The sequence below is a fragment of the Yersinia rochesterensis genome, from assembly GCF_003600645.1.
Taxonomy (GTDB): domain Bacteria; phylum Pseudomonadota; class Gammaproteobacteria; order Enterobacterales; family Enterobacteriaceae; genus Yersinia; species Yersinia rochesterensis.
Window position 1 is genome coordinate 1,439,173 of record NZ_CP032482.1, and the last position, 115,343, is coordinate 1,554,515.

Here is a 115,343-nt window from a genome sequence, read left to right on the forward strand (position 1 = left end):
ATGAAGCTTGAGTTTTCAATTTATCGCTATAACCCGGACGTCGATAACGCGCCGCATATGCAGGATTATACCCTCGAAGCGGAAGAAGGCCGGGATATGATGTTGCTGGATGCCCTTATCCAGTTAAAAGAAAAAGATCCGACGCTGTCGTTTCGTCGCTCATGCCGTGAAGGTGTTTGTGGCTCAGACGGGTTGAATATGAATGGCAAAAATGGGCTGGCATGCATTACACCGGTTTCGGCTTTGCAAAAAGGCAATAAAAAGATTGTGATTCGCCCATTACCGGGGTTGCCGGTGGTGCGGGATTTAGTGGTCGATATGGGGCAGTTTTATACTCAATATGAGAAAATTAAACCTTACCTGTTGAATGATGGCAAAAATCCGCCAGCACGTGAGCATTTACAATCGCCGGAACAGCGCGAAAAACTGGATGGTTTGTATGAATGTATCCTGTGTGCCTGTTGCTCCACATCTTGCCCGTCATTTTGGTGGAATCCGGATAAATTTGTTGGCCCAGCAGGGTTACTGGCTGCCTATCGCTTCCTGATAGATAGCCGTGATACTGAAACAACAGCACGTTTGGATGATCTGGACGACGCTTTTAGTGTTTTCCGCTGCCATAGCATCATGAATTGTGTCAGTGTTTGTCCTAAAGGCCTTAACCCGACCAAAGCAATTGGTCACATTAAGTCTATGTTGTTACAGCGTAGCGCATGATAGTTACAGCGTAGTGCATGATAAGCGCTACAGTGCACATGATAGTTGCAACGTAGTACATGATGTGAGTTTATTAACCTGGGGATGTTTCCCCAGGTTGCTTAAAGGTAGGGAATCTCTAAAAGCCGACAAATTGTCCGTTTTTAGAGGTTCCTTGAACGGGACCGTTAAGGTCCATAACAGAACGTGTATTAAGCACGTCGAGTGAACCGTTTTTACGGCAAACCGTTGATATTACGGTGTATATGTTAACCACGGCGAAAACTGAAGCTTCAAAGCTTAAGGGATCATGATGCAGAACGGCGCAATGAAGGCCTGGCTGGATTCCTCCTATCTGGCGGGCGCGAACCAGTCCTACATAGAGCAGCTCTATGAAGACTTTTTAACCGATCCTGGTTCCGTTGATGATAGTTGGCGTTCAATTTTTCTACAACTACCTACGACGGGTGTAAAACCTGATCAGTTCCACTCTCAAACACGTGAGTATTTCCGTCGCCTGGCGAAGGATCCCTCTCGTTATAACTCATCCATCAGTGATCCTGAAAATGATGCCAAGCAAGTTAAGGTGTTGCAGTTAATCAATGCCTTCCGCTTCCGCGGCCATCAACATGCCAACCTAGACCCACTCGGTTTGTGGAAGCAGGAGTCTGTTCCAGACCTTGACCCTGCTTATCACCATCTGACCGAATCCGACTTCCAGAACACTTTCAATGTGGGTTCTTTTGCTATCGGCAAAGAAACCATGAAGCTGTCTGACTTGTATGCGGCCCTGAAACAGACCTATTGTGGTTCGATTGGCGCTGAATACATGCACATCACCAATACTGAAGAGAAACGTTGGCTTCAGCAGCGGATTGAATCGGTGGTCGGGAAACCCACATTCAGCGATGAAGAAAAGCGCCGCTTCCTGAGCGAACTGACTGCAGCTGAAGGTTTGGAGCGTTATTTAGGGGCTAAATTCCCTGGTGCTAAGCGTTTCTCACTGGAGGGCGGCGATTCGCTGGTCACCATGTTGAAAGAAATGATTCGCCATGCCGGTAAAAACGGAACACGTGAAGTGGTTCTGGGAATGGCGCACCGTGGCCGCCTGAACGTATTGATTAACGTGTTGGGTAAAAAACCGGAAGATTTGTTTGATGAATTCGCCGGCAAACATAAAGAGCATCTGGGGACTGGTGACGTTAAATATCACCAAGGTTTCTCATCCGATGTGGAAACCGAAGGCGGCCTGGTTCACTTGGCGCTGGCCTTTAACCCTTCACATTTGGAAATTGTTAGCCCAGTAGTCATCGGTTCTGTGCGAGCTCGTCGTGATCGTCTGGATGAAGCGCGCAGCAATATGGTATTGCCAATCACTATTCATGGTGATGCGGCGATTGCCGGGCAGGGCGTGGTGCAAGAAACATTGAACATGTCTCAAGCCCGTGGCTATGAAGTGGGCGGGACAGTGCGCATTGTTATCAACAACCAGATTGGTTTCACCACCTCGAACCCACTGGATGCGCGCTCTACCCAATACTGTACTGATATCGCCAAAATGGTGCAGGCCCCAATTTTCCACGTGAATGCTGATGATCCTGAAGCTGTGGCGTTTGTGACTCGTCTGGCGTTGGATTTCCGTAACACCTTTAAACGTGACGTGATGATCGACCTGGTTTGCTACCGCCGCCATGGGCATAACGAAGCCGATGAGCCAAGTGCAACACAGCCAGTGATGTATCAGAAGATCAAAAAACACCCGACGCCGCGCAAAATCTATGCTGACAAGCTGACTGAGCAAAATATCGCCAGCTTGGAAGATGCCACGGAAATGGTCAACCTGTACCGTGATGCACTGGATCATGGTGACTGTGTGGTGGAAGAATGGCGTCCAATGAATCTTCAATCCTTCACTTGGTCACCCTATCTGAACCACGAATGGGATGAAGAGTATCCAAGTAAAGTTGAGATGAAACGCCTGCAAGAGCTGGCGCGCCGTATCAGCCATGCGCCAGAAGCCATTGAAATGCAATCCCGTGTAGCCAAAATCTATGGCGACCGTGCTTTGATGGCAAGCGGCGAGAAACCATTTGACTGGGGCGGTGCTGAAACACTGGCTTACGCCACTCTGGTCGATGAAGGGATCCCCATTCGCTTATCTGGTGAAGATGCTGGGCGCGGGACTTTCTTCCATCGCCATGCGGTGATTCATAACCAGAAAAATGGCTCAGTTTATGTGCCATTGGCTAATGTTCACAGCGGGCAGGGCGATTTCCAGGTATGGGACTCCGTGTTATCGGAAGAAGCTGTTTTGGCGTTTGAATATGGTTATGCCACTGCAGAACCACGCACTCTGACTATCTGGGAAGCGCAGTTCGGTGACTTTGCCAACGGTGCTCAAGTCGTTATCGACCAGTTCATCAGCTCCGGCGAGCAGAAATGGGGCCGTATGTGTGGTCTGGTTATGCTGTTGCCGCACGGTTATGAAGGGCAAGGGCCAGAGCACTCCTCGGCACGATTGGAACGCTATCTGCAACTTTGCGCCGAACAAAACATGCAGGTGTGTATCCCTTCAACACCTGCACAGGTTTACCACATGATTCGCCGTCAGGCATTACGTGGTATGCGCCGTCCGCTGGTGGTGATGTCACCTAAATCATTGTTGCGTCATCCATTAGCAGTTTCTTCGCTGGATGAATTGGCTAATGGTAGCTTCTTACCCGCCATTGGTGAAATCGATGAGCTGGACCCGAAAGGCGTTAAGCGTGTCGTGATGTGCTCTGGCAAAGTTTATTATGATTTGCTGGAACAGCGACGCAAAAACGGGCAAACCGACGTTGCTATCGTGCGTATCGAGCAGCTTTATCCGTTCCCACATCACGCGGTACAAGCGGTGCTGGAACAATTTGCTCATGTGCATGATTTTGTTTGGTGTCAGGAAGAGCCGCTTAACCAGGGCGCCTGGTATTGCAGCCAGCATAACTTCCGTGAAGTGATCCCATTTGGCGCATCCTTGCGTTATGCAGGCCGTCCAGCATCAGCTTCACCGGCAGTTGGATACATTTCCGTACACCAAAAACAACAACAAGCGCTGGTTAATGACGCGCTGACTGTTGAATAGCGACCGGTTAACACATAAAGGATAGAGAATGAGTAGCGTAGATATTAATGTTCCTGACCTCCCTGAGTCTGTCGCCGATGGCTCTGTAGCAACCTGGCACAAGAAACCGGGCGATAGTGTCAAACGTGATGAAGTGCTGGTCGAAATTGAAACGGACAAAGTGATTCTGGAAGTTCCGGCGAGTCAGGACGGCATCTTGGATGTCATCTTGGAAGATGAGGGCGCGACCGTGCTCTCACGCCAGGTATTGGGCCGCATTCGCCCCAGTGACAGTTCCGGCTTACCGACGGAAGAAAAAAGCCAAAGCACGGAGTCAACTCCGGCTCAGCGCCAGACTGCTAGCTTGGAAGTTGAAAGCAACGATACTCTCAGCCCAGCGATTCGTCGCCTGATTGCTGAACATAGCCTTGATGCTTCGGCCATTAAAGGCAGTGGTGTGGGCGGGCGTATCACGCGTGAAGATGTCGATAGTCATCTGGCAAACCGGAAATCGGCTCCAGCCGCAGTGGAAACCAAAGTTGAAGCCGCCGCACCTGTAGCCGCTCTTGCTGGCCGCAGTGAAAAACGCGTGCCGATGACGCGTCTGCGTAAACGTGTTGCCGAGCGTCTGTTGGAAGCTAAAAACAGCACCGCGATGTTGACCACGTTTAACGAAATCAACATGAAGCCAATTATGGATCTGCGTAAGCAGTATGGCGAAGCTTTTGAGAAGCGCCACGGTGTCCGTTTGGGCTTTATGTCTTTCTATATCAAAGCGGTCGTTGAAGCACTGAAACGCTATCCAGAAGTGAATGCTTCCCTCGATGGCGAAGACGTGGTTTACCACAATTACTTTGATATTAGTATTGCCGTTTCTACTCCGCGTGGTCTGGTTACTCCGGTATTGCGTGATGTGGACACCATGGGCATGGCTGATATTGAGAAGAAAATCAAAGAACTGGCTATAAAAGGCCGTGACGGCAAATTGAAAGTTGAAGAACTGACCGGTGGTAATTTCACTATTACCAATGGCGGTGTATTCGGCTCATTGATGTCGACTCCGATCATTAACCCGCCACAAAGCGCAATCCTTGGCATGCATGCCATTAAAGACAGGCCTATGGCGGTAGAGGGTCAGGTAGTGATTCTGCCAATGATGTATCTGGCACTGTCCTACGATCACCGTTTGATTGACGGCCGTGAATCCGTTGGTTATTTGGTGACGGTAAAAGAGATGCTGGAAGATCCAGCTCGCTTACTGCTCGACGTATAAAAAAGATAAATGACAAGGTCAGTCTGATTGCAAGGTGTTGATTACCTGCCTCCGTGCAATCAGGCTACCTGGTAGGCTTCGGCTCAACTCAGACCTTATATGGATAGAACATCATGAATTTACACGAATATCAGGCAAAACAACTGTTTGCTCGGTATGGCATGCCAGCGCCAACTGGCTACGCCTGTACCACACCGCGTGAAGCAGAAGAAGCCGCATCTAAAATCGGTGCTGGCCCGTGGGTGGTTAAATGTCAGGTGCATGCTGGTGGTCGCGGTAAAGCGGGCGGCGTGAAACTGGTTAATAGCAAAGAAGATATTCGTGCTTTCGCTGAACAGTGGTTGGGCAAAAAACTGGTGACTTACCAGACTGATGCACATGGCCAACCCGTTCACCAAATTTTAGTTGAAGCGGCGACTGATATCGACAAAGAGCTATATCTGGGCGCGGTTATTGACCGTAGCTCCCGTCGGGTGGTGTTTATGGCATCTACTGAGGGCGGTGTTGAGATTGAGAAAGTTGCCGAAGAAACACCAGAATTGATCCACAAAATTGCCTTGGACCCATTGACTGGTCCGCAGCCTTATCAAGGTCGTGAATTGGCTTTCAAACTGGGCCTGACCGGTAAGCAAGTTGCTCAATTTACCAAGATCTTTATGGGGCTGGCGACCTTGTTCTTGGAACGCGATTTGGCGATGGTTGAGATCAATCCGCTGGTTATCACCAAGCAGGGCGATCTGATTTGTTTGGATGGCAAATTGGGTGCTGATGGCAACGCCTTGTTCCGTCAACCCGAACTGCGTGAAATGCGAGATCCTAGCCAGGAAGATGCCCGTGAAGCTCATGCTGCGCAGTGGGAACTGAATTACGTGGCGCTGGATGGCAACATTGGCTGCATGGTAAATGGTGCTGGTCTGGCCATGGGTACTATGGACATCGTGAAACTGCACGGCGGTGAGCCGGCTAACTTCCTTGATGTCGGCGGTGGTGCTACTAAAGAGCGTGTGACTGAAGCCTTCAAAATTATTTTGTCTGATGACAAAGTAAAAGCGGTTTTCGTGAACATCTTCGGCGGGATTGTGCGTTGTGACCTGATTGCTGACGGCATTATCGGTGCAGTTGAAGAAGTGGGTGTCAATGTGCCAGTGGTCGTTCGTCTGGAAGGGAATAACGCCGAACTGGGTGCCAAAAAACTGGCAGACAGCGGTTTGAATATCATTGCTGCGACCAGCCTGACAGATGCGGCTCAGCAAGTTGTAGCGGCAGTGGGGGCTAAATAATGTCTATTTTAATTGATAAAAACACCAAAGTTATTTGCCAGGGTTTTACCGGTAGCCAAGGGACTTTCCATTCCGAACAAGCTATTGCTTATGGCACAAAAATGGTGGGTGGCGTAACGCCAGGCAAAGGCGGCACCCAGCATTTGGGCTTACCAGTATTCAATACTGTACGTGAAGCGGTAGATGCGACCGGTGCTACGGCCTCTGTTATCTATGTACCAGCTCCGTTCTGCAAAGACTCGATTCTGGAAGCTATCGACGCCGGTATTAAATTAATTATCTGTATTACTGAAGGCATTCCAACACTGGATATGCTGGTGGTAAAAGTCAGATTAGAACAGTCTGATGCACGGATGATCGGCCCGAACTGCCCAGGTGTTATCACCCCAGGTGAATGTAAGATTGGTATCATGCCGGGTCACATTCATTTGCCGGGCAAAGTGGGTATTGTCTCCCGCTCAGGTACTTTGACCTATGAAGCAGTAAAACAAACTACTGATATCGGTTTCGGTCAGTCCACTTGTGTTGGTATCGGTGGCGACCCGATCCCAGGTTCTAACTTCATCGATATCCTGAAGTTGTTCCAGGAAGATCCGCAAACTGAAGTGATTGTGATGATCGGTGAAATCGGCGGCAACGCAGAAGAAGAAGCCGCAGCTTACATTAAAGATCACGTGACCAAACCTGTCGTGGGTTACATTGCTGGTGTGACTGCACCAAAAGGCAAGCGTATGGGCCATGCGGGCGCCATCATTGCAGGCGGTAAAGGAACTGCGGATGATAAATTTGCTGCGCTGGAAGCTGCGGGGGTGAAAACCGTCCGTAGCCTGGCTGAAATCGGCAATGCTGTTAAAGCAGTTTATCAGAGCAATAAATAATCTTGTGATATAGAGGCCACCTTAGGGTGGCCTTTTTAATACCTAATCAGAATTTATTCAGCGCCGTAATAAGAGCGATATCTGTTTGAGCCTGCTGTTTAACTTGCTCATTTTTGCTGCCCGACACTTGTTGCTGCAATGTCGTCAGCGCTGCGTCGTAACTGGTTTTATCTTTGAACAGCTTATCTTTTATGTTGATCGATGCAATGTTGGTATAGCGGCCATCATCCGTGGCTGGCACTGCTATGGTGCCGTTATTAATCAATTGTTTAACAATCTGCCGCTCTTTCTCATAGCCTTCCAGCCCCACCAAATGCCAGCGCTGTTGAGGTTTTCCCTCATATTTCCCCATTTTAACATCCGTCAGATAGTGAATTGTTAGGTTACGGATAGTGCCTTCTTCTTCACCATATTGGGCTTTGCTGTCCGATAATATCGGGAATGATTGTCCTTCCAGCACGCCGCCTTTTTGCGTTAAATGCCCCATCCGATAACTGTTCATGCCCAAATGTATGGGAGTGATATCTGTGACGGGGGTGCCGTCATTGAGACGCAGGTCGGTGATACGCATCCCTGCGGGTTGGCGTAAATCGATGGTGTATGTCACCCCATCAAAGAAGTCATTAGTAGAATATTTAGAGGCACGGCGCTGCGGGTTAAAGCTGTAGGTTACGTCGCCCAGCTTAACTTGGTTAAAGTAGTCAGCCGACCACTCCATATATTGCTTCAGTTCTTTACCAGTCAGGGCATAAACCGTAATTTCACCGCCAGCATATTGATAGTTGAATGCAATGTCTTTAGCCGTGATATCACCCACATCCATTTTGGGACGGTCATTATCAATCTGCAAGGCGATGACTTGGGCCTGCGGGGCATAATAATGGGCGGCTTCTTGATAGAGTGCACTGATACCGGTGTCTTGCACATGGACTTGCGGAATACCTTTAATCTCATCCGGCGGGACTAAATTTGTACCGCTCAGTTTCGCAATCACTCGATTAGCATTGGCGCGCAAAATATCGTGGTAAGGTTGATAGAGTGATTCCAGCGTTTTATCAGACTCAATCCCCTTGATAGGGTAGGTGTAGCTGTCTTTCTCTATAAGGTGATATTTCCCGTCGCGTTGCTCAAATTTCAGGTCAATACGGGAAAGGGCACGGCCATATTTATCCGGCTCAGTAATAATGACGCCGTTGACCACCGCTTTATCAATTTTTACATGCATATGGCCCGCGACAATGGCAGCAAGTTCTGGATTGGCTTTGGCGATATCGCCAACACCGGTTCCGGGCCGCTGATTCTCATTGTCGATTCCCATATGCGCTACCAGAACAATGGCATCTACCTGTGGCTGGAGCTGCTGAATGACCTTTTTCACTTCCTGCACTGGATCAGTGAAATGGATGCCATTAATACGGTCAGTACCCTGAGCAAACTCGGCGGTCATCGGAGTATCCATCCCGATAATGCCGATTTTAACCCCTTGGCGCTCAATTATTTTGTAAGAGGGCAGGTAGGGTTTACCTGAATCCCAGAAAATATTGCCCGCCAGTGCTGCGCCGTCAAATTGCTTTAATGAGGTAGAAAGAGCTTTCAAGCCAAAATCGAATTCGTGATTACCCATCACCCAGGCGTCATATTTCAAGGCATTAAAGCCAAGGATCATTGGGCTGATAGGTTCGTTTTTAAAGGTTTCGACAAAGTTGCCCTGAATAGTATCGCCGGCATCCACCAGAATAATATTCGGTTGTTCAGCCCGTATTTTATGCACTTTGGTGGCTATTTGACTTAGACTACCGGCCAGATTTTCACTGTCACTGGCATAGTCCCATGGTACGAAAGTGCCATGTAAATCAGAGGTTCCCAAGATAGTAATATCAATTTGTGGTGCAGCGAAAGCGGGGGAGCTGATACAGAGTAATGTGGTGAGTGCTATTTTTTTCATTGTAGGAGATTCATTTATCAGGTAATAGCACTTTATCATGCAACAAAATAGCAACACTTGCGAACGCTTCCCTCAGGATGGACTAATATATTCATGTAAAACTCGGAAATGTGATTTAACTCACTCTGAAAATAATAAATTTAAAAGTTAACCTGGATCGCATAATAACCACGTAATAAAGCACGAACTAAACTATAAAATTACATTCTGTTAACAGTTGTGGATTATATAAAAACAATTGAACTTTTAATTAACATTAGAAAGAAATAATTGTTCTAAATCAACTTTTGAATATAGCAATAATGTTCATATGGGCTTAAATTGTTCTGGATCAAATTACGATATGATAGGCAAATGGCCTATTTATTGACCTGTATCCAGAACTCGAAGCTGGGTCACGTAAAATCCTATTTATTGTGTGGGATTAGAAGCGTACTATTACCGCGGTGTAATACTGGGTAGTTGATATTGTTATTTTTGTTGTGTTTTTTGGGCATTCACTGCGGGTAATGACTAAACTTCCAATATAACGGAGGTCCAGTTGCCGCAAGTCGGAGTCTTCGTGCGAGGAGCAAGGAGTCAAGATGTTTGATATTGTCGAACTGTCACGGTTACAGTTTGCCTTAACGGCAATGTACCATTTCTTATTTGTCCCATTAACGCTGGGTATGGCGTTTTTGTTGGCAATTATGGAATCGGTTTATGTGCTGTCTGGCAAACAAATCTATAAAGATATGACCAAGTTCTGGGGTAAGTTATTTGCGATTAACTTTGCTCTGGGTGTTGCTACTGGTCTGACTATGGAGTTCCAATTCGGGACCAACTGGTCATATTTCTCACATTACGTCGGTGATATTTTCGGTGCCCCTCTGGCAATCGAAGGTTTAATGGCGTTCTTCTTAGAATCTACTTTCGTCGGTCTATTCTTCTTCGGTTGGGATCGTCTGAGTAAACACCAGCATTTGGCAGTAACCTGGCTGGTTGCATTAGGCTCTAACTTCTCTGCACTGTGGATCTTGGTTGCGAATGGCTGGATGCAAAACCCGATTGCATCTGACTTCAACTTTGAAACCATGCGTATGGAAATGCTGAGCTTCTCAGAGTTGGTGCTAAATCCAGTTGCTCAGGTGAAATTCGTTCACACTGTGGCCGCAGGTTATGTCACTGGCGCGATGTTTGTTCTGGGTATCAGTTCTTACTATCTATTGAAAGGCCGTGATATTCCGTTCGCCAAACGTTCCTTTGCTATTGCTGCGAGTTTTGGTATGGCTGCCGTGCTGTCTGTTATCGTGCTGGGTGATGAATCCGGTTATGAGATGGGTGACGTGCAGAAAACCAAATTGGCTGCGATTGAAGCAGAATGGGAAACTCAGCCACCTCCGGCGGCTTTCACGCTATTTGCCATCCCCAATCAGGAAACCATGGAGAACCGGTTTGCGGTTCAGATTCCATTCGCTCTGGGGATAATTGCGACCCGTTCATTGGATACGCCAGTTATCGGCTTACGTGATTTGATGTCTCAGCACGAAGTCCGTATCCGTAATGGTATCCATGCTTACAGTCTGTTAGAAAAATTACGTTCCGGTAATACTGACCCAGCCGTGCGTGAAGCATTCAGTAAGGCGAAGCAAGACTTGGGCTACGGTCTATTACTGAAGCGTTATACACAAAACGTTACCGATGCGACTGAAGAGCAAATTCAGTTAGCAGCACAGGACTCCATTCCACGCGTTCTGCCGCTGTACTTTGCCTTCCGTATCATGGTGGCCTGTGGTTTCCTGATGTTAATTATCATCGGCCTGTCCTTCTATAATGTGATTCGTGGTCGGATTGGTGAGAAGAAATGGTTACTGCGTGCCGCATTGTTCGGTATTCCGTTACCGTGGATTGCAGTCGAAGCAGGTTGGTTTGTGGCGGAATATGGTCGCCAACCATGGGCCATCGGTGAGGTGCTACCGACAGCAATTGCAAACTCATCCGTCTCCGCCGGGGATATTTTATTCTCCATGGGGCTGATTTGCGGTTTGTACACGCTGTTCCTGGTGGCAGAAATGTACCTGATGTTCAAATTCGCGCGCCTTGGGCCTAGCAGCCTGAAAACTGGCCGTTATCATTTTGAGCAGCCGACTGCCCCAGTGCAGGAAGCACGGTAAACAGGAGTCCACTTATGTTTGATTATGAAGTATTACGATTTATCTGGTGGCTGCTGATCGGTGTACTGCTGATTGGTTTCGCAGTCACTGATGGTTTCGATATGGGTGTCGGTATCCTGCTGCGCATCATCGGGAAGAATGATACAGAACGTCGCATTATGATTAACTCGATTGCCCCTCACTGGGATGGTAATCAGGTTTGGTTGATAACTGCGGGTGGGGCGCTGTTTGCTGCCTGGCCAATGGTGTATGCCGCGGCATTCTCCGGCTTCTATATTGCGATGATTTTGGTGTTGGCTGCGTTATTCTTCCGCCCGGTCGGTTTCGATTACCGGTCTAAGCTGGAAAACAGCCGCTGGCGTAATATGTGGGACTGGGGCATTTTTGTCGGTAGCTTCGTGCCTGCGGTGGTGTTCGGTGTGGCGTTCGGTAACTTGCTGCAAGGTGTGCCGTTCCATATGGACAGCTACATGCGCCTGTTCTACACCGGTAACTTCTTCCAGTTGTTAAACCCGTTTGGTTTACTGGCAGGGGTGGTCAGCTTGACCATGCTGGTCACACAGGGTGCGACTTACCTGCAAATGCGTACCCGTGGGGAGTTGCACTTGCGTTCCCGTGCTGCGGCGCAAATCTCTGCGTTGGTGATGGGCGTTGCCTTCCTGCTGGCCGGTATCTGGTTAGTTAATGGTATTGATGGCTTTGTTGTGACCTCAGCATTGGATACAGCAGCTCAATCTAACCCGATGCGTAAAGAAGTTGCACATCAAGCAGGTGCATGGTTGATTAATTTCAACAAGTATCCAAGCTTGTGGGCGCTGCCAGCACTGGGCGTGATTTTGCCTCTGTTCACCATCTTGTTATCGCGCTTTGAAAAAGGGGCTTGGGCGTTCCTGTTCTCATCACTGACCATTGCCTGTGTGATACTGACTGCTGGGGTCACTATGTTCCCATTCGTTATGCCGTCAAGCACAGTGCCAAATGTCAGTCTGACAATGTGGGATGCAACATCGAGCCTGTTAACGCTGAAAGTGATGACCATTGTTGCGATAATCTTTGTTCCTATCATCCTGATTTACACCAGCTGGTGTTACTACAAGATGTTCGGGCGCATTGATAAAGAGTTCATCGAAAACAACAAGCATTCACTGTACTAAGGAGCATAAAGCATGTGGTATTTTGCCTGGATTCTAGGGACACTTCTGGCCTGCTCCTTTGGTATCATTACTGCCCTGGCGCTGGAGCAGAGTGAAGCCAACGCAGCAGCGAAAGCCGCTAATAATGGCGAAGATGATGTTGTCCGATAAGCTATACAATCTAATGGACAAGGGCTCGCTACGAGCCCTTTCACTGGTGCTCGCATTTGCTGTGGCTTTTTGTGTGTTCTGGGACCCTTCGCGTTTTGCGGCGGCAACTAGCTCACTGGAAGTCTGGCAAGAGGTGTTTATCGTGTGGGCGGTTTGTACCGGTGTGATTCATGGCGTTGGTTTTCGTCCAAAACGGATGTGGTTACGCGCTTTTTTCTCACCACTTCCAGCAATTGTGATCTTGGGCGCGGGATTATTCTACTTTTTTGTCTAATCTGGTCATATTTCGCCTAATCTGAACACAAACTCTCCTTTATGGGTCGCCTGGCCCATAATTATTTTCGTTCTATTCTTGCAAGTGATTCCAAACCTTATCACTCTTCAGTATAGTGTGTCCGTTAACTGCATTACTGGGAAGTAGAGTGAGTAATACGTTGTTTCGATGGCCGGTTCGTGTCTACTTTGAAGACACTGATGCTGGCGGCGTGGTTTACCACGCACGCTACGTTGCCTTTTATGAAAGGGCGCGCACAGAAATGTTGCGCCAACGCAATTTTCACCAGCAGCAATTGCTCAGTGAGCATGTCGCTTTCGCTGTCCGCCGCATGACGGTAGAATACCTGGCACCTGCACGTCTTGATGATATGCTGGAGGTTCAGAGTGAAATTACCGCAATGCGTGGGGCTTCTCTCTCGTTTGCTCAACGAATTCTCGACTCACATGGCAATCTTCTGAGTAGTGCAGAAGTATTGATCGCATGTATCGATCCACACCAAATGAAGCCAAGAGCGCTTCCTAAGTCTATTGTCGCGGAGTTTAAGTAGTGGCTGACATGAACATTCTGGATTTATTCCTGCAGGCAAGCCTATTCGTTAAGCTTATCATGCTGGTATTGATGGGCTTTTCTATTGCTTCATGGGCGATAATCATTCAGCGAACGCGTATTCTGAATGCGGCTACCCGCGATGCTGAAGCCTTCGAAGATAAATTTTGGTCCGGCATAGAGCTGTCTCGCCTGTATCAAGAGAGTCAGGCTCGCCGTGATACGCTGGGTGGTTCCGAGCAAATCTTCCATTCCGGATTTAAAGAGTTTGCGCGTTTACATCGTGCAAATAGCCATGCGCCTGAAGCGGTGATTGACGGTGCTTCCCGTGCGATGCGTATCTCGATGAACCGCGAATTAGAAGCGCTGGAAACTCATATTCCTTTCCTTGGTACTGTTGGTTCCATCAGCCCGTATATCGGTCTGTTTGGTACAGTATGGGGGATTATGCATGCCTTTATTTCTCTGGGTGCAGTCAAGCAGGCGACATTGCAAATGGTCGCACCGGGTATTGCTGAAGCACTGATTGCCACGGCGATCGGCTTGTTTGCCGCTATCCCTGCTGTTATGGCTTATAACCGCCTGAATCAGCGTGTGAATAAACTTGAACAAAACTATGACAACTTCATGGAAGAGTTCATTGCTATTCTGCATCGCCAGGCTTTTGCCAGCGCCGAGAGCAAATAAGTAGGGGGTTGTATGGCGCGAGGACGTGGTCGTAAACGGCGCGAGCTTAAGTCTGAAATTAACATTGTTCCCTTGCTCGACGTTTTGCTGGTGCTATTGCTGATCTTTATGGCGACCGCGCCGATTATCACGCAAAGCGTTGAGGTGGACTTACCTGACGCGACGGATTCAAAAACTGTCTCCAGCGATGATAATCCTCCGGTGATTGTCGAAGTCTCAGGTGTGGGCCAATACTCGCTGGTTATTGACCATCAGCGGATGGAGCAACTACCCTCAGAACAAGTGGTGGCAGAGGCTCAAGCAAGGTTGAAATCGAATCCGAAAACTGTATTTTTGATCGGCGGCGCGAAAGAGGTTCCTTATGATGAAATTATTAAGGCCCTTAATATGCTGCATCAGGCTGGAGTGACATCGGTAGGCTTAATGACTCAACCGATATAAATTTGCGTTGATATTGGCTGGGTTGATAGTAAATCCAGCCAGTAGATACCCTGTTTTTGGCAGTTCCGTTTTTTAGCAATAGAGCGCGGACATCGAGTGTGGAAATCGAGCGTGGGTAAGGCAACCGAGCAAAATGATAAGCTGAATCGCGCTGTTATAGTGTCGGTGGTTCTGCACATCGTATTGATTGCCCTGTTGATTTGGGGCTCTCTGACGCAGACGACTGAAATGGGCGGCGGCGGTGCTGGCGGCGAAGTTATTGATGCCGTTATGGTCGACCCGGGCGCGGTGACAGAGCAGTATAACCGCCAGCAACAGCAGCAGACGGACGCTAAACGGGCGGAACAACAACGCCAGAAGAAAGCCGATCAGCAAGCTGAAGAATTACAGCAAAAACAGGCGACTGAGCAACAACGTCTGAAAGAATTGGAAAAAGAGCGTCTGCAAGCACAAGAAGATGCCAAGCAGGCGGTTGAAGAACAGAAAAAACAGGCTGCTGAACAGCAAAAAGAAGCGGCTGAGCAACAAAAAGTGGCCGCCGCTGCTGCGGCGAAAGCTAAAGAGGAGCAGAAGCAGGCCGAGGCCGCTGCAGCTCAAGCCAAAGCAGAAGCGGATAAGCTGGTGAAAGCGCAGGCTGAAGCACAGAAAAAAGCGGAAGCTGAGGCCAAGAAAGAGGCTGCAGTCGCTGCTGCTGCGAAGAAGCAAGCTGATGCTGATGCGAAGAAAGCCGCAGAAGCTGCTGAAAAAGCTGCAACAGAGGCCGCTGAAAAGAAAGCCGCCGCTGATGCTGAGAAAAAAGCAGCTGCTGACGCTAAGAAAGCCGCTGCTGCTGAGGCCAAAAAGAAAGCTGCCGCAGAAGCTGCCGCGGCAACAGATGTTGATGATTTATTCGGTGGCTTGGCAAATTCCAAGAATGCGCCGAAAAGTGGATCAGGTGCCGGTGCCGCCGCTGCCGGTAAAGGTGGTGGCAAGAAGAGCGGGGCATCAGGCGCGGAGGTCAGTGGCTATCTAGGCCAGATTACTGCTGCGATCCAAAGTAAATTTTATGATGCAGATCTTTACAAAGGCCGTACCTGTGATCTGCGAATTAAATTGGCACCAGATGGTCTATTAATTGATGTTAAAGCGGAAGGCGGCGACCCGGCACTGTGCCAGGCTGCAATCGCCGCAGCAAAACAAGCGAAGATCCCTAAACCACCAAGTTCTGATGTTTATGAGGTGTTTAAGAATGCTCCGCTTGTATTTAAACCTCAATAAGGTTTGATTGACGGGGATATACTCTGTTAAGCAACCATGTATTATGTAGTTTTGTTTGCGTTGGTTTGTTAAAATTCTGCTAATTATCGCGGGCATCCCGCTCGGGTAAGGGAGACAAGATGAAGCAGGCATGTCGAGTTGCGCTAGGCTTTTTAGTTTTATGGGCTTCTGTTTTACACGCGGAAGTTCGCATTGAAATTACCCAAGGGGTAGATTCTGCTCGTCCAATTGGCGTTGTGCCATTCAAATGGATGGGGCCAGGTACACCACCGGAAGAGATTGGCGCGATCGTCGGCGCAGATTTACGCAACAGTGGCAAATTTAACCCAATTGATGCGGCGCGTATGCCACAGCAACCGTCTACTGCAGCTGAAGTGACACCTGCTGCCTGGACTGCATTGGGTATTGATGCCGTGGTTGTAGGGCAGGTTCAGCCAAGTGCTGATGGCAGCTTCGTGGTTTCTTACCAGTTAGTGGATACCTCTGGTGCTGCGGGTAGTGTATTGGCGCAAAATCAGTATAAAGTGACTAAACAGTGGTTACGTTATGCCGCGCATACTGCCAGTGACGAAGTCTTTGAAAAGCTGACCGGGATTAAAGGTGCGTTCCGTACCCGAATTGCTTATGTGGTGCAAACCAACGGCGGCAAATTCCCACATGAATTGCGAGTCTCTGATTACGATGGCTACAACCAGTTTGTGGTTCACCGCTCTCCAGAGCCTTTGATGTCACCAGCCTGGTCTCCAGATGGCAGCAAAATTGCTTATGTAACTTTTGAGAGTGGCAAATCAGCACTGGTTATTCAGACGCTGGCAAATGGTGCAATCAGACAAGTGGCCTCATTCCCACGTCATAATGGTGCGCCAGCTTTCTCACCAGACGGTACCAAATTGGCCTTCGCTTTGTCTAAAAGCGGTAGCTTGAATTTGTATGTTATGGACTTGGGGTCTGGCCAAATCAGCCAGGTGACCGATGGCCGTAGCAATAACACTGAACCAAGCTGGTTCCCGGATAGCCAAAACCTGGCCTATACCTCGGATCAGGGCGGTCGTCCACAAGTGTATAAAGTGAATATTAATGGCGGTGCGCCACAGCGAATCACGTGGGAAGGTTCTCAGAACCAGAACGCAGATGTGAGTCCTGATGGTAAGTTCCTGGTATTGGTTAGTTCCAATGGTGGGGCACAACACATCGCCAAAATGGATCTGGTAACGGGAGCCGTTCAAGTATTAACGGACACGTTCCTGGATGAAACGCCTAGTATCGCGCCTAACGGCACCATGGTTATCTATAGCTCGACACAAGGGCTGGGAGCCGTGTTACAGCTGGTCTCGACTGATGGGCGTTTCAAAGCGCGTCTTCCGGCAACTGATGGACAGGTCAAATTTCCTGCCTGGTCGCCGTATCTGTGATGCATGTGTAAATACGTATGTATGGCAAACTATAAAAAAGGATCAAAGAGATGCAACTGAACAAAGTGCTAAAAGGGCTAATGTTGGCTTTGCCAGTTCTGGCTGTAGCGGCTTGTAGTTCCAACAAAAGCGCAAATAATGACCAATCTGGCATGGGCGCTGGCACTGGTACAGAAAACGGCAGCAACCTGTCTTCCGAAGAGCAAGCGCGTCTTCAGATGCAAGAACTGCAAAAGAACAATATCGTTTACTTCGGTTTCGATAAATACGATATCGGTTCTGACTTCGCTCAAATGCTGGATGCGCATGCTGCATTCCTGCGTAGCAACCCATCTTACAAAGTTGTTGTTGAAGGCCACGCGGATGAACGCGGTACGCCAGAATACAACATCGCGTTGGGCGAGCGTCGTGCAAACGCAGTGAAAATGTATCTGCAAGGTAAAGGCGTTTCTGCTGACCAAATCTCTATCGTTTCTTACGGTAAAGAGAAGCCAGCAGTACTGGGCCATGACGAAGCAGCATTTGCTAAAAACCGTCGTGCAGTTCTGGTTTACTAAGAGAATCGCATGAACAGTAACTTCAGACGTCACTTAGTGGGTCTGTCGTTATTGGTTGGCGTAGCGGTCCCATGGGCCGCTACTGCCCAAGCGCCAATCAGTAATGTCGGCTCCGGCTCGGTAGAAGATCGGGTCACTCAACTTGAGCGTATTTCCAACGCTCACAGCCAACTATTAACTCAACTTCAGCAACAACTATCAGATTCGCAACGCGATGTAGATAGCTTACGCGGTCAGATCCAAGAAAATCAGTATCAGCTCAATCAAATTGTTGAGCGGCAAAAACAGATCTATCAGCAGATGGATAGTCTGAGCGGTGGTCAGGGGGCGTCTACTTCAACGCCTGCGGCTGCTGGCGCTGCGGCAGATAATGCAACGGCTGGAAGTTCTGATGCTGCCACCGCAGGCGCAGCAGCGGCTACAGCGGCACCTTCAGCAAGTACTGGTGATGAAAACAGCGATTACAATACAGCCGTTTCTCTGGCTCTTGAGAAAAAGCAATACGATCAAGCGATCACTGCTTTCCAAGGTTTTGTGAAACAGTACCCAAAGTCGACTTACCAGCCTAATGCCAATTACTGGTTAGGGCAGTTGTATTACAACAAAGGTAAGAAAGACGATGCTGCGTATTATTATGCTGTTGTTGTAAAAAATTATCCAAAGTCCCCAAAAAGTTCAGAAGCGATGTTTAAAGTCGGGGTGATCATGCAGGATAAAGGCCAAAGTGATAAAGCTAAGGCGGTTTATCAACAAGTGATCAAGCAATATCCCAACACTGATGCTGCTAAACAGGCACAGAAACGTTTATCTGCACTTTAGCTTTTTTCGAGCCCAGGAATTGGTCTTATTGACTAATTTCTGGGCTTTAGCGAGCGAAGAACAAGCAGTTAGACGTCTTTACAGAAATTTAAGTTGCACTGTGAAGAGAAATTAGTAATATATGCCGCCGTTGCCAAGACAACTTGTAAAACGTTAAAGCAACAGGAAATTATCGTTCGCAGTAAGCATAATGGGTCGTTAGCTCAGTTGGTAGAGCAGTTGACTTTTAATCAATTGGTCGCAGGTTCGAATCCCGCACGACCCACCATTATGAAGAATTATCAGGGTATCAAATCGTAGGAATGAGAACCGTAAAGGTTCGAGTCGAGCGAAGCGAGACAGCAACGCGTAGCGTTGACCCGAAGGGCGAGTCCGCAGGACGAGTAATCCTGCACGACCGACCATTATGTTATGAAGTACCGCATTACAGCGGGTCGTTAGCTCAGTTGGTAGAGCAGTTGACTTTTAATCAATTGGTCGCAGGTTCGAATCCCGCACGACCCACCATTCTTTCGCAGTTTGGTTTGAATGTAAGAAGTTGAAATCATCGCATAGATATTCCTCTTCCTGTTTTGTCTAAAATACCTCGAGTGGATTTATTCCACACGACTGGCAGTGAATTGTCATCAAGCAGTAAACATAATGGGTCGTTAGCTCAGTTGGTAGAGCAGTTGACTTTTAATCAATTGGTCGCAGGTTCGAATCCCGCACGACCCACCATTATGAAGAATTATCAGGGTATCAAATCGTAGGAATGAGAATCGTAAAGGTTCGAGTCGAGCGAAGCGAGACAGCAGCGCGTAGCGTTGACCCGAAGGGCGAGTCCGCAGGACGAGTAATCCCGCACGACCCACCATTATGTTTTACAGTAAAGTATACGCAGTACCGCATTACAGCGGGTCGTTAGCTCAGTTGGTAGAGCAGTTGACTTTTAATCAATTGGTCGCAGGTTCGAATCCCGCACGACCCACCATTATCTCAAGTATCGAAATATCCCCCCAGACTCAGAAGTTGCATACTACACAGCATCGTGTGGGTGAGATCCTGCGTTCAGGTTCGAGCCGAGCGAAGCGAGACAGCAACGCGCTAGCGTTGACCCGAAGGGCGAGTCCGCAGGACGAGTCATCCCGCACGACCCACCATTATCTCAAGTATCGAAATATCCCCCCAGACTCAGAAGTTGCATACTACACAGCATCGTGTGGGTGAGATCCTGCGTTCAGGTTCGAGCCGAGCGAAGCGAGACAGCAACGCGCTAGCGTTGACCCGAAGGGCGAGTCCGCAGGACGAGTCATCCCGCACGACCCACCATTATCTCAAGTATCGAAATATCCCCCCAGACTCAGAAGTTGCATACTACACAGCATCGTGTGGGTGAGATCCTGCGTTCAGGTTCGAGCCGAGCGAAGCGAGACAGCAACGCGCTAGCGTTGACCCGAAGGGCGAGTCCGCAGGACGAGTCATCCCGCACGACCCACCATTATCTCAAGTATCGAAATATCCCCCCAGACTCAGAAGTTGCATACTACACAGCATCGTGTGGGTGAGATCCTGCGTTCAGGTTCGAGCCGAGCGAAGCGAGACAGCAACGCGCTAGCGTTGACCCGAAGGGCGAGTCCGCAGGACGAGTCATCCCGCACGACCCACCATTATCTCAAGTATCGAAATATCCCCCCAGACTCAGAAGTTGCATACTACACAGCATCGTGTGGGTGAGATCCTGCGTTCAGGTTCGAGCCGAGCGAAGCGAGACAGCAACGCGCTAGCGTTGACCCGAAGGGCGAGTCCGCAGGACGAGTCATCCCGCACGACCCACCATTATCTCAAGTATCGAAATATCCCCCCAGACTCAGAAGTTGCATACTACACAGCATCGTGTGGGTGAGATCCTGCGTTCAGGTTCGAGCCGAGCGAAGCGAGACAGCAACGCGCTAGCGTTGACCCGAAGGGCGAGTCCGCAGGACGAGTCATCCCGCACGACCCACCATTATCTCAAGTATCGAAATATCCCCCCAGACTCAGAAGTTGCATACTACACAGCATCGTGTGGGTGAGATCCTGCGTTCAGGTTCGAGCCGAGCGAAGCGAGACAGCAACGCGCTAGCGTTGACCCGAAGGGCGAGTCCGCAGGACGAGTCATCCCGCACGACCCACCATTATCTCAAGTATCGAAATATCCCCCCAGACTCAGAAGTTGCATACTACACAGCATCGTGTGGGTGAGATCCTGCGTTCAGGTTCGAGCCGAGCGAAGCGAGACAGCAACGCGCTAGCGTTGACCCGAAGGGCGAGTCCGCAGGACGAGTCATCCCGCACGACCCACCATTATCTCAAGTATCGAAATATCCCCCCAGACTCAGAAGTTGCATACTACACAGCATCGTGTGGGTGAGATCCTGCGTTCAGGTTCGAGCCGAGCGAAGCGAGACAGCAACGCGCTAGCGTTGACCCGAAGGGCGAGTCCGCAGGACGAGTCATCCCGCACGACCCACCATTATCTCAAGTATCGAAATATCCCCCCAGACTCAGAAGTTGCATACTACACAGCATCGTGTGGGTGAGATCCTGCGTTCAGGTTCGAGCCGAGCGAAGCGAGACAGCAACGCGCTAGCGTTGACCCGAAGGGCGAGTCCGCAGGACGAGTCATCCCGCACGACCCACCATTATCTCAAGTATCGAAATATCCCCCCAGACTCAGAAGTTGCATACTACACAGCATCGTGTGGGTGAGATCCTGCGTTCAGGTTCGAGCCGAGCGAAGCGAGACAGCAACGCGCTAGCGTTGACCCGAAGGGCGAGTCCGCAGGACGAGTCATCCCGCACGACCCACCATTATCTCAAGTATCGAAATATCCCCCCAGACTCAGAAGTTGCATACTACACAGCATCGTGTGGGTGAGATCCTGCGTTCAGGTTCGAGCCGAGCGAAGCGAGACAGCAACGCGCTAGCGTTGACCCGAAGGGCGAGTCCGCAGGACGAGTCATCCCGCACGACCCACCATTATCTCAAGTATCGAAATATCCCCCCAGACTCAGAAGTTGCATACTACACAGCATCGTGTGGGTGAGATCCTGCGTTCAGGTTCGAGCCGAGCGAAGCGAGACAGCAACGCGCTAGCGTTGACCCGAAGGGCGAGTCCGCAGGACGAGTCATCCCGCACGACCCACCATTATGACGTTATCTTTCACCCTGTTATACCTTTCCCCCGCAATCTCATTTATACTTCTCATTCTAGAACGCCAAACAGACCCCTATAATCCTCTGATATCCTTTCTATCACTCAACTTTTTGCCTCATATTTAACTCTATTAAACATTTTCGCCATTATCAGACAAATTTGAGCGACTTTTCGCTAAATATTGAGTATTTTGTTTAGGATAAAAAACAAACTAATCTTACTGGTGGCCTGAGTGATATACTGGCTCCGGAATAACTGGCAATAGAGATGTGAGCGATGAGCGAAACTTTTGATGTGAATGCGGCTATTTATCCTTTCCCTGCGCGGCCAGTCCCATTGGATGTGGATCAAAAAGCCTTTTACCGTGAGAAAATCAAAACACTGCTGAAGCAACGCGATGCCGTGTTAGTCGCTCACTATTATACCGATCCTGAAATTCAGGCACTGGCTGAAGAAACCGGCGGTTGTGTCGCTGACTCCCTTGAAATGGCGCGCTTTGGCAATAATCATCCGGCATCGACTTTATTGGTCGCCGGTGTGCGCTTTATGGGGGAAACGGCCAAAATACTCAATCCTGAAAAACAAGTATTGATGCCAACTCTCCATGCTGAATGTTCACTGGATTTAGGCTGTCCAGCTGATGAGTTTGCGGCGTTTTGCGATAGCCATCCTGACCGCACCGTGGTGGTGTATGCCAATACCTCGGCGGCAGTAAAAGCCCGTGCGGATTGGGTGGTTACTTCCAGTATTGCGGTTGAGTTAATCGAGCATCTCGATAGCTTGGGCGAGAAGATAATTTGGGCACCAGACAAGCATCTGGGTAGCTACGTGCAGAAAAAGAGTGGCGCGGATGTATTGTGCTGGCAAGGGGCCTGTATCGTCCATGACGAGTTTAAAACCCAGGCGCTGGCCCAAATGAAAGCCTTACACCCGGACGCCGCTGTCTTAGTTCACCCAGAGTCACCGCAAGCGGTGGTCGATATGGCTGATGCTGTCGGCTCAACCAGTCAGTTAATTACGGCGGCAAAAACATTGCCACAAAAGAAACTGATCGTCGCAACAGACCGTGGCATTTTTTACAAGATGCAGCAGGCCTGCCCCGATAAAGAATTGTTTGAAGCACCGACGGCGGGCGAAGGTGCGACATGCAGAAGTTGCGCTCACTGTCCGTGGATGGCGATGAATGGCCTCAGAGCGATTGCTGAGGGGCTGGAGCAGGGTGGAGCAATGCATGAGATACATGTTGATGAAGAATTGCGTCAGCAGGCACTGATACCGCTAAATCGCATGTTGGATTTTGCCAATCAGTTGAAGTTACAGATCAAAGGCAATGCCTAAACATTTCATACTGACGGCAAAGCCAAATGAAGGGGAATTGTGCCGTTCGGGTCGTAGCGACGTGAGTCGCCGGAGTGCCCGTAGGTGCGGTAAACCCTTCACTCCACCAGCTATAAAACAGATGTATTAACTGCAAAAGGGTCACCAGATGGATTTCTTCAGTACCAGCAATATATTAGTTCATATTCCGCTGGGTGCGGGCGGGTATGACCTTTCATGGATAGAGGCGATTGGGACACTGTTCGGGTTGCTGTGTATCTGGTTTGCCAGCAAAGAGAAAATCATCAACTACTTGTTTGGGTTGATAAACGTGACGTTGTTTGCGGTGATTTTCTTCCAGATTCAACTTTATGCCAGCTTGTTGTTACAGCTGTTCTTCTTTGTTGCCAATATTTATGGTTGGTATGCCTGGAGCAAACAAACTCCTGATAACCAAGCTGAATTGAAAATCCGCTGGCTATCTTTGCCGAAAGCATTGGCGTGGGGTGCCGTCTGCGTGGCGGGCATCGCTTTGATGACGTTGAATATTGATACCGTCTTTGCCTGGCTGACCCGCGCGGCAGTGACAGTGATGCAAAGCTTGGGTGTCAATGTCCAAATGCCTGAATTGCAACCAGATGCTTTCCCATTCTGGGACTCTACTATGATGGTCTTATCCATTGTGGCGATGATTTTGATGACTCGGAAATATGTTGAAAACTGGCTGATTTGGGTGGTTATTGATGTCATCAGTGTGGCCATTTTCGCCTATCAGGGCGTCTACGCCATGGCGTTGGAGTATGTAATACTGACCCTGATCGCCCTGAATGGTTCTTGGTTGTGGATTAAGAGTGCGACGCGGAATCATTCACGCCCACTGTCTACTCAGAGTGATTAATACTTAATCCCAATAGCTGTTGATGGAAATGTCAGTCAGGCGAGGTGCTACAGAGCATGCGCCCGACTGATGGCTATTAATGATGGTGATGATGGTGCTCTCCTGCGCTGGCCGCTTGATGAATGCCGCAATCTGGTGCTTTGCAGTGCTGGTATTCCATCTGAATGGTGGCATGACCAATATTATAATGATGCAGCAGATGGTGCTGAATGCGTTGCAGTAACTCATCATTATCTTGCGGAGGGATCACTTGCACATGCAGCGTCATCAGCCGTTGGTCACCAATTTGCCATAAGTGGACGTGATGGACATCCCGCACTTCATATATGCTGGTGCAGAGATTTTTGCGCAGTTTATTGATGTCAATCTCTAGCGGTGCCCCCTCTAATAGCTCGTGAAAACTTTCTTTCAACAGCCGCCAGGCACTGCGTAACACTAATACCGAGACCAATACTGACAAAATCGGGTCTATTGGTGTCCAGCCGGTGGTCAGGATCACCACTGCCGCCACGATAGCCCCGACTGAACCTAATAAATCCCCCATGACATGCAAAGCGGCGGCTCGCACATTAATATTCTTTTTTTCCTCACCGCGATGAAGTATCCAGAAGCAGAAAATATTCGCGCACAACCCCGCGATGGCGATGATTAACATCGGCCCGCCCATCACTTCATGAGGGGTAAAAAAGCGCCTAACCGCCTCCCAAAAAATCAGCACCACAATCAATAATAATGCGGCGGCGTTAACAAAAGCAGCCAGCGTAGTGAGGCGCAAATAACCAAAGGTATGGCGAGAGTCCGGCTTCCTCTGCGAAAAATGAACTGCCATTAAGGCGATAAATAATGCAGCAGAATCCGTCAGCATATGCCCGGCATCGGCTAAGAGCGCCAGTGAGCCTGATAGCCAGCCACCAATGGCCTCAGCCACCATAAACACCGTGGTGACCGCGAAAGCGACTAGCAGACGTTTGCTGTTGCTGTCTTGCGGGAAAAATGATGATGCAGACATATTTATCCTTTAACCATAAAAGGTGAAAACAGGACGAGAAAGTTAACTCTGATAGGATTTCATTCAATGATTGATATGTATTATAGATAATAGCTATATCGTTGTTTATCTGTACTGAGCCCCTAATACAATAAAGTCGATTTACAGCATCCCATTCACCCGTTAGATTGGTTCAACTAGATTAATACAGACAGACGTTGTGCGATGATCGTCACAAGACTTAATGGAAGAGCTATGAACTACCTGAATGATGACCTACGGATTAATGAAATTAAGGAACTCCTCCCACCTGTTGCTCTGTTAGAGAAGTTTCCGGCCAGTAACAATGCAGCAGAGACGGTATCCAAGACCCGTACTGCTATTCACAACATCTTGCGCGCTCAGGATGATCGCTTGCTGGTAGTGATTGGCCCATGCTCAATTCACGATACCCAAGCGGCCAAAGAATATGCGGCCCGTTTGCTGACATTGCGTGAAGAGCTACAAGGTGAGCTTGAAGTGGTGATGCGCGTCTATTTTGAAAAACCGCGTACCACGGTGGGTTGGAAAGGTCTGATTAACGATCCGCATATGGATGGTAGCTACGACATCAATGATGGTCTGCGTATTGCGCGCAAGTTGCTATTAGACATTAACGAGAGTGGCTTACCGGCTGCGGGTGAGTTTTTGGATATGATAACCCCGCAATACTTGGCTGACCTGATGAGCTGGGGGGCTATTGGCGCCCGTACCACTGAATCACAAGTTCATCGCGAACTGGCCTCTGGGCTGTCTTGCCCGGTTGGTTTTAAAAATGGCACCGACGGCACCATTAAAGTCGCTATTGATGCTATCAATGCTGCCAGCGCGCCACACTGTTTCCTGTCAGTGACTAAATGGGGTCATTCGGCGATTGTAAACACTGCCGGTAATGATGATTGCCATATCATTTTGCGTGGCGGTAAAGAGCCGAATTACAGCAGTGCGCATGTGGCGGCGGTGAAGGAAGGCTTAAGCAAAGCTGGCCTCGAACCACAAATTATGATTGATTTCAGCCATGCTAACAGCAGTAAGCAATTCAAAAAGCAAATGGAAGTGGGAACCGACGTTTGTCGCCAGATTGCGCAGGGCGAAAAATCTATTATGGGCGTGATGATTGAAAGCCATCTGATAGAAGGTAACCAGAATCTGGAAAGTGGCGAACCACTGGCTTACGGCAAAAGTGTCACCGATGCGTGTATTGGTTGGGAAGATACTGAAGTGTTGCTACGCCAGTTGGCTGACGCGGTGAAAGAACGCCGTTAGTAGGCTATCGTACTTGCCATTTTGAATTTGGGCAGTGCTCACAATCCTCACGTACTTGTGTACGCTCCGGTTGTTGCGCGCTGTCCGCGTCCAAACTGCCTACGCTGATAACGCCTACTGGTAAAATACGGCTATCGTACTTGTCATTTTGAATTCGGGCGATGTTCCTCCCAATAACTGGCAAATAAAAACCCCCGGCATCCATGATGCGCGGGGGTTTTTTTAATAGCACGAATCAGAAATGATTACTTCGCTTTACCCTGATTGGCTACCGCAGCAGCTTTAGCCGCGATCTCATCAGCATTGCCCAGATAGTAGTGTTTGATTGGTTTGAAGTTTTCATCAAACTCATACACCAAAGGCACGCCAGTTGGGATATTTAGCTCAAGAATTTCGTCTTCGTTCAGGTTATCCAGATATTTAACCAGCGCGCGCAGTGAGTTACCGTGGGCGGCGATGATAACGCGCTCACCACTGGCGATGCGTGGTTTGATCACTTCTTCCCAGTAAGGGATAACGCGGTCAATCGTCAGAGCCAGGCTTTCAGTGGTTGGCAGCTCTGCATCGGTTAATTTTGCATAACGCGGGTCATGGCCTGGGAAGCGCTCATCACTTTTATCCAGTGCTGGAGGGGTGATAGCAAAACCACGACGCCACAGTTTGACTTGGTCATCACCGTATTTTGCCGCAGTTTCTGATTTATCCAGACCTTGCAATGCGCCGTAATGACGTTCATTCAGCTTCCACGTTTTTTCCGTTGGTAGCCAAGCCTGATCCAGTTCGTCCAGAATGCTCCATAAGGTATGGATAGCGCGCTTTAATACTGAGGTGTAGGCGAAATCAAAAGTAAAACCTTCATCTTTCAACAGCTTGCCTGCTGCCTTTGCTTCAGTACGACCTTTCTCAGACAAGTCAACGTCATACCAACCGGTGAAGCGGTTTTCGTTGTTCCATTGACTTTCGCCGTGACGTACCAGAACCAGCTTTGTTACTGCCATAGTTCAAACTCCTCAATCTAACTTATTCAATGATAACTATTATCATTATATTGCGTGATTGCCACAGACAGCAATCGTTTGTGTTTAACCATAGCCAATTTTTTAAGGGAACGTAAGGTAGGGAGTCGAATCGATTCTGCTATAGCTATAACTAATTAATCTATGGGGCGGTAAATACCCCATAGATTGCGGGGTTTGAACTGACCCCATAAAGTTAAGCGGCTTTCTTCAGGCAAGTGCTCATGAAAGTTTTGCGTGCGTCGCCTTTTAGCGCTTTGGTCGCTGCTTCAGCATTACAACTTTTCATTTTCTGCTGTTGTGGTGTGAGGGCTTTTTCATCTGGATGAACCTGTGCTTTCAAGCATTGGCTCATAAATTTCTTGCGGTCATCGCCTTTCAGCGATTGAGTCGCAGCTTGCTGATTACAGTCGGTCATTTTCTTCTGTTGCGCTGCCTGAGCGGGCGAGGGTGTTTTCACTGCTGTCTCCGCCGCCATCACATTCGCACTGAGTAGTAATCCGGCTGAGAGTAACCATAGGGTAGTTAGACGCATAAGAGTTCCCTTTATTTAAGCACTGTTTATTCAGTAACGTTAGGATCTGAAAGGGCGAGCAAGATGCCAGTATGACCGCCTGACAGATGTCTTAAGCGTAGATGCTGTTTATCAATAAGGGTAGGTTTTGGTTATATATTATGCCATTAGCATTGCCACCGGAGTGGTAATGCTAACAGCGTATAGCGAAATAAAGTTAAAGCGCAATAAAGTGATAAACAGTGGTTGAGTGGTAGGCTTTCCCCGGCTTTAGCCAGCAATCGGGTTGTGGCCATTCCGGGTGATTAGGGCTATCAGGTAAGAATTCACTTTCCAGAGCGACGCCAGTGTAACTGGCATAGGTTCCGCCATTACGTGCAGGTGTTCCGCCGAGGAAATTACCGCTATAGAGCTGCAATGCGGGTGCGGTGGTGTAAACGCTCATTTGGACTTGATTATCAGACGACCACAGGTGCGCCGCCGGGCTTTCGGTAGCACCACAGGTGCGATGCAGTAGATAGGCATGGTCGTAGCCCTTAACCCGCTGTTGGCAACGGTCTTGCAGGAAGTCTCGTGCCAGCGTTTTCGCTTGACGAAAATCCATGCCGGTTTTTTCAACACTTTCGAGTCCGCCGGTTGGTATCCCATCACTGTCGACCGGTAAATAGCGGTCAGCAAACAGCTGTAATCGATGTGCCCGCACATCTCGCCCTTCGCCATCGAGATTAAAGTACGCATGATTGGTTAAGTTTACCGGGCAGGTTTTATCAACCTGAGCCTGATAGCGAATCTCCAGGCGATTATCCTCGGTCAGCAGATACTGCACTTCGGCGGTTAGATTACCGGGGAAACCCTGATCGCCATCAGGAGAAAACAGTTGATAAGTCACCTGTTTTTCATCCTGTTTAACCTTTGTCCAGCGCCGGTTATGGAACCCTTCCGGGCCACCATGTAGTTGGTTCTCGCCTTGATTGGGTATCAGATGGAGGATTTCGCCCTCCACGGTGATTTGTGCTTTCGCGATGCGGTTGGCGTAGCGGCCAACTGTCGCGCCGAGATAAGCCGCTTGATGCAGATAATCGGCCGGGGTTTGGCAGCCCAGCAGCAACTCACGTTTTTCGCCCCCTTTTAGTGGCAATATTGCTGATAACCAGGTAGCGCCCCAATCCATCAGCGTCACGCTCATGCCCGCTTTATTATGTAATTCGGTCAATTCAAAGGGGTGACCATCCGGTGCTAACTGGTCAACACTGCTTGGTGATGCAGAGTCGTTTTTCAGCATAAACCTGCTCCTTGTGAAGCTTGGCAAACGTAAAAGGTTTCAGTCCTGCCGCCACTGTATGCCGGATATTGCTGCGCGACAGCCGCACGAACTTGCTCGACCAGCGAGTTTGGCATTAGCGCGACAATGCAGCCGCCAAAACCACCGCCAGTCATTCGGACACCACCTTGCTCCCCAATAACAGATTTCACAATATCCACCAGGCTATCTATCGGCGGAACTGTGATCTCAAAATCATCACGCATTGAAATATGAGACTCGTGCATCAATTGCCCCATCAATTTCAAATCGCCAGCCGCCAATGCATCCGCCGCTGCCAAAGTGCGCTCATTTTCGGTAATCACATGGCGAGCACGTTTAGCTACCACCGGGTCTAACTCATCCTGAATAGAGAAGAACAGTTTCGCGTCAACATCGCGCAGGGCTTTAACCCCAAAGAAGCGCGCTGCGGTTTCACATTGCTCGCGGCGGGTGTTGTATTCGCTATCAACCAAACCGCGCTTCACATTGGAATTGATAATCACCACTGCCACGTTTTCGGGCATCGCTACTGCGCGAGTTTCAAGCGTGCGGCAGTCGATCAGCAGCGCATGGTCTTGCTGGCCGAGTGCTGAAATCAGCTGATCCATGATGCCGCAGTTACAGCCGACAAACTGATTTTCAGCTTCTTGCCCATTGAGCGCCAGTTCCACGCCACTCAGGGGCAACTGATAGAGGGATTGCAGCGCCTGTCCGACAGCCACTTCTAAAGAAGCCGATGAACTCAGGCCAGCACCTTGTGGGACATTGCCGCTGATGACTAAGTCTGCCCCACCAAAATCGGCATGGCGCAGCTGCAAGTGTTTTACCACCCCGCGCACATAATCTGCCCAACGGTATTGCGCATGTGGGACAATTGGCTCATCGAGAGAGAATATGTCTTGTTGATTTTCATAATCAGCCGCAATGACACGAATCTGGCGGTCATCGCGTTTGCTAATGCTTATCACGGTTTCATAATCAATGGCGCAGGGCAATACAAAGCCATCGTTATAATCGGTATGTTCGCCAATCAGATTGACGCGCCCCGGCGCTTTAATGGTGATGTCCGATTCATGACCAAACTGTTGGCGGAAAATGGCCTGGGTATGCTGTTTTAAACTCATTATTTGACTCCGGCTTCTCGATAATGAACATCACTGACTGCCCGCAGGTGTTCAGCCGCCTGTTCTGCTGTCAGGTCGCGCTGGATTTCGGCCAGCATTTCATAACCCACCATAAATTTCCGTACTGACGCAGAACGCAGTAATGGCGGATAAAAATGTGCATGTAACTGCCAATGTTTGTTGTCATCGGTGTTATCAGCGCCATGATCGTTTTTATCAGGACAACAAATGTTATAAGGCGCGCCGTGCCATCCCATTGAGTAAGGGAAAGAGCATGAGAAAAGATTGTCGTAGCGGCTGGTCAGCTTTTTCAGGGCAATAGCCAAATCACGGCGCTGTTCATCGGATAAATCTTCTAAACGCAGGACATGGGTTTTGGGCAGCAGCAAGGTTTCAAACGGCCACGCCGCCCAATAGGGCACCACGGCTAACCAATGCTCGGTTTCAACCACCGTCCGGCTGCCGTCACGGCGCTCACGTTCGGCATAATCGAGCAGCATAGGTGATTGATGTTCTTGGAAATATTGCTGTTGTAGCCGGTCTTCGCGCGCGGCTTCATTGGGCAGGAAGCTATTGGCCCAAATTTGCCCATGCGGATGGGGATTCGAGCAGCCCATGGCCGCGCCTTTATTTTCAAATACTTGTACCCAAGGGTAAATTTTACCCAACTCGGCACCTTGTTGTTGCCAGGTTTGGATGACATCTTCCAGTGCGGGTAATGTCAGTTGCGGCAATGTTTTACTGTGATCCGGTGAGAAGCAAATAACCCTGCTGGTGCCGCGTGCACTCTGGCTGCGCATCAGCGGATCATCACTTTGCGGCGCGTCGGGGGTGTCGGGCATGAGCGCGGCAAAGTCATTAGTGAATACATAGGTTGACGGGTAGTCAGGGTTGACGTCGCCGGTCACCCGAGTATTGCCGGGGCATAAGAAACAATCAGCATCGTGCGCGGGTAAACTCTCAGTCGCGGGTGCTTCCTGCTGACCTTGCCATGGGCGCTTGGCCCGATGCGGTGAAACCAATACCCACTGGTCGCTTAGTGGATTATATCTGCGATGTGGATGATCCACAGGGTTAAAATTAGTCATAACAATACCTTAATCGGGATAGCCCTGAGGATTATGTGATTGCCAACGCCAGGTATCAGCGGCCATTTCATCCAGTGAGCGGCTGACTCTCCAGCCCAACTGTTCTGCGGCTTTGCTGGCGTCTGCCCAATAAACTGGGAGATCGCCGGCGCGACGTGGTGCAAAATGGTAAGCCAGGGGCTTACCGCAAGCTTTGCTGAAAGCTTCGACCACTTGTAAAACACTGTGGCCAACACCTGCACCCAAATTGAAGATGTGTACGCCGGGCTGGTTGTGCAGTGTTTTCATCGCCGCGACATGGCCATCAGCTAAGTCGACTACATGAATATAATCACGCACCCCAGTGCCATCAGGGGTCGGGTAGTCATCGCCGAATATCGCCAGTGATTCACGGCGGCCTACTGCAACCTGCGCAATAAACGGCATCAAGTTGTTCGGAATGCCCTGTGGGTCTTCCCCCATTAGCCCTGACGGATGCGCTCCCACCGGGTTGAAATAGCGCAAGATAGTCATATTCCATTGCGGATCAGCTAATTGAACATCTTGCAGAATTTGCTCAACCATTAATTTGCTGCGGCCATATGGGCTGGAAGGTAAACCGGTCGGGAAGCTTTCAACATAAGGAATTTGCGGTTGATCGCCATACACCGTGGCGGAAGAACTGAAGATAAGGTTTTTGATCCTGGCGGCGCGCATCGCTTCCAGCAACACTAAGGTGCCGAAGACATTATTATTGTAATATTCCAGCGGCTTACTGACAGATTCGCCCACGGCTTTTAAGCCCGCAAAATGAATGACAGCATGAATAGAATGAGCTGCAAATATTTGGTCGAGTAGGGCGCGGTCACGGATATCACCTTGATAAAGTTCAGGTGTGTAGCCGGTCAATTGATGTATCCGAGCTAATACGCTGGATTTACTGTTGCAAAGGTTGTCGAGAATAATGGGCTTGTAACCCGCTTCAATCAACTGTACACAGGTATGGCTACCAATGTAACCGCTACCACCTGTTACCAGAACGTACATAAAGGCTCCTCGAATCATTTTTGTCTCAGAAAGATAGCATGCCATTATGTGAGAAAAGGTGATCTGCGCTCAATAATGGAATCGTTTACATTTAAATTTAGTTTAGCTTAATCTCTATCAAGGTATAAATACAGGGCAATTAGTCAGAATGGACAAAGATGCAGAAACTTTGGGCATGATAAACAGAAGGGAAATGGTAGCGTTCTCACCCATAAATTTAGCGGGAATATCACTGTTAGTGATAGCCACGGCCTGATGCCGTGGGGAAAATGGCATCGGGCCGGGCTGTAGCCAGTAAAGATTCTGTTGTCAGTAAAAAGCTGTAGTCAGCAAAAGATAGTCAGTAAAAATCAGTGAGCGGAATACAGCGGATAGGTAAAGAACAACAAATGCATTAAATTCAGGCCAAAATGAAAGGCCACGGCCACCCATAAACGGCCACTCCACAGCCATGCCAAACCATAAATCACCCCAGCCAATGCGGCAAATACCATCAATAGTGGGCCGCCTGCCATATGCGCAGCACCGAATAGCAGGGCAGTGAGCAGCAGCGCGGGGTAATTCCCCACACATTGGCTTAGGCGTTGCTGCAAATAGCCGCGAAAGAGTGCTTCTTCGGCCAAACACACAAAAAACACGTTGGCGATAACAAAGGAGCCAACCCATGCTGGCGTGTGCATTTCAACTTTCAAACCACCTAAGGCGACCGCCAGTAGTAGCAATGCCGGGATACTAACAATCAAACTTACCCAGCCGAGCCGCCCGACAGATAGATGCTTTTTCGCAACAAACAAGGTGGGCAGGCAAGCAAGTAAAATAAAGGGTACCAGCGCCTTATCAAGGTTGTAATACATGCTAAAGGCGGCACTGAGCGGCCCAACCTTGACTTTATCTAATATTTTTAGGTTATTAAAACCAGGAACCAGATGCAGGAATAAGGCGATAGCAGCGAGCACTAAGAGCAATTCTAGCCCGGCGGCAAGCCATTTTTGTTGGCGGTATTTCTTTAGCAGCAGGGCAACTATCAGTGTCAGCAGCAAGAACCCCGCAGAGGGTAGGGTCAGAACGCCGTGATAAAGGGCTACAGATAATGATAAAGCCAAAAGAAACAGGGAAAGTACCCGGTTAATTGATAAGAAAAGCAGTGATGCAGCAAGTACGCCCCACATAAATCGTCCCTTTAGTTGTTAAATCCTAACTATTTTAAACCAGATAATCGAAACCATCCCCGCCGTCAGCATGAATCATATCTGACGGCGGGAATAGTAGCATAAATGACTGTAAATACCCCCCGGAATGGGGATGAAAAGAGGTTGTTATTTTTCAGTATAATATAATTATATGAATATTTTAACCGCATTCAGAGGGGCAATTTCTCCTGCTGATATTGATAAATATCACCATCGGGAACAAAGGTCAGCCGGTGGGTAATGCACTGCGGAGCATCTTCTGCATGGTGAGAGACAAACAGCAGTTGAGTTTCCCCCTCGCCGATCATCACATCAATAAAACGTCGCACTAACAAGCGGTTGAGTGGGTCCAAACCTTGTAGCGGCTCATCAAGAATCAATAGTGCGGGGTGCTTGACCAGCGCCCTGGCGATCAGTGCTAAGCGCTGTTGCCCCCAAGATAAACTGTGGAAAGGCTGGTCGGCAGTTGCGGCGGTAAACCCCAGCAAAGCCAGCCATTGATCGGCAAGCTGCTGCTGGCGGTCTGATACCGCCTGATAAATACCAATTGAATCGAAAAAGCCGGATAAAATCACGGTACGCAGGTTAGTGCTGACACGGTAGTCCAAATGCAAGCTACTGCTGACATAACCGATATGGCGCTTGATATCCCAGATGGTTTCCCCGCTGCCACGGCGGCGGCCAAACAGTGTCAAATCATTACTGTAACCTTGTGGATGGTCGCCAGTAATCAGACTGAGTAAAGTTGATTTCCCTGCGCCATTCTGGCCGATAATTTGCCAGTGTTCTCCGGGGTTAACCTGCCAGCTCAGGTTATGCAAAATGGGGCGGTCATTATGTTCAACTACCCCATTACGCAATATAATCAGCGGTTTATCTTGTGGGAGGCGGGGGTGTTGCTGTGGATTTTCCGTCTCGGGCAATAACAAACCATCAATGTTTTCACTGTGTGCCAGTTGAGCAATCAGAGCTTCGGCAAGGATCTGTTGGCGCGGGCCAGTATGGGTCAATTGACAATCGGCGAGCACGCCAACGTGTTGCACAAAATCGGGAATATCATCAAAGCGGTTAAGCACTAAAACCAGTGTGACCCCGTGGGCCGACAGTGTGGACAACATGCCCGCCAACTGGGCGCGGGCGGCCACATCCAGACCGTCAAACGGCTCATCCAGAATCAGCAAGTCGGGTTGCGGCATTAATGCCCGGCACAGCAGTGTTTTGCGGGTTTCGCCGGTCGAAAGATACTTAAAACGGCGTGAGAGTAAGTGGCTGATGCCAAATTGCTCGGCTAACTGTTGGCAACGCGGCGGGTCACTACATTCTTCCTGAATGATTTCGGCCGTGGTACGCCCGGTATCATCTTCATCGACGCTGAGTAAATCGGTGTTATTACGCTGCCATTCTTCGCTGACTAATTGTTGGAGTTGCTCGAAGGACAAGCGCACAATATGGTTGAAATTGCTCTGGCGGCTACCGTTAAGCAGGGTCAGCTCCCCTGATAAGGCTTTGGCCAATGACGATTTTCCACTGCCATTGGCACCGACAAATGCCCAGCTATCGCCAGGTTGTTGCTGAACACCGGAGGAAATAGAAAGCTCGGGCAAGATGAGTGTCTTGGTGTCATTCAGACGAAAACAACCTTGCGATATTTGCAACTCAGACATCACTTTTCCCATATTCTGCAACGTAATAATAGTGTAGGGATAGGTGGTATAGGGTTAAATGTCAACAGGTAAATATCTTGCCCACGGTTAATAACTAATCTGAATTATTTAGCAAAGTGTCGCGATAATGACTCGATCAGCATTGAACTGTGCAATAACTGGGCTGCCCACGCGTAAATTAAGCTTATGCAGTTCACTGTTATTCTGTGTCGAACAGAGGCTAGCACCTCCCGCTAAGGTCAGGATAACTTCGCTGTGCTCATTACCCTGCTCGATACTGCTTACCGTCCCTGGCAGAGAGTTATCGGCTGCACCCGCCAACGCCTGGTCAGTCACCAGCTTTATCCAAGGCGCTTTGATAAGTGCTAATACTTCTTTACCGGTTGTCAGTTGTAGTCGGTCAGCACTTTGCTGGGTTATCGCCGCAGATAGCCGGGTTTTCCCGTCAGATAAAAGAATATTGACGTGTTGCTGGACATGCTGGTGGTCGCGTTCAATCAGGGTACCGAAAAATTGATTACGGGCGCTGGTTTGCAGTGAAAAACGAGAAATGGCCGCGAGTAAACTGTCCAGCGGCATTGAGTCGTCTTTCAGAGTATCAAATGCTTTTTGCTGAATTATCGCAAGTAAATCATAGAGTTGAATTAATCTCTCGCCATAACGGGTCAGAAACGTGCCGCCGCCGCCCTTGCCACCAGTCGCGCGTTCGACCAGTGTTTCCTCTGCCAATGTATTCATTTCATTAATGGCATCCCAGGCACTTTTATAGCTAATTCCGGCGAGTTTCGCGCCCTGACTGATAGATCCTGTATTTTGTATTTGTTTAAGTAATGAAATTCGTCGCGGATCGGCAAACAGTCGCTGCTGAAGTTTTAACGTAAGTAGGATTTCGGCCTGCATGATGATTTGCTCCAGCGGGAAACGGGGGTGATGACTCAACAGTCGGTCTATAGTTAATGAACATCAAGTGGATAGCACCGAGGCTCAAACCGCACTTTTGGCAGGTTACATTCTTTTAGTGTGGGTTAAAATAACTGGATTCATTCATTGGTCATATAAATTACAGCGAATGATATCTATTGGTTATTGTGATAACGTGGTTTATCGCGCTATAAAGTGGTCATGAGAGGTTGATATGTTAGATCTATTGAAAAGTCTGCTCTTTGCTGTGGTCATGGTCCCAGTAGTGATGGCAGTGATTTTGGGCCTGATCTATGGGCTGGGTGAGGTATTTAACATCATCTCCAAAAGCAGTAATAAGAAAGAACGCGCTTAATCTAAAGTCATTAAAATTTTTTGACGTGTTGGTATCCATCTTATAAATGCCTGGCGGAAGAACGCCGGGCATTTTCGTTTTTATCTTTTGCTACATTTCTTGCGCTATCTTGCGACAACTCAAGTTACCTCACATCTTGCCGATAAACTGAATGACCTGCCCGGAGTGTTGCGTTATATTTCAATGTATATAACGATATCACTCATGTGGAGAATAAGATGAAGAATCAATACGGTAAAGTGAATAAATGGGTCGCGAGTGCAGCACTGTTAGCGGCATTTTCCAGTTCGGCCATGGCGGCTGACATGACAGTTTTTGCTGCTGCCTCTTTGACCAATGCGCTGCAAGACATTGCGGCACAGTATAAAAAAGAGAAGCAAGTTGATGTCGTGGCTTCTTATGCATCCTCTTCGACTCTGGCACGCCAGATTGAACAGGGCGCACCGGCGGATTTGTTTATTTCTGCTGACCAGCAATGGATGGATTATGTCATTGATAAACAACAAATGGTGGCTAACACCCGCTATACCTTGTTAGGTAATGAGCTGGTTTTGATCGCGCCAAAAGACAGCAAAATTGATAAAGTCGAGATTGATAAAAAAACCGATTGGAAGAAATTGTTAAAGGGCGGCCGCCTGGCTGTCGGCGATCCTGATCATGTTCCTGCCGGGATTTATGCCAAAGAGTCACTGGAGAATTTAGGTGCCTGGTCAACTTTAGCCCCAGAAATGGCGCGGGCCAATAATGTCCGCAGTGCTATGGCACTGGTCGAACGGGCCGAAGCGCCACTGGGTATCGTCTATGGTTCAGATGCTATTGCCAGCGATAAAGTGAAAGTTGTGGGGGTATTCCCGGCAGCGAGTCATAAGCCGGTTGAATACCCAATGGCGATTGTCAAAGGTCATGAAAATCCTACCGTTACAGCTTTTTATGATTACCTGAAAAGCCCTGCAGCGGCAGTTATTTTCGAAAAATATGGATTTACCACACGCTAATGATATTGAGCGAGTATGAGTGGCAGGCCATCATTCTGAGCCTGAAGGTGTCTGGTGTTGCCGTGGTGTTCAGTTTGCCATTAGGTATTTTAATGGCATGGATTTTAGTGCGCTGCCGCTTTCCCGGTAAGTCCTTGTTAGACAGCGTGATTCACTTGCCACTGGTGCTACCGCCAGTGGTGATTGGTTATTTGCTGTTGATAAGCATGGGTCGGCGCGGTTTTATTGGCGAATGGCTCTATAGCTGGTTTGGCATCAATTTCAGTTTCAGTTGGCGCGGTGCGGCGTTGGCCTCGGCGGTGGTCGCTTTCCCGTTGATGGTCAGGGCCATCCGACTGGCGCTGGAAGCGGTCGATACCCGCCTGGAGCTGGCTGCACGTACCCTCGGGGCAAATCCGTGGCGGGTGTTTTTCACCATTACACTGCCGCTATCTTTACCGGGCGTCATTGCTGGCACAGTATTGTCTTTTGCCCGTTCACTGGGGGAGTTTGGCGCGACCATCACCTTTGTTTCCAATATCCCCGGCGAAACCCGCACCATTCCATTGGCAATGTACACCTTAATTGAAACACCCGGTGCTGAAGCTGCGGCTGCGCGGCTGTGTATTATCGCCATTATTCTGTCGCTGGTTTCTCTGTTGCTGTCGGAATGGTTGGCTCGTTGGGGTAAAAAACGCATGGGGGCACCATGCTAGAACTGGATTTCACTCAACAATTGGGTGATTTGAATCTGCAAGTTTCCACTAATTTACCGGCGCAAGGGATTACGGCTATTTTTGGTTTGTCGGGAGCCGGCAAAACCTCATTGATCAATGTGATTGGCGGTCTAACCCGCCCGCAGCAAGGCAAAGTTGTGCTCAATGGCCGGGTATTAGTGGATACAGAACAGCGGATTTATCTGCCGCCGGAAAAACGCCGTGTGGGGTATGTCTTTCAGGATGCCCGCTTATTCCCCCATTATCGCGTGATGGGCAATTTGCAATACGGCATGAGCCCGTCCATGCGCGGGCAGTTTGATACCATTGTCGGTTTGCTGGGGATCGAGGCGTTATTAGGCCGCTTCCCACTCACCCTGTCTGGTGGCGAAAAACAGCGGGTGGCCATTGGCCGTGCATTACTGACCGCCCCTGAGCTACTGCTGATGGATGAACCCTTGGCTTCGCTGGATTTGCCGCGTAAACGTGAGCTATTGCCGTATTTGGAGCGCTTGGCGCAAGACGTCAATACGCCGATATTGTATGTCAGCCATAGTATGGATGAGATTTTGCGTCTGGCGGATCAAGTGGTGGTGATGGATGCCGGTAAAGTTCGGGCGGTAGGTGGATTGGAGGAAGTGTGGGCCAGTAGCGCACTGCGCCCATGGCTGCAACGGGAAGAGCCGAGCAGCATATTGCGGGTGAGTGTCATTGGTCATCATGACCGCTATGCAATGACGGCATTGGCATTAGGCGACCAGCGGTTGTGGGTCGGCAAGCTGGAGGCGCAAGAGGGCGACTCAATGCGTATCCGGATTAATGCGGCCGATGTTTCATTAGTCTTGCAGCCACCGCAAAACAGCAGTATTCGTAATATCTTGCCGGTAAAAATAGCCGAGTGTCTTGAAGTTGATGGGCAGATTGATGTCAAACTGGCCGTTAGCGACCAATGGTTATGGGCCAGAATTACACCATGGGCGCGGGATGAGCTGGGGCTGAAGCCCGGTCAGTGGGTTTACGCACAGATAAAAAGTGTGTCGTTTAATCGCAAAAATTAAGCTCAACATACTGATAATGAAAGAAATAAAAAAGCGCCCATCATCAAGGCGCTTTTTTAGTCTTTAGACTTAATGATTAAGCCAATACATGCTGGCGGATAACGGCAGCAATACCCGGCTGTTCGTTATCGGCAATAACCAAATCAGCCCGTTGTTTGATGGCATCGGCGCTATTGCCCATCGCCACACCCAAACCGGCGGTCTCAAGCATGCTTAAATCATTAAAGTTATCGCCAAAAGCCACCACATCTTTCATGCTCAAACCTTGAGATTCAACCCATTGTTGCAGGCGCATCCCTTTGCTATTACCGGCTTGCGCAATATCCACCTGGTCATGCCACGACCATTCACACGCCAGCCCCATGTCATTTTCTACTTTGTTGGCGAATGCTTTTAATTGCTCAATATCGGCATGGGAAGTGGCAAATTTCCAGATAGCATTGGCGCTATGGGCAGCATCTAATAAGCTCTCGACATGCAGCAGTGTTGGGCGCTGGGCAACCGGCAATGACTCGGCCCAACTCAGGGAACGAACCACATGCCCGCTGGTTTGCTGATAGAGCATAGCGTCATCGACATACATCAACCCGTGGATATCACTTTGTTCCAGCAATTGTAATACCTGAACCGCCTGCTGGGGTTGTAATGGATTGGAATCCAAAACTTTTTTGGCTTTATAATCATAAATATAGGTGCCATTACAGCAAATTGCGGGGGTGTCTAGTGCTAAAGCCTGATAAAACGGGTGAATCGCCACATGATGGCGGCCAGTGACCACCACCACTTTCACACCTTCAGCCCGTGCTTGGGCCAGTGCGGATAAAGATTCTGGCAAAATGCGTTTCTTGCTGTCGAGAAGTGTTCCATCCAGATCCAATGCAATAATACGGTATGTCATGGCAGTCCCGGTTTTATTAAAAAGTATATAAATAATATGTTTGGATAGTATTTTCTGATGGTACACCGGATAGCAGGCTGATTAAACCTGGCTTGGGAGTGGGGGGCATAATCGGTTAAAAATAAGCGGGATAAGTTTTGAGCCGCGCGACGGCGGACTGTTGTATTATCTAGGATATAAATAATATGTTAATAGCATTGCCCAACAGGTTCGACTAAGGAGTAAAGATGAAGCAAGTGGTTTACGTGGCAAGCCCAGACAGTCAGCAGATTCATGTCTGGCAATTAGATTCCTCCGGTGCACTCACTTTACTGCAAACGGTGGAAGTACCGGGCCAGGTGCAGCCGATGACAATCAACCCCAACCAGCGCCATCTGTATGTTGGAGTTCGCCCTGACTTTGGTATTGTTAGCTACAATATTGGCGACGATGGCACCTTGACCGCCGCCGGTATGGCGCCACTGCCGGGCAGCCCAACTCATATTGGTACGGATTTACAAGGCCGTTTCTTGTTCTCTGCTTCTTACAGTTTCAACTGTGTCAGTATCAGCCCCATTGATGAGCATGGTGTGGTACAGGCACCCATTCAGCAGCTTGATGACTTACCTGCGCCGCACTCGGCAAATATTGACCCGACCAATCAAATCCTGCTGGTGCCTTGTCTGAAAGAAGACAAAGTGCGTTTATTTGATTTGAGTGCTGCGGGCAAATTGACACCACACGCACAGGCGAGTGTGACAGTTACCGCTGGTGCTGGCCCGCGTCACATGGCTTTCCACCCTAATCAGCAGGTGGCTTATTGTGTGAATGAGCTGAATAGCTCGGTTGATGTATACCAAATAAGTAATAACGGACAAGAATATAAGATTATTCAAACACTGGATGCCATGCCGGTTGGTTTTAGTGATACCCGTTGGGCATCTGATATTCATATCACGCCAAATGGCCGTCATTTGTATATTAGTGACCGTACCGCCAGTTTGTTGGGGATTTTCAGTGTTTCTGAAGATGGGCGAGAAATTGCCTTGGTCGGGCATCATCCGACTGAAGCACAGCCGCGCGGTTTCAATATTGACCACAGCGGCCAGTTCTTGATCTCTTCTGGTCAGAAATCTGATCATATTGCCGTGTATCGTATTGACCAGAACAGCGGCGAGCTGACCACGCTAAATCGCTATCCGGTCGGGAAAGGCCCGATGTGGGTCAGTATTTTGGCGAAATAGGCTATTTTACTTGCCATTTTGAATTTGGGCAGTGCTCGTAATCCTCACGTACTTTTTGTACGCTCCGGTTACTGTGCGCTGTCCGCATCCAAACTGACTGCGACAATGACGCCAATAAGGCCATTTTTCTAATTGGCACTGTCCACCGCAGAAGCCACTGCATCAGTCAGTTGAGATAATGCCTCCGACGAAATAATATAAGGCGGCATCAGGTAAATCAGCTTGCCAAAGGGCCGGATCCACACGCCGTGTTTGACAAAGCCGCGTTGTAGGTGGGCGACGTTAACCGGTTGTTTCATTTCCACTACCCCGATGGCCCCTAATACCCGCACATCAGCCACTGTTTTATGCTCTGCTAATGGTGAAAGTGCTTGTTTCAATTGTATTTCTATGGCGGAAACTTGCTGTTGCCAGTGATTTTCAGCCAATAAATTCAAACTAGCCGAGGCCACCGCGCAAGCCAGCGGGTTTGCCATAAATGTCGGCCCATGCATAAAGCACCCGGCATCACCATTACTGATGGTTTCTGCCACTTTACGGGTGGTTAGTGTGGCCGATAAAGTCAAATATCCGCCTGTAAGCGCCTTACCCAGACAGAGAATGTCCGGCACGATTTGTGCGTGTTCACAGGCAAAAAGCTTACCGGTGCGGCCAAAACCGGTGGCGATTTCATCAGCAATTAACAAAATTTTATGCTGATCGCACAATGCTCTCACTTCGCGCAGGTAGCTGGGGTGGTAAATCCGCATCCCGCCCGCGCCTTGCACTATTGGCTCTAAAATCACCGCCGCAATCTCACCAGAGTGTTTTGCTATCATCGCAGCAAAATCCGTGATGTCTTCTGGGTTCCACTCCTCATCAAAGCGGCATTGTGGCGCGGTCGCGAACAGATTTTCAGCTAAATAACCTTGATATAAACTGTGCATGGAATTCTGCGGGTCACACACTGACATCGCGCCGAAAGTATCGCCATGATAACCATGGCGTAGGGTCAAAATCCGCTGCCGCCGCTCCCCTTTTGCTTGCCAGTATTGCAATGCCATTTTCAGGGCAACCTCGACCGCCACCGAACCCGAATCGGCCAAAAACACACATTCCAGCGCCGATGGTGTCATGGCGACCAGTTGTTGGCAGAGTTTCACTGCTGGTGGATGGGTGATACCGCCAAACATCACATGCGACATTTTATCCAACTGTTGGTGTGCCGCCTGATTCAGTGCCGGGTGGTTGTATCCATGAATAGCTGCCCACCATGACGACATACCATCAATCAGCCGCCGACCATCAGCCAGTTGTAGCTCAACGCCCTCAGCCGCCACCACTGGATAGCAAGGGAGCGGGTCGGTCATTGAGGTGTAGGGGTGCCAAATATGGCGTTGGTCAAAAGCCAGGTCAGAAGGTGTCATGAGGATTTGTTGTAAACCAAATTGATGTAAGAATGGTTGACAGTATATCGAGTTTATTTACACTGACGACACTTTTTTCTCTTCCTTAGAGAGGCCGTAATGGCAAATTATATTCGCTGGACAGTCGGGCAAGCCCAAGCCCTGTTTGAAAAACCTTTGTTGGATTTATTGTTTGAAGCACAGCTTGTTCATCGTCAGCATTTTGATCCGCGCCAGGTTCAGGTCAGTACCTTGTTGTCGATTAAAACCGGTGCTTGCCCGGAAGATTGCAAATATTGCCCACAAAGTTCGCGCTACAAAACCGGGCTGGAAAGTGAGCGATTAATGCAGGTCGAGCAAGTGCTGGAGTCAGCGAAAAAAGCCAAAGCGGCGGGTTCAACGCGTTTCTGTATGGGGGCGGCCTGGAAAAACCCACATGAACGCGATATGCCTTATCTGGAAAAAATGGTCGAAGGTGTCAAGGCGATGGGCATGGAAACCTGCATGACACTTGGCACCTTGGACAAGCAGCAAGCCCACCGTTTGGCCGATGCCGGGTTGGATTATTACAATCACAATCTGGATACCTCCCCGGAGTTCTATGGCAGTGTCATTACCACCCGCAGTTATCAGGAGCGGCTCGATACCCTAAGCGAAGTGCGTGATGCGGGCATTAAAGTCTGCTCCGGTGGGATTGTCGGGCTGGGGGAGACGGTTCGTGACCGCGCCGGGCTATTAGTGCAACTGGCGAATTTGCCGAAACCACCGGAAAGTGTGCCGATCAACATGCTGGTCAAAGTGAAAGGCACCCCAATGGAAAATAACGAAGATGTGGATGCTTTCGAATTCATTCGCACTATCGCGATTGCCCGCATCATGATGCCCACCTCCTATGTGCGGCTCTCTGCTGGCCGCGAGCAGATGAATGAACAGACCCAGGCCATGTGCTTTATGGCGGGGGCCAATTCCATTTTCTACGGCTGCAAATTACTCACCACACCGAACCCGGAAGAAGATAAAGATTTACAACTGTTCCGCAAATTGGGGCTGAATCCACAACACACGGCAACCGATCACGGCGATCGTGAACAGCAGCAAGTCTTGGCCGAGCAATTGTTATCAGATAAATCATTGCACGGCGACTCATCGCCCGAAGACTCAGTTCAATTTTATAACGCGGCTGTCTGATGAGCTGGCAGGACAAAATAGAGCAGGGTTTGCAGCAACGGCGCGATGCAGCCGCTTATCGCAGTCGCCAAATGAATGACGGCGCTAATGGGCGCTGGTTGCAGACCGGCGCACGGCAATATCTTAACTTTTCCAGTAATGATTATTTGGGATTGAGTCAGGATGCCGCGGTGATTGCGGCCTGGCAGCAAGGGGCGCAGCGCTATGGCGTGGGTAGCGGTGGCTCCGGCCATGTGACGGGCTACAGCTTGCCTCATGCCCAATTGGAACAGCAATTGGCTGACTGGCTGGGTTACCCGCGCGCGTTGTTATTTATCTCCGGTTATGCGGCTAATCAGGCGGTATTGGCGGCGATAACTGCCGCCGATGACCGAATTTTGGCGGATAAACTCAGTCACGCCTCTTTGCTGGAGGCCGCTGCACACTCGCCAGCTCAACTGCGGCGTTTTGCTCATAATCACCCCGATTCCCTGCAAAAACTGCTCAATAAGCCGTGTTCAGGGCAAACTTTGGTGGTGACGGAAGGCGTTTTTAGCATGGATGGCGACAGCGCGCCATTGGCGGCTATACACCAACACACTGCGGCGGCAGGGGGCTGGTTATTAGTGGATGATGCCCACGGTATCGGCGTGCGGGGTGACGCGGGGCGGGGCAGTTGCCAGTTACAAGGGGTGAAACCCGAGCTATTGGTGGTCACTTTTGGCAAGGCGTTTGGGTTAAGCGGCGCGGCAGTATTGTGTCAGGAACCTGTCGCCGAATATTTGCTGCAATATGCGCGTCACCTGATTTACAGCACCGCAATGCCGCCAGCACAGGCCTGTGCGTTACAAGCCGCATTACTGCGTATTCAGCAAGGTGATGATTTGCGGCAACAGCTTCAGCTGCGTATTGCGCAATTTCGCCACGGTGCGGCAAATTTACCGCTGCCATTAGGGGCATCTGAAACTGCCATCCAGCCGCTCTTGGTGGGCGATAATCAGCAGACCCTGGCATTGGCGGAACAGCTACGCGCAGCGGGGTTGTGGGTCACGGCTATTCGCCCGCCGACAGTTCCCCCTGGTGGTGCCCGATTGCGCATTACCCTGAGTGCGGCTCATCAAAGTGAAGATATCGACCAGCTGCTGGAGGTGCTATATGGCGTTTGCCACTGAGAATGCACCGCCCGTATGGGGTAAGAAGCGGGCAGTGAATCAGCCGACAGTGAATAAATCAAAAGTGAATAAACCGGCGATTGCCGCAGCTTTTAGTCGGGCGGCTGGCAGCTACGACACCGCTGCCGATTTACAGCGGGAAACCGGCCATACCTTGCTGGCCCTCGGCGCGCAGCATCCGGGGCAAAGGGTATTGGATGCGGGCTGCGGCACCGGGCATTTTTCTCGCCTGTGGCGCGAGCGCGGTAAGCGGGTTATTGCATTGGATTTGGCGGCTGGGATGCTGGAGCACGCCCGCCAACACCAGGCCGCCGATGACTATCTTCTCGCCGATATTGAAAATATTCCGCTAGCAGATCAATCAGTTGATATCAGTTTTAGCAACTTGGCGGTGCAGTGGTGTGCCGATTTACCGGTGGCGCTGGCTGAACTTTATCGGGTTACACGCCGTGGGGGAATCATTCTGTTTTCAACACTGGCGAGTGGCTCGCTTGATGAGTTGGGGCGGGCATGGCAACAGGTTGATGGCAAGCGGCATGTGAATGATTTCCTGCCATTTCAACATATTAGTGCGGCTTGCCAAGATTACCGACACACTCTGACACCGCAGTTATATCAGCAACAATTTCCGAATGTCATTGCGCTTATGCGTTCGCTACAGGGCATTGGTGCCACACATGTGCATCAGGGGCGTGAGGCTGGGTTGAGTGGCCGCCAACGCCTAATGGCCTTAGAGTGCGCTTATAACAGGCAATCCAGTTATTTCCCGCTGAGTTACCATTTAGTTTATGGGGTTATTTATCGTGACTAAACGTTGGTTTATCACCGGCACAGATACTGATGTCGGTAAGACAGTTGCCAGCTGTGCATTATTACAAGCTGCTGCACTTGAGGGATATCGCACTGCCGGTTATAAACCGGTGGCCTCGGGCAGCCAGATGACGGCTGATGGTTTGCGTAACAGTGATGCGCTGGCATTACAGGCCAACAGCACTCAAGTATTGTCTTATGCACAGGTGAACCCGCTGACATTGCTGGAGGCGACCTCGCCACATATTGCCAGTGTAAGTGAAGGGCAAGAGATTCATTTGTCTGTGTTATCTGAAGGGTTGCGCCAGCTTGAGCAATCCGCTGACTGGATACTGGTCGAGGGGGCGGGTGGCTGGTTTACGCCACTTTCTTCACAAGCCACTTTTGCTGATTGGGTGCAACAAGAACAATTGCCGGTGATTATGGTTGTTGGGATAAAATTGGGGTGCATTAATCATGCATTGTTGACCGCTTTGGCTATTAAGCAGGCGGGGCTGAGTCTGGTGGGCTGGGTCGCTAATGAAGTGATCCCCGCGGGGCGGCGACAAGCTGAATACATGGCAACACTGACACAGATGATCAGCGCCCCCTTATTGGGCGTGATTCCTCATTTGGATGATCTGGCTGATAATCCTGCGACGACGCGCTCTGATCTGGGTGACTATCTGGATTTAAGTTTGCTGGCTGTGGCGCGGTAAATACGCATTTTTAGTTAGTTGGTATTGAAAAGGGCTAATACCGGTTATTAGCCCACTTTTTCTTTTGGCACCAATATGCTGCTGACGGAGCTTGCCTGCGCCATATCAACTGGCTAAATGCTCAATAATCATATTTTCATCCAACTGATCTAATGTCCCTTGTGCCACATTTCTGCCGTCCGCCATCAGACAGAATCTATCCGCAACATGTTGAATAAACGGCAATCTATGCTCGACTAACAATACTGTCATGCCAAAGCTGCTGCTGAGTTGGTGCAATATATTACTGATTTCTTCACGTAATGGCGGCAATACACCACTGCCCGGCTCATCAAGGATAAGCAACTCCGGCTCGGTCACCAGTGCACGAGCAATAGCCAACTGCTGCTGCTGATTGCGGCTCAGTTCGCCACCCCGCAGACTGCGTTTATCATATAGCTGGGGAAACAACTCAAAAACCCAGCCCGGAATATGGCGCGATGGATGGCGGCCAGCCAACACGGCTATCAACATATTCTCCTCGACACTCATTTGGGAAAATATCTGTTGCCCTTGAGGAACATAGCCGATACCCAGCGCGGTGCGCTCCTCGACAGGATGCTGTAGCAAATTCTGTGGTGGTTCATGGTTAGGCTGCCAGGTCATGGTGCCACTTTTAATTGGCAGATGGCCCATGATGCAATTAATTAACGTGGTTTTCCCTACGCCGTTGCGGCCAATTAGGCAGGTACATTGGCCGCGAGGAATCTCCAGATTGATATCCCAAAGGATATGATTCTGCCCATAGTATTGATTTACAGCGGTTAAACTCAGCATCAGTGCTTCTCCTTAGTCAGTCTCAGTTGTTCACAGGTATCCCGGTGTTCTGTAACGGCTAGTGAGGATTAACCAGCAAATCTGCATACTGGGTAGCGGCAGCACAGCATAAAAACCATCTTTTTGACGAGTGGTTGTGAGTATCTCTCTATCAAGATCAAGCAACTCTTGGGCCAAGTTGCGCTGAAGCGAGCTAAAATATGTATGTTAATGGGCTGTAAATAGTTTTGGCGCGCGAAGATATACTCAAATAGCCCAAACCGTGGGAGGGATCGGAGGGGAGTGGCATTTTTTTGCACTTAAGCAGTGCTATCAAGCATAACATGGTGCAAAAAATATAGTCATGCAGGTGATTGTTAAGTTTGTACACGTAGAATGCTGAAATTATAGAATTAGCAAATAGATTTATTAGCACTAATTGAAATATGCGGTGAAATAAATATGTAAAAAAAACACTAAAAAAGCCAGTTTGTCACAATTAAATCGCTAAGCTTTGCTTTTCGCCAACACGCGGCCCTTATGGGCTTGAATGAGTTATCCACCATTCCTGTGGATAACCTTGTGCATTAGCCATAGAAAACTGATGGCAAGCGAGAGCGGACGCGGCTTACGCTCATGTTGTCCGGATTCTCGGCTTTTTGGTAATTTATTTAAATTTCAATTGGTTAATTAAAATCAAGCACTCAAAAATATAACTAATACATATGGATGAACTTTAATCAATTGACTATCAATAATGTATTTATGTGAACGGCTGGGGATAAAATACGTTTAGGGTGCAAATGTTAGCAACATGTCACTGTAACAATGCAAAGGATATCGCATTGAGAGCTATTTCGGCATTTTGCTGCTTGAAGCTGGTTTTATATCCAGTATCATAGCAGTGGAAAAAATCTATGGGGCTTTCATAATTAGCCTCCTGACAGTGTGTATTTCTCCGGCGGGTAGCAAATTCATGAGTAAATTATTCAAACTACATTCTGAGTTTAAGCCAGCGGGTGATCAGCCTGAGGCCATCCGTAAACTGGAGGAGGGGTTGGAAAATGGTCTGGCCCATCAGACGCTGTTGGGGGTGACGGGGTCGGGCAAAACCTTTACGGTTGCCAATGTTATTGCTGATTTGAATCGGCCCACTATGGTATTAGCGCCCAACAAAACCTTGGCGGCACAGCTTTATGGCGAGATGAAAGAGTTTTTCCCCGATAATGCGGTGGAATATTTCGTCTCCTACTATGACTATTATCAGCCCGAAGCCTATGTCCCAAGCTCTGATACCTTTATTGAGAAAGATGCCTCGGTAAACGAGCATATTGAGCAAATGCGGCTGTCAGCGACTAAAGCCCTGCTGGAGCGACGCGATGTGGTGGTGGTGGCCTCGGTCTCCGCCATTTATGGTTTGGGTGATCCCGACTTATACCTGAAAATGATGCTGCATTTAACCAAGGGCATGATAATTGATCAGCGCGCAATTTTACGGCGCTTGTCAGAATTGCAATATAGCCGCAATGACCAAGTGTTTCAGCGCGGAACTTTCCGGGTGCGTGGCGAGGTTATTGACATCTTCCCAGCGGAATCTGATGAGTGGGCGGTGCGGGTTGAATTATTTGATGAAGAAGTTGAGCGACTGTCCATTTTTGATCCGCTCACCGGCCAACTACAGCATGAAGTTCCCCGTTTTACTGTCTATCCTAAAACGCACTACGTTACCCCGAGGGAGCGTATTTTACAGGCGATGGAAGACATCAAAATTGAGCTAGCTGAGCGGCGTCAGGTGTTATTAGCCAACAATAAATTGGTTGAAGAACAGCGGATTACACAGCGAACTCAGTTTGATCTCGAAATGATGAATGAACTGGGCTACTGCTCCGGCATTGAAAACTATTCCCGCTATCTTTCTGGTCGTGGCCCGGGTGAAGCGCCGCCAACCCTCTTTGATTACCTCCCGGCGGATGGTTTGCTGATTGTGGATGAATCCCACGTTACCATCCCGCAAATCGGCGGCATGTACAAAGGTGACCGTTCGCGGAAAGAAACCTTGGTGGAATATGGCTTCCGGCTGCCATCGGCGCTGGATAACCGCCCAATGCGCTTTGAAGAGTTTGAGGCGCTGGCGCCGCAAACCATTTATGTCTCTGCCACTCCCGGCAAATACGAACTGGAGAAATCCGGTGGCGATATTATTGAACAGGTGGTGCGCCCAACCGGCTTGCTCGATCCATTGATTGAAGTGCGCCCGGTGGCAACACAAGTGGATGATTTGCTGTCAGAGATCCGCATCCGCGCGGCGATTAATGAGCGGGTACTGGTGACCACGCTGACTAAGCGGATGGCCGAAGACTTAACGGAGTATCTGGTAGAACATGGTGCGCGGGTGCGTTACTTGCATTCGGATATTGACACCGTTGAGCGCGTAGAGATTATTCGCGATTTGCGTCTGGGCGAGTTTGATGTGCTGGTGGGGATCAACTTACTGCGAGAAGGGCTGGATATGCCGGAGGTTTCTCTTGTCGCTATCCTTGATGCTGATAAAGAGGGGTTCCTGCGCTCCGAGCGCTCCTTAATCCAGACCATTGGCCGTGCAGCACGTAACCTCAATGGTAAAGCAATTCTTTATGGTGACAGAATTACGGCCTCGATGGAAAAAGCCATTGGTGAAACGCAGCGCCGCCGGGCTAAGCAGCAAACTTACAATGAAGAGCGCGGCATTATTCCACAGGGACTTAACAAGAAGGTCGGCGATATTTTGCAATTGGGCCAACCTTCACTGCGCGGTAAAGGGAAAGGGCGGGGCGGTAAAGTGGCTGATACCCACGATTACCAATCTCTGGCACCGAAAGCGCTTGACCAAAAAATCCGGGAGTTGGAAGCGAAAATGTACACACACGCGCAAAATCTGGAGTTCGAACAGGCGGCAGAATTACGCGATCAAGTACACCAGTTGCGCCAGCAATTCATCGCTATATCTTAATATCTTGCGGCATACCTCGATTCCTCGTAAGGTGTGCTGCTAAATTTAGGGTTAATAGATAAATAAACAGGGCAAATGATGAGCGACCATGTATCAAAAGATCCGTTACACGGCATTACCCTTGAACAACTGTTGACCAAACTGGTCGAGCACTATGGCTGGGAAGAGTTAGCACACCGCATTCGGATCAACTGTTTCATCAGCTCACCGAGTATTAAATCTAGTTTGAAGTTTTTGCGGCGAACTCCGTGGGCGCGCACTAAAGTGGAAGAGCTATATATCCACATGAATGATACTGCGGCTTTGGAAGAAAAATTTCGTCACTCACAGGACTAGCCCACTGACACAGAATTAGCCCCACCCAATTGCTGTAAGGTGGTTTCTAGTGCTTGGCGCAGTAGCTCCCGATCATGACGATAAGGGATATCTTTGGCTTCCAAGGGCTGTTGTACAATGATTCTGTCCCTAACGCCATTGATATCAATGCGTGGGCTGACAATTGCGGCATCAATGATTTTTCTGCCAATCTTACTTTCCATTATTGTCAGCTTTTCGTGCAAAGACAACTCAGCGGCGGCAACACTTAGCTCGCGCCCCAGATTGCCAATATAAATCATACTGGCAGAGCTGCGCCGTAGAGCTTGAGTGAGATCATCGAGCAATAACAGTGGCATTAAGCTCGTCAAAAAACTGCCCGGCCCGATTAAGATAACATCCGCCTGGCTGATAGCTTCAATTGCTTCCTTCGTCGCATGGACATGGGGTGATAGCAGCAAATCTTTCGGCATATGTGCAAGTTGGTCAATGTTGACTTCACCGTAAATCGGGTGCCCTTCAGCATCGATGGCCATCAAGTCGACGGGCTGTTCTGACATTGGGATCAACCAGGCATCGATTTTCAGCAAGCTACGCACCAGATTAATGGCTTCAAGAGGGCGGATACTAAGATGGTCCAGCGATTTGAGCATTAAATTGCCCAGATTATGGCCCGCTAGCTCACCATTGCCAGTAAAACGGTATTCGAACATTGCGGAAGCTACACTGGGTTCAGTGATCAATTGATTCAGGCAATTACGAGTATCCCCCCAGGCAATTCCACCCTCGGATCGGCGTATGCGGCCGGTCGAACCCCCATTATCAGTGGTGGTAACAATACCGGTCAGGCGTGAACCTAAAGAAGAAAGAGCTGACATCACCCGCCCCAGCCCATGGCCTCCACCTAATGCAACTACCCGGTCGAGATCCGCTAATGTGCGATTTCGCATATTTTTCCTGCCTAAATATTGTAATAAGCATAGCTAATGGGGAAATTGCTGCATAAGTTAACGGATTTGCTGCCAAAACGCGATAAAAGCCATGGTTTTCGTGATTTTAAACAAAGTATTAGCTTCGGAATAAAATAAGCTCAATAACCTTGGGTTTTGTATTGTAAGTCGTTGTATATAAAAATATATAACGTAAAACAGCGATTGGCTATCTTGCCGTTTTAGCGTTAGAATCTGTAAAGAAAGTAAGGTTTTTAGCCGCTAGCCGCTGTAACGAATTTTGCTTTTTAACCATGGTTCAGTTAGCTGTGAGCAAGCAGCACCTGAGCGCAAACTCCTAGCCTTGGTGTCTACGTTGTTGCTTTTATGGACAATATGATGCTCTGGCCGTGGCTTTATGCCACCAGGGTGCGAGGTAGAAATGCCTGCATCTCCCGTATTTGGAAAGGTGTTATGGTACAACTTACAGACGCATTTGCGCGCAAATTCTATTATTTGCGCCTATCGATTACTGATGTGTGCAATTTTCGCTGCACATATTGCCTGCCCGATGGCTATCGCCCGGACGGATTAAAAAGTTTCCTGAGCCTTGACGAAATAAGTCGCGTCAGCCGTGCATTTGCCATGCTAGGAACTGAAAAGATCCGTTTAACCGGCGGCGAGCCGTCCATGCGCCGCGATTTCACCGATATTATCGCTACCATTCGTCAAAATTCCGCAATCCGCACTTTGGCGGTGACCACCAATGGTTATCGTTTAGCGCGTGATGCCGCTCAGTGGCGTGAGGCGGGGTTGACGGCGATTAATGTCAGTGTTGATAGCCTCGACCCTCGGCAATTTCATGCCATCACCGGGCAAGATAAATTCCATCAAGTGATGCAAGGTATTGATGCGGCTTTTGATGCGGGTTTTGAGAAAGTCAAAATCAATGCGGTGTTGATGCGGGATGTTAATGACAAGAATCTTGGGGCATTCCTTAACTGGATAAAATCTCGCCCCATTCAACTGCGATTTATTGAATTGATGGAGACCGGTGAGGGCGGCAATGTGTTCCGCAAACACCATGTTTCCGGTGATGTCATTCGTCAGCAATTACTCCTGCAAGGCTGGCAACAGCAAGAACGTGCGCGCAGTGATGGCCCAGCTCAAGTCTTCCATCATCCGGACTACTTAGGGGAGATTGGGCTTATCATGCCGTATGAGAAAGACTTCTGTGCCAGTTGCAACCGTCTGCGTGTTTCTGCACTGGGAAACCTGCATTTATGCTTATTTGGCGAGCAGGGTATTTCGCTGCGTGATTTGCTAGGCAGTGATGACCAGCAATATGAATTAATGGCGCGCATTCAAAGTGCATTGCAAACCAAGAAGCAAACTCATTTCTTGCATCAAGGGAATAGCGGCATTACGCAAAATTTATCATTTATTGGTGGCTGATCGGCTGCAACATTAAGAACAGAGGTTATATATGACCCAATTGACTCACATTAATGCCGCCGGCGAAGCCCATATGGTGGATGTCTCTGCCAAAGCGGAAACTGTGCGTGAAGCACGTGCGGAAGCTTTTGTTGAAATGCATGCCGCGACATTGGCGATGATTATTGATGGTAGCCATCATAAAGGTGATGTGTTTGCCACCGCACGGATCGCCGGTATTCAAGCCGCAAAAAAAACGTGGGAATTGATTCCCCTGTGCCACCCACTATTGCTGACCAAAGTCGAAGTTCAGTTGGAAGCACAGCCGGAACACAATCGGGTTCGCATTGAGTCCTGCTGCCGCCTGACGGGTAAAACTGGGGTGGAAATGGAAGCTTTGACAGCGGCATCCGTCGCAGCACTGACCATTTACGACATGTGTAAAGCCGTACAAAAGGACATGATAATTGGCCCGGTTCGCCTGTTGGCGAAAAGTGGCGGGAAATCCGGTGATTTTAAGGTGAAGCCATGATTCAGATTCTATTTTTTGCTCAGGTGCGTGAGCTGGTGGGGGTTGATCGCTTGGAAGTGGCGGCGGAGTTTTCAACCGTCGACGCTTTGCGCCAATCCTTGTGTCAACGAGGTGACCGCTGGCAGTTGGCTCTTGAAGAAGGGAAATTGCTCACGGCAGTGAATCAATCGCTGGTCAATGCTCAACACCCCTTAGCCGCAGGGGATGAAGTGGCTTTCTTCCCACCGGTGACGGGAGGTTAATGATGGACAACACGCGCATTCGTGTCGGGCCAGCAGCATTTAATGTCGGCGAAGAATACACTTGGTTGTCGCAGTGTGATGAAGACGGGGCGGTGGTGACCTTTACCGGCAAAGTCCGTAATCATAATTTGGGTAGCAATGTCAGTGCGTTGACACTAGAACATTACCCTGGCATGACAGAAAAAGCGCTGGTTGAAATTATTGCTCAAGCACGTAGCCGCTGGCCCTTACAGCGCGTGTCAGTGATTCATCGGGTTGGGCCATTGTTCCCCGGAGATGAAATCGTCTTTGTTGGCGTGACCAGCGCTCATCGCAGCATGGCGTTTGAGTCTGCTGAGTTTATTATGGACTATCTGAAAACACGGGCACCATTTTGGAAACGCGAAGCAACCACTGATGGCGAACGTTGGGTTGAATCACGCGACAGTGATCATGCCGCAGCTAAGCGCTGGTAAACTGTAAGTAAACCCGTGTAAAGATTGGCCCTAAATACCTATTTTTACTCCCTTGTTTGCCCTATTTCTGTGGTACCCTAAAAGAGTCGGTGGGCTGTCAGTTGATGGCCTGTATCATTATTTATATGCATAAGGTAACTACCATGGATCGCTATCCACGCTCTAATGGTTCAATTGTCGAACGTGCCAACTCTGGCATTCAGGCATATATGGCGCAGGTATACGGCTGGATGACCTGTGGTCTGTTATTAACAGCGGTAGTCGCATGGTACGCAGCGAACACCCCTTCAATTATTTTTGCTTTGCAGTCAAATCAAATCCTGTTCTTCGGGTTGATTATTGCTCAGCTTGGTTTGGTTTTTGTTATCTCCGGCATGATTAATCGCCTGAGTGGATCAGCCGCAACCTCACTGTTTATGCTGTACTCTGCACTAACGGGGCTGACACTCTCCAGCATCTTGATACTGTACACTGGCGCATCCATCGCCAGCACTTTTGTCATTTGTGCTGGGATGTTTGGTGCTATGAGCCTTTATGGCTACACCACTAAACGTGATTTGAGTGGTATGGGCAGCATCCTGTTTATGGGCCTGATCGGTATCATTCTGGCGTCTTTGGTTAACATTTGGCTAAAAAGCCCGGCGTTGATGTGGGCTGTGACTTACATCGGTGTTTTGGTGTTTGTTGGCCTGACGGCTTACGATACCCAGAAATTGAAAAACATGGGCGCGCAGTTAGATGCCAATGATAAAGATGGTTTCCGTAAGTATGCCATCGTCGGCGCATTGACCCTGTATCTTGATTTCATCAACCTGTTCCTGATGCTGTTGCGGATTTTCGGCAACCGCCGCTAAGTTGGTTGATTAAGGGCTGCGGCGCGGCAAACTTGCCCGGCGTACGCAACTCTAAATTTGAAAGGACACCGTATTGGTGTCCTTTTTGTTTTTCGTGAGTACCGAAAATGGCGGTGTTACGCGATTTTTCGTCTAAACATCCCGTAGGCTGCGCTCCCCGTGGTAGCGGTTATTACCAACAGCGGCCATAAACTGTGCCAAATGATGTCGAAGCTGGCATCCTTGAGGTAAATCTGTTTGGTGATATCAGTAAAGTGGCGGATAGGATTGATCCACGTGATATTTTGTAGCCAAATGGGCATGTTCTCTACCGGAGAGACATAACCAGAAAGCAATATTGCGGGCATCATAAAGACAAATACGCCAATAAAGGCTTGTTGCTGAGTTGAACATAGCGATGAAATTAATAAACCAAAACCGACCAGTGACAAGCCGTAGAGCAGCATAGTGCCATAAAACAGTGCCAGTGACCCTGCAAAGGGGATTTGGTAGAAAAATATGCCGATAAACAATACGATAGTGGCCTGGAAAGTGGCGACTATCAGGGCCGGAACGGCTTTGCCGATAAATATCTGCCAGGTTGTCAGTGGTGAAACCAAAAGCTGTTCCAGTGTCCCTTGTTCCCGCTCCCGTGCGACCGACAGTGACGTGACAATCAATACGCCAATAGTTGTAATCATCGCTATCAATGATGGCACCACAAACCATTTGTAATCCAAGTTCGGGTTATACCAATTTCGAATCACTAGCTCGCTGTTATTGGGTTTGATTTGCCCCTTGGTCAATTCTAATTGGTATTCTTGTACGATTTGCTGAATGTAATTTGCTGCTATTTGGGCGCTGTTGGAATTGCGACCATCCAGAACCAACTGTAACTGAGTGGTTTTGCCATTGGCCAAATCCGCACTGAATTGCGCAGGAAAACGAATTAACAGCAAGGCTTTCTGGTTATCAATCACCGGCTGAATTTCTTGTGGGCTGTGCAGCAGCAACACATGAGAAAATGCTTCGGCTTTAGCAAAGCGCTGAGTGAGTTCTATTGACGCCTTACCGCTGTCTTCGCTGTAAATGGCGATAGTGGCATTGGTCACTTCTAATGTGGCGGCGAATGGGAATAAAATCACCTGCAATATCACCGGCATGATTAATATCGCCCGGGTTTGCGGTTCGCGCAGCAGCGACTGCAACTCTTTAATAATCAATGTGTAAAGGCGATGAAACATCGTTAACTCCCTTCCGTTAATCTGGCCGACGACCTAATCTAATCGACGATTCGTTTTCCATGCCGTCAGGCCGATAAATACGGCGGCAGATGCAATTAAAAACAACAGGTTAATCACCAAAACGGTACCGATATCACCCGCCAGGAACAGAGTTTGCAAGCTGCTGACAAAATAGCGGGCAGGAATAATATAGGTGACGGCGCGGACCACGGCGGGCATGCTGTCGATTTGGAAAATAAATCCTGACAACATAACCGCGGGTAGAAATGCGGCGTTCAGTGCCACCATGGCCGCATTAAACTGGTTGCGCGTGATAGTCGAAATCAGCAGCCCCATGCCCAGTGTGCTGGCTAAGAATAAGCTGGTCATGACAAATAATATCCACAATGAGCCGCGATAAGGCACCCCGAGGATAAACACTGCGACCACCATACATAGCGTCATGGCGACCATCCCGAGCACATAATAGGGGATAAGTTTTGACAGTAATAACTCACTGCGCGTGACCTGAGTAGAAAGTAGCGCCTCCATGGTGCCGCGCTCCCATTCGCGCGCGATGACCAGTGATGTCAAGATCGCGCCAATCACTGTCATGATAATGGTAATTGCGCCCGGAATGATGAAATGTCGGCTGATGGCGGCGGGGTTAAACCAATAGCGCACCTGAATTTCTATCAGCGGATCATTCTTTTGCCCCAGATTTTGCGCTTGCTGTTGTTGCCAGATTTGCCATACACCTTGGGCATAACCTTGCACAAAGTTGGCGGTGTTCGGCTCACTGCCGTCAGTAATCACCTGAATCGGTGCTTTACTCTCTGGCCGTGCGAGTTGCTCGGCAAAATCATTCGGAATAACAATAAGCCCGCGAATTTTACCGGCTTGCATAGCTTGAATCAGCGCCTGACGGTTATCACTGATTTGCGGGGAGATATAGGGCGAACTGACGAACGCGTTAGCCAAATCTTGCGCCGGTTGACTCTGTTGCTCCATTAGAATGCCGACATGCAGTTTGCTGGAGTCCAGGTTGATGCCATAGCCAAAAATAAACAGCAATAACAATGGGATAACAAAGGCGATCAGCCCGCTGCTGGGGTCGCGCAGAATTTGCCGGGTTTCTTTACGACATAGCGCCCGCAGGCGACGCCAAGAAAATCCGGTGTCTTGATAAGTTTCACTCTCATTTACCGGCGATTTATTTACATGGGAATCATATGGCTCGGTCATGATTGCTGCTCCTTATCGTTTTGCTGGTCATAGCGCAGAACCAACCCGATAAATGCTTCTTCCATTGATGGATTAGGTTTTTCATCCGTGGCAACTTGCTGCTTTAGCTCATCTGGCGTGCCCGCAGCAATAATTTTGCCACGATAAACCAGCCCGATGCGGTCGCAATATTCGGCCTCATCCATAAAGTGGGTAGTGACCATGACGGTCACCCCTTTATCTACCATCCCATTGATATGCAGCCAAAATTCACGGCGGGTGAGGGGGTCAACACCGGAGGTCGGCTCGTCCAGAAACAGAATGTCTGGCTCATGCATCAGGGCGCAAGCTAGCGCCAGGCGCTGTTTAAACCCAAGAGGCAGTGAGTCGGGCGTTTGCTTGAGAATGGGTGTGAAATTAAACGCCGATGTCATATCGGCTATTTTTTCGCGTTGAGTTTTCCCTTGCAGGCCATAAACACCGGAGAAAAATTTCAGATTTTGCTCCACCGTCAGATTGCCATACAGTGAGAATTTCTGCGCCATATACCCCAAATGCTGGCGCGCTTTACCGGAGCTGGTTTTCAGATCCATACCCAGCACCAAAGCCTTGCCGCTACTGGGAACCAGCAAACCACACATCATTTTAAATGTGGTCGATTTACCGGCACCGTTCGGCCCGAGCAAACCAAATATTTCCCCGCGTTTGACCTGAAAATTCACATGGTCGGTGGCGGCAAAGTCACCAAATTTCTTGGTTAATTCTTGGGCCTCAATCACAGTTTCATCATGGTTGCCCTCGACTTTGGGCATGATTTTCGCCAGTGCGGATTCACTGGCCGGGCCGCCGCCCAGCAAGTCGATAAAGGCATCCTCAAAGCGTGGTTCAGCCTCAAAAATCTCGCCATTAGATTGATTTAACAGGGATAATATCTGGCCATGGTCTACGCCCGGTTTGAGGATTAGCCGCACATATTTGCCTTGAATAACGCCATCACTGACCTGAGGTAGCGCCAAAGCGTGTTGTAGTAATTTGCGATTAGTGCCGGTTTGGGCTGCGACAAGAATAGTCCGGCCGCTCATGCGCTGCGTCAGCTCTTGTGGCGCGCCGCTATAGAGCAATTTGCCCTCATTGAGTAGCAAAACCTCGCGGCATTGCTCGGCTTCATCCAGATAAGATGTGCTCCAGAGAATGAGCATACCGTCGCTCGCCAACTCATGAACCATGCGCCATAGCTCGCGGCGCGAGATGGGGTCGACACCGACACCCGGCTCATCCAACAACAAGACTTTGGGCTGCCCGACCAAAGTACAGGCCAAGCCCAATTTTTGCTTCATGCCGCCGGATAGCTTGCCCGCCAGCCGCTCCGTAAAGCGGGTCAAATCGGTAAAAGTTAGCAGGCGCTCGAAGGTCTGGCGGCGCTGTTCACCGGTAACGCCCCGTAAGTCGGCATACAGCATCAGGTTTTCCATCACCGTCAAATCTTCATATAAACCAAACTTTTGCGGCATATAGCCGAGGATGGAATGCAACTGGCGGTCATTTTCTACAGGGTCAAGGCCGACGACCGTCAGCTTGCCTTGGCTGGGTTTAAGCAACCCGGCCAACATCCGTAACAGCGTAGTTTTACCTGCACCGTCTGGCCCGACCAAACCGGTGACTGCCCCGCTGCGGATTTCAGTAGTTAGGCTGGCAACCGCCGGACTTTCTAGTCCGGGGAAAGATTTTTCGACACCTTCCAGAGTAATAAGATGCTGAATGCCATTCATAACTTATGCCGCCTTAAGGTTGTGCAAAACTGATGGTGACCGGCATACCTTGGCGTAGTGACTCATCAGCATCGGTAATAATAATTCGCAAGCGATAAACCAGGTCGGTTCGCAAGTCCGGTGTTTCCACACTCTTAGGGGTAAATTCGGCGGTCGGTGAAACAAAGCCAATTTTGCCGTGATAAGGTTTACCTGGGCGGCTATCGGTAAAGATTTTGACCTCAGTCCCCGGTATGGCTTGTCCCAAGTGGCGTTCACTGACATAGGCCCGCACCCAAACCGGATCCGTCAGTGAGAGTGTAAAGACGGTATTACTGGCAGACAAAATAGTGCCCGGCTCCACTGCGCGCGTCAGCACGGTTCCGCCAGAAGGCGAAAGCAAGGTGGCGTCTTGCAAGTTGAGTTGGGCTTGCGCCAATTCAGCTTCACTTTGCGCCAGATTCGCTTCGGCCTGCGCGATTTCTTGCGGGCGGTTACCGCTCAAGTATTGGGCGAGTTTATCTTTTGATGCTTGCAGATTAGCCAGGGCCTGACTGCGCGCGGTACGGGCATTTTCCAGCTCATTGGCTGATACGGCCTTGCTTGCCCACAGCCCTTGTTGGCGTTTTAAGAAGCTGTCGGCATAACTGAATGCGGCCTCGCGCTGAGAGACTTCAGACCGCACTTGGGCAATTTCTTCTTCCCGGTAGCCCGCTTTCAGTAAATCCAACTGGGCTTGCGCACTTTGCACATTGGCCTGGGCCTGTTTGAGAGCATTGAGATACGGGCCGTCATCCAGTTTGCCCAAGACTTCGCCCGGCTGAACTTTATCCCCCTCATCAACCGCCAGAGAAGCCAGCCGACCACCGACCCTAAAGCCAAGATTCACGGTGCGAATATCGACATTGCCATATAATGTCAATGTCGCGTCCTGTTGTTGACGATAATAATTCCATCCGTAACCGATGGTCGCCAGCAAAGCGACGATGACGACGGCCACTATAATCTTCTTGCGATTCATAATGCTCCCTATCTATTACCGATTTTTATACCCTTCGCCCTTGAAGCAGCAGGGTTGTTAGCTGTCTTAGCTACTCGGCCCGTCCATGGGCCTCGCCTCTGCGAGGCTGCTGCAAGCAGTGTTCAAATCTGCTCCGGGCAAATTTGTCACCCGAATCATTTACTGGTTGTTGACCTTAAATGAATAGACTCATCGGGATTTATTCGCTTGCTGCCTACCTGCAACTCCAATTTCTTTGGATATAACTACAACTTTTATAGTTACAATTTTTATAACGACCTACTTAAGATACTCATTGTGCCGATTTAGCCCGCAGCCCATAAAGCAGCAGGTCAATATGTTCGATAAGCACTTGATTAATCATCTCGCTTTCAGATTTACCAATCTCCAGCCAACCCACTTGCTGGCGGATAGTTTCCCGCGCCATGCGGAAAGCCAGAACCTCGCCAATCAATGCATGAGTATGAAGAATGGTTTTCGTCGCACTTGCATCAGCACCAATGAATGCCGCCAGCAACAAATTCAGTTTTTGGTGTAAGGGCGCAATAGCCTGAGCATGGATAAGCAGATATGCATCACTGGGAGAGAGTTGCTCACGCGCCATGATTTTGCTGATATTTAGCGTTTCCGGCTGTGTCATTAAATGGCTGAATTCCAGCAAACCACGGCGAATAAAATGTAACTGCTGCTCTGGACTTTGCTCCTGGCTCGGCAGACGCAGAAACTGGTCAATATCCAATGCCAGTGGTGCAAATGTCTGCCGGATAAAATCCGCAATTTGTTGTGCTACCGCCAGATACAAACCTTCTTTAGAATTGAAGTAGTAGGTAATCGCGGCAATATTCTGTCCTGCCCGTTGTGCAATCTCGCGGGTGGTTGCCCCTTTCAAACCCAGTTCGCCGAACAGTTCGGTCGCAGCCTGTATCAGTTGTTGGCGCGCTTGTTCACCGCGGGTTGTCATCGGTATTGATGGTGTTAAATAGTGAGGTGTGGAATGAGACATAGGCTCCATACTCAATATACCCAGCGTACTTGAAGCCGCAGGGTTGTTAGCTACACTCACTCACCCGAATCACTTACCTGTGTAAGCTCATCGGGATTCATTCGCTTGCTGCCTACCTGCAACTCCAATTACTTTGGGTAAAAATGGATAAGATTTGCGCTAATAATAATGATAGCCAAATAGCAAATCAATCGTATGATTAACTTTAGGTCTCTACTGAGAATATGTAAAGTTATGGCCGCAATTCGCCCTGTTTTTGTGATCCTGAACGGGTTAATCGATGCTAATAAATCAATTCTGTTGATGTTTGAGTTAATAAAATTCTTAAGAAATGCGTAAATCTCCCTTTTCTTGCCAACATCTGCTATAATCAGCCGCAATGGTGCACTGCAGTTTGTGCCAATCCTCGTGGTAATGCCTCAATTCATGCCTCGTCTGATAATCTTCCCTTGAAACTGCACCTGACGTTATCGCCAGGATTGGGAAGATCTGGAGCTTCTCGTAATATGTCATTTGATTCTCTCGGCCTAAACGCCGACATCCTGCGTGCTGTTGAAGAGCAGGGCTACCTTGTGCCGACACCGATTCAACGTCAGGCAATCCCTGTGGTACTGGAAGGTCGTGATTTAATGGCCAGTGCACAAACCGGTACGGGTAAAACCGCTGGTTTTACCTTGCCGTTGTTGCAACTGCTGAGTCAGGATCAACAGCCAATTAAAGGCCGTCGTCCGGTGCGTGCGTTGATTTTGACGCCAACCCGCGAACTGGCTGCGCAGATTGACGAAAACGTACAGAGTTACAGCAAATACCTGAAGCTGCGTTCGCTGGTGGTATTTGGTGGCGTTAGCATTAACCCACAGATGATGAAATTGCGCGGTGGTGTGGATATTTTGGTCGCCACCCCTGGCCGTTTACTGGATCTGGAACATCAGAACGCTGTTGATTTGTCCAAAATTGAAATTTTGGTATTGGACGAAGCTGACCGCATGCTGGATATGGGCTTTATTCACGATATCCGTCGTGTCTTGGCCAAACTGCCAGCCAAACGCCAAAACTTGCTGTTCTCTGCTACTTTCTCTGATGAGATTAAAGGGTTAGCCAGCAAGTTGTTGCATAACCCTGCTTCTGTTGAAGTCGCGCGCCGTAACACAGCGTCTGAACAAATTGCACAAAGCGTTCATTTTGTTGATAAAAACCGCAAGCGTGAGTTGCTGTCTCAGATGATTGGCGAAGGCAACTGGCAACAAGTATTGGTGTTCAACCGCACCAAACACGGCGCTAACCATTTAGCCGAGCAATTGAATAAAGACGGTATTACAGCCGCCGCAATTCACGGCAACAAGAGCCAAGGTGCGCGTACCCGTGCGCTGGCTGATTTTAAAGATGGTAAAATCCGTGTATTGGTAGCGACTGATATCGCCGCGCGTGGTTTGGATATTGATCAGTTACCTCATGTAGTTAACTATGAGTTGCCAAACGTACCGGAAGATTACGTGCACCGCATTGGCCGTACAGGCCGCGCGGAACGCACTGGCGAGGCGATTTCACTGGTTTGTGTTGATGAACATAAACTGTTGCGTGATATTGAGCGCTTACTGAAACGTGAAATCCCGCGTATTGCACTTGATGGCTATGAGCCGGACCCAAGCATTAAAGCGGATCCGATTCAAAATGGTCGTCAGGGCCGTGGTGCGCAGCGCCCTGGAATGGGCCGTGGTAGCAGTGCGGGTCGTCCACAAAATGGTGGTGGCGCAGCAGGTCGCGGTGATAGCCGTACCAGCCGTCCACGCAGCCAGGCTGATGGTCAACGCCGCCCAGCAGGCCCGTCTTCACGTGGTCGTAGCCGCAATCCAGGCGAATAAGCTAGAAAGTATTCGCTGATAAAACCGCTTCTTCGGAGGCGGTTTTTTTTCATCTGAATTCATGTCATTACTGGGTTATCCCTTGTTTTATTCCCTGCTTCCCCCGTATCATTGCCGGTCTTTTTTACTATTATACTATGTTGGTTTTATAGGCACTGGGCAGGGCTTATTCATGGCGTGGATAGAGGGGTGGGGTCATTAGCATGCGGGTAATACTGGCGCCGATGGAGGGTGTATTAGACTCACTGGTGCGCGAGCTTCTTAGTGAAGTCAATGATTACGACCTTTGTATCACCGAGTTTTTACGGGTGGTCGATCAGCTATTGCCAGCAAAATCTTTCTATCGTCTGTGCCCTGAACTGCATCATCAGAGCCGCACTTCCTCTGGCACTCAGGTTCGTATCCAATTGTTAGGCCAATACCCAGAATGGCTGGCGGAAAACGCCGCTCGTGCGGTTGATTTGGGGTCTTACGGGGTCGATTTGAACTGTGGTTGCCCGTCAAAACTGGTTAATGGCAGTGGTGGTGGGGCTACCTTGCTGAAAGATCCCGAGCTGATTTATCGGGGGGCCAAAGCCATGCGTGAGGCTGTTCCGGCTCATTTACCGGTAACAGTAAAAATTCGTCTAGGCTGGGATTCGGGCGATCGTCAGTTTGAAATTGCCGATGCGGTACAACAAGCGGGTGCAACAGAACTGGCGGTACATGGCCGTACCAAAGAAGATGGTTATCAAGCTGAACGCATTAACTGGCAGGCGATCGGTGAGATCCGCCAGCGGCTCACTATTCCGGTGATCGCCAACGGTGAAATTTGGGATTATCAGAGCGCACAAGAGTGTATGAAAGTGACGGGCTGTGATGCCGTAATGTTAGGCCGAGGGGCGCTGAATGTGCCAAACTTGAGCCGAGTCGTGAAGTATAACGAACCGCGAATGCCGTGGCCGGAAGTGGTCAAACTGTTGAAAAAATATGTTCAGCTAGAAAAGCAGGGCGATACGGGCTTATATCATGTTGCCCGTATCAAACAGTGGCTAGGATATTTGCGTAAAGAATATGCTGAAGCCACGGATTTATTTGGCGAAATCCGCGCATTAAAAACCTCAAAAGATATTGCGCTCGCTATTCAACGTATTTAGCTTTAGGCATTTCAAGCACTGACTCAGGAACTAATTGAAAGTGTTTGCCAGGGTGCCGTTTTTGCTGCTATTCGTTGTTGGCTTATTTCTTACCATCCTGCATTTGTTTAAGTATCTTACCGAAACTGACTGTTTTTCTACCCACCTTTTTCATTCCATCCTCCGGTAGATAGCTAAACTTGACATAAAGAAGTCTTCCATCACTTTTATCTTTATTTTTCAATATCTTAATTACATCATACATTTCGTTTAGATCTGAAGGAATACCGGCTGCATCAGTCAGAATAGTACCTACCGGCACGAATTTTAGTGCTTGCTCAACACTTTTGGTTAATAAGTCATGCAATGGAAATAACCCGGTAAAACGTTTATGGGGCACATAATTCGTGATGCCCATATAGATATCTGGTAGTTCTTTGATATGGTTTTCGATACCACGAGTTTCGTTTTTAAGCAAAAACTCTGAAATCTCAAGAGGAGAGCCAATTAACACTAACGGCTTAATACCGTTCCCTTTTTCAGAAAAAAGATAATCATTATTGGTATTCTTGACTGCTTTTTGTAGTTGCCCCCGATCGACGATAAGGCTGTAATATTTTCCTTCTTTCACAATAGGAGCGGGTTCTCGCCATAAGATTATTTCATTAGCGGATACAGACCCCGCTCCTACGACAGAACACATAAATAATATAGATGTATTAACTAAGGTTCGCATCAATAAGTTCCTTCTTATTCTGGTGATGTTATATAGATGATAGCTATACCATAATGGCATTTTTGCTGGGATTTAAAGGAATATAACCTAAGTGGATATACTCGTACAGTCGGAATAATGACCATCTCAGGAGTTATTTCAAATTGATTAAATAGCAATAAAACATTAATAAATATTAATTATTATTTTAAGCGAAAACTAAATACACCTTAAACGAGAATGGTTATTTTTTTGATTTGTTTTAAGTATCACGCTTATAGTGTGCGGGCATTTTAAATGCAGTATCTCGTTAGGCGAGGCTCCTATACAAACACAGGTTACTGATCTGACGACGTCCAGAGACGCCCAAGGTTAGGACAGGCTATATCGGATTAAGGTATAGCCCAAAGTAACTTCTGAGAAATCAGATACGTTGTATAGTGCTAAAACTTAGACACGGAGATAGCCATAGAGCACTCTCTAATCTGGTTACGCCCCTATGTGAGGACTGTTTAATTAATTAATAACAGTAATAGGGTCTTTTATGAGTTCACATCTCGATTTAGCCTTGCAAAAGCAAGGACAGCTCCATTCAGGCGAAGATAAGGAATCGACTTTAGGCGCTTATATGAGTGATGCCTATATTACGGTGTCTGCTGATATGTCAGTCGCTGAGGCTAAAACTTATTTCTTGCAGAATATCTCTGATGATGAAATACCGACACAATTATTGGTCACTAATGATAATCGGCATTTGCTTGGTTTACTCTCAGTTAAAAAATTATTGACGGAAGAACAGCAAGATATAAAAGTTTTTCAAATTATAAATCAAAATTACTTCTCAGTATCGCCAGACCAGAAGCGTCATGAGGCGGTCAGTCTATTGTCAAAAAACGGTTTAGATATCGTTCCAGTATTAAGTCACGGCAAATTAATGGGAGTATTAAGGGCTCAAGATATTGCTGAGTTGATTGAAGATGAAAATACCGATGATGCCCAAAGACAAGGCGCTAGTTTTCCTCTTGATGAGCCATACTTACAAACCAGCCCAGTAACATTATGGCGCAAACGGGTTGTTTGGTTATTACTACTATTTGTCGCAGAGGCTTATACTGGAACGGTATTAAAAGCGTTTGAGGAACAACTCGAAGCCGCTATTGCCTTGGCATTTTTTATCCCATTATTAATTGGTACGGGTGGGAACAGTGGAACACAAATTACCTCCACTTTAGTACGAGCGATGGCATTAGGTGAAGTTAGTTTACGCAATATCGGCGCAGTATTGCGTAAAGAGGTTTCTACTTCTCTAATGGTCGCGGCAACTATTGGTTTAGCTGCTTGGATCCGCGCCTGGTTCCTTGGGGTAGGAATGGAAGTCACTATCGTCGTGAGCTTAACTGTCGTTGCTATCACAGTATGGAGCGCTATTATCTCTTCCATTATTCCGATGGTATTAAAGCGCTTATCGATAGATCCTGCGGTGGTGTCGGCCCCCTTTATTGCGACCTTTATTGATGGCACTGGCCTGATTATTTACTTTGAAATTGCTCAACGGGTGATGACAGATTTGGCGTAAGGTAAACGCAAATAAAAGGCGCTTTAAGCGCCTTTTTTGATAAAGAACTGGAGGTTACTTTTTCTTGCGGCCGATAAATTTAGCAATACCTAATAGGAATACTGCCCCAACAAAAATCAGCAACGCATCAACCCAAAATGTCAAAGATGCCAAGTTTTCATCATGAATGTCAGCAAGGCCCGCTGCGATTAAAAATACTCCGAAGAGAATGCCAAAAATTGTTGTTCCCATATAAGCACCTAAAAATTAGATTTATCTAAAAATTTATGTTGGCAAGTATAGGGTGATATTTAATCTAATACATATTTTTTTTCTCATTATTGATACACCGTTGAGATTATTTTGATTAATTAAAATGTCCGGTGATACATTTACTAAGATTTAATGTTGACAGCAGAAGCTAGCCTACCGTTTCATGTTGATTGTTTTATAAACAAAAACTATCTTTCAAAATAGTCATTATCATAATTTCGGCTTTGTTTTCTTTCTGAAATGTTTACTGTTGAGCAGTGATTAGGCAGTTTTAATCTTTGTAACAATCATTTTAAGAATGTGTGGTGCGTAGGGCATTACTGTAATTTATAATGCGCCGGATCAACCATAATGTCTCCACACAACCTATTTAAGCTGACTAACATGCATGTGAAAATCCGTTTTGCACTATTAAGTTTCTTGCTTTTATCTACTTCTATCAGTGTCGTCCCTGCCGCGATAGCGAGTGGCGGAGGCAATGAAGTTAAAGGAAAGGCCCCTCTTGAATTGGCTTCGGGGAGCGCGATGGTTGTTGATTTACAAACAAATAAAGTCATTTATGCCAACAATGCAGATGAAGTTGTGCCGATTGCTTCAATCACCAAACTGATGACAGCAATGGTGGTATTAGATGCCAAGTTGCCGCTTGATGAGATTATTTCGGTTGATATCCATCAAACCAAAGAAATGAAAGGGGTATTTTCTCGGGTTCGAGTGAACAGTGAAATTAGCCGAAAAGATATGCTGTTGCTGGCACTCATGTCGTCGGAAAACCGCGCAGCAGCCAGTTTGGCTCATCATTACCCCGGTGGATATAACGCCTTTATTAAGGCGATGAATGCAAAAGCTAAATCGCTAGGAATGACGAAAACTCGCTATGTCGAGCCGACCGGTCTGTCGATCAATAATGTGTCGACGGCGCGTGACCTCACTAAATTATTGATAGCGTCCAAACAATACCCACTTATTGGTCAATTAAGTACCACGACCGAGAAAATGGCTACGTTCCGTGACCCCAATTATACGTTGCCTTTCCGCAATACTAACCATCTGGTTTATAACGATAAATGGAGTATTCAGCTGACTAAAACCGGTTTTACCAATCAGGCCGGGCATTGTCTGGCAATGCGTACTGTTATTGGTAATCGCCCTGTTGCATTGGTTATTTTGGATGCTTTTGGCAAATATACTCATTTTGCGGATGCGAACCGTCTGCGCAGTTGGATGGAAACTGGCAAGGCTGCACCCATTCCTGGGGCCGCAAAAAGTTATCGTCAGCAAAAAGATGCTCAAGGGCGTTTAGCTCAAGTGACTGAATAAATACAGTAATAGTCACTGAAAGGCAGAGTTTGCAACCAGCCTGCAACTCTGCCTATAGTATTGGATTAATAGCTATTGCCTTACTGATAACAATTAGAAAATCAGTTTAAATACACCAGTAATGGTCAATAAACCGACAATAAAAATGATCGCAATAATCCACAGTATTATTTTCATTTGTTCTCCCAGACTCCGTATCAAAACCAACATGTGATAGCCACACCAACTTTCGTTGGTGTCAGACTATGACTATAGTTTGTCTGGAAGAATTCATACGGTATGTTGCAGGAATTCGGATAATGCTTAAGTTATTTTAATTTGTCAGATATCCGTCCTCAACACAGTTATTTTGTCTGCCAATATCTAAGTTTCGAGGTTTTGCCGATCCCTGGATTAAAACTATTAGTAGGATCGATCTGCTGGTAAAACGCCTTCAATGCCGGCTTGGCTATGTAGAGGTGCCCGACATTATGTTCAGCTGGGTATTCCGCCCCTTTGTCATTCAGAAGCGCCAACATTTTTTGTTTTAGGGCGTGCGTATCGACCCCTTTCTTCACGATGTAATCCTGATGGAAAACGTGGCAAAAAAAATGACCATAATAGAGTTTGGCGACCAGACATTGATCTATTTCGGGTGGTAGCGTCTCAAACCACTGTTCCTCATTACGCGGCAAAGCAATATCCAGTGCCAGTATATCTTCTACTTTATCGGCATGAACTGCGTGATAACGAATAGCCGCTCCTGCCGCGGCAAAACGATGTAAAAAAGCTTTTTTACCTTCATCAGCAGTACAGGTAATAAAATTACCTTCGGCCGTGGCAAAAAAATCTTTTAAAAATTGCTGTGCTTCAGCTATCCCTTCACCTGACATTTTCAGCATCAAGTGATGCTCATATTTACTACGGTAACTCTTAAGACGCTTGGGTAAATGATTGGGGAGTACCTGGCTGAAACCTTGCATAATACGGTCAGTTAAATGATCTATTAGAAAGGGAACCTTATTAAGGCGGGCATCAATTTTACCTTTTAAGGTGAAAAAACGCGGCATGCTATTGGTGCCCATTTTGTTGATCATCACAAATGTATCTTTGCCATACACTTCTGCAATATCAAAAATATCGCGATGCATATATTCGCCAGCAACGGGTAAATGTTTGAAGTCACGTAAAATAGCACGCCGTAACTCAGTTAAGACCTGAGTTTGATTGGTACCGATATAGAAAACTTGCTGCTGTTTGTCACTGGGGAATGTATCTAACCGAACAGCAAATACAGCTAATTTACCTGCGCATCCAGAGGCCTCAAAGAGACGCCGTGGATCGGCATTAAAACGTGACGGTGTTGACGCATCAATATCTCTCACTCGCGTCGCATATTCATGATCGGATGCTTGTTGGGTACCCTGATCAATATCACTGACAGGGTAATTGCCTCGCTCCAAGCATTGTAAAATCTCTTCTGGTGTATCGCCTAAATAAATTCCTAAGTGGTTAATTAATTGCAATTCACCTTGTGCATCAATCTGTGCGAATAGCGCCATTTCCGTGTATGCAGGGCCTCTTTGAACCAATGAACCACCTGAATTATTGCAAATACCTCCGATGACGGAAGCACCAATACAGGAAGAGCCAATGACGGAATGAGGCTCTCTATTATAAGGTTTTAAGCGTTTTTCCAATTGATTCAATGTGCTACCAGGAAAACCAATGACTTGTTTACCATCATTGAGTAGCTGAATTTGATTAAGGCGCAATGTATTTAATATAACAATGGGGCGGTCGTAATCATCACCACTAGGGGTCGACCCCTCAGTCAGCCCTGTATTAGCCGCTTGCATTATAACGATAGTATCGGCTGCAACACAGGCTTGCAGCAACTGCCATTGCTGTAACAATGTAGAGGGGAACACAACAGCGAGGGCAGAACCTGCCCCTGACCTAAAGCCCGAACGATAGCGTTCAGTTTGTCGTTTGCCAGTCAATAAGTAGCGCGCGCCTACGATATGTTGTAATTGAGTCAGTAAGGTTTGCGTTTTTTCATCATAAGAGTGATTCATTCGTGCGGCTCCCTGTAATGACATTTACTTTTTATAGCGTTGGACCTCACACCCGCGTTCAGTCCGATATGAAACAGCTATTTTGGTGCAATGAAGTAAACATGAGGGGCGGCATGCTTTCCTGATAAAACGTGTACTTTGTGAGTTTACTCACATTTTTTTTGCTTAAAAAGCATTCAGTATTCACATTACTGTGTTTTAAACATTACTAACTCTGATGATTAATTGAGAGGGCAAGACAGAGGATAGTGATGGATTCGCCCTTTAATATCTTGATAAGAGTTTTGATCATTACGCGATGAGGTATAGGATCGGATACAAGAACTACGCTAATTAATAAGGTATTTTATGAGTGAGCATTTTGTGGGTAAATATGAAGTTGAGTTGAAGTTTCAAGTATCGAACCTCACTCAATTACATGAACAGTTAGCAATACATAAAGCAGTGCCATTTACTGTCAATAATCATGAAAAAGATATCTATCTGGAAGCTAATGGTGGCGATTTAGCGGCTAAACAGATCAGTATGCTTTTACGCGAAATGAATCCATCAGGTATTCGTTTATGGATAGTCAAGGGGCCGGGTACGGAACGCTGTGAAGCGAGCAATATTGAAGATATCGATAAAGTGAAGAGCATGTTGTCAACGCTAGGGTATCAACCCGCGTTTACACTAGAAAAACAACGTAGCATCTATTTTATTGGGAAGTTCCACGTTACGGTTGATAGTTTGGCGGAGTTAGGTAATTTTGCTGAAATAGCCATCATGACTGATGATTTTGCTGCTCTTGATAATCTTAAGGCAGAATGCCGAGAGTTAGCTAACGGATTGGGATTATTAGTAGAACAACAAGAAAACCGTTCATACCGGCAATTGCTCGGTTTCTAACTATTGTATGATTTGTCATTATAAAGTCTTGGCCGCTCTGCGTATCACGGCCAAATAGGTTTATTTCTTCATCAAAGACTTCAAATTGGCGAATGGATTATGGGTGGCAACACCCTGATCATTCTGCGCATCATCCCCGGCAATCACCGTCGAGCCATACAGGTCTGCTTCTGTATATTTAGAGTGTTCATGGTCATGACAAAAAAGACATAGCATCTCCCAATTGCTGCCATCTTCTGGGTTATTACTATGGTCATGGTCAATATGGTGAACTGTTAGTTCTCGCAGGTTGGAATAAACAAATTCTCGTGAGCATTTACCGCAAACCCACGGAAAAATCTTTAATGCTTTCTCCCTATACCCACTTTCTAGACGCGCGTAGTTCTTCGGTATATATGCCATATCAGCCTTCAATTCTACGAGAAACAATGTTTGCATTTTAGCGTGAAAACAGACGGTAGACTATCAACTATTGGCTATTAATCTTTAGGCCATACTTCCTCATTAGAGTCTGCTTCTGTAGGAACATATTGAATCAGTTATAAAAATATGTGTTTAGATACTCATGTTGATACTGATAATTTTTGAGACTTTTGCTGATGATTTAAAGGGATAAGTCGTTTTACACTATCACTGAGTTTTTATGATCACCTTTTTATATTATTCAGTATAGAGTTATTGGCATAAGATTATGTGTACTCCCGCTAATAGACTTATTTTACGGCATGCAATACAGCGTGTTTAGCCTGAAATCCTTTGCCGATAGAGTTGAGGCGATATGAAAGAATCTGAGGTACTGGCCGAAGTCAGTAATGAAAACCAGACATTAGTAGCTGTGGTGCAACAAGACCAACGGGTTGTCTACTTCTATATTTATCCGCAAGAAGCATTTGAAGAACGTTTCCCCGTCCGCGCTTGCTGGGTGAGAAATTTGGTCGCAGCTCCAATATCGGCTGATAATACCGCCCTTGAACAAGGACTAGCTCCGCGTTTGGCGGCAGAGTTTTGCCGTAATGTAGCTGGCGAGGCTGAACTTGATGCACAGTTTATTTCGATTATCTGGTCAGAAAGTGATGATGGCGCAGCATTATGGTATCAGGGGCAATTACTGGCGATTATTCCCGGGTGGAGCTTATATATTGATCACTCTGTTTGTTATTCTGCCAGTTGTATTAAAGACAATCCGCTAACATTACCTTTAGGGTCTGCTTCTACTAACCCCCAATATACTCATGCACAAAATACTCGCCAATTTTGGCGGGTTTGGCAGCAGGAGGAAGGGAATCCATGGCCTGCATTGCAGGCTGAGTATATTCAGTGCTATGAACAACACTGTGGTCCATCGGTTAAATATTATGCCATCGATCAAGGTAAGTGGCCGCCTATGGCTATCTCACAGCACGAAAAAGAGGGAATATATTACTTTCTGACGTTGGGGGTTAGTATTCGTCCCCAACCATGGGTCGAAATATTATTTAATGACGATGCTGCTAAATATCGGCGTTTCGAAATGGCTATAGCGATTGATAGCCAATTTGTTAATGAGGACAATGCTATCCATATGGCTAGTGCGTTGGCAGGTTTTGCTCATGTACCTTGGAGTAAAATAACTTGGCTGGGGGAGGGGCATACATTGGAATCAGAAGTCGCCCCTCAAGGGTATGAGGGTTATGTCTTGTCATCAAAGCTTTATGCTAATGCAGACAGCCTAATATTGCCTCTCCAGCAAGATGACCCGGTTAATATATATTGGGCCAGCCCCATTTTTGCCAGCGAAAGAGAATTTTCCCATAGTGTGCCGAATGGCGGGTATGATTTGCTGAAAAAGCTACAGCAACAGGGGGTTAATCATATTTTTTCACCCCGTGAGTCCATTATTTAATTTCAACTGGACATGACAGATCTGATTTGCAGATTTTGTTATTCGGGTCTTAACTTAACTATGACGATAGTGGTTTAAGGCCGTAATGTTAAGTTTGTAATAAGTGAGATAGGCAAGCCAGCTATCAGTGAAAATTAATTTTATGGAGGTGTTTATGGGCATACTATCTTGGATTATTTTTGGTCTTATCGCTGGGATTTTAGCTAAATGGATTATGCCAGGAGAGGATGGCGGTGGTTTTATTATGACTATAATCCTTGGTGTGGTAGGTGCGTTAGTTGGTGGTTATATTAGTACTTTCTTTGGGATGGGTAAGGTTGATGGATTTAACCTTGGTAGCTTTGTGGTGGCGGTTATTGGCTCACTGGTTGTGCTGCTTGTCTATCGAAAGTTGAGAAGTTAGCAACTTTTCAGGTGCTTATTATAGTGATTTTAAATAATTATTTTTTGACTAAATAAGCATTAAACAAGAAAATGCTCGCTCATCAAGAATATAAGAAAGGTGGCTAAATTTTGTCACCTTTCTCTCATAAAAATATCATCAATATGTAATAAAAATATTCGTTAATGGCACATGACTAAAGGCAATATGAGAAATATGACATGGGCCAGGCATTATGCAAACTCACTATGGCTGATTACCCAGCTGCGGTGTCAGAACCGCGTAAAAAGGTACTTGCTGTTAAAGGTTTGGTTAAGGCGTATAAGTCACAACACCGAGTTCTGGATGATATTAATTTTGAGCTTCATGCGGGTGAATTCGTCGCAATAATTGGTCGCTCTGGTGCTGGTAAATCTACGTTACTACATGTTTTAAATGGCACTATTCCCAGTAGTGCTGGTGAAATTATTAATTACCATGATAATAACGAAACACAAAATATAGCCGCCTTGACGACAAAGCAGATGCGTAAATGGCGAGCTAAATGTGGTATGATTTTTCAGGATTTCTGTTTGGTTCCTCGCCTTGATGTTATAACTAACGTTTTATTAGGTCGCCTCAGTTACACCTCCACGCTAAAATCATTTTTTAAGATATTTGCGGACCAGGATCGCGCCAGAGCCATCGAATTATTACAGTGGCTTAATATGCTGCCGCATGCTTTGCAACGCGCAGAAAACCTTTCGGGTGGACAAATGCAGCGTGTTGCTATTTGCCGTGCCATGATGCAAAACCCAAAAATATTATTGGCTGATGAGCCTGTCGCTTCTTTGGACCCTAAGAATACGACTCGTATTATGAATACATTACAGAAAATAAGTGAAAATGATATTGCGGTGGTTGTTAATTTACACTCTGTCGATTTAGTGAAAGATTATTGTACTAGAGTTATTGGTATTGCTCATGGGCGAGTTATTTTTGACGGTCATCCCTCTATGCTAAATGACACCATTATTCAGGATATATATAGTGACGAATCACCTGAGCTTTTGCATTAACTCCCACTTATCCCTTTATCAGAATAGGTTATTTTAATGAAGAAAGTACTTTGTCTTACCTCATTAGTGGCAAGTGTAATGATATTTAATGCCACAGCAGCGGATGCACCAAAAGAAATTAATCTGGGTATCCTTGGCGGGCAGAATGCAACACAGCAAATTGGCGATAATATATGTGTTAAGGAATTCTTAGAGAAGGAATTAAATGTTAAAACAAATTTGCATAACGCATCTGATTACTCCGGCGTTATTCAAGGTTTGTTAGGTGGAAAGATTGACCTGGTATTAAGTATGTCTCCTTCCTCTTTTGCTTCTGTTTATATCAAAGATCCTAAAGCTGTTGATATTGTAGGTATTGCTATTGATGATACTGACCAATCTCGCGGCTATCACTCTGTCGTCGTCGTAAAAGCAGATAGCCCTTATCAGAAGATTGAAGACTTAAAGGGTAAAGCATTTGGCTTTGCTGACCCAGATTCAACCTCTGGTTTCTTGATCCCCAATCAGATATTTAAACAGAAATTAGGCGGGACACCAGATAACAAATATAACAATTTTTTCTCTAGCGTGACATTCTCTGGCGGGCATGAGCAAGATATTCTTGGGGTCATTAATGGCCAATTTGACGGTGCAGTAACTTGGGCATCGATGATCGGTGATTATAATACTGGATATACTAGCGGCGCATTTACCCGCATGATTCGTATGGATCATCCAGATTTAATGAAGCAGCTCCGTATTATCTGGGAATCTCCCCTTATTCCTAATGGTCCGATTTTAGTCCGCGGTGCTTTGCCACCTGAGTTTAAAGCGCAGCTAGTGGCTGCGGTTAAAAAACTGGATAAAGAAGATCATGGTTGTTTCATCAAAGCGATGGGTGGCAAACAGCATATTGGTGAAACATCACTCAGCGAGTATCAAACTATTATTGATATGAAGCGCGAATTAACCAAAGGCGACCGTTAAGTCGGTCCTGCGGATAAAATATGATAGCTCTGGTTTATCTGGGCTATCATTTTTAGGTGGTAGCTAATTTTGAATACAGACTTTAACTATTACTATCAAAAGGTTCGCGCTAAACAAAAACGTGAAACGTTGATTTGGTCATTGATGCTGGCAATTATCTATCTTGGTGCAGGAAATATTGCTGAGTTTAATTTACATACTATTTTTATTTCTATTCCGCATTTTTTTGATTATCTAGTTGAAACTATTCCCGTACTCCATTGGCATAAATTATTTGCAGATGGTCATACGGAAGGCTCCTTGGCTTATTGGGGTTATCGTCTGCCAATTCAGTTACCGCTAATCTGGGAAACTCTACAACTGGCGGTGGCATCGACGATTTTGTCGGTTATGGTTGCTATTATTTTTGCCTTTTTAGCAGCGAATAATACTCATAGTCCATCGTGGTTGAGATTATCTATTCGCACCTTTGTTGCCTTTTTACGCACTATGCCAGAATTGGCATGGGCGGTGATGTTCGTCATGGCTTTTGGTATTGGGGCTATTCCCGGTTTTTTGGCGTTGGCATTACATACTATTGGTAGCTTAACTAAGTTGTTTTACGAGTCATTGGAAACTGCATCAGATAAACCTGTTCGCGGTCTTGCTGCTTGTGGTGCCGGTAAATTACAACGGATGCGTTTTGCGCTTTGGCCACAAGTAAAACCCATATTTCTTTCCTATAGTTTTATGCGGTTGGAAATTAATTTTCGCCAATCGACCATTTTGGGTTTGGTGGGGGCGGGGGGAATCGGTCAGGAGTTGATGACCTCAATAAAACTGGATCGTTATGATCAGGTGAGTATGACATTATTACTGATTATTATTGTAGTTTCGTTACTGGATTATACATCCGGTAAATTACGCAAACGAGTTGTAGAGGGCGTGTCATAATGTTGACAGACCACTTGAGCGCCGAGCAGCTGGCAATAGTGAAACAACAGCATCCGCAGATTTTCTTACAGCAAAAACGGTATATAAAATCGGTCACGATAATTGCTGTAGGCATTTTTTTATATTATCTTTTTTTCTTCAAAACCTTTGGTATTCCCTGGCAGACATTTGTTAATGGTAGCCAGCAAATAAGCCGGTATTTTTTACGGATGTTTGTCTGGCATGATTTTGTTAATTGGCCATTTAGATATTACTTCGGTCAGATTTTTATTACCTTAGCAATTGTTTTTGCCGGAACAATCACTGCAACCTTGATTGCTTTGCCTCTTTCATTTTTGGCTGCGCGAAATGTGATGTCGACGCCGGGTTTACGCCTTATTTCATTTGTCGTGCGCCGTTTCTTGGATATTTTCCGTGGTATTGATATGGCGATCTGGGGGCTGATTTTTGTCCGTGCTGTCGGGATGGGGCCACTTGCTGGGGTGCTGGCGATTATTATGCAAGATATGGGCTTACTCGGTAAACTCTATGCAGAAGGGCATGAAGCGGTAGATAAATCACCTAATCGCGGTTTAACTGCTCTGGGAGCTAATGCATTACAAAAACAGCGTTTTGGCATTTTCACTCAATCTTTTCCCACCTTTTTAGCTCTCAGCCTCTATCAGATTGAATCCAATACCCGTTCGGCCGCAGTATTAGGTTTTGTGGGCGCTGGCGGTATAGGCTTAGTTTATGCTGAGAATATGAGACTATGGAATTGGGATGTTGTTATGTTTATTACTTTAATAATGGTTGTCATTGTAATGATCATGGATAAAGTTTCTTCCACTTTACGGAAGAAATATATTATTGGTGAGGAAATTCTACTTTATCAACCAACTAATAATATTAAAGCTAAGACTTAATATGTATTTTAATGGTTAAGTTTATTGTTTGTTTATCTCTTACCCTTATTAGTTATTTATTAGAAATAACTAATAAATAATTATATGTCATGGTTTTCAATTTTTGCTATATGTGTATTTTTATTATCAGCCAGATTTACATTGAGAAAATCGGTGTTGATCTATACAATACTGCCCGCTAGGCGTTAAAGACGATTTTTTTCTTGCGATATTCGCGCGCGCCTAATCTAAATAATAGGAATAGGGCAGTAATATGATCAACAACGATGTGCTCCGTAGTGTTCGCTATATGCTTAACGTAAACGATACCAAGATAACAGAGATCATTAAGCTGGCTGATTTTGACGTGGACAATGCGGATGTCGTTAATTTTCTTAAAAAAGAAGACGAAGCTGGATATCAGGATTGTCCTGACCTGGTGATGGCACATTTCCTCAATGGCCTGATTTTCTTTAGACGTGGTAAGGATGACAAGTTCCCTGCGCCAGCGGTAGAGCCAGTCATTACGAACAATATAGTGCTAAAAAAACTACGTGTGGCATTTGAATTGAAAGATACCGATATGCACGATGTTTTCAACGCGGTCGAATTCCCAGTATCTAAGCCTGAGTTAAATGCATTGTTCCGTAAAGAAGGCAGCAAAAACTTCCGCCCTTGTGGTGATCAGGTATTGCGTTATTTCCTGAAAGGTTTGACATTGCGTATCCGTGGCCCTAAAAAATAAAAGTAATTATTTTGATATAAAAGGCCAATGTTAATTGCAAGTAAGAAAGGAGTGGTATTATGCTATTCCTTTTTTATTTAAATATATTTTTTATAGTTTAATGCATTTAAAATATCAATTTCTCTGCCTTTTTTAATTAAATGTAATCCTCGTTCCTGTTGATGAATATCTATTTTTCGAGAGTCGTGGGACGGTAAAGTATTTCACACTATATATTGACTTGCATACGGCTAATGAGAGGTTACGAGATTATTTTCATAGTAATAATATTTGGAATAGAAATATCTAGGAATTCAAACTTTGTTCGATTTTTATTTAGAGTAGGAGGACAGGGCACTAATATCGAGCTTGATAGTATCCGTGTCCTGTCTACTATTTAAGTGACTTTATGGTAGTCGAGTGTTATCGATTGGTAGAGAATCTGATGATCCCCATTCGGCCCAAGAGCCATCATATAAAGATACCGATGTTGCATTTACTGCAGCTAATCCCAGGACAATCACCGCAGCCGTAACCCCTGAGCCACAGCTGGTAATAATAGGTTTGGCCAAGTCCACACCTAGGGTGGCAAAAATACTCTTCAGTTCTTGTGGTGATTTCAGATTGCCATTTTCAATCAGGCTTCCCCAAGGCACATTAATACTACCGGGAATACGGCCCAACTGCAGGCCGGGACGCGGCTCTGGATCTTGTGCTTTAAATCGACCAGCCGGGCGAGCATCTATAATTTGTATTTCATTGTTTTCTAGTGCGGCTAAAACTTCATCAACACTTTTGACTGCGGCGCCATTGAATATTGCTTTGAAGGTTTGAGGTGTTGGGTGTGTCGGGCCGCTCTCTAATGTAAAACCTGCTTGCTGCCACCCACTAAAGCCACCAGCCAATATATATACTTTTTTGGCACCAAATATACGGAATGTCCACCAAACTCGCGGTGCTGAAAACAAATTGCCATCATCATAAATGACTAGGGTTTGCTGCTCATTGATCCCTAGTTGACCAGCCATCTCACTGAATACTTGTGGGGATGGCAACATATGAGGTAAACCGGTGCTGTTATCTGCAACTGCATCAATATCAAAGTAAACAGCCCCAGGAATATGCCCTTGTTCAAACTCGGCCTGAATATTTCTTTTAGGGGTCAGTCCCGGAGGTGACATTCTGGCATCCAGAATAGTGATATCGATATCATTAATATGATCTGCCAGCCATCGTGGTGTTACCAGAAAAGGTGAGTTCATCGCAAATTTCCTGTCGAAGTTATACAGAAGCAGCTTAGTTAAATGCTTCATTGCAGTGCTTACTATATAACGAAATGACGGTATTGAAACCTTGAGTTATCAGTGATGCGTAGTGCCTCTAAAATTGAGGTTTTCTTTCATTTTTATAATGAAAGAAAATTAATAATTCATTTTTTGTTTTTTATACTTTAGTTTTGTGAGCTAGATGGTGAGATTTAATACTTATTAATGCAAGTTTTCATTGGATTTTACCGATTAATTGTACTGGCTCGCAAAAAGGATTTTTAATTTCATTTTACACTTGAAGGTGAAATTTTAATTTCGTATAACCTTTAACATGCAAAGTTTTTTGGTGTGGAGTTAATCTTAACCAGACGAGGAAATAAAATGCAAAAGGTTCGAATTGGCCTTATCGGCACCGGATATATTGGTCGTTGCCATGCCATTGCTTATGCACAGGTTGCGACTGTTTTTCCTTTAAAGGGGGTACCGATATTAGAAATGCTGGCAGAAGTCACGCCAGAATTGGCCCGGCAACGTGCTGCTGAGTTTGGTTTCTCCCGATCGACTGCAAATTGGCAAGAATTGGTAGCCGACCCAGCTATTGATGTAGTAGATATTTGTGCACCAAATTTCTTACACAAGGAAATTGCTCTCGCGGCTATAAGCCATGGCAAGCATGTTTATTCCGAAAAACCTCTGGCTCTTAATGCAGCAGATGCCAAAGAAATGACTGAAGCGGCACGTGAAAAAGGTGTGAAAACGCTGGTGGGATTTAACTATATAAAGAATCCCACCAGTCAGTTAGCACGGGAGATTATTGCCAATGGCGAGATTGGCGAGATCGTGCATTTTTACGGCACTCATAATGAAGATTATCTGGCAGACCCGCAGACACCGTTAGATTGGCATTGTACTAAGGCGCAGGCAGGGTTAGGAGCATTGGGCGATTTAGCCGCCCATATAGTCAATATGGCCCATTATCTGGTAGGTGATATCACAAGTGTATGTGGGGATATGCAGACAGTCATTAAACAGCGGCCCGACCCGAAAAATCCCTCTTTGTTACGGACGGTAGAAAATGAAGATCAGGCAGGAGCACTCGTGCGTTTTGCTAATGGAGTAATGGGGACCATAGAGACATCACGTATTGCATGTGGCCGTAAAATGGGTTTGACCTATGTGGTCACGGGAACTAAGGGCACAATTAGTTATTCCCAAGAGCGCATGGCGGAATTACAACTCTATCGTCATGATGAACCTCAGTCCAGGCAAGGATTTAAAACATTGCTTACAGGGCCATTACATCCGGACTACGCAGCATTTTGTGTGAGTTCTGGGCATGGTATTGGATTTAACGACCAAAAAACGGTCGAAATCCGTGATTTGATTAACGGAATTGCTGCTGGAGATCGTATGTGGCCAGATTTCGAAGAAGGTTGGAAAGTCTCCAAAGTGCTAGATGCTATTGCTATTTCAGCAGAAGAGTTGTGCTGGGTTAATGTAGTAGAAGACTGATATGGTTGACAATAGCTCAATGCTTTTCGACCTCTGTTACATCATTATATAGGATGATTATCTCATTCTCAGATTTACATAGTATTTTAAGTTAGTTAACAGCAGAGATTATTAAGTTGATACTGGCTGGAATTATGCCAAGTATGAGCCTTTAATATGTCTACTGCTGATACCAAATTGAATCACCGTGAAGCCGGAGTCGCTTATTACCTTGGCGAGCAGCAACGAGCGCGGATAAAATTGTTATCTCGTTCTTGGATATGGCGATTGGAATTGCCTACCTGGATATTGATTGGGATTATTTATACTGGCTGGTTTGCCTGCGTTATCTATTGGCAGCAATTAGGCTTGGTGCTTGGTAGTACATTGCTAATATTATTAAGCGCGTGGTATATGTCGTTACAACATGAACTGATCCACGGTCATCCAACTCGCTGGCGACGGTTTAATCAACTATTAGGCACTTTGCCATTAGCAGTTTGGTATCCCTATGGTCTTTATCGTGATTCCCATATTCAGCACCACAACGACGAAGACTTGACTCACCCAGAAAAAGATCCAGAGTGCTATTATTACACTGCAGAACAATGGCAGCGTTTGCCGCCATTATTCAAAAGCATTGTGCGTATTAGCAATACTTTTATTGGCCGATTAATTCTAGGGCCAGCACTGGATATCATTGATACTATTCGCAGCGCAATCAGTGCATTTATTACTGGCGATCGCCCTGCCATTACGATGTGGTTGGTTCATTTTGGTTTACTTGGCTTATTGTTTCACTGGATGGCTGGTTATGGTATTTCGGCTATTTTCTATATTTTGGTGATTAGCTATCCAGCACTTAGCCTGACCAAAGTTAGATCCTTTTTTGAGCATCGTGCAGCTGAAAATAGCGCAGCACGTTCTACCTTAAATGAGGCGGCATGGCCGTGGCGTCTACTATTTTTAAACCTCAACTATCATTTGGTCCATCATGATTTACCTGCTTTACCTTGGTATGGGTTACGCCAGATTTATCTGGAAAGTCGAGTCCAATATCAGCATCGCAGCGAGCAATTCGTGGTGAACGGCTATACTGAATGGTTCGAAGCATTTGTTTTTACAGCTTTGGAGATAGAAATCCATCCCTTTTACGATAGTGAAAATAAAGCTCTGACTGAGAGTATACGAGACACTGTGATTGACAGTGGAGATAGGCGGCCCGAGTCAGTCTAAAGCGCCGCTCAAAGTGAAAGCGAGGACGCTGGGATACCTATAAAACCATAGGACTTGTTTTCATCGACCCGTATTTTACTGTTGTTATATACAGCTATTTGTGTAATCTTAACGGTTAATCTTATCAGCAAAATTCTTTTAAATACTTAGCTATCATACTGTTATGCATAAGATAGATTAGCCTTCTAGCCTAGTGTGGCTTGAATAATATATTTAATATCAATTGGTTATTTGGTTTGTTTTTGACTAAATCTAATATGATTGCTGATTTGTTAATGGTTTTGGTTTTATGCCTTGTTAGTATCGGCGTTTTACAGACATTAACGAGATAACTTTCATTAACCCTTGAGCACATAGAGGTAAAGCATGGCAAAGACCCTAACCCGTAGCCGGATTTTTGCGTTAGCCACAGTAATATTGGCTGTGTCAGGCGGAGCATCACAGGCTGCTGATACTGTCCGTGTTGGCTCAAAAATTGATACTGAAGGCTCATTGCTGGGCAATATTATAGTGCAGGTTCTTGATGCTAATGGAATTAAAACAACCAATAAATCCCAGTTGGGCACTACCAAAGTGGTGCGTGGAGCTATCACCGCTGGTGAGATTGATATTTACCCTGAATACACGGGTAACGGTGCTTTTTTCTTCTCTGATGAAAAAGACCCTGCGTGGAAAGATGCAAAAGCAGGCTATGAAAAAGTAAAAAAATTGGATTATGAGAAGAATAAGTTGGTGTGGCTTTCACCTGCGCCAGCGAACAATACTTGGACCATTGCTGTTCGTCAGGATCTAGCTGATGCGAATAATTTGAAAACATTAGATGATTTAGGTAAATGGATAAATGCGGGGGGCAAATTCAAATTGGCTGCCTCAGCTGAATTTATTGAAAGGCCTGATGCCCTGCCAGCTTTCCAACAAGCATACGGTTTCACATTAAATCAAGACCAACTGCTGTCATTGGCTGGTGGTGACACGGCGGTAACAATTAAAGCGGCTGCTGAGCAAACCTCTGGAGTTAACGCCGCCATGGCGTATGGAACTGATGGTCCGGTCGCTGCATTAGGGCTACGAACATTGGAAGATACTAAAGGTGTACAACCTATCTATGCACCAACCCCAATAATTCGTGAAGCCACATTGAAAGCGCATCCTAATATTCCTGCTTTGCTTGATCCCGTATTTGCCACACTTGATAGTGCAACCCTACAAAAACTGAATGCTCGCATTGCAGTAGAAGGTCAGGATGCGAAGAAAGTTGCTGCTAATTATCTGAAAGAAAAAGGGTTTGTTAAAGGATAGTGATGTATATCTGGGATGGTGCTATAGGTATTTATTTTATCGCCTATAGCGCCATCGAATAAACAGGTAATCTATTGTTATAAAAAGATTACCTGTCAGGGAGATGGGGTTTATGGTTGTAAAAAACCGAGTTCTGCTGGCGCTGGTTCTTTTAATGATTTTATCGGGGGTAGGCTTTTCTTTTGTGAGCCATGCACCGAATCGGTTGATCTCTGGTCAGGGTATTTCATTAATATCATTGATAGCAGGGCCTGTTTGGTGGCTGTTAGTGCCGATACTGATGCTATCTGCTTTTGCATTCTTTAAACAAAATATTGTGGTGTTTTGGTCAACAGTTTTGATAGCCGAAATACTGTTGTTCAGCCTGTTGTTACTGGCTGGAACAACAGCTACACAACTTGCTGGTAGCGAAGAAAGCCTCGCGCGCACGTCACTCGGTAGTGGATTTTGGTTGATGAGTGGGATGAGCATATTGATTGCTGTTGATAGCTTGGCCCGTGCGGTTGTGAATCCTGTTTGGCGTAGTTTGGCGAGTGTTTTGTTAGTTCTGCCAGTGGTAATATTGTTGGCAACCGGGCAACTTGATCAATTGTCATTAATGAAAGAGTACGTTAATCGCCAAGATGTGTTTGATGATGCATTATGGCGACACTTTCAAATCCTGTTGGCAACACTGATACCTGCCGTATTCTTGGGCATTCCCCTTGGTCTATTCTGCTTTCGCTCTCATCGCTTTCAAGGCACCATTTTTTCAACATTGAATATTATTCAAACTATTCCATCCATTGCTTTGTTTGGCATGCTGATAGCCCCTTTAGCTGGGTTGGCTGCGGCTATTCCTTGGTTAGCGGAGCATGGGGTGAGTGGTATCGGGTTAGCTCCTGCTATCGTTGCACTGGTGCTTTATGCTTTATTGCCATTAGTACGCAATGTAGTTGCTGGGTTAGAGGCCGTACCTGACAGTGTTGTTGAATCGGCGCGAGGGATGGGAATGACCCGCACTCAGCTGTTCTTTCAGGTTCAGATACCGATTGCAATGCCATTTATTTTATCCGGAGTTCGTATTATTGCTGTGCAAACCGTCGGGTTGGCTGTTGTCGCTGCGTTGATTGGGGCGGGGGGATTGGGCGCGATTGTATTTCAAGGTTTACTGAGCAGTGCATTGGATTTGGTGCTGTTGGGCGTAATCCCCGTGATAGTGATGGCGGTATTAGTTGATTCGCTGTTTAAATTCATCATTATTTTTATGGATACTTCGCATCGATGATTCATTTCCATCAGGTAACTAAATATTTTGCCGGCAAACGGGCAGTAGATAACCTAACGTTACAGATTGCTAAAGGGGAATTTACTGTGCTGATTGGAACCTCGGGTTCCGGTAAGTCGACCACATTAAAAATGATTAACCGACTTATTGAACATGATGAGGGGGAGATCCATTTTGCTGGTGAGGAGATTCGTAATTATAAGTCCGAAGATATACGACGTCGCATGGGCTATGCAATCCAATCCATAGGGCTCTTCCCCCATTGGACTGTGGAACGCAATATTGGCACCGTACCGCAATTGCTCAAATGGCCTCAGGAGCGAATCCGTCAACGAGTTATTGAATTGCTTGAGTTATTGCACCTGGATCCCGAACAGTTTCTTCGTCGCTATCCTCATCAATTATCAGGAGGGCAGCAACAACGGGTAGGTGTTGCCCGAGCTTTGGCGGCAGATCCAGAAGTATTGTTGATGGACGAGCCATTTGGTGCATTAGACCCAGTGACACGTTCAGCATTGCAGTTCGAAATTACCCGTATTCACCAGTTATCGGGTCGGACTATTGTTTTGGTTACTCATGACATTGATGAAGCTTTGAGTTTGGCTGATCGTATAGTGTTGATGGATGGCGGGCGAGTTATTCAGCAAGGGACACCTCTTGAAATGTTAATTCAACCCGCTAATGACTTTGTTCGTGATTTCTTTGGTCGCAGTGATCTTGGTATCAAGCTGTTATCACTTGGACGGGCTGAACAACGAGTCAGGCGTGGTGAAACTTTGGTTGGACAACCAATACTCGGTACGACTAGCTTGCGTGAAGCACTCTCCCTGTTTGTGTCGCGTCAGACAGATAAATTACTGGTTGCTGACGAATATGGGCAATCATTGGGGGTGCTTTATTTTGCTGATCTGATAGCTGATGCGGATAAGGGGGGATCATGAAACCGACTGTTGTCAAAACAGGTGATGTGAAAGAGATCCCTCTGGAAAAACTCAAGTCAGGATTATTGTATTGTTTAAAAGACCCTCTCTGTTGGGCATTACTCTTACTGGCAGGCTTAGTTTTTGGTATGACGTCTCTGGGCGGTTTTTTTTCGGCGCTATTCCCTGATCTCGACAGACCTATTTATATGCAGGATACATTTTGGTCACTGGTGGTTGCCCATGTTTTTTTAGTACTGATTTCCAGTATTATCGCTGTTTTCATTGGGGTTAGCGCAGGTATTGGAGTGACTCGCCCGGCAGGGAAAGAGTTTCGTTCGGTGGTAGAAACTATTGTCGCGATGGGGCAGACATTTCCACCTGTTGCGGTACTCGCTATTGCCGTCCCTGTGATGGGCTTTAGCGAAAAACCTGCCATTATTGCCTTAGTGCTTTATGGTTTATTACCTATTTTACAAGGGACTATTACGGGTATTGAGTCTGTTTCCAGGGATATCCGTGAGGTAGCCGAAGGGGTGGGGATGAGCGCCCGACAGATTTTATGGCGTGTGGAATTGCCTTTGGCAGCACCGGTTATTGTCGCGGGCATCCGAACGTCAGTCATTATCAATATTGGTACTGCTGCTATCGCTTCAACTGTCGGGACGAAAACTCTAGGTTCTCCAATTATTATCGGACTAAGCGGTTTTAATACTGCTTATGTTATCCAGGGCGCAATTGTAGTCGCCTTATTGGCAATTATTACGGATATGATTTTTACCCGTTGGAACCGGCGTTTGTCTCGTTGGCGGGAATTACAATCTCTCCCTGCCGTAAAACATAACTGATCCTCCAGTCTGCTGCTCTTTTTAAGTAGGTGGCTATAATGATTTCACTGCCCATGTATGGGGTTCGGCCGGAACAAGATGTACGGCCTTTTTGGCAGTTATTATCGCAACAGCTGCGTAGGCATGGTGTGTCAGGAGTAAGTGAACAGTTACTCTGGCCTTTAGATTTATTACAGCATTGGCGCGACCCTACACTGCTGTTGAGCCAGACTTGTGGTTTTCCTCTGGTGACTCAGCTGCAACAACAGGTACGGTTGGTTGGGGTATTCAGTTATCAATCACCTTATTGTTCTGGTGAATATTATCGCAGTTTAGTGGTTGTTCGTGACGACGAACAAGGCGAGCAATTGTCTGACTTTCGTCATCGGACAGTTGTCTACAACAGCACAAACTCCCAATCAGGGTATAATGCGTTACGTGTTTTGATTGCCCCATTGGCGGTTAATGGGCGTTTCTTTTCGCGTCGTGTAGCCTCGGGTAGCCACTATCGTTCAATTGAAATGATTCAACAACGGCAAGCAGATATTGCCGCGATAGATTGTGTTAGCTTCGCATTATTACAGCGTGATAATCCAGCGGCCGTTGCCGGGTTAAAGATTATCGCGAAAACTGACGTTGCACCTGGGTTACCACTTATTACTTCGGTGACAACATCTGAAAAAGAGCTTATCCAGATACGTCAGGCCATCAGAGCTACAGTCAATTCGCCAGCGGCGACTTCAGCTAAGGCTATATTATTGATCAATGGATTTAGCGTATTACCCTGGTCGGCCTATAACGTTATTAAACAGATGCAAGAAAAGGCTGCTGCATTAGGCGTAATAACCCTTTAAAACAGGCAATAAGGAAGCCTTGATTCTCGATGAGATAGGCTAAGGCAGAGGTATAAAGACAATAGTAAAACAGCCATCCTAAATTTCAATCACGCAGCCAGTCATGAAGAACTTCTCAGCAAAAAAAATAGTATAAATATCAATTTGTTAAATTATTTTTTCACTAACAGTGAAATACTCACCTGTGCAAATATGGTCTGGTATTGTGTATTGTTCATGCTGTCATAGGCTTTTATTTCTGTTACGCCAGCTTATCTCGTCCTGATGATCATGATAACCAATGGATAAGGCCATATTCAGGGGGCACTATATGACTGGCAAATATATCAGTGATGATGGTGAAATTGCCGGGCATTGAGCATTGGTAGGGGGAAGTTTTATCCTTAAATCTACTATGCCCCCACAGTTCATTAGTGTCTGAACGGGTCAGGGGCTTGCAGATTTTTTTGCAGCAGAAATACCGCTATTGGATGGGCGCTTACGGTGATTCCTGACCATTGTTGGACAAGCCCGCAGGGCCAATATCAGACAATGGACTGGATTCCGTGGTTTCAGTTTCATGTGGAGTTGTTGAACGGGTATAAATGTTCAACCCAGCCAGAAAAACGCCACCTAAAGAACTCAGAGCCATAACTGCAATCAGAATAATGAGTGCTTTTCTCAGCATAATTATTTTCACTTTTTATCTAAATAGCGTGAATTATATCCTGTTTACTAAATGAAACAACCATGTTGCATTCTTGCTGTATATGCTCGTGATGTTTCAAGCTGCGATTCGAGTTATTTAGAGCATAGAGATTAACGAGATTTAAACAGAAATTTCCCCAAAGTGACCAAAACCACCGCAGAAACAATGACGGCTAATGCCCACCACTCTCGGGTAGAGAGACTTTCACCGGCAAAACTAATACCCAACAATACTGCAACGACTGGGTTTACATAGGCATAGCTGGTTGCCACCGCTGGGCGGACATTTTTCAGTAGGAACATATAAGCACTGATGGCAAGCATTGAGCCAAAAACAATCAAGTAAAGTAGTGACAGAATGCCCGCCATCGAGGGAGTTTGGGTCAGTTCTTCGCCACTTAGCGTACTGGCAAGCAGCAAAACAACGCCAGCGACCAGCATTTGCGCTGCACCGGACATCGGCCCATTAGGTAACGCGATTCGTGAGCTCCAGACCGAGCCAAAAGCCCAACTAGCAGAAGCCAGTAATATCAGCAGCGCGCCCAGTGGATTGCCTAATAAGTTGCTGCCGGTATTGAGCAATATAATACCTACCAGCCCAAGAGCAATGCCTGACCATTCCAGTTTAGTATTCCGCATCCCCCATAACATACTGAAACACAAAGTGAAGAGTGGAACAGTTGCCACCATCACGGCGGCAATGCCGGAGGGAACATGCTGGTGTTCTGCAATGGTGACTAACCCATTACCGATAGCCAATAATAAAATACCAATCGTGCTGGCACCCATCCATTGGCGCAAAGTGGGGAGGGCATGACCACGAATAGCCAGGAAGCTGAACAATAATACCCCGGCAATCAGGTAGCGTAATCCTGCCATCATCAACGGTGGCCAGCTTTCGACCCCGATTCGAATGACCAAATAAGTAGAACCCCAGACGAAGTATAAGGTGAAAAGTGAACCGACCAGCAACCACAGATTACGGCTATTTTGCTTCAGCATAGTTATTCAATAGGAAAGGAACAATAAAATAGAGATGTACCAGTAAACATGAGAATAGCTATCGTTAGCAAAGGTTTTTATCATTTATTTACGTTTTAATTTTTCGTCTAAAATTTTCGTTAAAACAGATAGTTATTCTTATAATCAATACCACTTGGCTTAATAAGCAGTGACAAAACCTACTTTTGTCAAGAAAGCAAAAATTGCTTCAGGGATGATGCATAAAATCAGGGTACACAACTGAGCCTATATGACAATTATCGAATAAGGTGAGTGGGTTATGGGGCAATACGTTTGCTGATGGGGGGCCAGATTAGGATGCGTATTATTAATCTGACACGTTCTTATTTCGGCCTGGCGACACTGTTGGCACTGCTTTTTATGCCCATCGCTGAGGCAGCACAGAGTGAATACATTTTTTTATCTACCCGTGCGCTGCAACATAATCAATGGGTTATCGCGGAAGATAAAGAGAAAGATCGATTGCAGAAAGGGATTGAACAGGCTGATTTTTCCGATACAGCGAGTCAAATGTACAAAACTGAAGCGCTGCGTGACGTCGGGTTATTATCTGTTCCTATTAATAAATAAATTATTAATAAGTAATAAAAAACCGGGAGTGACCTCCCGGCAAAATGTGATGACTGCTAATAAAATAAATTCACAAAACACGATGAAACATTCAAACAATAAAGCAATGAGGATAATGCTAAATCACCAGATTAGAATTGATAGACCAGGCCAACCGCAGCAACGTTATCTGTATTCAGTTTCAGTTTATTATCATTGTTCAACTGGTTTATTTTATAATCTACATAGGTTGACATGTTTTTATTGAAGTAATATATAGCACCGATGTCAATGTATTTGACCAGGTCAGCATCGCCAACACCTTCGATATCTTTTCCTTTAGATTGAATATAAGCCAAAGAAGGTTTTAAACCGAAATCGAACTGATATTGTGCGACCAATTCAATATTCTGAGTTTTATTAGCAAAACCACTAACGCCAGTTGAAACATTATTAATAACCGCAGTACCAGAAATAGGTGTCATATTGCGGGTTTCAGCGTAAGTTGCACCTAAGTAAACACCGTTATCATCATATTTTAGGCCAGTTGTCCAGGCATCAGCTTTATCGCCTTTACCAAATCGACCTTCTTTCTGGGCTGTGGTGCGGTTAGATGAAGAATAAGCTGCACCCACACTGACACCCGCACCAATTGCGTAGCTGGAAGACATGCCGAAGCCGTCGCCATTCTGTTTGGTGGCATCTGCACGGCCATTGGTGTTGTCGGATTCGTTGCCATTTTTACCCTGATATTGCAGGGAGAATTTCAGTCCATCAACCAGACCGAAGAAATCTGTATTACGGTAAGTTGCCACGCCAGTCGTACGGCCAGTCAAGAAGTTATCGGTTCTGGTGTAGCTGTCATTACCAAATTCCGGCAGCATATCGGTCCAGGCCGCGATGTCATATAATACGCCATAGTTACGACCATAATCGATTGAACCTAATTTACCGTAACGTAAACCCGCAAATGCTAAGCGTGTTTTGTTGTCTTTTGTTTCCTGGCTTTCAGCGTAGTTAGCGGCGAAGTTATATTCCCACTGACCATAACCAGTTAATTGGTCGGTGATTTGGGTGGCACCTTTAAAACCAAGGCGAACATAAGATTTGTCACCATCACTTTTACTATTATCAGAGAAATAATGCAGAGCTTTTACTTTCCCGTATAAATCCAGTTTATTACCATCTTTATTGTAGATTTCTGCTGCGTGTGAAGAAGTGGCAACTAATAAAGCCGGTATTAGGATTGACAGAATATTACGTTTCATATTTATGCCCTGTTTCTCTTATTTGAAAAGACGCGAATAGTAGAATTTTTTGCTGTATTCAATATCTGTCTGAATTCATCCAGCGCAGAATTTTTACCGCATCTGTGTGATATATTTATGACAAAATATAAATAACTACGATTTTGCGTAAATATTATGCATTTTCAGCTGCACTAAACTGACACTTATCTATACCCTAAATAATTCGAGTTGCAGGAAAGCGGCAAGAGAGAGAACCCCGATGAGCTTACTGTTGTAAGTGATTCGGGTGATTGAGCGTAGCCAACGCACATGCAGCTTGAAGTATGACGGGTATAGTGCTTTCGGGCTGACGTGAGCGCTACGGTGTGGGACAATAGGGCAACATTCAGTTTAGATAAGATATGCATGGCGTTGTCCCCAGCAGTAAAAGAACAAATTAGTCAGTGGTATAAGGCTCTTTCGCAGCAGATCCCGGACTTTATTTCTCGTGCTCCACAGCGCCAGATGATCGCCGAAGTGGCAAAAACACTGGCCGGCGACGCAGGCCGTCACTTGGCTATTGAGGCCCCGACGGGTGTTGGCAAAACACTGTCTTATCTGATCCCCGGCATTGCCGTCAGCCGGGCAGAAAGCAAGCCGCTGGTGGTCAGTACCGCAAATGTGGCGTTGCAGGATCAGATTTACAGTAAAGATTTGCCGCTGTTGAAGAAGATTATTCCTGACCTCAAGTTCACCGGTGCCTTTGGGCGCGGGCGGTATGTTTGTCCACGTAATCTTGCGGCGATGTGCACGGATGTGTCCGGACAAGGGGATTTATCACTTTTTCTCGGTGATGAATTAGCTCCTGCTAATGGTGAGGAACAGGCTACGTGCCTGGCACTGTCTAAGTCTTTGAATAGTCATGTTTGGGATGGCCTGCGTGACCATCATCAGTTATCACTTAGTGACAGTCTGTGGGCCAAATTAAGTACCGATAAGGCCAACTGCCTCGGGCGTAATTGCCATTATTTTCGTGAATGCCCATTTTTTATTGCCCGCAAAGAAATCGAAAATGCTGATGTGGTGGTCGCCAACCATGCATTAGTCATGGCGGCATTGGAAACTGAATCCGTATTGCCCAATCCCAAAGAGCTGCTGCTGGTATTGGATGAGGGCCATCATCTGCCCGATGTAGCACGGGATGCGCTAGAAATTGAGGGTGAAATCACTGCTGTTTTTGCCAATATGCAGTTGGATATGATTGCCCGGCTGGTAGATCAATGCATGGTGCAATACCGGCCGAAAAACCCGCCGGGTCTGGCGAATCCTGAGCGTTTGAAGGATCACTGCGAGCAGTTGCGTGAGCTGATGTTGAGTGTAGAACAGCAAGTTAGTCAACTTTTACCCGCCGATGGTAGCCCGGCAGTATATCGCTTCGAAATGGGCGAGTTACCGGGCAGTTTGACGGAAGATTGCGCCAAATTATTCAAGTTGACGGATGCCCTACGTGGTCTGGCTGAGTTTGTTCTTAATGATTTGAGCGAACAAACTGGTAAGCACGATATTGTGCGGTTACATCGTGCCATTTTGCAAATGAGCCGGACATTGGGTTATCTCGAGGCCATGAGTAAGCTCTGGCGCTTGGCTGCCATGGAAAAAGCGTCGAATGCGCCGATTTCCAAGTGGGTTACTCGGGATTATCGCGAGAACCAAACTCATCTCTATTTTCATTGCGTGGGAATTCGTGTTAGTGATCAACTAGATAAAATGCTGTGGCGCAAAGTGCCCCATGTAATAGTCACTTCAGCCACATTGCGATCACTCAATAGTTTTGCGCGTTTGCAGGAATTGAGCGGTTTGAGCGAAAAGGCCGGAGACCGGTTTGAAACCTTGTCATCACCCTTTAATCATATTGAGCAAGGGAAGCTGATTATTCCCAAAATGCGCTTTGAGCCGACTATGGCTCATGAAGCTGAGCATTTGGCAGAAATGGCGCATTTCTTCCGCGCGCAGCAAGCCAGTGGGCGACATAAAGGTATGTTGGTCCTGTTTAGCAGCCATCGGGCGATGCAAACTTTTCTCAGTCATGTTACCGATTTGCGTTTAATGCTGTTAGTCCAAGGTGATCAACCGCGCTATCGGCTGGTTGAAGAACACCGTAAGCGGGTGAAGAATGGCACCGCCAGTGTGTTGATTGGCTTGCAATCTTTTGCCGAGGGGCTGGATTTGAAAGGGGACTTATTGACTCAGGTTCATATTCACAAAATTTCATTTCCACCTATCGACAGCCCGGTTATTTTGACCGAGGGTGAATGGCTTAAGTCATTGAAACGCTATCCATTTGAAGTGCAGAGCTTGCCAAGTGCTTCATTTAACTTGATACAGCAGGTCGGGCGCTTGATTCGAAGTCATCAATGTCACGGTGAAATTGTTATTTATGACCGGCGTTTGTTAACCAAGGGCTATGGCTCGCGGTTATTGGCGGCGTTGCCGATTTTCCCCATTGAGCAGCCAGATATGCCCGAGGGAAAAAGTATTCCTGCACTGCCGGTGAAAGTGGCCGCTAAGGCGGGTAAGAGAGTGCGGAAGAAACGGGCGTCTTTATAATAGGATTCGGTTATCAGAGCGGGGCGAGTGATTATTTATAGTCGAGGTTGCCTTTCTGATAAGCGAATTCCACTCGCATCTAACCTCAAATCACAGCAAAACTCATTGCCTTTATTAATTATTTTTTAAAAAATAATTTGATCTGAAATCTTTTCTGATAGACATAAATTCAGTGACTAAGCTTATACCAGCCGCGGGTAAGCAGACACTAACACGTCAAGCGGTACCTCCGGTGTACATTGCTGCTATTGATTCACGGCAATGCTAACTGCTATCAATATATTTAGCGGACTGAGGTCGATCAATATGAAACAGCTAATGGCTGAATTTATTGGCACTTTCTGGTTGGTATTAGGCGGATGTGGCAGTGCAGTATTGTCTGCAATGTTCCCGGAGGCGGGGATTGGGTTTCTCGGTGTGGCGTTGGCATTTGGGCTGGCGCTGGTCACGATGTCCTATGCATTAGGGCATATCTCTGGTGCGCATTTTAATCCTGCGGTATCACTCGGTTTATGGGTGGGTGGCCGTTTCTCTGGCGCGCAATTACTGCCTTATATCCTCTCGCAAGTGCTTGGGGGATTAGCGGGTGCCGCCGTTTTATATTTAATCGCCAGCGGCAAAGTCGGTTTTGATGTCAGTGCCGGGTTTGCCAGTAACGGTTTTGGCGGGCGCTCCCCCGGAGGTTACAGTTTACCCTCGGTATTGCTGGCCGAGGTGATTTTAACCATGGGTTTCGTCATGGTGATTATGGGGGTGACGGATGCAGCGACCCCCGCAGTAGTCGGCCCTTTAGTCATTGGCCTGTTTTATACATTGATTCATTTAATCAGTATTCCAGTGGATAACACCTCGGTAAATCCTGCTCGTAGCACCGGTGTGGCTATTTTTGCCGGTGGAATTGCCTTGCAACAATTATGGGTATTTTGGCTGTCCCCTTTGGTGGGCGGAGCTTTGGGCGGCGCTATTTATCAAGTGCTATTCAGCCGGCCCGAAGAGCTGGACAATCCATAGAGACATTCAGCTCATTGCTTTGGATTACTCACTTTGGCCGATCAATATCCCGCACTGGAGATTGAAGCGCTGGTCGGGGCCTTTACTACATATTCACCGCAGTAACAATTTCGGGCACATTCATCACTATTGGTGATAAAGTTTCAGAAGTATTCAACTTATTTATATTCTGAATAATTCGAGTTGCAGCGGCTGTGTAATAAAGAAAGCCAACACAGGCAACTTGCAGGATGACGGGTATAGAGTTACGGAACATTGAGAGGCGAAATACCGCACCATGGATTACAGCAAAATTATCAAAGAGATTGGGCGCGGTAAAAATCATGCCCGGGATCTGGATCAGACGACCGCATATGAACTATATAAAGCCATGTTGGCCGGGCAAGTACCGGAGCTGGAACTGGGTGGCATTCTGATTGCATTTCGTATTAAAGGTGAATCTGAACAGGAGATTTTGGGGTTTTATCAGGCGATGCAGGAACAGGTGATGTCACTGCGGGCACCGCAAAATCGCCCATTACCAGTGGTTATTCCGAGTTATAACGGCGCGCGTAAACAAGCTAATCTCACCCCATTATTGGCGTTATTGCTAGCCCGCCTTGGGCTACCGGTGGTGGTACACGGCGTGACAGAAGACAGTAGCCGGGTGACCAGCGCCGAGATTTTCCAACACCTGAATATCCCTTGGTCACACAGTGCCACAGAGGCTCAACAGCGTCTGGATGATGGGCTGCCGGTGTTTATTCCTGTTTCAGCATTGTCCGCTCAATTAGACGATCAATTACAGCAACGCTGGCGTATGGGGGTGCGAAATAGCAGCCATACATTGGCAAAATTGGCAACGCCATTTGTTCGCGACCAAGCACTGCGCCTTGCCAGTGTTTCTCATCCAGAATATATGCAAAAAGTCGGCGGTTTCTTCCAGGCGATCAGTGCTCCGGCCCTGTTACAGCAAGGGACTGAAGGGGAGGTTTATGCCAACCCATTACGTTGCCCACCCATCCATTATATCGATAATGGTGAGCAGCAAATTTTGTTGGAACGCCAACCCGAGCCGGCCGAACTGGCATTACCCTCGTCGAAAGAGGCTGCCATTACCGCCCGCTGGATTGAAGATTGTTTGGCCAGTGTTGTACCCATTCCAGATTCTATTCAAAAGCAGCTTGCTTGCTGTTTGGTAGCCGTTGGGCGGGCGGAGACTATCGAACAGGCACGGCAACAAATTAATGACTTATAAGGCATTACTATCATTCGGTAGATGGCTATAGTTAATGTGTATTTTTAGTAGATAATTTAAATATTACATCCGTGATGTTTTTTTTGTATTTGTCTTTTTATTACTATTTGATTTTAATGGTTTTACTGATTTAATTTAATCATGTTTTGTTGTCTTTTTTTGAGGGTGATAAACTCACTATTATTTGGTTTTTACTGACTTAAATTGATATTAATGAATAATTGCTGAAAAGGAACACTATGCGACAAGCTTTAGACTACTTTACTGCTCTGAATAAGGATTACCTGGCTGTCCATCAGGCTAAAGAAGATCTTTTTTGGCAGAATTATATGGGGCTAGGTGGGGAGGATATTGCTCAGCAATTCTCTACAGCCGAGAGTGTTTATAAGCGTTTTATCGCACAGAGCCACCGCTTGAAAGAACTGCGTGACTTGATTGCCCAGTTGGAAAACGAGCCATCCACCGTGGATCGCGATGCACTATTGCACGGGTTGCAAGGGTGGTACCGTTTTTTTGATTGTAATGCTATTGAAGACCTCAACACACAAGCCCTACTTGATGAAATTATTGCCGCAGAATCATCCCTTTACCAACGGCGCAAAAGCTTCACTCTAACCCATTTAAATGCTGCCGGTGAGCGGGTTTCCGCCTCTCTGGGTGAGTTATTGACGAACCAGGGCACTAATGAAAATGCAGAATGTCGGCACAGTTCGCACTTGGCATTGCGGGAGTTGGAACAATGGCTATTGCACAATGGTTTGCCAGAATTAATTAGTTTGCGTAATCGTTTTGCGCGGAAATTGGGTTATCGCAATTACTTTGATTACAAAGTGAATAAAACCGAGCAGATGACGCCGGAACAGTTATTTGCCATTTTGGATCGTTTTGAAGAACAAACTCGCGAGGCTAATTTGCGTAGTTTGCAGCAACTCGTTGAGGAAAAAGGCCTTGAAACGCTGGAGCCGTGGAATATTCGCTTTGCCAGCGGGGGAGATGTCACCCGCCTACTAGATCCTTATTTTCCCTTTGCCGAGTCACTTGACCGCTGGGTTAATAGTTTTAAGCGGCTACATGTTGGTTTTCGCGGCGCACAGATGAATTTGGATCTGCTGGTGCGTAAAGGGAAATATGAAAATGGTTTTATGCATGGGCCGGTGCCGCCTTTTGTTGACCAAGGTCACTGGGTTCCGGCGCGCATCAATTTCACCAGTTTGGCCAAGCCCGATCAGGTTGGAAGTGGGGCGTCGGGGCTAAATACCTTATTTCATGAAGGTGGGCATGCGGCCCATTTTTCTAATATTGTGCAAAATGCTCCCTGTTTTTCACAAGAATTCCCTCCAACCTCAATGGCCTACGCCGAAACGCAATCTATGTTCTGCGATAGCTTGCTTGATGATGCCGATTGGTTAAAACGTTATGCTAAGAACAGTCAGGGCGAATCGATTCCCGACGCATTGATTCAGGAAAGCATTCAGGCGCGACAACCCATGCGAGCTTTTAATGATCGGCATATTTTATTAGTGCCCTATTTTGAATGGCAACTTTATCAGTGGGATGATGCACAACGCACACCAGAAGCGATAACTCAACTGGCCCGAGACATTGAATTAAAAATTCTGGGTGTCAGTGGCAGCCCACGCCCGACACTGGCTATTCCGCATTTATTATCAATGGAGTCTGCTTGCTCCTATCAAGGTTATTTATTGGCATTGATGGCGGTAGAACAAACACGAGCATTCTTCCTCAACCGCGATGGTTATCTGACGGACAACCCCGCTATCGGCCCCGATCTTGCAGAACATTATTGGCGGCCCGGCAACAGTGTCACTCACGATGAAACATTGCGCAGCCTGACAGGGGAAGGCTTCAATCCAGATTATCTGGCGAAGGTTTGTAATCAAACCGTTGAAGAAGCTTGGGATGAAGCCCTGAAAACAATTAAACTGGCGGCAATACGCCCACAACCGGTAGCAGATTTTGACTTAAACGTGACTATGCGGGTGGTTGATGGAGATGAGCAACTGGCTGACAATCAGCAAGGTGATGAGGCCATGTGTCGCACATTTGCCAGTGCAATAAATGCCCGACTCCTATCAATGTGATTCGGTGTTTTGTCGACATAAAAAAGCCCATCAGGTTGGCTGATGGGCTTTTTCTCTTTCAGAAATGCTATGGCTCAATAAGGGCAGCGAGCATTGCTAAAATATAATATAAATATCAATTAGTTATAAATGGTCGCAGTACCGTGCATCAAGTTATTACCGGTTGTTGAGGTAATAGTAAAAGCTTTAGCACCGGCGGCATCTGCTTTTTCGGCCAGTTGTGCTTTCAAGCTGCTCAGGTCAGTGACGTTACTAACGGAGATAACACCGACTTGTTCTAATTTAGCCGCATCTTGGCTGTTGATGTGTTCTGCGGCAAAGCTAGCGAAAGACAGAGTAGACAGGGCGATAACTGCAACGAAATTTTTGATGTTTTTCATGATGTATTCCTATTCGATTTTAAGGTTGAAAGGGCGTTCCCTTTCGATGGAAGCTATATTACGCCCTTGCAGAGATTTTAAAACCGGATACAATTGAGTTAATTATTCAAAATATTTGATTAATAATTGTCTGGGTTCATATCCTCAGGATATAAAAAATCAAAGTGAGAACCATCGGCAATCTTTGAGATAAATCGGCAGATAGCGAGCTGTCTCTTGCGCTGCTGGCCCGTTCGCCGCGAATTTATGCTATCTTACGCGCCAGAAAATGCTTATCAGAGAGTCAGTACGATGGAAAACAAAAAAATATTCCCTAAAGAAAAAAGTGGATTGCACCCGCGCAACCGTCATCGCTCGCGTTATGACTTTGATGCGCTTTCAGTCAGTTGCCCTGAATTAATCCCTTTTTTGGCCCCGAATGCCTACGGTGATATTTCTATCGATTTTGCCTCCCCGCTGGCAGTCAAAATGCTGAACAAGGCATTGTTAAAACATTTCTATGGCATTGAGTATTGGGATATTCCAGCAGACTTTTTGTGCCCACCTATTCCTGGTCGTGCGGATTATGTGCATCATCTGGCCGATTTATTAGCCAGCTGCAATGACGGTGTTATCCCGCAAGGTAAGAATATTGCGGTGTTGGATATTGGCGTCGGTGCCAATTGCATTTACCCCATTATTGGTCAACGGGAATACGGCTGGCGTTTCACCGGCACTGACATTGACTCGCAAGCTCTCAGTGCGGCGAAAATGGTGGTCTCCATGAATCCAACACTGAAAAATACTCTGCGACTTAAGCAACAAAAAGATCCGCAGGCGATTTTCGAAGGTATTCTGGCGGTGAATGAACGTTACGATGCCACATTGTGTAACCCGCCATTCCATGGTTCAGCAGAAGAAGCGGCCGCAACCACTCGCCGGAAATTGCACAAATTGGGTAAAGGTGAAGTTGCCGCTAAACCGGTGCAAAACTTTGGCGGAAAAAATAGCGAGCTGTGGTGTGAGGGCGGGGAAGAAGGTTTTGTCAGCCGCATGGTGGCAGAGAGCGCGACGAAAGCGCAAAATTGCTTCTGGTTTACTTCACTTATTTCGAAAAAAACCACATTACCGGCGATTTATCATGCTCTGCGTTATGCCAATGCAGTTGAAGTTCGTACCATTGATATGGCACAGGGGCAGAAAGTCAGCCGGTTTGTGGCATGGACTTTCCTGACGCCGGAGCAGCAGGTCGCCTGGAAAGCTGAGCGCTGGTAATCCCCGTCGCCCTAGGCGCCGCAGGGGTGTTGGCTGCATGCACTTACCCGAATCACTGACCTTTGTCAGCTCATCGGGATGCGTTTACTTGCCGCCTACCTGCAACACCAATGACTTTGGGGATACTTTTCTTAGCCCTAGGCGTCGCAGGGGTGTTGGCTGCATGCACTTACCCGAATCACTGACCTTTGTCAGCTCATCGGGATGCGTTTACTTGCCGCCTACCTGCAACACCAATGACTTTGGGGATACTTTTCTTAGCCCTAGGCGCCGCAGGGGTGTTGGCTGCATGCACTTACCCGAATCACTGACCTTTGTCAGCTCATCGGGATGCGGCCTACCTGCAACACCAATGACTTTGGGGATACTTTTCTTAGCCCTAGGCGTCGCAGGGGTGTTGGCTGAATGCACTTACCCGAATCACTGACCTTTGTCAGCTCATCGGGATGCGTTTACTTGCCGCCTATAGGCAATATTTAATTATCTGGATACAGCCCTATTTTCTACTGTTTTATTTCAATATTACTCAATTGGCTGTCAATCTAAATACTTTCGACTATGCTAATTAAGATAATTCTTAGTCAGGCAAAATAGCCGACAAGACAAGTGTAGGTTTTATTTTTATTTTTTTTCTGTATTTATTTTTACTAACCAACTACCTCATCGTCCAGGGTGAAGAATAAAACGTAAAGAAAATTCTATTCTGATTTTCTGGTTTTTTGTCGTGCAAACATGTTGATAGTCACATGACTTATTTGCAGCTCAATCTTTCACCATAAGGACGCGACTTATGTTGTTCAATTTCAGCTCATCTCATGCATCGAAGCGCGCCGAACTGACCTCGATTGACAATGCAATCCCCATGATTATTTTCAAGCCGGATGGCACAGTAAAACACGCTAATACCTTATTTTTACAATCAATGGGATACCAACGGGAGGAGGTCCTCGGGAAGCATCATAGATTGTTTTGTGACCCACATTATGTGCAAAGTGATGCTTATCGTCGTCACTGGCAATTACTCAATGAAGGGCGGCCTATTACCGATAATATTAAGCGCATTCGTAAAGATGGCTCTATTATCTGGCTGCAAGGAACCTATACGCCGGTGCTCGATAATAAAGGGCGAGTGGTGGAAATTATTAAAATTGCCAGTGATGTGACTGAGCGTATTGTGCAATCTCAGGAACACCAGAGTTTATTGGCAGCGCTTAATCGTTCAATGGGAATGATTACTTTCACGCCGCAGGGTATTATTTTAGATGCCAATGATAATTTGCTGCATGTTATTGGTTATTCACTGGCCGATATTCGGCATCAGTCTCATCAGATTTTGTGTCTCCCTGAATTTGCGCACTCAGACGAATATCGTCAGCATTGGCAGCGGCTAGCTCAAGGTGAGTTTATTGTCGGGCGCTTTGAACGCGTGAACAGCCGCGGCGAGCGGGTCTGGCTGGAGGCGAGTTATAACCCGATTATGGATAAAGAGGGGCAAGTGCTAAAAGTGGTGAAGATTGCTCAGGATATTACACAATTGATGTTGCAGCAGGAACATAAAGAAAACCTGATTCGCGATGTACACCATTTATCATTAACCACTGACCGCTCGGCATCACAAGGGGCGGAGATTGTTCAACAGGCGGTGCGCGGCATGCAGGAAGTGGAATCTGTGGCGCGCGAAACCTCGGCGGTTATCAGTGAGTTAGGGCGTTGCTCGAAAGAGATCGGCACCATTGTGGAAGCCATTCGCAAAATTTCCTCGCAAACTAATTTATTGGCAATCAATGCTTCAATAGAAGCTGCCCATGCGGGTGAACACGGCAAAGGTTTTTCTGTGGTGGCCAGTGAGGTGCGAATTCTGGCAGAAAGTTCACGTAAGGCCGCTACTGAAATCGAGCAGATGACCAAGACTATTCAAAATGGTGCTATGGCGGCCATCAAGGGGATGGGCGTTTGTGTTGAGCAGGCCGGAGGTGGGGTCACGCTGACTCAAGATGCCGGTGAAGTCATTCATCAAGTGAATATAGGTATGCAGGATGTGGTGAAGTTGATGACAGCGTTTTCTCAGGTCAAGAATCAGCAAACTCATGTATAACCGGCTGTCAGCATAAAAAATGGCGGATATCAGTGAAGATACCCGCCATCATCTATTTTAACGTCGTCATTTTAACGTGATAATAAAATACACATCAGGAAACGTGTTGCAGGAATTCCTGTAAACGTTCACTGGGTGGATTTGAAATCAAGCTATCTGGGTCACCGTCCTGTGCTACCCGGCCTTTATCAATAAAGATCAGGCGCGATGCTACTTTTTGCGCGAAGCCCACTTCGTGGGTGACGATGACCATGGTCATGCCTTCTTCGGCCAAATCTTTCATTACGGTCAAAACTTCATGACGCAACTCAGGGTCCAGTGCCGAGGTCGGCTCATCAAACAGCATCAGCTTAGGTTTTACCGCCAATGCACGGGCGATAGCCACACGCTGTTGTTGGCCACCGGATAGCTCTGCCGGATAATGATGGGCGCGTTCTTCCAACCCAACTTTGGTCAATAACTCCATCGCGAGCTTATTGGCGGCTTCCTTAGAAGCACCGCGCACACGAACCGGGCCAAATGCCACGTTTTCTAGCGCAGTCAGATGTGGGAACAGATAAAACTGTTGGAACACCATTCCCGCTTCCTGGCGAATCAGGCGTTCATCCACTTTGGGATCATTGACATCAAGGCCATCAACAATTAACTGACCACTGGTAATGACTTCCAGTTTATTGATACAACGCAGCAAGGTGGATTTACCCGAGCCGGAAGGACCAATAATCACCACCACTTCTCCCTTGGTGATATTCAGATTGATGTCGTGGAGCACCTGGGTTTTACCAAAGTGTTTGGAGACGTTTTTGAATTCAATCATATTATTTTCAGCTTTCTTTCTAACCGGCGCAGAACAAAGCTCAGAGCCAAGGTGATTATCAGGTAGATAACCGCAACCGCACTCCAAATTTCCATGGCGCGGAAGTTACCGGCAATAATTTCCTGACCCTGGCGAGTCAGTTCGGCTACGCCAATCACGATAAACAGTGAGGTGTCTTTGATGCTGACGATCCATTGGTTACCTAATGGCGGTAGCATGCGGCGCAGAGCCAAAGGTGCAATAACATAGCGCAAGGTATCGCGTTTGGACAAACCTAACGCCAGACCAGCTTCACGGAACCCATTGTGGATTGACAGCACTGCACCACGGGTAATTTCCGCAATATAGGCACCTGAGTTAATCATGATCGTCACAACGGCTGCTGAGAAGGGATCGATGCGCACGGGCATCATCATCGGCAGTGCAAAGTAGATGAACATCACCTGCACCACAATCGGCGTGCCACGGATCAATTCAATAAATACTAATGCGATATTTCTACTCAGCCAACCGCCATAGGCGCGGGCAAAACCTGCTATAACCCCAATAATCAGGCCGCCAAGCAACCCCAGGACCGAAATCCATAGGGTTAACTTGGCGCCTTCAAGCAGGATTGGGATGGCGGGCCAAATAGCGCTCCATTCAAACTGCATGGATATTCTCCTGGTCTATACTCGTCATACTTCGAACTTTCAGAGTATAAAAATTTCAAAAAATGAATTACTTAGGTTCTACGCCGAACCATTTTTTATAAATTGCAGCGTAAGTGCCGTCTTCTTTCAGGGATTTCAGCGCGGCGTTAACTTTTTCGCGCAGGTCACTGCCTTGTGGGAATGCTACACCATACTGTTGAGCTTTAATGGAGTCGCCCACCGCTTTGAACTGGCCATTACCGGCAGTTTTGATGAAGTAAAGGATGTTTGGTGTGTCATGCAATACGGCGTCAGCATTACCAGTACCTAACTCCAAATACGCATTATCGATATTTGGGAATTGGCGCAAGTCTTTGGTTTTGATGTTGGCTTTAGCATAATCGACAGAGCCGGTGCCGCTTTTCACTGCCAGCACTTTGCCTGCCAGGTCAGCTTCGCCTTTGATGTCGTTGTTATTCGCTTTGACCATCACCAGCAGACCGCTGTTGTAATAACCATCAGAGAAATCGACGGCTTTTTTACGTTCGTCGGTGATGGTGATCCCAGCCAGTGCCAGATCCACGTTTTTGGTTTGCAACGCAGGAATGATGCCACTGAAATCCATTGGCTTCAGGGTGTATTTCAGATCCAGTTTTTTCGCGATGGCATCCCATAAGTCGATATCGAAACCGACGTATTTATCCCCTTGTTTGAATTCAAAAGGAACGAAAGCTGTGTCTGTGGCAACAATCAGTTCTTTTTCTGCGGCGTGGGAGCTAACGGCAAAGGCCAGCGCGAGAGCGGCCAATGAAACTTTGACAAGTGACTTCATAAGTGGGAGTTCCTTTGTGCTTTTGTGGATATACCCTTTGTTGTCGATATTGCAGCCAAACTGCAACCTCAATGGCGTGGGGCATGGGGATCCATTTTTATGTTTCAGTGTGCAATATGAAAAAAACGTGCCAGAAATGCAAGTTATTTAAAAATAGAGACATTTCTCTAAGTAATTAGTAGGCGAATACTTAGTCTGCGATTTTTGCACCAAATTGACGCCCTTAAATGGTGCAAAAATATCATTTTGGTGCAACCATTCAATTGTTTACTTATTATTAACTATATAGTCAATAATAAACAATCTATAGCTTACGCTTATGTAACAATATTGTAAGCTGCATCGGGTTTTGGTTTGAAAATCGGGCAGGAAGGGAAGTGGAAGTGAGGGACATCTTCGTGAACAGAGCCGGATAACCGGCCCTGTCTCAATTGCTTCAAATGACAGGAATGTTGACTGTTCTCAGTTAATGTTTTCCTGCGCTTTGAAATCTATCGGCGATATTAGCGCTGATCTTCAAGATTGGCTTCGAGGAACCACAAGAACTTATCAAGATCGCGTGAGGCGGCAGTAAACATGTCTGCGCTATCTTCATCTTTGACTTCAGTGATGGCTTTACGCACAAAGTTAGCCACCACACCATATCGGTCGGCTAACTCTTTCAGGTGATCTTGCACGCTATGAATACGAGTCGGATAGCTCTTCAATGGGGTTTTTTCAGTCACTAGCTGTGCAGTGCCAAGTGCAATGCCCCCTAATTGTACCGCGCGTTCTGCAAAAGTATCGAGATGGTCGTTAATGGTGGTGCGGAAGCCATCCAGCATTTCGTGGACCGCAATAAAATTAGCTCCGCGCATATTCCAGTGGGCTTGTTTGGTGATAAGTGACAGATCAATAAACTGAATAACCAGCTCATTTAATAGCTTAATCGTAAGCTCTTTAGTATGTTCATCAACGTCATTTCGTGTATAGATGAGTTCGGAAGATTTTGCTTTTACCAGTTTTGCTGTACTCATAATAGGTATCCCTTTATTGAGTTGATTACCAATTTCTTCACCGGGATAAGTATAACAAAGATATTTAATTTTGTGGGGCAGATAGTGCCTATCAATTAAATAGCTTATTGCTAAGTGTGTTTTAAAGTATCATTTAATGTTTCAGTGCTAAAATATTATCATTCTTATTATTGTGCTCAATTGATAATATTTATCACTATGATTTATATGTATTTTTATATTTTAAATATAGATTATTTTCTTCATTGACTATTTTTCTGCGTTATATCATTCCAGTATGCCGGAAAATTAATTTAACCGGCATACTCAAAGGGTTATTACCGTGATCGGGCAACAATAAATAAGCGCGGGAACGCGAGTAAGCGCCGACCATCAACTTGTTGTAAATATGCCGCATCAATAATAGTCAGGTAATCTTGCAGGAAATCCAATCGCATAGATTCAGAGAGCGGCTCAAGGAAAGGGCGTAAACCGGTTGCGCGTAGCCAATCGACAATCGCCTGTGCGGAGGGCATCGGGTGATAATAGGTGGTGCGCCAAATATCGACTTGTTCAGCATGAGGAGCCAGCAAATCATAATACTGATTGGCGGTGAGCACCTTTACCCGCTCAGCGCCAGCCTCCTGTAGCGTTTGCTGCCATGGGCCGTTTGCGGCGACCTCTCGCATTGCCCTGTGGCTAGGCTCATCAAGATTATCCGGCATCTGGACGGCAAGTATTCCGTTGGCAGCTAGTTTAGAAAATAGGTAAGGGAAGAGTTGCTGGTGGTCAGTGAGCCACTGTAGCGATGCATTGGCATAAATCAGGTCTTGCGGCTCTGAAGGTTGCCATTGGCGGATATCGGCTTCGAGAAAAGCGCAATCGGGCAAGCGCTGTTGCGCACTGAGCAACATGGCGCGGGAATTATCAATGCCGACCAGTTGGGCATCAGGAAAATGCTCGCGCAGCAATTGCGTGGAATTACCCGGCCCACAACCTAAGTCACTGATACGCTGCGGTGTTGCTGCTTGAATATGTGCTAGCAGGTCGTGAGCGGGGCGGGTGCGTTCTGCTTCAAATTGGCGATATAAATCAGGATCCCAGTCTTGCATGTATGGCCTCCGAGAGAAAGATCACAGATTTTGTAGTGGTCCACTGAACAATACGGCCCCGGTGGGCTGGCCAGTGGGCGACCCGCCGTGAGGTTCCAAACTGATTGCCAGTAATGAATCGCCGGTTAACTGGTTTTCAGCCAGTGTCAGGTGTGTCGGCCCCTGAGTATTTAATAACCCCAATGAATGTGGTTTTTCTCCGGCGGGAATACGCCATAGTTCAAGACTATTACTGTCACTGATGGCGACCAGATTCAAGGGTGTTAAGGTCAAACTGCGGGTCGATTTTTCCAGAGTGACCACCCATTGACTAGTTTGCTGACTATTTGACAAGACCGCTACCGGCAAGGTGGTGGGTGGGGACACCAATAAACGTGGAATCAGCAAAAATACGGCCAATGCGGCGGCCACCGCCCAGCCCAGATAAGGCCAGCGATTGTTATTAACCAGCCGGATATTAATTGGCGGCAATTGCAATTCCAGTCGTTTCCAGACCCGTTCAGGCGGGGCCAAAGGAGCTAATTGATTATCCAACTGCGTAAACAGACTTTGCCAACTGGCAACATCGGCCGCCAGTTGAGGATCGCGGCGAATTCTTCGGGTAAAACGCATTCTGGCCAGCCCTCGTAGGGTGCCCAGCGCATATTCTGCGGCCAGTGCTGAGTCATATTCGCGTCTATTTTTCATAATCCTACGCAATCCTTCAGATGATCCAGCGCACGACGAATCCAGCTCTTTATCGTGCCAAGAGGTTGTTGCAGATGAGTTGAAATCTCCCCGTGTGACAGCCCTTGGTAGTAAGCCAGCATAAGGCTTTGTCGCTGTTCGGTGGGCAGATGTGTCAAACATTCAGCCAGCTTTTTGGCTTCGCTGTCTTGCTGCAATTGCGCCAGTGGCGTGAGCGCATTATCAGCCAGCGCATCGGTTTGTTCATCATCCAGCACTTGCAAACTATTATCACAGCCGCGCATCAGGTCAATGGCACGGTTACGGACAATATGCGTCAGCCAGGTTAATGGCGAGCTTAACTTCGCGTTGTAATTTCCCGCCCGATTCCAGACGCTGAGGAAACTGTCATGTAAAACTTCTTCTGCCCGGGCATGATTACGCAGGATTCGTAATGCGACGGCGAATAATCGGGGGGAGGTCAGACGATAAAGCTGTTCAAAAGCGGACTGATCGCCTTGAGCAATAGCATCGATCAGTCCAATCTGTTGTTCTACAGAACATTCATTCATGCGCCTATCCCTAAAAAACCCGTAAGGTGCAAGTATAGACGGGTTTTATTTAGGCATCAGAACAGTATCAATAACGTCGATCACACCATTTTTCTGTTGTACATCATAGATGCTGATATTGGCGACATTCCCTTTAGCATCTTTCAACTGAATGTTATGCGGCCCATTGTTCATGATCCACAATGATTCGCCATTTGCAGTTTTCAGCTCAGCCTTCCCGCCGCCCGCTTTAATTTTGCTTGCTAACTGCTGCATATCGTATTTCCCCGGCACCACGTGATAGGTCAGGATTTGGGTAAGCATGGCTTTATTTTCTGGTTTGACCAGATTTTCAACCGTACCTGCGGGCAATTTTGCAAACGCGGCATCGGTGGGCGCAAATACGGTAAATGGCCCGGGGCCTTCTAGGGTATCCACCAGCCCGGCCGCTTTAACGGCGGCCACCAAGGTGGTGTGATCTTTGGAATTCATCGCATTTTCGACGATGTTTTTGCTTGGCAACATTGAAGCCCCGCCCACCATGACATCTTCGGAGTTCATAGCGGCCATAGAAATACTGCTGAACACTAAGGACGCGAGCACAGTGGTACGAATAAGCGTTTTCATAATGTATTCCTTCTATGCTCGTCATACTTCAAGCTGCATCTGCGTTGGCGGCGTTCGTTACTCGGCCTGTCCATGGGCCTCACCTTGGTGAGGCCGCTGCAAGCAGCGTTCAAATCTGCTCCAGACCGATTTATCACCCGAATCAATTACTTATGTAATTTTATCGGAGTTCTCTCTCTTGCCGCCTTCCCGCAACTCGAATTATTTAGAGCGTGGGTGGATTGAGGTGAAGTCGTGCCTCACCTCTACCTATACGAATCAGCTAGGTGTTTTGGATGCAAAAAATGAGAAATAATCAATAAAAAACGCCAGCTCGCGGAATGACTGGGCTGGCGTACTCGATAAAGTTTCTCTGGGGGAACTGAGCGTCAGCTCTGATGAGGAACCAGTGCTCGATGCATAACATAGGCATCCACATAACCCAATTGGCTGTGGTTAAACGCGCCTGGCAGTGTGGCGAGAATTTCAAAACCTAGCTTTTGCCACAGAGCAACCGCGAGGGTATTGGTGCTGACCACAAAGTTGAATTGTATGGCGCGATAACCGAGGGCTGTTGCCTGTTCAATACAATGGATTCCAAGTGCTTTGCCAATGCCCAGACCGCGTGCATTTCCATCGACCATAAAAGACGCATTCGCAACATGATTACCCAGGCCGCGCTGGTTATCGATTAATTTATACATACCGACAACTCGTCCCTCATGCAGCGCCACCCAGCACCGCACTCCGATACCAAACCAGTAATCATAAGCATCTTGTTCGGGGGTGTCTGGGGTGAACACATAGGTGTCGCCGCTACGGATTACCGCCTGAAAAAGTGGCCAAATTTCAGCAAAATCGGCTGTTGTTGCAATTCTGATTTTCATCTGTGGCTCCTGTTCAAGCAATTTCGTCAATCTGCGGTTTAGGTTTGATGGTCAGGGTAGCGCCGATGGAGGCGCTGATAATAGATGCCAGTGCCAGCCATTGAATCAGTGTCAGATGTTCATTTAAGAATACCAGCCCTGAAATCGCTGCTAATGCTGGCTCTAAACTCATCAATGTGCCGAATGTGCGGGTGGGCAAGCGGGTTAGTGCGACCATTTCAAGTGAGTAAGGTAATGCCGTTGACAGAATAGCTACAGCCAATGCCACTGGCAGAATTGCCGGGCTGAACAGTGCCATACCGCTATAAGCTACACCAATTGGACAGAAAATTATCGCGGCAATCAGAGAGCCAATCGCTACGGTACCCGGCCCATGATCACCACCGGCTTTTTGCCCCGAAACAATATAAAGCGCCCAGCAGACACCTGCGCCCAGAGCACAGGCCGCTCCAAATAGATCAATGGTTCCGATGCTGTTTCCCAGCGGTAACAGGAACCATAGGCCCAAAATCGCCAACCCGACCCAGATAAAATCGACCGGGCGGCGTGAAGAGAGCATAGCGACTGCCAGTGGGCCGGTGAATTCCAACGCGACGGCAATACCTAATGGCACTGTTTTCAATGACAGGTAAAAAAGGAAATTCATACCACCCAAGGCAATTCCATAAATCAATAAGGGCAACCGACTACCGGCTTCAAACCGCATCCGCCAGGGTTTAAAAATAACAAACAGAATCAACGTGCCGATACCCAGTCGCAATGAGGTTATCCCCTGTGCGCCGACCAGCGGGAACAGACTCTTCGCCAACGATGCGCCACTTTGTATTGAGATCATGGCGATCACGAGCAAGAGAATCGGGAGTGAATTTTTGGAAGAAGGAGACAAGGACATCCTTTTGAACCTCAAAGAAAAATAGTAGATATCAATCCTTGCCAGTGTAAATGAAATGTCTGTTAAGTGTTTAAAAATTACCAATTGACATAAAAATGGCGAAGAAAAAGCGGAAATAAAAAAATATTTTCTAATGCTGCTTATTTTTAATACTTTTCTTGGTGTTTTATTGAACTGAATAATTAAGATTAGTCTGGAATAGGTTTTGGTGATGAGTGTCACAAAATGGCGTAGAATACCCAAAATTCGTAAACGTATTAGTAAGATAGAATATACTTGAAACTCTTTGTTACACCAAATAAATAATTAGACAATAATTCATGGGCAGAGTTTCATACTATTTTTTGTTATAATTTCATCGTTTTCAAGTTTCATCTAATAATTTGCGTTTTTCGAGGTGGTTATGAATAAAATTGCATGTCTTTCAGCTGTAGCAGCTTGTGTATTAGCAGTGACCGCAGGGTCAGCCTTTGCAGGTCAAAGCACCGTTTCTGGTGGTTATGCCCAGAGCGATTACCAAGGTGTTGCTAACAAATCTTCAGGCTTCAACCTGAAGTACCGTTACGAGTGGAGCGATTCCCAACTGGGTTACATTACCTCTTTCACTCACACTGAAAAAAGCAGCTTCGGCGACAGCGCATCTGTTTACAACAAAGCACAATACAACGCGATCACCGGTGGCCCAGCTTACCGTATCAACGATTGGGCTAGCGTTTATGGCTTAGTAGGTGTGGGTTATGGCCGTTTCAGCCAGAACTACCCAACGTCTCCTAGCGACAAAAACAGCACCAGCGATTACGGCTTCACTTATGGTGCAGGCGTGCAGTTCAACCCAATGCAAAATGTTGCCTTTGACGTTTCTTACGAGCAAAGCCGCATTCGTAGCGTTGACGTTGGCACTTGGGTTGCTGGCGTAGGTTACACTTTCTAAGCAACTGCTTAGGATAATCAGCATTCATCTCTAAGGGTGAATACTGTATTGGAAAAATCCGCTTTCGGGCGGATTTTTTTCGTCTGTAATAGCCGTATTTCTTGAAAAGAAACGGCAGATTATCTGTCTAAGTTTGCCTTATCTATAATGACATCAATAAGTTGTTGCTGGCATGAAATATGGGCAGCATGGCTGGAAGGCAATTCCATCCTCCATGTACTAATAGAATATTAAGTTTTGTCGCTATATATCCTAATGTAGAAATACTATATTGATGAATAGTCATTTTCTTTCATTAACGCTATCCCTCCCTTATAACAAAAAATATCTTATTTTAAATATGTAAAAACAAGACATTAACCCGCTTACTGTTCCGGCGTGACAACGTAATTTACTGGTAAAAAGGGAATAATATGACACACTATTGTTGGCCTGATTAACTTTCATTGTTTCTGTCGAGATTTACACGTCAAGTTGGGCGGGTGGTGATATATGATTATAAAACAGTAGGTTACTGTAAAGTAGATAATTATAAAATAGGTTGTAATCATGACGACATATAGTGGACAAGCAGCACCGATGCTGCACGATACTAAACTTGAACAGCAGATTTTACGACGTTCGATTTTTTGTACTTTATTCATTGCTATCATGGGGATTGTTTTTGGTATTGTCTGTGGGTCTATGTCGATTATTTTCGATGGTATGTTCTCTGCTTTAGACGCAGGGATGTGCAGTTTATCTCTATTAGTATCCCGATTGTTGGGTCAACCGAACAGCCGGCGTTTTCAATATGGTTTTTGGCATGTAGAGCCGCTAGTCTTGGCTTTTAATGGTAGTTTACTGGCCTTCCTCTGTTTGTATGCTTTTGTTAACGCGATTAAAGGCATTATTGATGGCGGGCGTGAATTAGAGCTAGGTTGGGCGATTGTGTATGCTCTGGTAGTCAGCATTTTCTGTTTTACTATCTTCCTAAAGCAACGTCGTTTAAATAAACGCGTTAAGTCTGAGTTAATCGCATTGGATACCAAAAGTTGGCTGATGTCGGCGTGTATCAGCTCGGCTTTATTAGTGGCCTTTTTGCTTTCCTGGAGTATGGAAGGCACCCGCTATGAGCATTTGATCGTTTATACTGACCCTAGTGTATTGGCGCTGTTAACACTGATATTGATAACCGTTCCGATAAAAACCGTCATTGCCGCCGTCCGTGAAGTATTACAAATGACACCGGATACGCTGGATGCTTCCATGGAAAATATAATGGATAAGCTAATGGCGAAATATCAATTTATAGATTATTCACATTACGCTACTCGCATTGGTCGAGGTTTATTTGTTGAGATTCATGTGGTTATTCCACCTGAAATGGAGAATAGCGGTGTATCTTATTTTGACCAAATACGCGATGAGATATCCCGCGCAATTGGTGAATCTGGGCCGCATCGCTGGCTAACCATCTCGTTTACCCGAAATCCGAAGTGGTTATAGGGTAGTAGGTTATGTGGGAGTCAGGGCGGAGGGCTATATTGTATTGGTCGTGCAATATAGCCTCTTTTATTTATCAAATTCAGGATAAGATGAGTTAGCGATAAGATTTCATATGCTTACTCAGCAAATGGCACATTGATATAAAACGCTGCGGTTAAACTGTACCCCAGCTTTTAGCCTTAATCTCACCCGCTTTTCCACTCTTGCTGAGATTTCATGCAAACTGGAGGCGATACTCTTGCCATCTTGTGGCATAATGCGCGCCGAATCACATTTTCTATAATTCTTGAATATCCCTATTCAGTAATCCAATCGAGAGCGAGCTCTGTGCTAAGTACTAACAATATCACCATGCAATTCGGCAGCAAGCCGCTGTTTGAAAACATCTCAGTAAAATTCGGTGGCGGTAATCGCTATGGCCTAATCGGTGCTAATGGTTGTGGTAAATCCACTTTCATGAAAATCCTTGGCGGTGATTTAGTACCCAGCGGTGGTAACGTATTCCTTGACCCGAATGAGCGCCTGGGTAAGTTACGTCAGGACCAATTCGCCTTTGAAAACAACACAGTGCTCGACACCGTTATTATGGGTCACGGCGAACTGTGGGAAGTAAAAGAAGAGCGCGATCGTATTTACGCTATGGCCGAAATGAGCGAAGCAGACGGCTATAAAGTCGCTGATCTAGAAGTGGCTTATGGTGAAATGGATGGTTACAGTGCAGAAGCCCGTGCTGGTGAATTGTTGCTCGGTGTCGGTATTCCGGTTGAACAACATTATGGTCTGATGAGCGAAATCGCTCCCGGCTTCAAATTGCGTGTATTGCTGGCGCAGGCCTTGTTCTCCGATCCGGAAATTTTGTTACTCGACGAACCTACCAACAACTTGGATATCGATACTATCCGTTGGTTGGAACAAATTCTAAACGAACGTAACAGCACCATGATCATTATTTCCCATGACCGCCACTTCCTGAATATGGTGTGTACTCACATGGCGGATTTAGATTACGGCGAACTGCGCGTTTATCCGGGTAACTATGATGAATACATGACGGCGGCGACTCAAGCTCGCGATCGTCTGCTCTCTGATAACGCCAAGAAAAAGGCCCAGATCTCTGAGTTACAATCTTTCGTTAGCCGCTTTAGTGCCAACGCTTCGAAATCCAAACAGGCAACTTCACGCGCTCGTCAAATTGATAAAATTCAGCTTGATGAAGTGAAAGCCTCCAGCCGCCAGAACCCGTTTATCCGCTTTGATCAGGATAAAAAGCTGTTCCGTAATGCACTGGAAGTTGAATTGCTAACCAAAGGTTTTGATAACGGCCCACTGTTTAAAAAGCTGGATCTGCGGCTGGAAGTGGGTGAGAAAGTGGCGATCCTCGGGCCGAACGGTATCGGTAAATCTACTTTGCTGAAAACGTTGGTAGGGGATTATGAGCCGGATGCAGGTACCGTAAAATGGTCTGAAAACAGTAAGATCGGCTACTATGCGCAGGATCACGCCAGCGATTTTGAAATCGATCTGACGGTATTTGACTGGATGAGCCAGTGGAAACAGGAAAAAGATGACGAGCAGGCTGTGCGCAGTGTGCTGGGCCGTTTGCTGTTTAGCCAGGACGATATCAAGAAAAAAGTACAGGTCTTGTCTGGTGGTGAGAAAGGACGGATGCTGTTTGGTAAGCTGATGATGCAGCGCCCTAACATTCTGGTAATGGATGAGCCAACCAACCATTTGGATATGGAATCGATTGAAGCTCTTAACATGGCATTGGAAATGTACGAAGGCACGTTAATCTTCGTTTCTCATGACCGTGAGTTTGTGAGTTCATTGGCGACCAGAGTGATTGAAATGACACCAAGCAAGCTGATCGACTTTACCGGTAACTACGAAGATTATCTGCGTAGCCAAGGTATTCAGTCCTGATTATTTGATTGAGTGTTGATAAGAAAGCTGATGCAATGCATCAGCTTTTTTTATGCCCATATCTCATCAGTTTTGACCGCAAACCTCACATTTGGCATCTTTTACCAGCTTTAAACTGCGAAACTCTGCCGTCATGGCGTCATACATTAATATGCGGCCTGAAATCACCTGACCATAATCAGCCAGTAGTTTTATCGTTTCCATCGCCTGCAAATTACCAATAATACCCACCAATGGAGCCATTACTCCGGCCTCAACACAGGTCAGAGCGTTATCACCAAACAAGCGGCTGAGACAGCGATAGCAAGGTTTATCCTCTTGATATGTAAAGACACTCACTTGCCCTTCCATGCGAATTGCCGCACCAGAAATCAGTGGCTTACGTTGGGTATGGCATAGACGATTAAGTTGCTCACGGCTGGCGACATTATCGGTACAATCCAGCACCAATTGATGTTCAGCTATGGCAATAGCAAGCTGTTCATCATCTAACTGAATATCAATTGTTTTAAGTGCCAGGTCAGGATTCATCTCCGCTAAAGTTATTGCTGCTGAGGCGACCTTAGACACACCGATACGGTCATCACGATGCAGAACTTGCCGTTGCAAGTTGGACAGAGAAACTGTGTCAAAATCCAGTAATGTCAGGTGGCCTACACCGGCTACTGCCAGATATTGTGCTGCTGCACACCCGAGACCGCCTAATCCAACAATTAATACTTTGGCTGCATTGAGTTTTTCCTGTCCGTCAAAATCAAAACCCCGCAAAACGATTTGCCGGTTATAACGCAGAGTTTGTGCATCGGAAAGTTCAGGCAACATATCAGTATCCTAGTAATTTTTTGTTAAAATAATTCACTAAATCAATAATCCATTAAATAGTTCTATTTCAACAAATTCGCCAACGTTTACTGAACCACGTTCCCGCTCAAGGACGATAAAACAGTTAGCTTGGCTAAATGAGCTAAATACATGTGAACCTTGATGGCCCGTCGTGCGAACTTCCAACTCACCTTGGGCATTAGTTGAGAAAACGCCACGTTGGAAATCTAGCCGGCCCGGTGTTTTTTTCAATTTTGTTATTGTTTTTGCTTTCAAACGTAACGGTGGTTGCCAATCAGAGTGACCGGAGAGTTTAGCAATGAGAGGTTGTACCAATTGATAAAATGTCAGTGCCGCAGAGACGGGGTTACCTGGTAGGCCACAGAACCAGGCATTTTCTAATTTGCCGAAAGCAAAAGGTTTACCGGGTTTTATCGCTAATTTCCAGAAACCAACATCACCCAGTTCTTCCAACATTTGTTTGGTATAGTCCGCTTCGCCGACGGAAACCCCACCGCTACTAATGACAAAATCAGCAGATGCATTGGCTTGTTCAAATGCATTTCGTAATGCTTGTTGGTTATCACGGATGACGCCAAGATCAATGATTTGGCAACCTAATTGCTGCAGCATTAAACGTACCGCAAAGCGATTGGTATCGTAAATTTCCCCCTCTCCCAAGGGCTGACCGACTGGCTTCAATTCATCACCGGTAGAGAAAATAGCCACTTTCAATGTACGGAACACGGTAAGTTCGGCAATCCCTAATGATGCCAATAGCGGTAACTGTGCAGCACCGAGTTTAACGCCGGCAGGAAAAACAGCCGCCCCTTGCTGAATATCTTCACCTGCCAGCCGGATATTTTGTCCAGCATGTATATT

Annotated in this window: 106 protein-coding genes, 4 tRNA genes, 15 other RNA genes and 2 riboswitches (1 of these 127 running past the window's edge); of the genes, 83 read left to right on the top strand and 42 right to left on the bottom strand. The window is 46.8% G+C overall.

Annotation, left to right across the window (positions count from 1 at the left end; genetic code table 11):
* The 5 genes from DXZ79_RS06745 (at position 1) to sucD (ending at position 7,227) form a co-directional block, all read left to right on the top strand.
* Positions 1–717 (top strand): succinate dehydrogenase iron-sulfur subunit, encoded by a 717-nt coding sequence (locus tag DXZ79_RS06745; RefSeq protein ID WP_005165479.1) that lies wholly within the window; start codon positions 1–3, stop codon positions 715–717.
* 292 nt (positions 718–1,009) lie between these two features.
* A complete protein-coding gene (gene sucA / locus DXZ79_RS06750; RefSeq protein ID WP_038634658.1) occupies positions 1,010–3,817 on the top strand; it encodes a 2-oxoglutarate dehydrogenase E1 component in 2,808 nt (935 codons plus the stop codon).
* Between the two features lie 28 nt (positions 3,818–3,845).
* A complete protein-coding gene (gene odhB / locus DXZ79_RS06755; RefSeq protein ID WP_038634655.1) occupies positions 3,846–5,069 on the top strand; it encodes a 2-oxoglutarate dehydrogenase complex dihydrolipoyllysine-residue succinyltransferase in 1,224 nt (407 codons plus the stop codon).
* A 113-nt stretch (positions 5,070–5,182) separates the two neighbouring features.
* A complete protein-coding gene (gene sucC, locus DXZ79_RS06760) occupies positions 5,183–6,349 on the top strand; it encodes an ADP-forming succinate--CoA ligase subunit beta (protein WP_004393313.1) in 1,167 nt (388 codons plus the stop codon).
* Positions 6,349–7,227, top strand: a complete 879-nt coding sequence (gene sucD, locus DXZ79_RS06765) for a succinate--CoA ligase subunit alpha (protein WP_038634652.1) — start codon at positions 6,349–6,351, stop codon at positions 7,225–7,227. Before sucC ends, sucD begins: the two co-directional genes overlap by 1 nt.
* Positions 7,228–7,273: 46 nt before the next feature.
* Here the strand turns inward: sucD and DXZ79_RS06770 are convergent, their stop codons facing one another.
* Entirely contained in the window at positions 7,274–9,172 is a 1,899-nt protein-coding gene (locus tag DXZ79_RS06770) for a metallophosphoesterase (RefSeq protein WP_038634650.1), read from the bottom strand.
* A 584-nt stretch (positions 9,173–9,756) separates the two neighbouring features.
* Between DXZ79_RS06770 and cydA the strand changes: the two genes are divergently transcribed.
* The 32 genes from cydA to pnuC all read left to right on the top strand — a co-directional run bounded on the left by cydA (position 9,757) and on the right by pnuC (position 24,019).
* A complete protein-coding gene (gene cydA / locus DXZ79_RS06775; RefSeq protein WP_038634645.1) occupies positions 9,757–11,325 on the top strand; it encodes a cytochrome ubiquinol oxidase subunit I in 1,569 nt (522 codons plus the stop codon).
* Between the two features lie 14 nt (positions 11,326–11,339).
* On the top strand, positions 11,340–12,479 hold the full coding sequence (cydB, locus tag DXZ79_RS06780; RefSeq protein WP_038634643.1) for a cytochrome d ubiquinol oxidase subunit II: 1,140 nt from the start codon (positions 11,340–11,342) through the stop codon (positions 12,477–12,479).
* Between the two features lie 12 nt (positions 12,480–12,491).
* On the top strand, positions 12,492–12,629 hold the full coding sequence (gene cydX, locus DXZ79_RS06785) for a cytochrome bd-I oxidase subunit CydX (protein WP_004393309.1): 138 nt from the start codon (positions 12,492–12,494) through the stop codon (positions 12,627–12,629).
* Complete coding sequence (gene ybgE / locus DXZ79_RS06790; RefSeq protein ID WP_050112730.1) at positions 12,616–12,903, top strand: cyd operon protein YbgE; 288 nt, start codon at positions 12,616–12,618, stop codon at positions 12,901–12,903. The genes cydX and ybgE overlap by 14 nt, the downstream gene beginning before the upstream one ends.
* Before the next feature lie 148 nt (positions 12,904–13,051).
* The gene (ybgC, locus tag DXZ79_RS06795; RefSeq protein WP_038634637.1) at positions 13,052–13,453 is read left to right on the top strand and encodes a tol-pal system-associated acyl-CoA thioesterase; all 402 of its coding nucleotides are present in this window, start codon (positions 13,052–13,054) and stop codon (positions 13,451–13,453) included.
* Positions 13,453–14,139 (top strand): Tol-Pal system protein TolQ, encoded by a 687-nt coding sequence (gene tolQ, locus DXZ79_RS06800; protein WP_004393307.1) that lies wholly within the window; start codon positions 13,453–13,455, stop codon positions 14,137–14,139. The genes ybgC and tolQ overlap by 1 nt, the downstream gene beginning before the upstream one ends.
* 12 nt (positions 14,140–14,151) lie before the next feature.
* Positions 14,152–14,580 (top strand): colicin uptake protein TolR, encoded by a 429-nt coding sequence (gene tolR, locus DXZ79_RS06805; protein WP_038634634.1) that lies wholly within the window; start codon positions 14,152–14,154, stop codon positions 14,578–14,580.
* A gap of 111 nt (positions 14,581–14,691) precedes the next feature.
* The gene (tolA, locus tag DXZ79_RS06810; protein ID WP_038634631.1) at positions 14,692–15,837 is read left to right on the top strand and encodes a cell envelope integrity protein TolA; all 1,146 of its coding nucleotides are present in this window, start codon (positions 14,692–14,694) and stop codon (positions 15,835–15,837) included.
* Between the two features lie 119 nt (positions 15,838–15,956).
* Positions 15,957–17,249, top strand: a complete 1,293-nt coding sequence (gene tolB, locus DXZ79_RS06815; protein ID WP_038634628.1) for a Tol-Pal system beta propeller repeat protein TolB — start codon at positions 15,957–15,959, stop codon at positions 17,247–17,249.
* A 50-nt stretch (positions 17,250–17,299) separates the two neighbouring features.
* The gene (pal, locus tag DXZ79_RS06820; RefSeq protein WP_005278500.1) at positions 17,300–17,806 is read left to right on the top strand and encodes a peptidoglycan-associated lipoprotein Pal; all 507 of its coding nucleotides are present in this window, start codon (positions 17,300–17,302) and stop codon (positions 17,804–17,806) included.
* Between the two features lie 9 nt (positions 17,807–17,815).
* Positions 17,816–18,625: a cell division protein CpoB gene (gene cpoB, locus DXZ79_RS06825; RefSeq protein WP_120011173.1), complete on the top strand. Its 810-nt coding sequence runs from the start codon at positions 17,816–17,818 to the stop codon at positions 18,623–18,625.
* 192 nt (positions 18,626–18,817) lie between these two features.
* Positions 18,818–18,893 (top strand) — tRNA-Lys (locus tag DXZ79_RS06830).
* A 12-nt stretch (positions 18,894–18,905) separates the two neighbouring features.
* Positions 18,906–19,029: non-coding RNA, RtT sRNA (locus tag DXZ79_RS06835), on the top strand.
* A gap of 27 nt (positions 19,030–19,056) precedes the next feature.
* Positions 19,057–19,132: transfer RNA gene (locus tag DXZ79_RS06840), tRNA-Lys, on the top strand.
* A gap of 137 nt (positions 19,133–19,269) precedes the next feature.
* A tRNA-Lys gene (locus DXZ79_RS06845) sits at positions 19,270–19,345 on the top strand.
* A 14-nt stretch (positions 19,346–19,359) separates the two neighbouring features.
* Positions 19,360–19,481, top strand: a non-coding RNA gene (locus DXZ79_RS06850) — RtT sRNA.
* 41 nt (positions 19,482–19,522) lie between these two features.
* A tRNA-Lys gene (locus DXZ79_RS06855) sits at positions 19,523–19,598 on the top strand.
* 43 nt (positions 19,599–19,641) lie between these two features.
* Positions 19,642–19,767, top strand: a non-coding RNA gene (locus DXZ79_RS06860) — RtT sRNA.
* Between the two features lie 43 nt (positions 19,768–19,810).
* Positions 19,811–19,936, top strand: a non-coding RNA gene (locus DXZ79_RS06865) — RtT sRNA.
* Positions 19,937–19,979: 43 nt separating this feature from the next.
* Positions 19,980–20,105, top strand: a non-coding RNA gene (locus tag DXZ79_RS06870) — RtT sRNA.
* 43 nt (positions 20,106–20,148) lie between these two features.
* Positions 20,149–20,274, top strand: a non-coding RNA gene (locus DXZ79_RS06875) — RtT sRNA.
* 43 nt (positions 20,275–20,317) lie between these two features.
* A non-coding RNA gene (locus tag DXZ79_RS06880) (RtT sRNA) lies at positions 20,318–20,443 on the top strand.
* 43 nt (positions 20,444–20,486) lie between these two features.
* A non-coding RNA gene (locus tag DXZ79_RS06885) (RtT sRNA) lies at positions 20,487–20,612 on the top strand.
* Between the two features lie 43 nt (positions 20,613–20,655).
* Positions 20,656–20,781, top strand: a non-coding RNA gene (locus DXZ79_RS06890) — RtT sRNA.
* 43 nt (positions 20,782–20,824) lie between these two features.
* Positions 20,825–20,950, top strand: a non-coding RNA gene (locus DXZ79_RS06895) — RtT sRNA.
* 43 nt (positions 20,951–20,993) lie between these two features.
* Positions 20,994–21,119, top strand: a non-coding RNA gene (locus DXZ79_RS06900) — RtT sRNA.
* Positions 21,120–21,162: 43 nt separating this feature from the next.
* Positions 21,163–21,288: non-coding RNA, RtT sRNA (locus DXZ79_RS06905), on the top strand.
* 43 nt (positions 21,289–21,331) lie between these two features.
* Positions 21,332–21,457, top strand: a non-coding RNA gene (locus DXZ79_RS06910) — RtT sRNA.
* Positions 21,458–21,500: 43 nt separating this feature from the next.
* A non-coding RNA gene (locus tag DXZ79_RS06915) (RtT sRNA) lies at positions 21,501–21,626 on the top strand.
* Positions 21,627–21,669: 43 nt separating this feature from the next.
* Positions 21,670–21,795, top strand: a non-coding RNA gene (locus DXZ79_RS06920) — RtT sRNA.
* Between the two features lie 285 nt (positions 21,796–22,080).
* A complete protein-coding gene (gene nadA / locus DXZ79_RS06925; RefSeq protein ID WP_038634621.1) occupies positions 22,081–23,142 on the top strand; it encodes a quinolinate synthase NadA in 1,062 nt (353 codons plus the stop codon).
* 148 nt (positions 23,143–23,290) lie between these two features.
* A complete protein-coding gene (gene pnuC, locus DXZ79_RS06930; protein ID WP_038634618.1) occupies positions 23,291–24,019 on the top strand; it encodes a nicotinamide riboside transporter PnuC in 729 nt (242 codons plus the stop codon).
* Positions 24,020–24,095: 76 nt separating this feature from the next.
* Here the strand turns inward: pnuC and zitB are convergent, their stop codons facing one another.
* Positions 24,096–25,028: a CDF family zinc transporter ZitB gene (zitB, locus tag DXZ79_RS06935; RefSeq protein ID WP_038634616.1), complete on the bottom strand. Its 933-nt coding sequence runs from the start codon at positions 25,026–25,028 to the stop codon at positions 24,096–24,098.
* A gap of 234 nt (positions 25,029–25,262) precedes the next feature.
* Here zitB and aroG point away from each other — a divergent pair, with 234 nt between their 5' ends.
* On the top strand, positions 25,263–26,312 hold the full coding sequence (gene aroG / locus DXZ79_RS06940) for a 3-deoxy-7-phosphoheptulonate synthase AroG (RefSeq protein WP_038634613.1): 1,050 nt from the start codon (positions 25,263–25,265) through the stop codon (positions 26,310–26,312).
* A 245-nt stretch (positions 26,313–26,557) separates the two neighbouring features.
* Here the strand turns inward: aroG and gpmA are convergent, their stop codons facing one another.
* The 9 genes from gpmA to modE form a co-directional block, all read right to left on the bottom strand.
* On the bottom strand, positions 26,558–27,310 hold the full coding sequence (gene gpmA / locus DXZ79_RS06945; protein ID WP_004391569.1) for a 2,3-diphosphoglycerate-dependent phosphoglycerate mutase: 753 nt from the start codon (positions 27,308–27,310) through the stop codon (positions 26,558–26,560).
* 214 nt (positions 27,311–27,524) lie between these two features.
* Positions 27,525–27,863 (bottom strand): PsiF family protein, encoded by a 339-nt coding sequence (locus DXZ79_RS06950; RefSeq protein WP_038634610.1) that lies wholly within the window; start codon positions 27,861–27,863, stop codon positions 27,525–27,527.
* A gap of 196 nt (positions 27,864–28,059) precedes the next feature.
* Positions 28,060–29,124 (bottom strand): galactose-1-epimerase, encoded by a 1,065-nt coding sequence (gene galM, locus DXZ79_RS06955; protein WP_038634607.1) that lies wholly within the window; start codon positions 29,122–29,124, stop codon positions 28,060–28,062.
* Positions 29,118–30,269, bottom strand: coding sequence for a galactokinase (galK, locus tag DXZ79_RS06960; RefSeq protein WP_038634604.1), 1,152 nt, complete (start codon positions 30,267–30,269; stop codon positions 29,118–29,120). The genes galM and galK overlap by 7 nt, the downstream gene beginning before the upstream one ends.
* Positions 30,269–31,357 carry a galactose-1-phosphate uridylyltransferase gene (galT, locus tag DXZ79_RS06965; protein ID WP_038634601.1) on the bottom strand — a complete coding sequence of 363 codons (1,089 nt, stop codon included), beginning with the start codon at positions 31,355–31,357 and terminating at the stop codon, positions 30,269–30,271. Before galT ends, galK begins: the two co-directional genes overlap by 1 nt.
* A 9-nt stretch (positions 31,358–31,366) precedes the next feature.
* Positions 31,367–32,383: a UDP-glucose 4-epimerase GalE gene (gene galE / locus DXZ79_RS06970; protein ID WP_038634597.1), complete on the bottom strand. Its 1,017-nt coding sequence runs from the start codon at positions 32,381–32,383 to the stop codon at positions 31,367–31,369.
* 350 nt (positions 32,384–32,733) lie between these two features.
* Positions 32,734–33,552, bottom strand: a complete 819-nt coding sequence (locus DXZ79_RS06975) for a CPBP family intramembrane glutamic endopeptidase (RefSeq protein ID WP_038634594.1) — start codon at positions 33,550–33,552, stop codon at positions 32,734–32,736.
* A 191-nt stretch (positions 33,553–33,743) separates the two neighbouring features.
* On the bottom strand, positions 33,744–35,237 hold the full coding sequence (gene modF, locus DXZ79_RS06980; RefSeq protein WP_038634591.1) for a molybdate ABC transporter ATP-binding protein ModF: 1,494 nt from the start codon (positions 35,235–35,237) through the stop codon (positions 33,744–33,746).
* A 108-nt stretch (positions 35,238–35,345) separates the two neighbouring features.
* The gene (modE, locus tag DXZ79_RS06985) at positions 35,346–36,137 is read right to left on the bottom strand and encodes a molybdenum-dependent transcriptional regulator (RefSeq protein WP_038634588.1); all 792 of its coding nucleotides are present in this window, start codon (positions 36,135–36,137) and stop codon (positions 35,346–35,348) included.
* Between the two features lie 235 nt (positions 36,138–36,372).
* Between modE and DXZ79_RS06990 the strand changes: the two genes are divergently transcribed.
* From DXZ79_RS06990 to modC, 4 genes are all read left to right on the top strand, one after another.
* Positions 36,373–36,513 (top strand): AcrZ family multidrug efflux pump-associated protein, encoded by a 141-nt coding sequence (locus DXZ79_RS06990; protein WP_038634585.1) that lies wholly within the window; start codon positions 36,373–36,375, stop codon positions 36,511–36,513.
* 218 nt (positions 36,514–36,731) lie between these two features.
* Positions 36,732–37,508 carry a molybdate ABC transporter substrate-binding protein gene (gene modA, locus DXZ79_RS06995; RefSeq protein WP_120011174.1) on the top strand — a complete coding sequence of 259 codons (777 nt, stop codon included), beginning with the start codon at positions 36,732–36,734 and terminating at the stop codon, positions 37,506–37,508.
* Positions 37,508–38,203: a molybdate ABC transporter permease subunit gene (modB, locus tag DXZ79_RS07000; protein ID WP_038634579.1), complete on the top strand. Its 696-nt coding sequence runs from the start codon at positions 37,508–37,510 to the stop codon at positions 38,201–38,203. The genes modA and modB overlap by 1 nt, the downstream gene beginning before the upstream one ends.
* Positions 38,197–39,261 (top strand): molybdenum ABC transporter ATP-binding protein ModC, encoded by a 1,065-nt coding sequence (modC, locus tag DXZ79_RS07005; protein ID WP_038634577.1) that lies wholly within the window; start codon positions 38,197–38,199, stop codon positions 39,259–39,261. The genes modB and modC overlap by 7 nt, the downstream gene beginning before the upstream one ends.
* A gap of 76 nt (positions 39,262–39,337) precedes the next feature.
* Here the strand turns inward: modC and DXZ79_RS07010 are convergent, their stop codons facing one another.
* A complete protein-coding gene (locus DXZ79_RS07010; RefSeq protein ID WP_038634576.1) occupies positions 39,338–40,159 on the bottom strand; it encodes a pyridoxal phosphatase in 822 nt (273 codons plus the stop codon).
* A 227-nt stretch (positions 40,160–40,386) separates the two neighbouring features.
* Between DXZ79_RS07010 and pgl the strand changes: the two genes are divergently transcribed.
* A complete protein-coding gene (gene pgl / locus DXZ79_RS07015) occupies positions 40,387–41,382 on the top strand; it encodes a 6-phosphogluconolactonase (RefSeq protein ID WP_120011175.1) in 996 nt (331 codons plus the stop codon).
* A gap of 128 nt (positions 41,383–41,510) precedes the next feature.
* Here the strand turns inward: pgl and bioA are convergent, their stop codons facing one another.
* The gene (bioA, locus tag DXZ79_RS07020; RefSeq protein WP_038634572.1) at positions 41,511–42,788 is read right to left on the bottom strand and encodes an adenosylmethionine--8-amino-7-oxononanoate transaminase; all 1,278 of its coding nucleotides are present in this window, start codon (positions 42,786–42,788) and stop codon (positions 41,511–41,513) included.
* Positions 42,789–42,887: 99 nt separating this feature from the next.
* Between bioA and bioB the strand changes: the two genes are divergently transcribed.
* The 4 genes from bioB to bioD are packed head-to-tail and all read left to right on the top strand — an operon-like array spanning position 42,888 to position 46,614.
* A complete protein-coding gene (gene bioB, locus DXZ79_RS07025; protein WP_038634570.1) occupies positions 42,888–43,955 on the top strand; it encodes a biotin synthase BioB in 1,068 nt (355 codons plus the stop codon).
* Complete coding sequence (bioF, locus tag DXZ79_RS07030) at positions 43,955–45,106, top strand: 8-amino-7-oxononanoate synthase (RefSeq protein WP_050291432.1); 1,152 nt, start codon at positions 43,955–43,957, stop codon at positions 45,104–45,106. Before bioB ends, bioF begins: the two co-directional genes overlap by 1 nt.
* Positions 45,090–45,917, top strand: a complete 828-nt coding sequence (bioC, locus tag DXZ79_RS07035) for a malonyl-ACP O-methyltransferase BioC (protein ID WP_038634563.1) — start codon at positions 45,090–45,092, stop codon at positions 45,915–45,917. The genes bioF and bioC overlap by 17 nt, the downstream gene beginning before the upstream one ends.
* The gene (bioD, locus tag DXZ79_RS07040) at positions 45,910–46,614 is read left to right on the top strand and encodes a dethiobiotin synthase (RefSeq protein ID WP_050291431.1); all 705 of its coding nucleotides are present in this window, start codon (positions 45,910–45,912) and stop codon (positions 46,612–46,614) included. Before bioC ends, bioD begins: the two co-directional genes overlap by 8 nt.
* Positions 46,615–46,719: 105 nt before the next feature.
* Here the strand turns inward: bioD and DXZ79_RS07045 are convergent, their stop codons facing one another.
* Positions 46,720–47,430, bottom strand: coding sequence for an ABC transporter ATP-binding protein (locus tag DXZ79_RS07045; RefSeq protein ID WP_038634556.1), 711 nt, complete (start codon positions 47,428–47,430; stop codon positions 46,720–46,722).
* Positions 47,431–48,385: 955 nt separating this feature from the next.
* On the opposite strand from DXZ79_RS07045, the gene uvrB reads away from it, so the two are divergent.
* A complete protein-coding gene (gene uvrB, locus DXZ79_RS07050) occupies positions 48,386–50,398 on the top strand; it encodes an excinuclease ABC subunit UvrB (RefSeq protein WP_050291521.1) in 2,013 nt (670 codons plus the stop codon).
* Positions 50,399–50,476: 78 nt separating this feature from the next.
* A complete protein-coding gene (locus DXZ79_RS07055; protein WP_038634553.1) occupies positions 50,477–50,734 on the top strand; it encodes a VF530 family protein in 258 nt (85 codons plus the stop codon).
* Here DXZ79_RS07055 and yvcK read toward each other — a convergent pair.
* Positions 50,731–51,663 (bottom strand): uridine diphosphate-N-acetylglucosamine-binding protein YvcK, encoded by a 933-nt coding sequence (gene yvcK / locus DXZ79_RS07060; protein WP_038634551.1) that lies wholly within the window; start codon positions 51,661–51,663, stop codon positions 50,731–50,733. The genes DXZ79_RS07055 and yvcK overlap by 4 nt on opposite strands.
* Before the next feature lie 322 nt (positions 51,664–51,985).
* Positions 51,986–52,130, top strand: a riboswitch (molybdenum cofactor riboswitch).
* Here yvcK and moaA point away from each other — a divergent pair.
* The 5 genes from moaA to DXZ79_RS07085 all read left to right on the top strand — a co-directional run bounded on the left by moaA (position 52,117) and on the right by DXZ79_RS07085 (position 55,159).
* Complete coding sequence (moaA, locus tag DXZ79_RS07065; RefSeq protein WP_050291430.1) at positions 52,117–53,097, top strand: GTP 3',8-cyclase MoaA; 981 nt, start codon at positions 52,117–52,119, stop codon at positions 53,095–53,097. Its footprint overlaps the riboswitch before it by 14 nt.
* A gap of 31 nt (positions 53,098–53,128) precedes the next feature.
* A complete protein-coding gene (moaC, locus tag DXZ79_RS07070) occupies positions 53,129–53,608 on the top strand; it encodes a cyclic pyranopterin monophosphate synthase MoaC (protein WP_038634545.1) in 480 nt (159 codons plus the stop codon).
* Positions 53,605–53,850 (top strand): molybdopterin synthase sulfur carrier subunit, encoded by a 246-nt coding sequence (gene moaD, locus DXZ79_RS07075; protein WP_038634541.1) that lies wholly within the window; start codon positions 53,605–53,607, stop codon positions 53,848–53,850. Before moaC ends, moaD begins: the two co-directional genes overlap by 4 nt.
* A gap of 2 nt (positions 53,851–53,852) precedes the next feature.
* Positions 53,853–54,305, top strand: coding sequence for a molybdopterin synthase catalytic subunit MoaE (gene moaE, locus DXZ79_RS07080; protein WP_162928772.1), 453 nt, complete (start codon positions 53,853–53,855; stop codon positions 54,303–54,305).
* A gap of 143 nt (positions 54,306–54,448) precedes the next feature.
* The gene (locus tag DXZ79_RS07085) at positions 54,449–55,159 is read left to right on the top strand and encodes a Bax inhibitor-1/YccA family protein (protein WP_038639638.1); all 711 of its coding nucleotides are present in this window, start codon (positions 54,449–54,451) and stop codon (positions 55,157–55,159) included.
* A 116-nt stretch (positions 55,160–55,275) separates the two neighbouring features.
* Here DXZ79_RS07085 and DXZ79_RS07090 read toward each other — a convergent pair whose 3' ends face one another.
* The 5 genes from DXZ79_RS07090 to DXZ79_RS07110 form a co-directional block, all read right to left on the bottom strand.
* Positions 55,276–56,382: an ABC transporter permease gene (locus DXZ79_RS07090; RefSeq protein WP_038634538.1), complete on the bottom strand. Its 1,107-nt coding sequence runs from the start codon at positions 56,380–56,382 to the stop codon at positions 55,276–55,278.
* 33 nt (positions 56,383–56,415) lie between these two features.
* Positions 56,416–57,606, bottom strand: a complete 1,191-nt coding sequence (locus DXZ79_RS07095; RefSeq protein ID WP_120011177.1) for an ABC transporter permease — start codon at positions 57,604–57,606, stop codon at positions 56,416–56,418.
* Positions 57,603–59,354, bottom strand: coding sequence for an ATP-binding cassette domain-containing protein (locus DXZ79_RS07100; protein WP_038634531.1), 1,752 nt, complete (start codon positions 59,352–59,354; stop codon positions 57,603–57,605). The genes DXZ79_RS07095 and DXZ79_RS07100 overlap by 4 nt, the downstream gene beginning before the upstream one ends.
* A gap of 13 nt (positions 59,355–59,367) precedes the next feature.
* Positions 59,368–60,354 carry a secretion protein HlyD gene (hlyD, locus tag DXZ79_RS07105; RefSeq protein WP_038634528.1) on the bottom strand — a complete coding sequence of 329 codons (987 nt, stop codon included), beginning with the start codon at positions 60,352–60,354 and terminating at the stop codon, positions 59,368–59,370.
* Between the two features lie 292 nt (positions 60,355–60,646).
* Positions 60,647–61,357: a transcriptional regulator gene (locus DXZ79_RS07110; RefSeq protein WP_050291429.1), complete on the bottom strand. Its 711-nt coding sequence runs from the start codon at positions 61,355–61,357 to the stop codon at positions 60,647–60,649.
* Positions 61,358–61,863: 506 nt separating this feature from the next.
* On the opposite strand from DXZ79_RS07110, the gene rhlE reads away from it, so the two are divergent.
* Positions 61,864–63,219 (top strand): ATP-dependent RNA helicase RhlE, encoded by a 1,356-nt coding sequence (gene rhlE / locus DXZ79_RS07120; RefSeq protein ID WP_038634522.1) that lies wholly within the window; start codon positions 61,864–61,866, stop codon positions 63,217–63,219.
* A gap of 203 nt (positions 63,220–63,422) precedes the next feature.
* Complete coding sequence (gene dusC / locus DXZ79_RS07125; protein ID WP_038634519.1) at positions 63,423–64,355, top strand: tRNA dihydrouridine(16) synthase DusC; 933 nt, start codon at positions 63,423–63,425, stop codon at positions 64,353–64,355.
* An 82-nt stretch (positions 64,356–64,437) separates the two neighbouring features.
* On the opposite strand, the gene DXZ79_RS07130 is transcribed toward dusC, so the two are convergent.
* Positions 64,438–65,070 carry a hypothetical protein gene (locus DXZ79_RS07130; protein ID WP_038634516.1) on the bottom strand — a complete coding sequence of 211 codons (633 nt, stop codon included), beginning with the start codon at positions 65,068–65,070 and terminating at the stop codon, positions 64,438–64,440.
* Between the two features lie 278 nt (positions 65,071–65,348).
* A riboswitch (M-box (ykoK) riboswitch) is annotated at positions 65,349–65,518 on the top strand.
* A gap of 75 nt (positions 65,519–65,593) precedes the next feature.
* Here DXZ79_RS07130 and DXZ79_RS07135 point away from each other — a divergent pair.
* Positions 65,594–66,625, top strand: a complete 1,032-nt coding sequence (locus DXZ79_RS07135) for a magnesium transporter (protein WP_120011178.1) — start codon at positions 65,594–65,596, stop codon at positions 66,623–66,625.
* A 54-nt stretch (positions 66,626–66,679) separates the two neighbouring features.
* Here DXZ79_RS07135 and DXZ79_RS07140 read toward each other — a convergent pair whose 3' ends face one another.
* Positions 66,680–66,856, bottom strand: a complete 177-nt coding sequence (locus DXZ79_RS07140; protein WP_004391528.1) for a hypothetical protein — start codon at positions 66,854–66,856, stop codon at positions 66,680–66,682.
* Positions 66,857–67,261: 405 nt separating this feature from the next.
* Between DXZ79_RS07140 and pbpG the strand changes: the two genes are divergently transcribed.
* Positions 67,262–68,197 carry a D-alanyl-D-alanine endopeptidase gene (pbpG, locus tag DXZ79_RS07145; RefSeq protein ID WP_038639635.1) on the top strand — a complete coding sequence of 312 codons (936 nt, stop codon included), beginning with the start codon at positions 67,262–67,264 and terminating at the stop codon, positions 68,195–68,197.
* Between the two features lie 93 nt (positions 68,198–68,290).
* Here the strand turns inward: pbpG and DXZ79_RS21375 are convergent, their stop codons facing one another.
* On the bottom strand, positions 68,291–68,407 hold the full coding sequence (locus DXZ79_RS21375; RefSeq protein WP_455436034.1) for a small membrane protein YohP: 117 nt from the start codon (positions 68,405–68,407) through the stop codon (positions 68,291–68,293).
* Between the two features lie 134 nt (positions 68,408–68,541).
* Positions 68,542–70,254 (bottom strand): D-lactate dehydrogenase, encoded by a 1,713-nt coding sequence (dld, locus tag DXZ79_RS07150; protein ID WP_050291427.1) that lies wholly within the window; start codon positions 70,252–70,254, stop codon positions 68,542–68,544.
* A gap of 348 nt (positions 70,255–70,602) precedes the next feature.
* On the opposite strand from dld, the gene DXZ79_RS07155 reads away from it, so the two are divergent.
* On the top strand, positions 70,603–71,142 hold the full coding sequence (locus DXZ79_RS07155) for a class IV adenylate cyclase (RefSeq protein ID WP_038634506.1): 540 nt from the start codon (positions 70,603–70,605) through the stop codon (positions 71,140–71,142).
* A gap of 60 nt (positions 71,143–71,202) precedes the next feature.
* On the opposite strand, the gene yajD is transcribed toward DXZ79_RS07155, so the two are convergent.
* On the bottom strand, positions 71,203–71,544 hold the full coding sequence (gene yajD / locus DXZ79_RS07160; protein WP_005158894.1) for an HNH nuclease YajD: 342 nt from the start codon (positions 71,542–71,544) through the stop codon (positions 71,203–71,205).
* Positions 71,545–71,920: 376 nt separating this feature from the next.
* Between yajD and DXZ79_RS07165 the strand changes: the two genes are divergently transcribed.
* The 7 genes from DXZ79_RS07165 (at position 71,921) to DXZ79_RS07195 (ending at position 77,992) form a co-directional block, all read left to right on the top strand.
* Positions 71,921–73,024 carry a suppressor of fused domain protein gene (locus DXZ79_RS07165; protein WP_120011179.1) on the top strand — a complete coding sequence of 368 codons (1,104 nt, stop codon included), beginning with the start codon at positions 71,921–71,923 and terminating at the stop codon, positions 73,022–73,024.
* A 154-nt stretch (positions 73,025–73,178) separates the two neighbouring features.
* Entirely contained in the window at positions 73,179–73,427 is a 249-nt protein-coding gene (locus DXZ79_RS07170; protein ID WP_004391521.1) for a GlsB/YeaQ/YmgE family stress response membrane protein, read from the top strand.
* Between the two features lie 200 nt (positions 73,428–73,627).
* Positions 73,628–74,464: a phosphonate ABC transporter ATP-binding protein gene (phnC, locus tag DXZ79_RS07175; RefSeq protein WP_038634498.1), complete on the top strand. Its 837-nt coding sequence runs from the start codon at positions 73,628–73,630 to the stop codon at positions 74,462–74,464.
* A gap of 36 nt (positions 74,465–74,500) precedes the next feature.
* Complete coding sequence (phnD, locus tag DXZ79_RS07180; RefSeq protein ID WP_038634495.1) at positions 74,501–75,430, top strand: phosphonate ABC transporter substrate-binding protein; 930 nt, start codon at positions 74,501–74,503, stop codon at positions 75,428–75,430.
* A 69-nt stretch (positions 75,431–75,499) separates the two neighbouring features.
* Complete coding sequence (phnE, locus tag DXZ79_RS07185; protein ID WP_038634492.1) at positions 75,500–76,363, top strand: phosphonate ABC transporter, permease protein PhnE; 864 nt, start codon at positions 75,500–75,502, stop codon at positions 76,361–76,363.
* Positions 76,363–77,268, top strand: a complete 906-nt coding sequence (gene phnE, locus DXZ79_RS07190) for a phosphonate ABC transporter, permease protein PhnE (RefSeq protein ID WP_038634490.1) — start codon at positions 76,363–76,365, stop codon at positions 77,266–77,268. The genes phnE (DXZ79_RS07185) and phnE (DXZ79_RS07190) overlap by 1 nt, the downstream gene beginning before the upstream one ends.
* A gap of 253 nt (positions 77,269–77,521) precedes the next feature.
* Positions 77,522–77,992: a YehS family protein gene (locus DXZ79_RS07195; RefSeq protein ID WP_032820273.1), complete on the top strand. Its 471-nt coding sequence runs from the start codon at positions 77,522–77,524 to the stop codon at positions 77,990–77,992.
* A 386-nt stretch (positions 77,993–78,378) separates the two neighbouring features.
* Here DXZ79_RS07195 and sseA read toward each other — a convergent pair whose 3' ends face one another.
* Positions 78,379–79,233, bottom strand: coding sequence for a 3-mercaptopyruvate sulfurtransferase (sseA, locus tag DXZ79_RS07200; RefSeq protein ID WP_120011180.1), 855 nt, complete (start codon positions 79,231–79,233; stop codon positions 78,379–78,381).
* A gap of 387 nt (positions 79,234–79,620) precedes the next feature.
* Here sseA and DXZ79_RS07205 point away from each other — a divergent pair, with 387 nt between their 5' ends.
* From DXZ79_RS07205 to DXZ79_RS07235, 7 genes are all read left to right on the top strand, one after another.
* A complete protein-coding gene (locus DXZ79_RS07205) occupies positions 79,621–80,751 on the top strand; it encodes a Gfo/Idh/MocA family protein (protein WP_038634483.1) in 1,131 nt (376 codons plus the stop codon).
* Positions 80,752–80,907: 156 nt separating this feature from the next.
* A complete protein-coding gene (locus tag DXZ79_RS07210; RefSeq protein ID WP_038634480.1) occupies positions 80,908–81,966 on the top strand; it encodes a fatty acid desaturase in 1,059 nt (352 codons plus the stop codon).
* Between the two features lie 366 nt (positions 81,967–82,332).
* The gene (gene osmF / locus DXZ79_RS07215) at positions 82,333–83,265 is read left to right on the top strand and encodes a glycine betaine ABC transporter substrate-binding protein OsmF (protein ID WP_038634478.1); all 933 of its coding nucleotides are present in this window, start codon (positions 82,333–82,335) and stop codon (positions 83,263–83,265) included.
* Positions 83,266–83,377: 112 nt separating this feature from the next.
* Positions 83,378–84,532 (top strand): ABC transporter permease, encoded by a 1,155-nt coding sequence (locus tag DXZ79_RS07220; RefSeq protein WP_038634474.1) that lies wholly within the window; start codon positions 83,378–83,380, stop codon positions 84,530–84,532.
* Complete coding sequence (locus DXZ79_RS07225) at positions 84,529–85,473, top strand: ABC transporter ATP-binding protein (protein WP_038634470.1); 945 nt, start codon at positions 84,529–84,531, stop codon at positions 85,471–85,473. The genes DXZ79_RS07220 and DXZ79_RS07225 overlap by 4 nt, the downstream gene beginning before the upstream one ends.
* 128 nt (positions 85,474–85,601) lie before the next feature.
* Positions 85,602–86,300 carry an ABC transporter permease gene (locus DXZ79_RS07230; protein ID WP_072089038.1) on the top strand — a complete coding sequence of 233 codons (699 nt, stop codon included), beginning with the start codon at positions 85,602–85,604 and terminating at the stop codon, positions 86,298–86,300.
* A 38-nt stretch (positions 86,301–86,338) separates the two neighbouring features.
* Positions 86,339–87,133 (top strand): phosphate/phosphite/phosphonate ABC transporter substrate-binding protein, encoded by a 795-nt coding sequence (locus DXZ79_RS07235; protein WP_042562355.1) that lies wholly within the window; start codon positions 86,339–86,341, stop codon positions 87,131–87,133.
* Between the two features lie 478 nt (positions 87,134–87,611).
* On the opposite strand, the gene DXZ79_RS07245 is transcribed toward DXZ79_RS07235, so the two are convergent.
* Positions 87,612–87,800, bottom strand: a complete 189-nt coding sequence (locus DXZ79_RS07245) for a hypothetical protein (RefSeq protein WP_025377722.1) — start codon at positions 87,798–87,800, stop codon at positions 87,612–87,614.
* A 131-nt stretch (positions 87,801–87,931) separates the two neighbouring features.
* The gene (gene yedA / locus DXZ79_RS07250) at positions 87,932–88,822 is read right to left on the bottom strand and encodes a drug/metabolite exporter YedA (RefSeq protein WP_050291424.1); all 891 of its coding nucleotides are present in this window, start codon (positions 88,820–88,822) and stop codon (positions 87,932–87,934) included.
* Positions 88,823–89,140: 318 nt separating this feature from the next.
* On the opposite strand from yedA, the gene DXZ79_RS20795 reads away from it, so the two are divergent.
* On the top strand, positions 89,141–89,413 hold the full coding sequence (locus DXZ79_RS20795) for a hypothetical protein (protein WP_050291423.1): 273 nt from the start codon (positions 89,141–89,143) through the stop codon (positions 89,411–89,413).
* A gap of 131 nt (positions 89,414–89,544) precedes the next feature.
* Here DXZ79_RS20795 and ompF2 read toward each other — a convergent pair whose 3' ends face one another.
* Positions 89,545–90,660: a porin OmpF2 gene (gene ompF2 / locus DXZ79_RS07260; RefSeq protein WP_120011181.1), complete on the bottom strand. Its 1,116-nt coding sequence runs from the start codon at positions 90,658–90,660 to the stop codon at positions 89,545–89,547.
* A 387-nt stretch (positions 90,661–91,047) separates the two neighbouring features.
* Here ompF2 and dinG point away from each other — a divergent pair, with 387 nt between their 5' ends.
* The 4 genes from dinG to DXZ79_RS07280 all read left to right on the top strand — a co-directional run bounded on the left by dinG (position 91,048) and on the right by DXZ79_RS07280 (position 97,578).
* Positions 91,048–93,228, top strand: a complete 2,181-nt coding sequence (gene dinG, locus DXZ79_RS07265) for an ATP-dependent DNA helicase DinG (protein WP_038634452.1) — start codon at positions 91,048–91,050, stop codon at positions 93,226–93,228.
* Positions 93,229–93,534: 306 nt separating this feature from the next.
* Positions 93,535–94,239: an aquaporin Z gene (gene aqpZ / locus DXZ79_RS07270; RefSeq protein WP_038634449.1), complete on the top strand. Its 705-nt coding sequence runs from the start codon at positions 93,535–93,537 to the stop codon at positions 94,237–94,239.
* Between the two features lie 277 nt (positions 94,240–94,516).
* Positions 94,517–95,476, top strand: coding sequence for a DNA-binding protein YbiB (gene ybiB / locus DXZ79_RS07275; RefSeq protein ID WP_038634447.1), 960 nt, complete (start codon positions 94,517–94,519; stop codon positions 95,474–95,476).
* A 239-nt stretch (positions 95,477–95,715) separates the two neighbouring features.
* Entirely contained in the window at positions 95,716–97,578 is a 1,863-nt protein-coding gene (locus tag DXZ79_RS07280; RefSeq protein ID WP_120011182.1) for a M3 family metallopeptidase, read from the top strand.
* 119 nt (positions 97,579–97,697) lie between these two features.
* On the opposite strand, the gene bhsA is transcribed toward DXZ79_RS07280, so the two are convergent.
* Positions 97,698–97,958, bottom strand: a complete 261-nt coding sequence (gene bhsA, locus DXZ79_RS07285; RefSeq protein ID WP_038634441.1) for a multiple stress resistance protein BhsA — start codon at positions 97,956–97,958, stop codon at positions 97,698–97,700.
* A 291-nt stretch (positions 97,959–98,249) separates the two neighbouring features.
* On the opposite strand from bhsA, the gene rlmF reads away from it, so the two are divergent.
* Positions 98,250–99,212, top strand: coding sequence for a 23S rRNA (adenine(1618)-N(6))-methyltransferase RlmF (rlmF, locus tag DXZ79_RS07290; protein WP_172667603.1), 963 nt, complete (start codon positions 98,250–98,252; stop codon positions 99,210–99,212).
* Positions 99,213–100,002: 790 nt separating this feature from the next.
* Positions 100,003–101,307, top strand: a complete 1,305-nt coding sequence (locus tag DXZ79_RS07300) for a methyl-accepting chemotaxis protein (RefSeq protein WP_038634437.1) — start codon at positions 100,003–100,005, stop codon at positions 101,305–101,307.
* Between the two features lie 94 nt (positions 101,308–101,401).
* Here the strand turns inward: DXZ79_RS07300 and glnQ are convergent, their stop codons facing one another.
* The 10 genes from glnQ to rhtA all read right to left on the bottom strand — a co-directional run bounded on the left by glnQ (position 101,402) and on the right by rhtA (position 109,297).
* On the bottom strand, positions 101,402–102,124 hold the full coding sequence (gene glnQ / locus DXZ79_RS07305; RefSeq protein ID WP_038634434.1) for a glutamine ABC transporter ATP-binding protein GlnQ: 723 nt from the start codon (positions 102,122–102,124) through the stop codon (positions 101,402–101,404).
* Positions 102,121–102,777 (bottom strand): glutamine ABC transporter permease GlnP, encoded by a 657-nt coding sequence (glnP, locus tag DXZ79_RS07310; protein WP_005168189.1) that lies wholly within the window; start codon positions 102,775–102,777, stop codon positions 102,121–102,123. The genes glnQ and glnP overlap by 4 nt, the downstream gene beginning before the upstream one ends.
* Positions 102,778–102,844: 67 nt before the next feature.
* On the bottom strand, positions 102,845–103,588 hold the full coding sequence (gene glnH, locus DXZ79_RS07315) for a glutamine ABC transporter substrate-binding protein GlnH (RefSeq protein WP_004388693.1): 744 nt from the start codon (positions 103,586–103,588) through the stop codon (positions 102,845–102,847).
* Positions 103,589–104,091: 503 nt separating this feature from the next.
* Positions 104,092–104,604, bottom strand: coding sequence for a DNA starvation/stationary phase protection protein Dps (gene dps, locus DXZ79_RS07320; RefSeq protein ID WP_038634431.1), 513 nt, complete (start codon positions 104,602–104,604; stop codon positions 104,092–104,094).
* Between the two features lie 317 nt (positions 104,605–104,921).
* A complete protein-coding gene (gene tam / locus DXZ79_RS07325) occupies positions 104,922–105,695 on the bottom strand; it encodes a trans-aconitate 2-methyltransferase (RefSeq protein WP_038634429.1) in 774 nt (257 codons plus the stop codon).
* 21 nt (positions 105,696–105,716) lie between these two features.
* Positions 105,717–106,382: an anti-sigma factor gene (locus tag DXZ79_RS07330; protein ID WP_038634426.1), complete on the bottom strand. Its 666-nt coding sequence runs from the start codon at positions 106,380–106,382 to the stop codon at positions 105,717–105,719.
* The gene (locus DXZ79_RS07335) at positions 106,379–106,933 is read right to left on the bottom strand and encodes an RNA polymerase sigma factor (protein WP_038634424.1); all 555 of its coding nucleotides are present in this window, start codon (positions 106,931–106,933) and stop codon (positions 106,379–106,381) included. The genes DXZ79_RS07330 and DXZ79_RS07335 overlap by 4 nt, the downstream gene beginning before the upstream one ends.
* A 45-nt stretch (positions 106,934–106,978) precedes the next feature.
* Complete coding sequence (locus DXZ79_RS07340) at positions 106,979–107,539, bottom strand: fasciclin domain-containing protein (RefSeq protein WP_038634421.1); 561 nt, start codon at positions 107,537–107,539, stop codon at positions 106,979–106,981.
* A 368-nt stretch (positions 107,540–107,907) separates the two neighbouring features.
* Positions 107,908–108,405 carry a GNAT family N-acetyltransferase gene (locus DXZ79_RS07345; protein ID WP_038634417.1) on the bottom strand — a complete coding sequence of 166 codons (498 nt, stop codon included), beginning with the start codon at positions 108,403–108,405 and terminating at the stop codon, positions 107,908–107,910.
* Positions 108,406–108,418: 13 nt separating this feature from the next.
* Complete coding sequence (gene rhtA, locus DXZ79_RS07350; protein ID WP_050291628.1) at positions 108,419–109,297, bottom strand: threonine/homoserine exporter RhtA; 879 nt, start codon at positions 109,295–109,297, stop codon at positions 108,419–108,421.
* Positions 109,298–109,700: 403 nt separating this feature from the next.
* On the opposite strand from rhtA, the gene ompX reads away from it, so the two are divergent.
* The 3 genes from ompX to DXZ79_RS07365 all read left to right on the top strand — a co-directional run bounded on the left by ompX (position 109,701) and on the right by DXZ79_RS07365 (position 113,639).
* Positions 109,701–110,228 (top strand): outer membrane protein OmpX, encoded by a 528-nt coding sequence (gene ompX, locus DXZ79_RS07355; RefSeq protein WP_038634412.1) that lies wholly within the window; start codon positions 109,701–109,703, stop codon positions 110,226–110,228.
* 549 nt (positions 110,229–110,777) lie between these two features.
* Positions 110,778–111,716: a cation diffusion facilitator family transporter gene (locus DXZ79_RS07360; protein WP_038634409.1), complete on the top strand. Its 939-nt coding sequence runs from the start codon at positions 110,778–110,780 to the stop codon at positions 111,714–111,716.
* A gap of 327 nt (positions 111,717–112,043) precedes the next feature.
* Positions 112,044–113,639 carry an ABC-F family ATPase gene (locus DXZ79_RS07365; RefSeq protein WP_071841807.1) on the top strand — a complete coding sequence of 532 codons (1,596 nt, stop codon included), beginning with the start codon at positions 112,044–112,046 and terminating at the stop codon, positions 113,637–113,639.
* A gap of 66 nt (positions 113,640–113,705) precedes the next feature.
* Here DXZ79_RS07365 and moeB read toward each other — a convergent pair whose 3' ends face one another.
* Positions 113,706–114,461, bottom strand: coding sequence for a molybdopterin-synthase adenylyltransferase MoeB (gene moeB, locus DXZ79_RS07370; RefSeq protein WP_038634403.1), 756 nt, complete (start codon positions 114,459–114,461; stop codon positions 113,706–113,708).
* Between the two features lie 36 nt (positions 114,462–114,497).
* Positions 114,498–115,343, bottom strand: partial view of a molybdopterin molybdotransferase MoeA gene (gene moeA / locus DXZ79_RS07375; protein WP_038634400.1) — the 3' portion only. The gene runs 390 nt beyond the window's last position; the window shows 846 of its 1,236 coding nt (coding positions 391–1,236); its start codon lies off the right edge, out of view — the gene reads right to left on this strand; its stop codon occupies positions 114,498–114,500.

Coding starts and splice junctions, on each gene's coding strand:
- DXZ79_RS06770 (WP_038634650.1), bottom strand. CDS start 9,172: ATGAAAAAAATAGCACTCACCACATTACTCTGTATCAGCTCCCCCGCT.
- aqpZ (WP_038634449.1), top strand. CDS start 93,535: ATGAAACAGCTAATGGCTGAATTTATTGGCACTTTCTGGTTGGTATTA.
- modE (WP_038634588.1), bottom strand. CDS start 36,137: ATGCAGGCCGAAATCCTACTTACGTTAAAACTTCAGCAGCGACTGTTT.
- DXZ79_RS07360 (WP_038634409.1), top strand. CDS start 110,778: ATGACGACATATAGTGGACAAGCAGCACCGATGCTGCACGATACTAAA.
- DXZ79_RS07210 (WP_038634480.1), top strand. CDS start 80,908: ATGTCTACTGCTGATACCAAATTGAATCACCGTGAAGCCGGAGTCGCT.
- zitB (WP_038634616.1), bottom strand. CDS start 25,028: ATGTCTGCATCATCATTTTTCCCGCAAGACAGCAACAGCAAACGTCTG.
- DXZ79_RS07195 (WP_032820273.1), top strand. CDS start 77,522: ATGATCAACAACGATGTGCTCCGTAGTGTTCGCTATATGCTTAACGTA.
- DXZ79_RS07135 (WP_120011178.1), top strand. CDS start 65,594: ATGAGTTCACATCTCGATTTAGCCTTGCAAAAGCAAGGACAGCTCCAT.
- bioA (WP_038634572.1), bottom strand. CDS start 42,788: ATGACACCTTCTGACCTGGCTTTTGACCAACGCCATATTTGGCACCCC.
- DXZ79_RS07155 (WP_038634506.1), top strand. CDS start 70,603: ATGAGTGAGCATTTTGTGGGTAAATATGAAGTTGAGTTGAAGTTTCAA.
- gpmA (WP_004391569.1), bottom strand. CDS start 27,310: ATGGCAGTAACAAAGCTGGTTCTGGTACGTCACGGCGAAAGTCAATGG.
- hlyD (WP_038634528.1), bottom strand. CDS start 60,354: ATGAATCGCAAGAAGATTATAGTGGCCGTCGTCATCGTCGCTTTGCTG.
- DXZ79_RS07090 (WP_038634538.1), bottom strand. CDS start 56,382: ATGTTTCATCGCCTTTACACATTGATTATTAAAGAGTTGCAGTCGCTG.
- DXZ79_RS07345 (WP_038634417.1), bottom strand. CDS start 108,405: ATGAAAATCAGAATTGCAACAACAGCCGATTTTGCTGAAATTTGGCCA.
- sucC (WP_004393313.1), top strand. CDS start 5,183: ATGAATTTACACGAATATCAGGCAAAACAACTGTTTGCTCGGTATGGC.
- DXZ79_RS07235 (WP_042562355.1), top strand. CDS start 86,339: ATGATTTCACTGCCCATGTATGGGGTTCGGCCGGAACAAGATGTACGG.
- DXZ79_RS07220 (WP_038634474.1), top strand. CDS start 83,378: ATGGTTGTAAAAAACCGAGTTCTGCTGGCGCTGGTTCTTTTAATGATT.
- cydB (WP_038634643.1), top strand. CDS start 11,340: ATGTTTGATTATGAAGTATTACGATTTATCTGGTGGCTGCTGATCGGT.
- modB (WP_038634579.1), top strand. CDS start 37,508: ATGATATTGAGCGAGTATGAGTGGCAGGCCATCATTCTGAGCCTGAAG.
- DXZ79_RS07225 (WP_038634470.1), top strand. CDS start 84,529: ATGATTCATTTCCATCAGGTAACTAAATATTTTGCCGGCAAACGGGCA.
- DXZ79_RS07280 (WP_120011182.1), top strand. CDS start 95,716: ATGCGACAAGCTTTAGACTACTTTACTGCTCTGAATAAGGATTACCTG.
- DXZ79_RS07045 (WP_038634556.1), bottom strand. CDS start 47,430: ATGCTGAGTTTAACCGCTGTAAATCAATACTATGGGCAGAATCATATC.
- moaA (WP_050291430.1), top strand. CDS start 52,117: ATGGTACAACTTACAGACGCATTTGCGCGCAAATTCTATTATTTGCGC.
- tam (WP_038634429.1), bottom strand. CDS start 105,695: ATGCAAGACTGGGATCCTGATTTATATCGCCAATTTGAAGCAGAACGC.
- yedA (WP_050291424.1), bottom strand. CDS start 88,822: ATGCTGAAGCAAAATAGCCGTAATCTGTGGTTGCTGGTCGGTTCACTT.
- galT (WP_038634601.1), bottom strand. CDS start 31,357: ATGACTAATTTTAACCCTGTGGATCATCCACATCGCAGATATAATCCA.
- ybiB (WP_038634447.1), top strand. CDS start 94,517: ATGGATTACAGCAAAATTATCAAAGAGATTGGGCGCGGTAAAAATCAT.
- bioC (WP_038634563.1), top strand. CDS start 45,090: ATGGCGTTTGCCACTGAGAATGCACCGCCCGTATGGGGTAAGAAGCGG.
- dld (WP_050291427.1), bottom strand. CDS start 70,254: ATGAATCACTCTTATGATGAAAAAACGCAAACCTTACTGACTCAATTA.
- DXZ79_RS07230 (WP_072089038.1), top strand. CDS start 85,602: ATGACGTCTCTGGGCGGTTTTTTTTCGGCGCTATTCCCTGATCTCGAC.
- rlmF (WP_172667603.1), top strand. CDS start 98,250: ATGGAAAACAAAAAAATATTCCCTAAAGAAAAAAGTGGATTGCACCCG.
- rhtA (WP_050291628.1), bottom strand. CDS start 109,297: ATGTCCTTGTCTCCTTCTTCCAAAAATTCACTCCCGATTCTCTTGCTC.
- tolR (WP_038634634.1), top strand. CDS start 14,152: ATGGCGCGAGGACGTGGTCGTAAACGGCGCGAGCTTAAGTCTGAAATT.
- DXZ79_RS07085 (WP_038639638.1), top strand. CDS start 54,449: ATGGATCGCTATCCACGCTCTAATGGTTCAATTGTCGAACGTGCCAAC.
- sseA (WP_120011180.1), bottom strand. CDS start 79,233: ATGAACTCACCTTTTCTGGTAACACCACGATGGCTGGCAGATCATATT.
- glnP (WP_005168189.1), bottom strand. CDS start 102,777: ATGCAGTTTGAATGGAGCGCTATTTGGCCCGCCATCCCAATCCTGCTT.
- DXZ79_RS07340 (WP_038634421.1), bottom strand. CDS start 107,539: ATGAAAACGCTTATTCGTACCACTGTGCTCGCGTCCTTAGTGTTCAGC.
- galM (WP_038634607.1), bottom strand. CDS start 29,124: ATGCTGAAAAACGACTCTGCATCACCAAGCAGTGTTGACCAGTTAGCA.
- bioB (WP_038634570.1), top strand. CDS start 42,888: ATGGCAAATTATATTCGCTGGACAGTCGGGCAAGCCCAAGCCCTGTTT.
- DXZ79_RS06950 (WP_038634610.1), bottom strand. CDS start 27,863: ATGCGTCTAACTACCCTATGGTTACTCTCAGCCGGATTACTACTCAGT.
- phnE (WP_038634490.1), top strand. CDS start 76,363: ATGTTGACAGACCACTTGAGCGCCGAGCAGCTGGCAATAGTGAAACAA.
- dps (WP_038634431.1), bottom strand. CDS start 104,604: ATGAGTACAGCAAAACTGGTAAAAGCAAAATCTTCCGAACTCATCTAT.
- cpoB (WP_120011173.1), top strand. CDS start 17,816: ATGAACAGTAACTTCAGACGTCACTTAGTGGGTCTGTCGTTATTGGTT.
- nadA (WP_038634621.1), top strand. CDS start 22,081: ATGAGCGAAACTTTTGATGTGAATGCGGCTATTTATCCTTTCCCTGCG.
- DXZ79_RS07130 (WP_038634516.1), bottom strand. CDS start 65,070: ATGCGAACCTTAGTTAATACATCTATATTATTTATGTGTTCTGTCGTA.
- pgl (WP_120011175.1), top strand. CDS start 40,387: ATGAAGCAAGTGGTTTACGTGGCAAGCCCAGACAGTCAGCAGATTCAT.
- rhlE (WP_038634522.1), top strand. CDS start 61,864: ATGTCATTTGATTCTCTCGGCCTAAACGCCGACATCCTGCGTGCTGTT.
- ompF2 (WP_120011181.1), bottom strand. CDS start 90,660: ATGAAACGTAATATTCTGTCAATCCTAATACCGGCTTTATTAGTTGCC.
- DXZ79_RS07335 (WP_038634424.1), bottom strand. CDS start 106,933: ATGAATGAATGTTCTGTAGAACAACAGATTGGACTGATCGATGCTATT.
- moeB (WP_038634403.1), bottom strand. CDS start 114,461: ATGTTGCCTGAACTTTCCGATGCACAAACTCTGCGTTATAACCGGCAA.
- glnH (WP_004388693.1), bottom strand. CDS start 103,588: ATGAAGTCACTTGTCAAAGTTTCATTGGCCGCTCTCGCGCTGGCCTTT.
- dusC (WP_038634519.1), top strand. CDS start 63,423: ATGCGGGTAATACTGGCGCCGATGGAGGGTGTATTAGACTCACTGGTG.
- pal (WP_005278500.1), top strand. CDS start 17,300: ATGCAACTGAACAAAGTGCTAAAAGGGCTAATGTTGGCTTTGCCAGTT.
- DXZ79_RS07140 (WP_004391528.1), bottom strand. CDS start 66,856: ATGGGAACAACAATTTTTGGCATTCTCTTCGGAGTATTTTTAATCGCA.
- DXZ79_RS07055 (WP_038634553.1), top strand. CDS start 50,477: ATGAGCGACCATGTATCAAAAGATCCGTTACACGGCATTACCCTTGAA.
- ompX (WP_038634412.1), top strand. CDS start 109,701: ATGAATAAAATTGCATGTCTTTCAGCTGTAGCAGCTTGTGTATTAGCA.
- DXZ79_RS07170 (WP_004391521.1), top strand. CDS start 73,179: ATGGGCATACTATCTTGGATTATTTTTGGTCTTATCGCTGGGATTTTA.
- cydA (WP_038634645.1), top strand. CDS start 9,757: ATGTTTGATATTGTCGAACTGTCACGGTTACAGTTTGCCTTAACGGCA.
- DXZ79_RS07095 (WP_120011177.1), bottom strand. CDS start 57,606: ATGACCGAGCCATATGATTCCCATGTAAATAAATCGCCGGTAAATGAG.
- modA (WP_120011174.1), top strand. CDS start 36,732: ATGAAGAATCAATACGGTAAAGTGAATAAATGGGTCGCGAGTGCAGCA.
- DXZ79_RS07205 (WP_038634483.1), top strand. CDS start 79,621: ATGCAAAAGGTTCGAATTGGCCTTATCGGCACCGGATATATTGGTCGT.
- modF (WP_038634591.1), bottom strand. CDS start 35,237: ATGTCTGAGTTGCAAATATCGCAAGGTTGTTTTCGTCTGAATGACACC.
- DXZ79_RS06990 (WP_038634585.1), top strand. CDS start 36,373: ATGTTAGATCTATTGAAAAGTCTGCTCTTTGCTGTGGTCATGGTCCCA.
- yajD (WP_005158894.1), bottom strand. CDS start 71,544: ATGGCATATATACCGAAGAACTACGCGCGTCTAGAAAGTGGGTATAGG.
- moaE (WP_162928772.1), top strand. CDS start 53,853: ATGGACAACACGCGCATTCGTGTCGGGCCAGCAGCATTTAATGTCGGC.
- DXZ79_RS07010 (WP_038634576.1), bottom strand. CDS start 40,159: ATGACATACCGTATTATTGCATTGGATCTGGATGGAACACTTCTCGAC.
- modC (WP_038634577.1), top strand. CDS start 38,197: ATGCTAGAACTGGATTTCACTCAACAATTGGGTGATTTGAATCTGCAA.
- ybgE (WP_050112730.1), top strand. CDS start 12,616: ATGTTGTCCGATAAGCTATACAATCTAATGGACAAGGGCTCGCTACGA.
- moaC (WP_038634545.1), top strand. CDS start 53,129: ATGACCCAATTGACTCACATTAATGCCGCCGGCGAAGCCCATATGGTG.
- DXZ79_RS07110 (WP_050291429.1), bottom strand. CDS start 61,357: ATGTCTCATTCCACACCTCACTATTTAACACCATCAATACCGATGACA.
- DXZ79_RS07245 (WP_025377722.1), bottom strand. CDS start 87,800: ATGCTGAGAAAAGCACTCATTATTCTGATTGCAGTTATGGCTCTGAGT.
- DXZ79_RS06745 (WP_005165479.1), top strand. CDS start 1: ATGAAGCTTGAGTTTTCAATTTATCGCTATAACCCGGACGTCGATAAC.
- dinG (WP_038634452.1), top strand. CDS start 91,048: ATGGCGTTGTCCCCAGCAGTAAAAGAACAAATTAGTCAGTGGTATAAG.
- DXZ79_RS20795 (WP_050291423.1), top strand. CDS start 89,141: ATGCGTATTATTAATCTGACACGTTCTTATTTCGGCCTGGCGACACTG.
- sucA (WP_038634658.1), top strand. CDS start 1,010: ATGCAGAACGGCGCAATGAAGGCCTGGCTGGATTCCTCCTATCTGGCG.
- sucD (WP_038634652.1), top strand. CDS start 6,349: ATGTCTATTTTAATTGATAAAAACACCAAAGTTATTTGCCAGGGTTTT.
- aroG (WP_038634613.1), top strand. CDS start 25,263: ATGAACTACCTGAATGATGACCTACGGATTAATGAAATTAAGGAACTC.
- DXZ79_RS07100 (WP_038634531.1), bottom strand. CDS start 59,354: ATGAATGGCATTCAGCATCTTATTACTCTGGAAGGTGTCGAAAAATCT.
- phnD (WP_038634495.1), top strand. CDS start 74,501: ATGAAGAAAGTACTTTGTCTTACCTCATTAGTGGCAAGTGTAATGATA.
- DXZ79_RS07165 (WP_120011179.1), top strand. CDS start 71,921: ATGAAAGAATCTGAGGTACTGGCCGAAGTCAGTAATGAAAACCAGACA.
- DXZ79_RS07330 (WP_038634426.1), bottom strand. CDS start 106,382: ATGAAAAATAGACGCGAATATGACTCAGCACTGGCCGCAGAATATGCG.
- DXZ79_RS07300 (WP_038634437.1), top strand. CDS start 100,003: ATGTTGTTCAATTTCAGCTCATCTCATGCATCGAAGCGCGCCGAACTG.
- tolB (WP_038634628.1), top strand. CDS start 15,957: ATGAAGCAGGCATGTCGAGTTGCGCTAGGCTTTTTAGTTTTATGGGCT.
- bioF (WP_050291432.1), top strand. CDS start 43,955: ATGAGCTGGCAGGACAAAATAGAGCAGGGTTTGCAGCAACGGCGCGAT.
- cydX (WP_004393309.1), top strand. CDS start 12,492: ATGTGGTATTTTGCCTGGATTCTAGGGACACTTCTGGCCTGCTCCTTT.
- glnQ (WP_038634434.1), bottom strand. CDS start 102,124: ATGATTGAATTCAAAAACGTCTCCAAACACTTTGGTAAAACCCAGGTG.
- DXZ79_RS06975 (WP_038634594.1), bottom strand. CDS start 33,552: ATGTGGGGCGTACTTGCTGCATCACTGCTTTTCTTATCAATTAACCGG.
- DXZ79_RS21375 (WP_455436034.1), bottom strand. CDS start 68,407: ATGTTGGTTTTGATACGGAGTCTGGGAGAACAAATGAAAATAATACTG.
- phnC (WP_038634498.1), top strand. CDS start 73,628: ATGGGCCAGGCATTATGCAAACTCACTATGGCTGATTACCCAGCTGCG.
- yvcK (WP_038634551.1), bottom strand. CDS start 51,663: ATGCGAAATCGCACATTAGCGGATCTCGACCGGGTAGTTGCATTAGGT.
- pbpG (WP_038639635.1), top strand. CDS start 67,262: ATGCATGTGAAAATCCGTTTTGCACTATTAAGTTTCTTGCTTTTATCT.
- uvrB (WP_050291521.1), top strand. CDS start 48,386: ATGAGTAAATTATTCAAACTACATTCTGAGTTTAAGCCAGCGGGTGAT.
- pnuC (WP_038634618.1), top strand. CDS start 23,291: ATGGATTTCTTCAGTACCAGCAATATATTAGTTCATATTCCGCTGGGT.
- moaD (WP_038634541.1), top strand. CDS start 53,605: ATGATTCAGATTCTATTTTTTGCTCAGGTGCGTGAGCTGGTGGGGGTT.
- galK (WP_038634604.1), bottom strand. CDS start 30,269: ATGAGTTTAAAACAGCATACCCAGGCCATTTTCCGCCAACAGTTTGGT.
- odhB (WP_038634655.1), top strand. CDS start 3,846: ATGAGTAGCGTAGATATTAATGTTCCTGACCTCCCTGAGTCTGTCGCC.
- galE (WP_038634597.1), bottom strand. CDS start 32,383: ATGTACGTTCTGGTAACAGGTGGTAGCGGTTACATTGGTAGCCATACC.
- osmF (WP_038634478.1), top strand. CDS start 82,333: ATGGCAAAGACCCTAACCCGTAGCCGGATTTTTGCGTTAGCCACAGTA.
- bhsA (WP_038634441.1), bottom strand. CDS start 97,958: ATGAAAAACATCAAAAATTTCGTTGCAGTTATCGCCCTGTCTACTCTG.